This window comes from Pseudomonas sp. R25(2017) (genome assembly GCF_002112565.1).
Classification (GTDB): domain Bacteria; phylum Pseudomonadota; class Gammaproteobacteria; order Pseudomonadales; family Pseudomonadaceae; genus Aquipseudomonas; species Aquipseudomonas ekonensis.
In genome coordinates this window covers 53,762-168,519 of record NZ_NEHZ01000013.1, presented here as the reverse complement: position 1 = coordinate 168,519, position 114,758 = coordinate 53,762, and the positions used below count along the sequence as shown (strand labels likewise).

The 114,758-nt window shown below is 65.7% G+C and carries 99 protein-coding genes (2 of these 99 running past the window's edge); 49 read left to right on the top strand and 50 right to left on the bottom strand.

The window, feature by feature from the left end; genetic code table 11:
• A protein-coding gene (locus CAG31_RS18080) for an SCO family protein (RefSeq protein ID WP_085583603.1) crosses the window boundary here: on the top strand, nt 1-324 show its 3' portion. 282 nt of this gene lie to the left of the window's left edge; only the last 324 of its 606 coding nucleotides appear in the window; its start codon lies beyond the left edge, outside the window; the stop codon is at nt 322-324.
• Nucleotides 324-803 carry a copper chaperone PCu(A)C gene (locus tag CAG31_RS18075; RefSeq protein WP_085583601.1) on the top strand — a complete coding sequence of 160 codons (480 nt, stop codon included), beginning with the start codon at nt 324-326 and terminating at the stop codon, nt 801-803. The genes CAG31_RS18080 and CAG31_RS18075 overlap by 1 nt, the downstream gene beginning before the upstream one ends.
• A gap of 49 nt (nt 804-852) precedes the next feature.
• Here the strand turns inward: CAG31_RS18075 and CAG31_RS18070 are convergent, their stop codons facing one another.
• Both CAG31_RS18070 and CAG31_RS18065 read right to left on the bottom strand, forming a co-directional pair.
• Entirely contained in the window at nt 853-1,269 is a 417-nt protein-coding gene (locus CAG31_RS18070) for an organic hydroperoxide resistance protein (RefSeq protein WP_085583599.1), read from the bottom strand.
• Nucleotides 1,270-1,463: 194 nt separating this feature from the next.
• On the bottom strand, nt 1,464-2,492 hold the full coding sequence (locus CAG31_RS18065; protein ID WP_085583597.1) for a sterol desaturase family protein: 1,029 nt from the start codon (nt 2,490-2,492) through the stop codon (nt 1,464-1,466).
• 273 nt (nt 2,493-2,765) lie between these two features.
• Here CAG31_RS18065 and CAG31_RS18060 point away from each other — a divergent pair, with 273 nt between their 5' ends.
• On the top strand, nt 2,766-4,976 hold the full coding sequence (locus CAG31_RS18060) for an LTA synthase family protein (protein ID WP_085583595.1): 2,211 nt from the start codon (nt 2,766-2,768) through the stop codon (nt 4,974-4,976).
• 49 nt (nt 4,977-5,025) lie between these two features.
• Here CAG31_RS18060 and CAG31_RS18055 read toward each other — a convergent pair whose 3' ends face one another.
• Nucleotides 5,026-7,056 (bottom strand): TonB-dependent receptor, encoded by a 2,031-nt coding sequence (locus CAG31_RS18055; RefSeq protein ID WP_085583593.1) that lies wholly within the window; start codon nt 7,054-7,056, stop codon nt 5,026-5,028.
• 327 nt (nt 7,057-7,383) lie between these two features.
• Between CAG31_RS18055 and katG the strand changes: the two genes are divergently transcribed.
• Entirely contained in the window at nt 7,384-9,651 is a 2,268-nt protein-coding gene (katG, locus tag CAG31_RS18050) for a catalase/peroxidase HPI (RefSeq protein ID WP_085583591.1), read from the top strand.
• A 204-nt stretch (nt 9,652-9,855) separates the two neighbouring features.
• On the opposite strand, the gene pepN is transcribed toward katG, so the two are convergent.
• Genes pepN through CAG31_RS18020 form a run of 6 tightly spaced genes read right to left on the bottom strand, consistent with a single transcriptional unit; the run spans nt 9,856 to nt 16,372 of the window.
• Nucleotides 9,856-12,513 carry an aminopeptidase N gene (gene pepN, locus CAG31_RS18045; RefSeq protein ID WP_085583589.1) on the bottom strand — a complete coding sequence of 886 codons (2,658 nt, stop codon included), beginning with the start codon at nt 12,511-12,513 and terminating at the stop codon, nt 9,856-9,858.
• A 10-nt stretch (nt 12,514-12,523) separates the two neighbouring features.
• Nucleotides 12,524-13,354 (bottom strand): DUF2797 domain-containing protein, encoded by an 831-nt coding sequence (locus tag CAG31_RS18040; protein WP_085583586.1) that lies wholly within the window; start codon nt 13,352-13,354, stop codon nt 12,524-12,526.
• The gene (locus tag CAG31_RS18035; protein WP_085583584.1) at nt 13,351-13,611 is read right to left on the bottom strand and encodes a YeaC family protein; all 261 of its coding nucleotides are present in this window, start codon (nt 13,609-13,611) and stop codon (nt 13,351-13,353) included. Before CAG31_RS18035 ends, CAG31_RS18040 begins: the two co-directional genes overlap by 4 nt.
• A gap of 33 nt (nt 13,612-13,644) precedes the next feature.
• A complete protein-coding gene (locus CAG31_RS18030; protein ID WP_085583582.1) occupies nt 13,645-14,514 on the bottom strand; it encodes a rhomboid family intramembrane serine protease in 870 nt (289 codons plus the stop codon).
• Complete coding sequence (locus CAG31_RS18025; protein ID WP_371856112.1) at nt 14,511-15,485, bottom strand: metallophosphoesterase; 975 nt, start codon at nt 15,483-15,485, stop codon at nt 14,511-14,513. The genes CAG31_RS18030 and CAG31_RS18025 overlap by 4 nt, the downstream gene beginning before the upstream one ends.
• Nucleotides 15,482-16,372 carry an NAD(+) kinase gene (locus CAG31_RS18020; RefSeq protein ID WP_085583578.1) on the bottom strand — a complete coding sequence of 297 codons (891 nt, stop codon included), beginning with the start codon at nt 16,370-16,372 and terminating at the stop codon, nt 15,482-15,484. The genes CAG31_RS18025 and CAG31_RS18020 overlap by 4 nt, the downstream gene beginning before the upstream one ends.
• A gap of 113 nt (nt 16,373-16,485) precedes the next feature.
• On the opposite strand from CAG31_RS18020, the gene CAG31_RS18015 reads away from it, so the two are divergent.
• Nucleotides 16,486-17,436, top strand: coding sequence for a DUF1853 family protein (locus CAG31_RS18015; RefSeq protein ID WP_085583576.1), 951 nt, complete (start codon nt 16,486-16,488; stop codon nt 17,434-17,436).
• An 87-nt stretch (nt 17,437-17,523) separates the two neighbouring features.
• Here the strand turns inward: CAG31_RS18015 and CAG31_RS18010 are convergent, their stop codons facing one another.
• Together CAG31_RS18010 and CAG31_RS18005 are read right to left on the bottom strand one after the other, a co-directional pair.
• Entirely contained in the window at nt 17,524-18,807 is a 1,284-nt protein-coding gene (locus CAG31_RS18010; protein ID WP_085583574.1) for an arsenic transporter, read from the bottom strand.
• Between the two features lie 258 nt (nt 18,808-19,065).
• Nucleotides 19,066-19,623, bottom strand: coding sequence for an NADPH-dependent FMN reductase (locus CAG31_RS18005; RefSeq protein WP_085583572.1), 558 nt, complete (start codon nt 19,621-19,623; stop codon nt 19,066-19,068).
• A 183-nt stretch (nt 19,624-19,806) separates the two neighbouring features.
• On the opposite strand from CAG31_RS18005, the gene CAG31_RS18000 reads away from it, so the two are divergent.
• Together CAG31_RS18000 and CAG31_RS17995 are read left to right on the top strand one after the other, a co-directional pair.
• Nucleotides 19,807-20,043: a hypothetical protein gene (locus tag CAG31_RS18000; protein WP_085583570.1), complete on the top strand. Its 237-nt coding sequence runs from the start codon at nt 19,807-19,809 to the stop codon at nt 20,041-20,043.
• 85 nt (nt 20,044-20,128) lie between these two features.
• Nucleotides 20,129-21,022, top strand: a complete 894-nt coding sequence (locus CAG31_RS17995) for a LysR family transcriptional regulator (protein WP_085583568.1) — start codon at nt 20,129-20,131, stop codon at nt 21,020-21,022.
• Here the strand turns inward: CAG31_RS17995 and CAG31_RS17990 are convergent.
• From CAG31_RS17990 to CAG31_RS17970, 5 genes are all read right to left on the bottom strand, one after another.
• Nucleotides 20,988-21,602, bottom strand: a complete 615-nt coding sequence (locus CAG31_RS17990) for a GNAT family N-acetyltransferase (protein ID WP_085583566.1) — start codon at nt 21,600-21,602, stop codon at nt 20,988-20,990. The genes CAG31_RS17995 and CAG31_RS17990 overlap by 35 nt on opposite strands.
• A gap of 14 nt (nt 21,603-21,616) precedes the next feature.
• Nucleotides 21,617-23,872 (bottom strand): Orn/Lys/Arg decarboxylase N-terminal domain-containing protein, encoded by a 2,256-nt coding sequence (locus tag CAG31_RS17985; protein WP_085583564.1) that lies wholly within the window; start codon nt 23,870-23,872, stop codon nt 21,617-21,619.
• A gap of 142 nt (nt 23,873-24,014) precedes the next feature.
• The gene (dnaQ, locus tag CAG31_RS17980; RefSeq protein ID WP_085583562.1) at nt 24,015-24,758 is read right to left on the bottom strand and encodes a DNA polymerase III subunit epsilon; all 744 of its coding nucleotides are present in this window, start codon (nt 24,756-24,758) and stop codon (nt 24,015-24,017) included.
• 191 nt (nt 24,759-24,949) lie between these two features.
• On the bottom strand, nt 24,950-25,402 hold the full coding sequence (gene rnhA, locus CAG31_RS17975) for a ribonuclease HI (protein WP_085583560.1): 453 nt from the start codon (nt 25,400-25,402) through the stop codon (nt 24,950-24,952).
• 91 nt (nt 25,403-25,493) lie between these two features.
• The gene (locus CAG31_RS17970) at nt 25,494-26,252 is read right to left on the bottom strand and encodes a class I SAM-dependent methyltransferase (protein ID WP_085583558.1); all 759 of its coding nucleotides are present in this window, start codon (nt 26,250-26,252) and stop codon (nt 25,494-25,496) included.
• 65 nt (nt 26,253-26,317) lie between these two features.
• Here CAG31_RS17970 and gloB point away from each other — a divergent pair, with 65 nt between their 5' ends.
• The 8 genes from gloB (at nt 26,318) to fabI (ending at nt 37,117) form a co-directional block, all read left to right on the top strand.
• A complete protein-coding gene (gene gloB, locus CAG31_RS17965) occupies nt 26,318-27,085 on the top strand; it encodes a hydroxyacylglutathione hydrolase (protein ID WP_085583622.1) in 768 nt (255 codons plus the stop codon).
• Between the two features lie 99 nt (nt 27,086-27,184).
• Nucleotides 27,185-28,651, top strand: coding sequence for a transglycosylase SLT domain-containing protein (locus CAG31_RS17960; RefSeq protein WP_085583556.1), 1,467 nt, complete (start codon nt 27,185-27,187; stop codon nt 28,649-28,651).
• A gap of 270 nt (nt 28,652-28,921) precedes the next feature.
• On the top strand, nt 28,922-30,754 hold the full coding sequence (locus CAG31_RS17955; protein ID WP_085583554.1) for an extracellular solute-binding protein: 1,833 nt from the start codon (nt 28,922-28,924) through the stop codon (nt 30,752-30,754).
• Entirely contained in the window at nt 30,751-32,592 is a 1,842-nt protein-coding gene (locus CAG31_RS17950) for an extracellular solute-binding protein (RefSeq protein ID WP_085583552.1), read from the top strand. Before CAG31_RS17955 ends, CAG31_RS17950 begins: the two co-directional genes overlap by 4 nt.
• Before the next feature lie 4 nt (nt 32,593-32,596).
• Nucleotides 32,597-33,670 carry a microcin C ABC transporter permease YejB gene (locus CAG31_RS17945; RefSeq protein ID WP_085583550.1) on the top strand — a complete coding sequence of 358 codons (1,074 nt, stop codon included), beginning with the start codon at nt 32,597-32,599 and terminating at the stop codon, nt 33,668-33,670.
• A 1-nt stretch (nt 33,671) separates the two neighbouring features.
• A complete protein-coding gene (locus CAG31_RS17940; RefSeq protein ID WP_085583548.1) occupies nt 33,672-34,691 on the top strand; it encodes an ABC transporter permease in 1,020 nt (339 codons plus the stop codon).
• A 1-nt stretch (nt 34,692) separates the two neighbouring features.
• On the top strand, nt 34,693-36,303 hold the full coding sequence (locus CAG31_RS17935; RefSeq protein ID WP_085583546.1) for an ABC transporter ATP-binding protein: 1,611 nt from the start codon (nt 34,693-34,695) through the stop codon (nt 36,301-36,303).
• 19 nt (nt 36,304-36,322) lie between these two features.
• Nucleotides 36,323-37,117: an enoyl-ACP reductase FabI gene (gene fabI, locus CAG31_RS17930; protein WP_085583544.1), complete on the top strand. Its 795-nt coding sequence runs from the start codon at nt 36,323-36,325 to the stop codon at nt 37,115-37,117.
• Nucleotides 37,118-37,946: 829 nt separating this feature from the next.
• Here fabI and CAG31_RS17925 read toward each other — a convergent pair.
• The 6 genes from CAG31_RS17925 to CAG31_RS17900 all read right to left on the bottom strand — a co-directional run bounded on the left by CAG31_RS17925 (nt 37,947) and on the right by CAG31_RS17900 (nt 43,923).
• On the bottom strand, nt 37,947-38,912 hold the full coding sequence (locus tag CAG31_RS17925; RefSeq protein WP_085583542.1) for a diguanylate cyclase: 966 nt from the start codon (nt 38,910-38,912) through the stop codon (nt 37,947-37,949).
• Nucleotides 38,913-38,952: 40 nt separating this feature from the next.
• Nucleotides 38,953-39,531, bottom strand: a complete 579-nt coding sequence (locus CAG31_RS17920; protein ID WP_085583540.1) for a hypothetical protein — start codon at nt 39,529-39,531, stop codon at nt 38,953-38,955.
• Between the two features lies 1 nt (nt 39,532).
• The gene (locus tag CAG31_RS17915; protein ID WP_085583538.1) at nt 39,533-41,695 is read right to left on the bottom strand and encodes a xanthine dehydrogenase family protein molybdopterin-binding subunit; all 2,163 of its coding nucleotides are present in this window, start codon (nt 41,693-41,695) and stop codon (nt 39,533-39,535) included.
• A gap of 22 nt (nt 41,696-41,717) precedes the next feature.
• Nucleotides 41,718-42,173, bottom strand: a complete 456-nt coding sequence (locus CAG31_RS17910) for a (2Fe-2S)-binding protein (protein WP_085583535.1) — start codon at nt 42,171-42,173, stop codon at nt 41,718-41,720.
• Between the two features lie 137 nt (nt 42,174-42,310).
• Complete coding sequence (locus CAG31_RS17905; RefSeq protein WP_085583620.1) at nt 42,311-42,994, bottom strand: type 1 glutamine amidotransferase domain-containing protein; 684 nt, start codon at nt 42,992-42,994, stop codon at nt 42,311-42,313.
• A 5-nt stretch (nt 42,995-42,999) separates the two neighbouring features.
• The gene (locus tag CAG31_RS17900; protein WP_085583533.1) at nt 43,000-43,923 is read right to left on the bottom strand and encodes an acetoacetate decarboxylase family protein; all 924 of its coding nucleotides are present in this window, start codon (nt 43,921-43,923) and stop codon (nt 43,000-43,002) included.
• Between the two features lie 227 nt (nt 43,924-44,150).
• Between CAG31_RS17900 and CAG31_RS17895 the strand changes: the two genes are divergently transcribed.
• Nucleotides 44,151-44,981 carry an alpha/beta fold hydrolase gene (locus CAG31_RS17895; RefSeq protein ID WP_085583531.1) on the top strand — a complete coding sequence of 277 codons (831 nt, stop codon included), beginning with the start codon at nt 44,151-44,153 and terminating at the stop codon, nt 44,979-44,981.
• Between the two features lie 36 nt (nt 44,982-45,017).
• Here the strand turns inward: CAG31_RS17895 and CAG31_RS17890 are convergent, their stop codons facing one another.
• Nucleotides 45,018-45,410: a GFA family protein gene (locus tag CAG31_RS17890; RefSeq protein ID WP_085583529.1), complete on the bottom strand. Its 393-nt coding sequence runs from the start codon at nt 45,408-45,410 to the stop codon at nt 45,018-45,020.
• A gap of 106 nt (nt 45,411-45,516) precedes the next feature.
• On the opposite strand from CAG31_RS17890, the gene CAG31_RS17885 reads away from it, so the two are divergent.
• On the top strand, nt 45,517-46,665 hold the full coding sequence (locus CAG31_RS17885) for a GGDEF domain-containing protein (RefSeq protein ID WP_085583527.1): 1,149 nt from the start codon (nt 45,517-45,519) through the stop codon (nt 46,663-46,665).
• 52 nt (nt 46,666-46,717) lie between these two features.
• Nucleotides 46,718-47,389 carry a bifunctional 2-polyprenyl-6-hydroxyphenol methylase/3-demethylubiquinol 3-O-methyltransferase UbiG gene (locus CAG31_RS17880; protein WP_085583525.1) on the top strand — a complete coding sequence of 224 codons (672 nt, stop codon included), beginning with the start codon at nt 46,718-46,720 and terminating at the stop codon, nt 47,387-47,389.
• A 23-nt stretch (nt 47,390-47,412) separates the two neighbouring features.
• On the opposite strand, the gene CAG31_RS17875 is transcribed toward CAG31_RS17880, so the two are convergent.
• Together CAG31_RS17875 and CAG31_RS17870 are read right to left on the bottom strand one after the other, a co-directional pair.
• Nucleotides 47,413-48,567, bottom strand: coding sequence for an NnrS family protein (locus CAG31_RS17875; RefSeq protein ID WP_085583523.1), 1,155 nt, complete (start codon nt 48,565-48,567; stop codon nt 47,413-47,415).
• Nucleotides 48,560-48,817: a transmembrane sensor/regulator PpyR gene (locus CAG31_RS17870; RefSeq protein ID WP_085583521.1), complete on the bottom strand. Its 258-nt coding sequence runs from the start codon at nt 48,815-48,817 to the stop codon at nt 48,560-48,562. The genes CAG31_RS17875 and CAG31_RS17870 overlap by 8 nt, the downstream gene beginning before the upstream one ends.
• A 252-nt stretch (nt 48,818-49,069) precedes the next feature.
• Here CAG31_RS17870 and CAG31_RS17865 point away from each other — a divergent pair, with 252 nt between their 5' ends.
• The 3 genes from CAG31_RS17865 to CAG31_RS17855 all read left to right on the top strand — a co-directional run bounded on the left by CAG31_RS17865 (nt 49,070) and on the right by CAG31_RS17855 (nt 54,282).
• Entirely contained in the window at nt 49,070-49,573 is a 504-nt protein-coding gene (locus CAG31_RS17865; RefSeq protein ID WP_085583519.1) for a VOC family protein, read from the top strand.
• Between the two features lie 35 nt (nt 49,574-49,608).
• Nucleotides 49,609-50,442, top strand: coding sequence for an AraC family transcriptional regulator (locus CAG31_RS17860; RefSeq protein WP_085583517.1), 834 nt, complete (start codon nt 49,609-49,611; stop codon nt 50,440-50,442).
• A 189-nt stretch (nt 50,443-50,631) separates the two neighbouring features.
• Nucleotides 50,632-54,282, top strand: a complete 3,651-nt coding sequence (locus CAG31_RS17855) for a hypothetical protein (protein ID WP_139831362.1) — start codon at nt 50,632-50,634, stop codon at nt 54,280-54,282.
• Nucleotides 54,283-54,338: 56 nt separating this feature from the next.
• On the opposite strand, the gene CAG31_RS17850 is transcribed toward CAG31_RS17855, so the two are convergent.
• Nucleotides 54,339-54,926, bottom strand: coding sequence for a LysE family translocator (locus CAG31_RS17850; protein ID WP_085583513.1), 588 nt, complete (start codon nt 54,924-54,926; stop codon nt 54,339-54,341).
• Between the two features lie 170 nt (nt 54,927-55,096).
• Here CAG31_RS17850 and CAG31_RS17845 point away from each other — a divergent pair, with 170 nt between their 5' ends.
• Nucleotides 55,097-55,717, top strand: coding sequence for a LysE family translocator (locus CAG31_RS17845; protein WP_085583511.1), 621 nt, complete (start codon nt 55,097-55,099; stop codon nt 55,715-55,717).
• Between the two features lie 4 nt (nt 55,718-55,721).
• On the opposite strand, the gene CAG31_RS17840 is transcribed toward CAG31_RS17845, so the two are convergent.
• Nucleotides 55,722-56,621: an AraC family transcriptional regulator gene (locus tag CAG31_RS17840; protein ID WP_170930024.1), complete on the bottom strand. Its 900-nt coding sequence runs from the start codon at nt 56,619-56,621 to the stop codon at nt 55,722-55,724.
• A 194-nt stretch (nt 56,622-56,815) separates the two neighbouring features.
• On the opposite strand from CAG31_RS17840, the gene CAG31_RS17835 reads away from it, so the two are divergent.
• On the top strand, nt 56,816-57,499 hold the full coding sequence (locus CAG31_RS17835) for a type 1 glutamine amidotransferase domain-containing protein (protein ID WP_085583507.1): 684 nt from the start codon (nt 56,816-56,818) through the stop codon (nt 57,497-57,499).
• A gap of 34 nt (nt 57,500-57,533) precedes the next feature.
• On the opposite strand, the gene CAG31_RS17830 is transcribed toward CAG31_RS17835, so the two are convergent.
• On the bottom strand, nt 57,534-57,950 hold the full coding sequence (locus CAG31_RS17830) for a VOC family protein (RefSeq protein WP_085583505.1): 417 nt from the start codon (nt 57,948-57,950) through the stop codon (nt 57,534-57,536).
• A gap of 109 nt (nt 57,951-58,059) precedes the next feature.
• On the opposite strand from CAG31_RS17830, the gene CAG31_RS17825 reads away from it, so the two are divergent.
• The gene (locus CAG31_RS17825) at nt 58,060-59,142 is read left to right on the top strand and encodes a bifunctional transcriptional activator/DNA repair enzyme AdaA (RefSeq protein ID WP_085583503.1); all 1,083 of its coding nucleotides are present in this window, start codon (nt 58,060-58,062) and stop codon (nt 59,140-59,142) included.
• A 100-nt stretch (nt 59,143-59,242) separates the two neighbouring features.
• The gene (locus tag CAG31_RS17820; protein ID WP_085583501.1) at nt 59,243-59,860 is read left to right on the top strand and encodes a DNA-3-methyladenine glycosylase; all 618 of its coding nucleotides are present in this window, start codon (nt 59,243-59,245) and stop codon (nt 59,858-59,860) included.
• Nucleotides 59,861-60,164: 304 nt separating this feature from the next.
• Here CAG31_RS17820 and CAG31_RS17815 read toward each other — a convergent pair whose 3' ends face one another.
• The 3 genes from CAG31_RS17815 to CAG31_RS17805 all read right to left on the bottom strand — a co-directional run bounded on the left by CAG31_RS17815 (nt 60,165) and on the right by CAG31_RS17805 (nt 62,912).
• Nucleotides 60,165-61,451: an ATP-binding protein gene (locus CAG31_RS17815; RefSeq protein ID WP_085583499.1), complete on the bottom strand. Its 1,287-nt coding sequence runs from the start codon at nt 61,449-61,451 to the stop codon at nt 60,165-60,167.
• Entirely contained in the window at nt 61,452-62,159 is a 708-nt protein-coding gene (locus tag CAG31_RS17810) for a winged helix-turn-helix domain-containing protein (protein ID WP_085583498.1), read from the bottom strand.
• Between the two features lie 144 nt (nt 62,160-62,303).
• Nucleotides 62,304-62,912: a tRNA-(ms[2]io[6]A)-hydroxylase gene (locus CAG31_RS17805; protein WP_085583496.1), complete on the bottom strand. Its 609-nt coding sequence runs from the start codon at nt 62,910-62,912 to the stop codon at nt 62,304-62,306.
• Nucleotides 62,913-63,070: 158 nt separating this feature from the next.
• Between CAG31_RS17805 and CAG31_RS17800 the strand changes: the two genes are divergently transcribed.
• Nucleotides 63,071-63,934: a universal stress protein gene (locus CAG31_RS17800; RefSeq protein WP_085583494.1), complete on the top strand. Its 864-nt coding sequence runs from the start codon at nt 63,071-63,073 to the stop codon at nt 63,932-63,934.
• Between the two features lie 120 nt (nt 63,935-64,054).
• Here CAG31_RS17800 and CAG31_RS17795 read toward each other — a convergent pair whose 3' ends face one another.
• Nucleotides 64,055-64,525: a DUF1289 domain-containing protein gene (locus CAG31_RS17795; RefSeq protein WP_085583492.1), complete on the bottom strand. Its 471-nt coding sequence runs from the start codon at nt 64,523-64,525 to the stop codon at nt 64,055-64,057.
• A 467-nt stretch (nt 64,526-64,992) separates the two neighbouring features.
• On the opposite strand from CAG31_RS17795, the gene acnB reads away from it, so the two are divergent.
• Nucleotides 64,993-67,602, top strand: a complete 2,610-nt coding sequence (gene acnB / locus CAG31_RS17790; protein ID WP_085583490.1) for a bifunctional aconitate hydratase 2/2-methylisocitrate dehydratase — start codon at nt 64,993-64,995, stop codon at nt 67,600-67,602.
• A gap of 418 nt (nt 67,603-68,020) precedes the next feature.
• Here the strand turns inward: acnB and CAG31_RS17785 are convergent, their stop codons facing one another.
• Together CAG31_RS17785 and CAG31_RS17780 are read right to left on the bottom strand one after the other, a co-directional pair.
• Nucleotides 68,021-69,667 (bottom strand): SulP family inorganic anion transporter, encoded by a 1,647-nt coding sequence (locus CAG31_RS17785; protein WP_085583488.1) that lies wholly within the window; start codon nt 69,665-69,667, stop codon nt 68,021-68,023.
• Between the two features lie 93 nt (nt 69,668-69,760).
• The gene (locus tag CAG31_RS17780) at nt 69,761-71,041 is read right to left on the bottom strand and encodes an HAAAP family serine/threonine permease (protein WP_085583486.1); all 1,281 of its coding nucleotides are present in this window, start codon (nt 71,039-71,041) and stop codon (nt 69,761-69,763) included.
• 345 nt (nt 71,042-71,386) lie between these two features.
• Between CAG31_RS17780 and CAG31_RS17775 the strand changes: the two genes are divergently transcribed.
• Both CAG31_RS17775 and CAG31_RS17770 read left to right on the top strand, forming a co-directional pair.
• Nucleotides 71,387-71,770, top strand: coding sequence for a tautomerase family protein (locus tag CAG31_RS17775; protein ID WP_085583484.1), 384 nt, complete (start codon nt 71,387-71,389; stop codon nt 71,768-71,770).
• Between the two features lie 174 nt (nt 71,771-71,944).
• Nucleotides 71,945-72,913 carry a 2-hydroxyacid dehydrogenase gene (locus tag CAG31_RS17770; RefSeq protein WP_085583482.1) on the top strand — a complete coding sequence of 323 codons (969 nt, stop codon included), beginning with the start codon at nt 71,945-71,947 and terminating at the stop codon, nt 72,911-72,913.
• Here the strand turns inward: CAG31_RS17770 and tssA are convergent.
• From tssA to CAG31_RS17745, 5 genes are read right to left on the bottom strand one after another with little or no spacing between them, the layout of a single operon-like run.
• A complete protein-coding gene (gene tssA / locus CAG31_RS17765; protein ID WP_085583480.1) occupies nt 72,910-74,010 on the bottom strand; it encodes a type VI secretion system protein TssA in 1,101 nt (366 codons plus the stop codon). The genes CAG31_RS17770 and tssA overlap by 4 nt on opposite strands.
• Nucleotides 74,007-77,828 carry a type VI secretion protein IcmF/TssM N-terminal domain-containing protein gene (locus CAG31_RS17760; protein WP_085583479.1) on the bottom strand — a complete coding sequence of 1,274 codons (3,822 nt, stop codon included), beginning with the start codon at nt 77,826-77,828 and terminating at the stop codon, nt 74,007-74,009. The genes tssA and CAG31_RS17760 overlap by 4 nt, the downstream gene beginning before the upstream one ends.
• A complete protein-coding gene (locus CAG31_RS17755; RefSeq protein ID WP_085583477.1) occupies nt 77,825-78,589 on the bottom strand; it encodes a DotU/TssL family secretion system protein in 765 nt (254 codons plus the stop codon). Before CAG31_RS17755 ends, CAG31_RS17760 begins: the two co-directional genes overlap by 4 nt.
• An 18-nt stretch (nt 78,590-78,607) precedes the next feature.
• Nucleotides 78,608-79,939 (bottom strand): type VI secretion system baseplate subunit TssK, encoded by a 1,332-nt coding sequence (gene tssK, locus CAG31_RS17750; RefSeq protein WP_085583475.1) that lies wholly within the window; start codon nt 79,937-79,939, stop codon nt 78,608-78,610.
• Nucleotides 79,940-79,986: 47 nt separating this feature from the next.
• Entirely contained in the window at nt 79,987-80,433 is a 447-nt protein-coding gene (locus CAG31_RS17745) for a type VI secretion protein (RefSeq protein ID WP_085583618.1), read from the bottom strand.
• A 228-nt stretch (nt 80,434-80,661) separates the two neighbouring features.
• Between CAG31_RS17745 and tssB the strand changes: the two genes are divergently transcribed.
• The 11 genes from tssB (at nt 80,662) to CAG31_RS17690 (ending at nt 94,593) form a co-directional block, all read left to right on the top strand.
• Nucleotides 80,662-81,204: a type VI secretion system contractile sheath small subunit gene (tssB, locus tag CAG31_RS17740; RefSeq protein ID WP_085583473.1), complete on the top strand. Its 543-nt coding sequence runs from the start codon at nt 80,662-80,664 to the stop codon at nt 81,202-81,204.
• A 30-nt stretch (nt 81,205-81,234) separates the two neighbouring features.
• Nucleotides 81,235-82,716: a type VI secretion system contractile sheath large subunit gene (tssC, locus tag CAG31_RS17735; protein WP_085583471.1), complete on the top strand. Its 1,482-nt coding sequence runs from the start codon at nt 81,235-81,237 to the stop codon at nt 82,714-82,716.
• 76 nt (nt 82,717-82,792) lie between these two features.
• Nucleotides 82,793-83,290 (top strand): Hcp family type VI secretion system effector, encoded by a 498-nt coding sequence (locus CAG31_RS17730; protein ID WP_007958866.1) that lies wholly within the window; start codon nt 82,793-82,795, stop codon nt 83,288-83,290.
• A 15-nt stretch (nt 83,291-83,305) separates the two neighbouring features.
• Nucleotides 83,306-83,749, top strand: a complete 444-nt coding sequence (gene tssE, locus CAG31_RS17725; RefSeq protein ID WP_085583469.1) for a type VI secretion system baseplate subunit TssE — start codon at nt 83,306-83,308, stop codon at nt 83,747-83,749.
• Nucleotides 83,733-85,526, top strand: coding sequence for a type VI secretion system baseplate subunit TssF (gene tssF, locus CAG31_RS17720; protein WP_085583467.1), 1,794 nt, complete (start codon nt 83,733-83,735; stop codon nt 85,524-85,526). The genes tssE and tssF overlap by 17 nt, the downstream gene beginning before the upstream one ends.
• Nucleotides 85,490-86,515 carry a type VI secretion system baseplate subunit TssG gene (gene tssG, locus CAG31_RS17715; RefSeq protein WP_085583465.1) on the top strand — a complete coding sequence of 342 codons (1,026 nt, stop codon included), beginning with the start codon at nt 85,490-85,492 and terminating at the stop codon, nt 86,513-86,515. Before tssF ends, tssG begins: the two co-directional genes overlap by 37 nt.
• Before the next feature lies 1 nt (nt 86,516).
• Nucleotides 86,517-89,057, top strand: coding sequence for a type VI secretion system ATPase TssH (gene tssH, locus CAG31_RS17710; RefSeq protein ID WP_085583463.1), 2,541 nt, complete (start codon nt 86,517-86,519; stop codon nt 89,055-89,057).
• 54 nt (nt 89,058-89,111) lie between these two features.
• The gene (locus CAG31_RS17705; RefSeq protein WP_085583461.1) at nt 89,112-90,632 is read left to right on the top strand and encodes a hypothetical protein; all 1,521 of its coding nucleotides are present in this window, start codon (nt 89,112-89,114) and stop codon (nt 90,630-90,632) included.
• Between the two features lie 52 nt (nt 90,633-90,684).
• Nucleotides 90,685-91,965, top strand: coding sequence for an endonuclease/exonuclease/phosphatase family protein (locus tag CAG31_RS17700; RefSeq protein WP_085583459.1), 1,281 nt, complete (start codon nt 90,685-90,687; stop codon nt 91,963-91,965).
• A 63-nt stretch (nt 91,966-92,028) separates the two neighbouring features.
• A complete protein-coding gene (gene tssI, locus CAG31_RS17695) occupies nt 92,029-94,038 on the top strand; it encodes a type VI secretion system tip protein VgrG (RefSeq protein ID WP_085583457.1) in 2,010 nt (669 codons plus the stop codon).
• 12 nt (nt 94,039-94,050) lie between these two features.
• Nucleotides 94,051-94,593 carry a toxin-antitoxin system YwqK family antitoxin gene (locus tag CAG31_RS17690; RefSeq protein WP_085583455.1) on the top strand — a complete coding sequence of 181 codons (543 nt, stop codon included), beginning with the start codon at nt 94,051-94,053 and terminating at the stop codon, nt 94,591-94,593.
• 151 nt (nt 94,594-94,744) lie between these two features.
• Here CAG31_RS17690 and CAG31_RS17685 read toward each other — a convergent pair whose 3' ends face one another.
• The gene (locus CAG31_RS17685; RefSeq protein WP_085583453.1) at nt 94,745-95,140 is read right to left on the bottom strand and encodes a DUF4280 domain-containing protein; all 396 of its coding nucleotides are present in this window, start codon (nt 95,138-95,140) and stop codon (nt 94,745-94,747) included.
• A 190-nt stretch (nt 95,141-95,330) separates the two neighbouring features.
• On the opposite strand from CAG31_RS17685, the gene CAG31_RS17680 reads away from it, so the two are divergent.
• Together CAG31_RS17680 and CAG31_RS17675 are read left to right on the top strand one after the other, a co-directional pair.
• Nucleotides 95,331-96,398 (top strand): phosphotransferase family protein, encoded by a 1,068-nt coding sequence (locus CAG31_RS17680; RefSeq protein ID WP_085583451.1) that lies wholly within the window; start codon nt 95,331-95,333, stop codon nt 96,396-96,398.
• 36 nt (nt 96,399-96,434) lie between these two features.
• On the top strand, nt 96,435-97,202 hold the full coding sequence (locus CAG31_RS17675) for an SDR family oxidoreductase (protein ID WP_085583449.1): 768 nt from the start codon (nt 96,435-96,437) through the stop codon (nt 97,200-97,202).
• Nucleotides 97,203-97,497: 295 nt separating this feature from the next.
• On the opposite strand, the gene CAG31_RS28460 is transcribed toward CAG31_RS17675, so the two are convergent.
• From CAG31_RS28460 to CAG31_RS17665, 3 genes are all read right to left on the bottom strand, one after another.
• Nucleotides 97,498-97,668, bottom strand: coding sequence for a hypothetical protein (locus tag CAG31_RS28460; protein ID WP_170930025.1), 171 nt, complete (start codon nt 97,666-97,668; stop codon nt 97,498-97,500).
• A 204-nt stretch (nt 97,669-97,872) separates the two neighbouring features.
• Nucleotides 97,873-98,127 carry a DUF1652 domain-containing protein gene (locus CAG31_RS17670; RefSeq protein ID WP_085583447.1) on the bottom strand — a complete coding sequence of 85 codons (255 nt, stop codon included), beginning with the start codon at nt 98,125-98,127 and terminating at the stop codon, nt 97,873-97,875.
• Between the two features lie 167 nt (nt 98,128-98,294).
• Complete coding sequence (locus tag CAG31_RS17665; RefSeq protein ID WP_085583445.1) at nt 98,295-99,791, bottom strand: helix-turn-helix transcriptional regulator; 1,497 nt, start codon at nt 99,789-99,791, stop codon at nt 98,295-98,297.
• A 165-nt stretch (nt 99,792-99,956) separates the two neighbouring features.
• Between CAG31_RS17665 and CAG31_RS17660 the strand changes: the two genes are divergently transcribed.
• On the top strand, nt 99,957-100,166 hold the full coding sequence (locus tag CAG31_RS17660) for a hypothetical protein (protein WP_085583443.1): 210 nt from the start codon (nt 99,957-99,959) through the stop codon (nt 100,164-100,166).
• Nucleotides 100,167-100,257: 91 nt separating this feature from the next.
• On the opposite strand, the gene sigJ is transcribed toward CAG31_RS17660, so the two are convergent.
• The 4 genes from sigJ to CAG31_RS17640 form a co-directional block, all read right to left on the bottom strand.
• Nucleotides 100,258-101,151 carry an RNA polymerase sigma factor SigJ gene (gene sigJ / locus CAG31_RS17655; protein ID WP_085583441.1) on the bottom strand — a complete coding sequence of 298 codons (894 nt, stop codon included), beginning with the start codon at nt 101,149-101,151 and terminating at the stop codon, nt 100,258-100,260.
• Nucleotides 101,152-101,154: 3 nt separating this feature from the next.
• Complete coding sequence (locus CAG31_RS17650; RefSeq protein ID WP_085583439.1) at nt 101,155-101,589, bottom strand: carboxymuconolactone decarboxylase family protein; 435 nt, start codon at nt 101,587-101,589, stop codon at nt 101,155-101,157.
• 320 nt (nt 101,590-101,909) lie between these two features.
• On the bottom strand, nt 101,910-103,193 hold the full coding sequence (locus tag CAG31_RS17645; protein WP_085583437.1) for a Zn-dependent hydrolase: 1,284 nt from the start codon (nt 103,191-103,193) through the stop codon (nt 101,910-101,912).
• Between the two features lie 156 nt (nt 103,194-103,349).
• A complete protein-coding gene (locus tag CAG31_RS17640) occupies nt 103,350-104,834 on the bottom strand; it encodes an NCS1 family nucleobase:cation symporter-1 (RefSeq protein WP_085583435.1) in 1,485 nt (494 codons plus the stop codon).
• 623 nt (nt 104,835-105,457) lie between these two features.
• Between CAG31_RS17640 and hydA the strand changes: the two genes are divergently transcribed.
• The 3 genes from hydA (at nt 105,458) to preA (ending at nt 109,721) form a co-directional block, all read left to right on the top strand.
• Nucleotides 105,458-106,897 carry a dihydropyrimidinase gene (hydA, locus tag CAG31_RS17635; protein ID WP_085583433.1) on the top strand — a complete coding sequence of 480 codons (1,440 nt, stop codon included), beginning with the start codon at nt 105,458-105,460 and terminating at the stop codon, nt 106,895-106,897.
• 181 nt (nt 106,898-107,078) lie between these two features.
• Entirely contained in the window at nt 107,079-108,446 is a 1,368-nt protein-coding gene (locus CAG31_RS17630) for an NAD(P)-dependent oxidoreductase (RefSeq protein WP_085583431.1), read from the top strand.
• Nucleotides 108,447-109,721: an NAD-dependent dihydropyrimidine dehydrogenase subunit PreA gene (gene preA / locus CAG31_RS17625; protein WP_085583429.1), complete on the top strand. Its 1,275-nt coding sequence runs from the start codon at nt 108,447-108,449 to the stop codon at nt 109,719-109,721.
• 119 nt (nt 109,722-109,840) lie between these two features.
• Here the strand turns inward: preA and CAG31_RS17620 are convergent, their stop codons facing one another.
• Complete coding sequence (locus tag CAG31_RS17620; protein ID WP_085583427.1) at nt 109,841-110,461, bottom strand: TetR/AcrR family transcriptional regulator; 621 nt, start codon at nt 110,459-110,461, stop codon at nt 109,841-109,843.
• Nucleotides 110,462-110,608: 147 nt separating this feature from the next.
• On the opposite strand from CAG31_RS17620, the gene CAG31_RS17615 reads away from it, so the two are divergent.
• The 3 genes from CAG31_RS17615 to copD are packed head-to-tail and all read left to right on the top strand — an operon-like array spanning nt 110,609 to nt 112,304.
• Complete coding sequence (locus tag CAG31_RS17615) at nt 110,609-111,043, top strand: GNAT family N-acetyltransferase (protein WP_085583425.1); 435 nt, start codon at nt 110,609-110,611, stop codon at nt 111,041-111,043.
• A gap of 49 nt (nt 111,044-111,092) precedes the next feature.
• Nucleotides 111,093-111,452, top strand: a complete 360-nt coding sequence (gene copC / locus CAG31_RS17610; RefSeq protein ID WP_085583423.1) for a copper homeostasis periplasmic binding protein CopC — start codon at nt 111,093-111,095, stop codon at nt 111,450-111,452.
• 3 nt (nt 111,453-111,455) lie between these two features.
• Complete coding sequence (gene copD, locus CAG31_RS17605; protein ID WP_085583421.1) at nt 111,456-112,304, top strand: copper homeostasis membrane protein CopD; 849 nt, start codon at nt 111,456-111,458, stop codon at nt 112,302-112,304.
• Between the two features lie 162 nt (nt 112,305-112,466).
• Here the strand turns inward: copD and CAG31_RS17600 are convergent, their stop codons facing one another.
• Both CAG31_RS17600 and CAG31_RS17595 read right to left on the bottom strand, forming a co-directional pair.
• Entirely contained in the window at nt 112,467-113,606 is a 1,140-nt protein-coding gene (locus CAG31_RS17600; protein WP_085583419.1) for an HlyD family secretion protein, read from the bottom strand.
• On the bottom strand, nt 113,603-114,758 hold the 3' portion of the coding sequence (locus CAG31_RS17595; protein ID WP_085583417.1) for an MFS transporter. It continues 500 nt past the right edge of the window; only the last 1,156 of its 1,656 coding nucleotides appear in the window; the start codon falls outside the window, past its right edge; the stop codon is at nt 113,603-113,605. The genes CAG31_RS17600 and CAG31_RS17595 overlap by 4 nt, the downstream gene beginning before the upstream one ends.

Sequence of the window (114,758 nt, the reverse complement as noted above, 5' to 3'; positions counted from 1 at the left end):
ATGGGCAAGGACGGCGACCGCCTGCAGGTGATCTTCATCACCCTGGACCCTGAGCGCGACACGCCGCAGATCCTCGACACCTACGTCAAGGCCTTCGACCCGAGCTTCGTCGCGCTGTACGGCACCCTGGAAGAGACCAAGGCCACGGCCAAGGAATTCGACGTGTTCTTCGAGAAGGTGCCGGCCGGCGACACCTACACGATCTCCCACACCGCCACCAGCTACGTCTACGACTCCCGGGGCGAACTGCGCCTGGGCCTGTCCCAATCGCTTTCGGCACAAGAGTGCACGGAAGATTTGCTTACCGTTATGGAGGTCTGCTGATGCACCCCGTTCTGAACACCCTCAAACGTGCCGCTTGCGCCCTGTCCCTGCTGGGCCTGGCTTTCCAGGCGTCGGCGCAGACCAAGGTCGATGACGCCTGGGTGCGCGCGACCGTCGCCAGCCAGCCGGCGACCGGCGCGTTCATGACCGTCACCGCCGACAGCGACAGCAAACTGGTCAAGGTGGCGTCGCCGGTGGCCAAGGACGTGCAGATCCACGAAATGAGCATGAAGGACGACGTGATGAAGATGGGCCCGGTGGCCTCCGTCGACCTGCCGGCCGGCAAGGCCGTGACCTTCGACCCGAGCGGCTACCACGTGATGCTGATGGGCCTGACCGGCCAGGTGAAGGAAGGCGACAGCGTGCCGCTGACCCTGACCGTCGAGAACGCCAAGGGCGAGCAGGAAACGGTTGAAGTGAAGGCCGCCGTGCGTTCGCTGACCCACATGCAAGGCCACGATCACAGCAAGATGCATTGATCCCCGGCTGAACCGGCCTGCCCGCGCAACGCGGGCGGGCCGCCTGGGCTCAGACCAGTTTCACCTCGACCTGGATGTTGTTGCGCGTGGCCTTGGAATAAGGGCACACCTGATGCGCATCCTCCACCAGCTTCTGCGCGGCGGCGCGCTCCATCCCCGGCAGGCTCACGTTGAGCCGCGCCTGCAGCAGATACCCTCCGGCATTGGTGCCCAGGTCCACTTCGGCGTCCACGGCCACGTCCGCCGGAATGCTGATCTTCTGTTGCGCGCCCACCGCCTTCATCGCGCCGATGAAGCACGCCGACCAGCCGGCGGCGAACAGCTGTTCCGGGTTGGTGCCGCCGCCGTTGCTGCCGGGCGAGGACAGTTTCACGTCAAGGATGCCGTCGGAACTGCGCGAAGCGCCGTCACGTCCGCCGGTGGTGTGGGTCTTTGCGGTGTACAGCACTTTATCGATCTGGCTCATGGCGATCTCCTGATTCAGAGGCACAGCATGTCGTCTCGGCGCCCCGCCGATCACCGACAGGCGCACCACCCATTTCGCACAGCCTTCTCACTATAGACGGGCGTTCACGGAATGCCGGGTGTTCGCAGGATTCATGCACACCACCCAAAACTGTAGGCGCTTGCCTGCAAGCGATGAGGCCAGCACAGGCGACATCACCGGTGCCTGACCCACCACCCTCGCCCCCACACGGATTCTGGGAACAGCTTGCGCGCCGTCTCCACGAACGGCGTGATGACCAGCCCGTACAGCGTCAGGTAACGCTCGCGATCCTGCTCCCCCGTGCCGAAGCGCAAGGCCTCAGGCTTCGGTGTAGTCACGTATAGCGTGCCGAACAGCCAGTCCCACAGCGACAGGTTGATGGCGAAGTTCTTGTTGAAATGGCGCGGGGCGTCGCTGTGGTGGATCTGGTGCTGGGCCGGGCTGTTGAGCACATGCTCGAGCGCAGGCCCGAACGACAGCCAGACATGGCTGTGGCGCAGGTTGGCCCCCAGGCTGTTGACGATCAGCACCAGCCAGGTCACGCCGAACAGGGTGTAGCGGCTGACCTCCCCGCCGCAGGCATACCAGACCGCACCGGCGAAGGCGCCGAGGCCGGCAGTGATGACGAGCCGCTCGACCAGCGACTCGACGATGTGGATCCGGCTGGCCGTGGCCGGCACCAGCACCGGCGCCGAATGGTGGACCTTGTGGAATTCCCACAGCCAGCGGGAATGAAAGGCCCGGTGGATCCAGTAATGCAGGAAATCCCTGAACAGGAACACGCCCAGCCCGTAGGACACGGCGAGCAACGGATGATCGGGAAGTTGTTCCCGGGCGCCCCACAGTTGCGTGAAAAACCGCTGGTAGTCGCCGGAGCGCAGGATGTACGGATCGACCAGGCCGACGACCGGCAGCACCAGCGCGACCCGCAGGATGGCCTTGATGAAGTAGTAGCGGTAATCCAGCCACGCCGAGCGGTGGCCGTGGATCCGGCCACCACCGATGAACTGCCAGAACGAACCCGCCCCGGTCAGGCCACGCCGTTTGCGGTGACGGAACAGCCCGTAGGCCACGGCGTAGGAGGCCAGCAGAAACACCACGCCGAGGCGCCCGTTCAGATCGAACAGGCCAAGGAACTGCCCGGTGACCGGAGCGATCACGAAATGGTTGAGGCCTGTCGAGAGTTGCGCGAACACATCCACGAGGATCGGACTCCATCAGAGGTGGCGCATTGTAAATCGCAATGTTTCGCAAATGCAGCCGGCCGGATCAAAGGCATTAATACTTTTTAAATAGGTTGATACAAAAAAGCGTCCCCTGTCCCAACCGCCCGCGCCCGCGATTCGCCGGCCCGTGCCCGCCGGATGTGTCCGGGGCCGATCTTGGCCTGCGTTTAATCGCGCGATCCGAATGCCTGCCCTTGGTATCATCGCGCACACTTTTATGACGGTTTGATGGCTGGAAGGTCTTTTTTCGTGAACGCTCTCTTTCACCGGTTGCGGCATCCTCACGCCCGCCTCTTCTCCCTGATCACCCTGGCGCTGATCGTGCCCGTGTGCCTGCGTGCGGCGCTGGGATGGTCGTCCACGTTCGGTTACCTGTCGGACCTGGCCATCGGCAGCCTGCTGGTGGTGCTGCTGCACCGCCGGCCGTGGTGGCTGGCGCTGCCGCTGCTGCTGTTCTGGGGACTGCTGGCGGTGGCGACCGCGGAGCTTGTCAGCGCCGTCGGCCGCCTGCCGAACCCGGCGGACCTGCATTACCTGATCGACCCGCAGTTCGTGGAAAACTCCACCGGCGGCGGCTTCGCCCATCCCGGCGTGGCCGTTGCCCTGCTGCTGGCCCTGGCGCTGTGGCTGCTGACCCGTTGGGCCGGCCGCGCCACCGAAGCCAAGGCATTGCCCCGCGCCGCCTGGGCGGCGCCGCTGCTGCTGTTCGGCGCCCATTGGGCCGCGCAGCATGTCGCCCCCAGCGACGCCGACCCGTGGCGCCTGTACAACCTGCCCCATCAATTGCTCGCCGCCCAGGTCGCCGACGCGCAGATGCAGGCCGAAGAATGGCTGGCGGGCGACGTCGAACACACCGCCCCGCCCATGGCCGGGCTCACCGACCTGGACCTGAACGGCCACAAGCTGCTGAGCGCCCCGGGGCAGGCCCGCAACGTCCTGATCGTCGCCCTGGAAGGCATCCCCGGCGCCTACATCGGCGCCAACCGTGAGGCCATCGGCAGCCATTACCGGGAAAACCTCATGCCCAACCTCAGCCGCTGGGCCGAGCGCGGCATGAACACCCCGGACTACGTGCTGCACACCCACCAGACCATCCGCGGCCTGTACGCCATGCTCTGCGGCGATTACGACAAGCTCGACAACGGCACGCCCAAGGGCGTCGAGATGCTCACCCAGAACGAACGCAACCAGGCCTGTCTGCCGTCCCAACTGCGCCAGCACGGTTTCGCCACCCACTACCTGCAAGGCGCCGGCCTGCGGTTCATGGCCAAAGACAAGATCATGCCGCACATCGGTTTCGATGCGACCCACGGCCTTGAATGGTTCACCCGCGCCAACTACCTGGAATTCCCGTGGGGCAAGGACGACAAGGCGTTCTTCGAAGGCGCGCTGGACTACGTCGCCCAACTGAAGAAGCAGAAGCAGCCGTGGATGCTCACCCTGCTGACCGTCGGCACCCACCAGCCCTACTCCGCGCCGGACGAGTACCTGCAACGCTACGACACGCCGAAACAGGCCGCCGTCGGGTATCTGGACGATGCGCTGGAAGTGTTCCTGACCGGCCTCGAACGCCAGGGCGTGCTCAAGGACACGCTGGTGGTGATCACCTCCGACGAGTCCCACGGCATCGACGGCGTGCGCCTAGCCTCGTCCTGGGGCTTCAACCTGACCCTGGCCCCGGAGCACGCGCAATTGCCGCGGCTGAACGCCGGGGTCTACGGCCATGTCGACCTCAGCGCATCGATCCTCGACTACTTCGACCTGCCGGTGCCCACCGCCCTGAGCGGCCGTTCGCTGTTTCGCGACTACGACACGGGCCGCGAGATCATGTCCTTCACCAACGGCAAGCTGCGCTACCACAACGGCCAGGGCGTGCTGACCGAGTGCGACATGCCGCGCCGCTGCCGGGATTACGCCAGCGCCGGCTTCATCGCCGACAGCGCCACGTTCAAGGGCAACGCCAGCGGCCAGAGCGCACGGCAGATCGCCGCCCGCGCCACGGCGCTGGACCTGTCGCTGCTGCGTTCGCCGCTGAATCAGCGCTACCAGTTCGGCAGCTCCAACGTGATCCCGCTGCAGGCGCAGATCAAGGACGACTGGGCCGACAACCTGATCGGCGCGCAGTACCTGGAGATGCCCAAGGGTTCCCACACCCGCGTGCGCCTGACCGTGCGCTCGGTCGATCCGGCGCAGGCCGCCTTCATCCAGCTCAAGGCCAAGGAAATGGAGCAGGACGTGCAACTGGGCCTGCCGACGGAAATGGTCGCCACCGCCGATCAGCCGCTGGAGATGGACTTCAGCTTCGACAACCCGATGGCGCGCAAGGCGTTCTCCTTCCACCTGCTGGGTTACGGGGCGGGCGCGGTCGAGGTCAGCGACTTCAGCGTGATCACCGAACTGCCCGGCCAGGATGACCTGCTGGACGAAGTGCCGGCGGACGACACGGCGCAGTCGAGCTGAGGCCGGCGCCGACGTCCCGCCTAGCGTGGGACGTCGGCGGATCCGTGGATCAGAACGTGGTGCGCAACCCCACCTGGATGCTGCGCCCCTGCGCCGGCGCAATGTCGCGCAGGATCGAACTGGCGTAGCGTACGGTCTGGTCGGTCAGGTTCTCGGCATTGACGAAGGCCAGCCATTTGCTCCGGCCGACATCGAAGTTGTAACCCACATTGGCCCCCAGCGTGGTGTAGCCGTCGGTGCGGCTTTCGTTGTCCGGCACGCGGTGCTGCGAGCTGGCGTGCTCGACATCGAGCCGCGCCTGCCAACGGTCCAGGCTCCAGACCAGCCCGCTGTTCAGGCGCAGCGGCGCGATGCGCGGCAGGTCTTGGCCGGTGTCGAGGTTTTTCGCCCGGGTGTAGTCGCCGGACAACTCCAGGGCGAATTTGCCGTAGGCGTTTTCGCCGAGCTCCCAGCGATCCTGCGCCTCGATTCCGCTGAAGCGCGCACGCACGCCCGAATAGGCGTACTCCGGCATGCCGTCGGCGTCTTGTTCGCCTTCATCATTGAGCGTGCGACCGGTACTCAACAGGCCGATGTAGTTGGAGAAGTGGCTGTAGAACACACCGACGCTGCCCTTGTGGGTGCCGTTGTCGAAACGCAGCGCCAGGTCGCTGGACACCGCCTTCTCTTTCGACAGGCCGGCATCGCCGACCTCGTAGGTGCCGGTAGCCACGTGGGCGCCGTTGGCATACAGCTCGTAGAACGTCGGCGCCCGTTCGGTGTAGCCCAGGGTCGCGGCGACCGACCAGACAGGCGTCAGGGTGTACACCGCACCGGACGACAGGCTGCCGGCGGTGAAGTTGCTGGAGCGGCCGGCCTCGGCGAAACGCTCCTTGCCTTTGGCGTCGGGGTCGACGGTGGTGTGTTCCAGGCGTCCGCCCAGGGTCAGCAGCAACCGGTCCGTGGCTTGCAGTTCCTCCAGGAGGAACAGCGCGCCGGCGTTGGTGTCGGTCTGCGGCACGAACGTTTCTTCGCCCAGCGCAGAGAATTCATTGCGGCTGACCTGGGCGCCGATCACACCGTTGAGCGGCCCCAGCGGCTGGTGCCGGGCTTCGACCCGCGCTTCGTAGCCTTTGTTCTTGAAGGTGGTGCCGGTTTCGCCGCCTTCGATTTCCCGGTGTTCGTAATCGGTGTAGCCGGCGTCGAACTTCACCGAACTGAAGGGGCCGTCCAGGTTGCGGATTTCCGAGGCAAAGGCGTAGTGGTCCTGTTGCATGCGGATGCGCACGTCGTCTTCGGCGGGCGAGCCGTAGTTCGAATCGTAATGGCTGTAGGAAAGACCGGCATAACCGTCGTCCCAGGTGTAGGAACTCCCCACCGCGCCGCCGTCCTGGCGACCGTCGCTGTTGGCCAGACGGTGCTTTTTCGCATCACCGTCATCGTCGGCGCGTTCACGACCGGTCTTGGCGTAGCCGGGGATCTTCAGGTCGTTGAACTCCCGGGCGCTGGCGTCTACGTGCAACGCAAATTGCCCATTGCCCGCCTCCAGCTTGCCGGCGCTGCTGCGGGTGGTGTCGGCGCCGCCATAGCGCAACTCGCCGGCACCGTGAATGCCGTCGATGGCTTCGGTGGGAATGCGGTTGTCGAAGGTGTTGACCACCCCGCCGATGGCGCTGCCGCCGTACAGCAACGCCGCCGGGCCACGGACGATCTCGACGCGCTCGACGTTGACCGGATCCAGCGGCACCGCGTGGTCATAGGAGAGCGACGAGGCGTCCAACGCGCCGACGCCGTTGCGCAGGATGCGGATGCGGTCGCCGTCCTGGCCCCGGATGATCGGCCGGCTCGCGCCGGGGCCGAAATACGACGATGAAACGCCCGGTTGCCTGTTCAGGGTTTCGCCGAGGCTGCCCTTCTGCTGAAACGTCAGGTCATCGCCGGACAGCACCGTCGACGGCGCTGCGAGGGTCTGGCTGCCCAGCGGGTTGGCGGTGATGACCTGCGGTTGCAGTTCGAGGGGTTCGGCGGCGACCAGGGGCGATGCGAACAGCAGCGCAGCGGCCAGGGGCGTCAGGCGCCAAGGGAGAGGACGGGCAGACATTTCTGGATTCCATAGACAGAAGAGTGAACGTCGCCGGCAGTCATGGACGACACGCCGAGACAGGATGAAACAAAATTAATGTTATACAATAACATTTCTATTTGCCATCACTGTTCTGCCAGCCGAGATGCGGCAACCGCTCAACCACGCGGTTCTCGCGGGTGCATCCCACGTATCAACACGGCGCATCACCCCGTAAAGACCTGAAAGCTTTCCCCTATCGGCCTCCAATAGTCGGCCTATTAGCCGACTGCCGGAGTCGGGACTAGCCTTACTAGTCCGAAGTCGGCACGAGCCGGCCGCAGAAGACCTGATAAGGACCCGAACATGGCAAACGAATCGAAATGCCCGTTCAATCACGCCGCCGGCGGTGGCACGACGAACCGCGACTGGTGGCCCAATCAACTGAACCTGAAGATCCTCAGCCAGCATTCGCCCAAGTCCGATCCGCTGGGCAAGGACTTCGACTACGCCAAGGCCTTCAAGAGCCTGGACTTCCAGGCCCTCAAACGCGACCTGACGGCGCTGATGACCGACTCCCAGGACTGGTGGCCGGCCGACTTCGGCCACTACGGCCCGCTGTTCATCCGCATGGCCTGGCACAGCGCCGGCACCTACCGCACCGCCGACGGCCGCGGCGGCGCCGGCTCCGGCCAGCAGCGCTTCGCACCGCTCAACAGCTGGCCGGACAACGTCAGCCTCGACAAGGCCCGGCGCCTGCTGTGGCCGATCAAGCAAAAGTACGGCCGCAACATCTCCTGGGCCGATCTGATCGTGCTGACCGGCAACGTCGCGCTGGAGTCCATGGGCTTCAAGACCTTCGGCTTCTCTGGCGGCCGCCCGGACGTCTGGGAACCCGATGAAGACGTCTACTGGGGTTCGGAAACCACCTGGCTCGGCGGCGACAACCGCTACGGCAAAGGCCCGGACGTGCAGCCGCCGGGCGACGGCACCCTGGTGGCCGAACCGGCCATCCACGGCAGCGAGGAAAGCCGCACCAACCAGGGCGAGCGCAATCTGGAAAACCCGCTGGCCGCCGTGCAGATGGGCCTGATCTACGTCAACCCGGAAGGCCCTGAAGGCAATCCCGACCCGGTGGCATCGGCCAAGGACATCCGCGAAACCTTCGGCCGCATGGCCATGAACGACGAAGAGACCGTGGCCCTGATCGCCGGCGGCCACGCGTTCGGCAAGACCCACGGCGCCGGCCCCGCCGACCATGTCGGCCCGGAACCGGAAGCGGCAGGCCTTGAGCAGCAGGGCCTGGGCTGGAAAAGCACCTTCGGCACCGGCAAGGGCGGCGACGCCATCACCAGCGGCCTGGAAGTGACTTGGACCACCACGCCGACGAAATGGAGCAACAACTACCTGGAGAACCTGTTCGGCTACGAATGGGAACTGACCAAGAGCCCCGCCGGCGCCCATCAGTGGAAACCGAAGAACGGCGCCGGCGCCGGCACCATTCCCGATGCCCACGACCCCGGCAAACGCCGCGACCCGACCATGCTGACCTCCGACCTGGCCCTGCGCTTCGACCCGGCCTACGAGCAGATTTCGCGGCGCTTCCTGGCCAACCCCGATCAACTGGCCGACGCCTTCGCCCGGGCCTGGTACAAGCTGATCCACCGCGACATGGGCCCGCTGTCCCGTTACCTCGGTCCGGAAAATCCCAACGAGGAACTGCTCTGGCAGGATCCGATCCCGGCGGTCGATCACCCGCTGGTGGGCGACAGCGAAATCGCCGAGCTCAAGAGCAAAGTGCTCGCCTCAGGGCTCACGGTGTCGCAGTTGGTCTCCACCGCTTGGGCCGCCGCATCCACCTTCCGCGGCTCTGACAAGCGCGGCGGCGCCAACGGCGGGCGTCTGCGCCTGGCGCCTCAGGTGTTCTGGGCGGCGAACCAGCCCGAGCAACTGGCCAAGGTGCTGGCGACACTCGACGGCATCCGCAATCAGTTCAACGACAGCCATGGCGGCACGAAAATCTCCTTCGCCGACCTGATCGTGCTGGCCGGCAATGCCGGCGTCGAACAAGCGGCGAAAAATGCCGGGCATTCGGTCACCGTGCCCTTCTCGCCCGGCCGCACCGACGCCACGCAAGACCAGACGGACGTGGACTCCTTCGGTTTCCTTGAACCGCACACCGACGGCTTCCGCAACTACGCCAAGGCCACGTACCGGGTATCGGCCGAAGCGCTGCTGATCGACAAGGCGCAACTGCTCACCCTGTCGGCGCCGGAGATGACCGTGCTGCTCGGCGGCCTGCGGGTGCTGGACACCAACGCCGGCCAAACCAAGCATGGCGTGTTCACCGACCGTCCCGGCACCTTGACCAACGACTTCTTCCGCAACCTGCTGGACATGGGCGTCGAATGGGCGCCGACGTCGAAAGCCGCCGATGAGTTCGAAGGCAAGGACCGCAAGACCGGCAACGTGAAATGGACCGCGACCCGGGTGGATCTGGTGTTCGGCTCCAACGCGCAGCTGCGTGCGCTGGCCGAGGTGTACGCCAGTGCCGATGCGAAGGATCAGTTTGTGAAGGACTTCGTGGCAGCGTGGAGCAAGGTGATGGAGCTGGACCGGTTTGACCTGAAATAGCGTCAAGCCAAAACCGGTGGGAGCGGGCCTGCCCGCGATGACAGACACTGACGCATTGCCTGGTCAGACGTCATCGCTGGCAAGCCAGCTCCCACAGGGTTCTGTGGAGTGACCGGCACCTGGATCAACCCCACATCCACATCAGGCCGGGCTCCCACAGGGTTTTTGTGGGGTTGCCGGCTCTTGGCCAGCCCCACATCTACCTCAGGCCAGGCTCTTGCTCACCACTTCATACACATCGCTGGACAGCTGGCCGGACGCGAGGATCCGCTCCAGTTCGCCCTTCATCAGCGCCTGACGGGCGCTGTCGTATTTGCGCCAGCGGGTCAGCGGCGCCAGTTGCCGCGAAGCGATCTGCGGGTTGAGCGCGTTCAGTTCGATCACAAGGTCCGCCAGGAAGCGATAGCCCGAACCGTCCGCCGCGTGGAAGTTGATCAGGTTCTGCCCGGCGAACGCGCCGATCAGCGCACGTACCTTGTTCGGGTTCTTGATGCTGAACGCCGGGTGCTGCATCAGCGCCTTCACCCGGGCCAGACCGCCCGGCAAGGTGCTGCCGGCCTGCACGCTGAACCACTGGTCCATGACCAGCGGATTGTCCTTGAAGTGCTCGGCGAACGTGGCCAGGGCCTTGGCCTTCTGCTCCTCGAACGGCGAGTTGACCAGCACGGCCAGCGCCGTCAGGCGTTCGGTCATGTTGTCGCAGGTGTCGAACTGCTCAAGCGTGGCGGCGAGCACCTCAGGCTTGCCGCTGAGCATCAGGTACGACAGCGCGATGTTCTGCAGCGCACGGCGGGCGAAGTGCTCGGCTTCGGCCACGTACGGCGTCTTCTTCGACAGGTCGCGGTTGGCCTGGTAACGCAGCCACAGCGCTTCGAACAGGTTGTCCGCCAGTTGCCGGCGGGCGAACTCCCGGGCGGTGTGGATCGCGTCGACGTCGGCCGTCTCGCTGATCTCGGTCAGGTAGGCTTCGCTCGGCAGCGACAGCATCTCCGCGACCATGGCCTGGTCCAGCGACTCGTCGGCCAGCACGGTGCGCAGGGCCGACACCAGGCGCGGATCCAGCACCAGGGGCTCACCCTTCTGCTGTTGGGCGATCAGTTCCTGCAGCACCAGCACCGACAGTTGCTGACCGGCATCCCAACGGTTGAAGCCGTCGCTGTCATGCTGCATCAGGAACATCAGCTGGTCGCGGCTGTACGGGAAGCTGAGCTTCACCGGCGCGGAGAAGCCGCGCAGCAGCGAAGGCAGCGGCTGCTCGGCGACGTCGACGAAGGTGAATGTTTGCTCGGCCTCGGTCACCGAGATCACCCGGGAGGTGCCCTGCGCCGAGGCTTCGCCCGCCAGGCGCAGCGCGACGGCGTTGCCCTGGCTGTCCAGCAGGCCCAGCTCGACCGGGATCACGAACGGCAGTTTCTCGACCTTGTCCGGGGTCGCCGGGCAGCTCTGGCGGAACGTCAGGCTGTAGGTCTTCGCAGCGGCGTCGTAGGACTCGCTCACCGCCAGGCGCGGCGTGCCGGCCTGGCTGTACCAGCGCTTGAACTGGGTCAGGTCGACGCCGTTGGCGTCCTCCATGGCCTTGACGAAATCGTCGCAAGTCACGGCCTGGCCGTCGTGGCGCTGGAAGTACAGGTCGCTGCCCTTGCGGAAGCCCTCGGCACCCAGCAGCGTGTGGATCATGCCGACCACTTCCGAGCCCTTTTCGTACACGGTGAGGGTGTAGAAGTTGGAGATCTCGATGAAGCTGTCCGGGCGCACGGCGTGGGCCATGGGGCCGGCGTCTTCGGCGAACTGGTGGGTGCGCAGGTACGCCACGTCCTGGATGCGCTTGACCGTGGCCGAGTTCATGTCCGAGGAGAAACCGGCGTCGCGGAACACGGTGAAGCCTTCCTTGAGCGACAGCTGGAACCAGTCGCGGCAGGTCACGCGGTTGCCCGACCAGTTGTGGAAGTACTCGTGGGCGACGATGGCCTCGACCCGCTGGTGCGCGGCGTCGGTGGCGGTCTCGGCGCGGGCCAGCACGGCGCTGGAGTTGAAGATGTTGAGGCCCTTGTTCTCCATGGCGCCCATGTTGAAGTCGTTCACGGCGACGATCATGAAGATGTCCAGGTCGTACTCGCGGCCGTAGACCTCTTCGTCCCAGCGCATGGACTTCTTCAGGCTGTTCATGGCGTGCTGGCACTTGTCGATGTTTTCCGGCTCGACATAGATGCGCAGCGCCACGGTGCGCTGGCTCATGGTGGTGAAGCTGTCCTCGACGCACCACAGGTCACCGGCCACCAGCGCGAACAGGTAGGCCGGCTTCATGAACGGGTCTTCCCAGGTCGCCCAATGCCGGCCGTCTTCGCCGGGGCCCGAGGCGACCGGGTTGCCGTTGGACAGCAGCACCGGGTAGCTGTGCTGCTCGGCCACCACGGTGGTGGTGAACTTGCTCATCACGTCCGGGCGGTCGAGGTAATAGGTGATCTTGCGGAACCCTTCGGCCTCGCACTGGGTGCAGAACATGCGGCCGGACTTGTACAGGCCTTCCAGCGCGGTGTTGCTCTCCGGGTGGATGCGCACGCTGGTGTCGACCGTGAAGGTCTCGCTGGCCGGGTGCAGGGTCAGGTGGCTGTCGGTCAGTTGGTAGTCGGCGGCGCCCAGTTCCTGGTCGGCCAGGGTCACCGACAGCAGCTCCAGCTGCTGGCCGTCGAGCACCAGCGGCGGCAGGCCCGGGCCGCGGGCCGGGTTGCGGCGCATCACCAGTTGCGCGTGCACCAGGCTGTGATCCTCGAACAACTCGAAGGTCAGGTGCGTTTCGTCGATCAGGTACTCGGGCGCCTGATAGTCCTTCAGGTAGATCATCTTCGGTTGTTCGGTGCGCATGCTGGCGTCCTTATTGATGCACGGCGAGCTGGTAGGCCGTGTACTTGCGAATGTTGATCACGCCGGTGTCGAAGATCAGGTACTGGCCCTTGATCCCCAACAGGGTGCCTTCGGCAATCGGGTTCTTGTCCAGGTTGAAGCTGACGATTTTGGCCGGGTATTGCTCCACCGGATAGCGGATCTCCAGCGGTTGTACGTCGGTAACTTTCTGAATCGCTTGTAGGCCGAATCGCTGCTGCAGGCCCAGCAGGCCTTCGGCGCAGCTGTCGAACAGCCGGTCGCGCACCTGCACCAGGTCCACCGCCTCGGCATCGCCCTTGAGCAAGGCGCGCCAGTTGGTCTTGTCCGCCACCTGGGTGCGCAGCAGATCCTCGACGAACCCCGACTGCTGGCGGGTGGCGACACGCAGGATCGGCAGCGCCTGGCTGGCGCCCTGGTCGAGCCAGCGGGTCGGCAGCTGGGTGGCGCGGGTGATGCCGACCTTGATCCCGGAGGAGTTGGCCAGGTACACGACGTGGTCGGTCATGCAGAATTTTTCGCCCCACTCGGGCTCCCGGCAGGTGCCTGCATCGTAGTGGCACCGCTCCGGGCTCATGATGCACACGTCGCACTGGGCCAGCTTGGTCATGCACGGGTAGCAGTAGCCCTGACTGAAGCTGGTCTTGGTCTTGCGTCCGCAATGGGTGCAGTGGATCGCCCCCAGGTACTCCAGACGCAGCGTGCTGCCGATCAACGGGTTGACCGGCACCTCGACGCCGTCCAGACGAAACGCGTACTGCACGTCGGCCCCGTCCAGGCGCGCCGACATCTTGCTGATGGAACCGCGGCCGATCTCGATCAATGGATGGCGTCCGACTTGAACAGGATGTTCGGCACTTCGATCGACTTCGACGAGCACTCTTGCGGGCCCATGTAACCGGTGCGCTCTTCCTCGGGCAGGTTCTGGATCTCCCAGGCGATCATCGCCTGCAGCGACAGTTCGCGCTGCTCGGCAGTGAGCTTGTTGCCGTCCGACCACTTGCCGATCTCCACCGCCAGCTTCAGGCTGCGGTAGATGTCCGGGGTGATGTTTTTGATCATTTCGTTGAAAGAGGACATCAGGGTCTCCGGTCTCTTTTTCCAGTAAACGGTTCAGGCGGCCAGTTTACGGCGGTTGTACAAACCGCCCAACAGGCCGGTGAAGCATCCGATGAACAGCCCGCCGACGTGGGCGGCGTTGGCGATCTGGCCGAAGCCGATGGCCGAGACCAGCCCGGACAGGCACACCAGCAGCCACACCAGCATCATCACCAGCACGCCGCGCGGCAGGCGGTAGGCCGGGTTCGGCGCCAGCAGCTGGAAGATCCAGCAGTGCCCGAGCAGGCCGTAGAGCACGCCGGACAGGCCGCCGAACAGGGTCGGGCCGCTGAACAGGTATTGGGCGAAGTTCGACACCAGGCTGAACAGCAGCGTCAGGCCGATCAGGTTGACGCCGCCCTGGCGCGACTCGATGCGCCGCCCCAGCTCCCAGTACCACATGCCGTTCATGGCCAGGTGCAGGATGCCGAAGTGGATCAGCATCGGCGTGACCAGCCGCCACCACTGCCCCGCCGCGAGGCTGTCCGCCAGCGGCGTGAACTGGATGTACTCGCCGACCACGCGGAATTCGAGGAAGGTCAGCCAGCGCATCGTGTCGAGGTTGTCGCCCAGCAGGGTCAGCGCAGCGACGATCAACGTCAGCAGCAGGACGGACGCCGTGGCCTTGGCGTACTTCAACTGTTCGACGAAGCCCGGACGGCTGAGGGGCTGCCCCGCCGGGATGTCCAGTTGCAGGTCGGGGTCGCCGGCCGGGAAGCGCTCGTACAGCGAGCGCACGTCGTCGCTGATCTCCGCCGGCACCCACAGCACCTGCTCGCCCGCCTCTTCGCTGACGCGGTGGGGCACCTGCATGCGCTGCAGCAGTTTGACGAAGCCGCTCAGGTCCGCCGCCAGGGGCAGACGCAATACCGCCACCGCGCTCATCGCAGCACCTCCGGCCGCTCGACGTCGACCCAAACGAACTTGTGCGGATCGAGGCGGGTTTCCTGATCCAGGCGATAGGCCACCAGCTTGCCGTAGAGCACCGCGCTGTAGTCCAGGCAGGCGAGGTTCGGCCGGATCGGCGCCGGCTTGCCGCTGCGCCAGTAGTGGCCGACGAACAGCAAAGGCTCATCGATGCCGTAGCGCAGCAGGCTGTTTTTCTCGCTCGAGGTCAAAGGCTTCTGCGCCACCGGCTCCGGCAACGCGTCGGGCTGGAACACAATGTCGCCGTAGGTCTGCGGATCGTCCTCCCAGAACTTGGTGCGGAAGAACGCACGCACCAGGCCGTCGCCGCTGGTCATCGTCAGGCCGTCCGGCAGGCGCATGTCGGTGCCGCGCAGCAGGCGGTCGAACACGGTGCAGGCGAAGCTGCCCGGCACGGCCGAGGCCTGGAGGAAGTGTTCGTCAATGCGCGCATCGGGGAAAAGGCCGCGCAACGGTTCGATCATGCCGGCGTCCCAGCAGGCGTGCACCACGCGGAAACGCCCGGCGTCCGCCACCAGCGGCAGTTCGTAGAACCATTGCAGGAAGTCGTGCCAGTCGTGCGGGTGCTGCTCGAATTGGGTCAGGGTCTCGTGCAGCAGGCGCGCGTGGCGCGGCGTGTGCTCGCGCACGAACTGCTTGCCGCTGCCGGGCAGCGCCGGCGTGCTCCAGCCCAGGGCGTTGAATTCGTGGTTGCCCATGATGCACAGCGCCTGACCGGCCTCGACCATGTCGTGGACGATGTGCAGCGCCTCGCGGATCCGCGGGCCGCGGTCGATGATGTCGCCGACGAACACCGCCATGCGCGACGGATGCCGCCAGACGCCGCCCTGCTTGTGGTAGCCGAGCCGGTCCAGCAGATGCTCCAGCGTCAGGGCGCAGCCGTGCACGTCACCGATCAGGTCGTAACTTCGCGCAGGATCGAGCATCACTCGCCTCCGCCACCCAGCCTGCTGCCCCAGCCGAGCTTGGTGCGGCAGACTTCGTAGTAGTTGTGGTCCAGCGGATGGATCAGGCGCAGCTTCTGCGCCTTCTTGCTGACGGTGATGGTGTCGCCCGGCGCGCAGGTGAAGTGGTTCTGCCCGTCGCAGGACACTTGCGGGTAGATCTGCATATCTTTGGACACGACGATTTTCAGCTCACTGTTGCCATCGACCACGATGGGCCGCCCGGACAAGGTATGGGGGTACATCGGCACAATCACAATGGCGTCGAGCTTGGGATGCATGATCGGGCCGCCGGCGGACAGCGCGTAGGCCGTGGAACCGGTGGGCGTGGAGACGATCAGGCCGTCGGCCTTCTGGCTGCAGACGAACTGGCCGTCGATGTACAGCTCGAACTCGATCATCCGCGTCGACTTGCCGGGGTGCAGCACCACGTCGTTCAGCGCATCGCCCTGGCCGATGGCTTCGGCGTGGCGGCGCACTTCGGCCTGGAGCAGGAAGCGGTTCTCCACCAGGTAGTGGCCGTCGAGCACTTCGGCGACCTTGACCTCCAGCTCGTCGGGGCGGATGTCGGTGAGGAAGCCGAGGCTGCCGCGGTTGATCCCCAGCACCGGTATGTTGTGCCGGGCCAGCGCCCGGGCGGCGCCGAGCAGGCTGCCGTCGCCGCCGACGACGATGACCATGTCGCAGACCTCGCCGAGCATCTTGCGCGAGGACGTCTGCAGGCCGTGGCCCGGCAGGACTTCGGCGATGGTGTCTTCGAGGATCACGTGCAGGTGGCGATCGAGCAGAAAGCGTTTCAGTCGGCGGACGGTATCCAGCACCTGGGAGCTGCCCAGGCGACCGATGATGCCGATATTGCGAAATTGCTCCATGGGACTCCTGCGGGGCGGATGCGGCGAAAAGCACGATTATGGGCGAAAGCGGCGCATAGACAAAATCCTTTCAGCCACAAGGGCGTACCCGCGTTTGGGGCTATGCTCGCAAGATGATCCTATTTCCCGATTTGCTCCAGTTGCCCCACCGCCTGCGCCACCCTGAGGTGCGCGATCTGGCGTGGGTGATCCTCGCCCCGCCGATGCTGGCCGCCACGCCGTGGCCGCAGCGCCATCCGCTGGCCGCCAGCGACTGGGTGAGCGATCCTGAACGGCTGGAGCACTGGCTGCGCCGGCTCGACCGCGACAGCTACGGCCTGCTGCACTGGCTGTCCCAGGCCCGCACCCGGCGGCTGGGCCTGTATTACGAACGGCTGTGGCAGTTTGCCGTGGAGCACGCGCCGGGCATCGAACTGATCGCCGCCAACCTGCCGATCCGCCGCGACGGCCACACCCTGGGCGAACTGGACATGCTGCTGCGCGACCGTGACGGCGTGCATCACCTGGAACTGGCGATCAAGCTCTACCTCGGCCCGCAGAACGGCGGCGGCCAGGATCCGGCGCAGTGGCTGGGGCCCGGCTGCCATGACCGGCTGGACCGCAAGCTGGCGCACCTGAGCGAGCATCAGTTGCCGATCTCCGCCCGGCCGGAAAGCCGCGAAGCGCTGGCGGCGCTGGATGTCGGGCCGTTCAGCGCGCAATTGTGGCTCGGCGGTTATCTGCTGTATCCGTGGCCCGGAGAATCCCAACCGCCCGACGGTGCCCATCCGCAGCACTTGCGCGGCAGTTGGCTGCACCAGAAAGACTGGCCGGCGTTCGTCGCACAGCGACCCGCCGGACGCTGGCAACCCCTGCCCCGCCACGCCTGGCTGGCGCCGGCCCACTATCCGGCGGACCAGACCTGGAGCAACGGCCATCTCCAAGCCTGGCTCGATGCGCTGGAACCGCTGGCCCCGGCGCAGCTGATGGTGCGCCTGACCGAAAACGCCCGCGGCGAATGGGAAGAGGCCGAGCGGCTGTTCCTGGTGTCCGACCTGTGGCCGAACGTGCCGGGCCAGGTTTGAGGTCGGCGGCGTACCCATCGCCAGCAGGCTGGCTCCCACAGACATCCCTATGTGGGAGCCAGCCTGCTGACGATGGGGCCGACGCGGTTACAGCGACAGCCGAACGGCCAGCGCCGCCAACGTCACCAGCAGCACCGGCACCGTCAGCACGATGCCGACCTTGAAGTAGTACCCCCAGCCGATGCGGATGTCCTTGCGCGCCAGCACATGCAGCCAGAGCAAGGTCGCCAGGCTGCCGATCGGGGTGATCTTCGGCCCCAGGTCGCTGCCGATCACGTTGGCGTAGACCATCGCCTCCTTCACCACGCCTGTGGCTTGGCTGGCGTCGATGGACAGCAGGCCGATCAGCACCGTCGGCAGGTTGTTCATGATCGACGACAGCAACGCCGTCAGCACCCCGGTGCCCAGCGCCGCGCCCCATACGCCGTGCCCGGCGAAGACGTCGAGCCAGCCCGCCAGGTAGCCGGTGAGCCCGGCGTTGCGCAGGCCGTAGACCACCAGGTACATGCCCAGGGAGAAGATCACGATCTGCCAGGGCGCCTCTTTCATCACCTTGCGCGTGGAGATCCGATGCCCGCGGGCGGCGATGGCCAGCAGCAGCGCGGCGCACGCGGCGGAAATGAAACTGATCGGAATGCCCAGCGGTTCGAGGGCGAAGCAGCCCGCCAGCAGGATCAGCAGCACCGCCCATCCGGCGTAGAACGTGGGTTTATCGTGGATCGCCGTTTCCGGGCGTTCCAGTTGCTCGGGGTCGTAGGCCTTGGGGATGTCGCGCCGGAAGAACCACAGCAGCATGCCCAGCGTCGCGGCCACGCTCACGACGTTGACCGGCACCATCACCGCCGCATAGCGGTTGAAGCCGATGTGAAAGAAGTCGGCGGAAACGATGTTGACCAGGTTCGACACCACCAGCGGCAGGCTCGCGGTGTCGGCGATGAAGCCCGCCCCCATCACGAACGCCAGGGTCGCGGCAGGGGAAAACCGCAGCGCCAGCAGCATCGAGATCACGATGGGCGTGAGGATCAGCGCCGCGCCGTCGTTGGCGAACAGCGCCGACACCAGCGCGCCGAGCAGCACCATGAACGCGAACAGCTTGCGCCCGCTGCCCCGCCCCCACCGCGCCACGTGCAACGCGGCCCAGGCGAAGAACCCGGCTTCGTCGAGCAACAGACTGATGATGATCAGCGCGACAAACGTGCCGGTGGCGTTCCAGATGATCTGCCACACCAGCGGTATGTCAGACAGGTGCACCACGCCGAACAGCAGCGCCAGCACCGCACCGAACGTCGCGCTCCAGCCGACGCCGAGGCCTTTGGGCTGCCAGATCACCAGTGTGATGGTCAGCAGGAATATTAATGACGCAGCCAGCATCCGCGAAAGCCTTCATGAAATGGAAACGCGGACAATGCCCGAATGTGGGACAGGAAAAAAGCCTGCGGGAGCGGTCGGTCATTCACATCGGTTGTGAATGACAAGACGCCATCGCCAGCAGGCTGGCTCCCACAGGTATCTCCGTTGGACGCAGCGTTTGCATTCATCACAGAACATTGTGGGAGCCAGCCTGCTGGCGATGGCGTCAGCCGGGGCGCCGCAAGACATCAAGGCTACCCCGTCAGTCCGGCCGCCAAATCACTTCTTGTGCTGCTCCACCCACTGCCCGTAGGCATCGATGAACCCCTGCAGGAACGGCCGCACCGACTCATTCAGCTTGCCCGCCTCGTCGAACGCCGAGCCGGCGCCGCCCAGGTAGGCTTCAGGCTGTTGCATGCACGGCACATTGAGAAACACGAAAGACTGGCGCAGATGCTGGTTGGCGCCGAAACCGCCGATGGCGCCCGGCGAAACACTGATCACCGCCCCCGGCTTGCCGCTCCAGACGCTTTTGCCGTAAGGCCGGGAACCGACGTCGATGGCGTTCTTCAGCGGCGCCGGCACCGAACGGTTGTATTCCGGGGTGACAAACAGCACTGCGTCGGATGAAGCCACTTGCTGACGGAAAGTCCTGTAGGCTGCCGGCGGCGAATCACCGTCGATGTCTTCGTTGTAAAGCGGCAGATCGCCGATTTCGACAATGTTCAGTTTGAGGTTCGCCGGCGCCAGCTCCGCGAGGGCCAGGGCGACCTTGCGGTTGAGCGACGCTTTGCGGAGGCTGCCGACCACTACTGCGACGTTGTAGACATTGCTCATGGGAAGACTCTCGACTGTCCGTGGGAGGAGCCTGTAGTTATAGATGATCCGTCGGCGTTTTCACCAGACGGCCGGGAAATCCCGGTGCACGCATTATTTTTTTCCTGTAGGAAAACTTACCGCGCCCGATGACGGTCTACCCAGCCGTCAATCCAGCGTTTTATCTCCAGAGGTTCTAAACAGATGGCAGCAGTACTCGTCGGTCAGTTCCATGCAAGAGATGCGGAAGGCCGCGTTTATTCCGTGCATGAGTACCAGGAATCCAACCCGTCGGCAGACGGACTCACCGGCACGGAGCCCGTCACCACCTACAAGCTGGCGATCGGCGATCGCATCAACAAGATCGACGAAAACGAATTCCTGCTGGTGCAGTCCGGCATCACCCTGATCCGCGAACCCGACTCCGTCATCGCTTCATAACCGGCCGTTATGAGCAGAAGTCTTCCGTGCCGAGTTGGGGTAGGATTCAGCCACTGACCCCAACCGCCGGACATGGACTTGCCGCATGCGTTTACGTCATATCGAAGTGATTCAGGCGCTGCTGCAGACCGGCCATGCAGGCACCGCGGCCGAGTGGCTGCAATTGTCGACGGCCGAGGTCGAAGCGCGGTTGCGCGAGGCCGAGAGCGAGTTGGGGTTCATGCTGTTCGCCAGCGTTCGCGGACGGCTCCAGGCCACCCCGGAAGCCAAGGCGCTGCAAGTCGAGATCGGCCACATCTACGAAGCGCTGGAGCCGGTGCAGCGTCTGGCCGACAGCCTGCGCCAGTACCTCGCCCCGCCCCTGCGGATCACCGGCACACCGCCGCTGGCCCAGCAACTGCTGCCGCAAAGCCTCGCCGCCCTGCGCCGACGCCTGCCGGACGCCCCCTGCACCCTGTTCAGCGAACCGACCCGCGACATCGTCCGCCGCCTGCTGCTGCGAGAATGCGACCTGGGCCTGAGCCTGCACGATCCCGAACACCCCGACATCCATTGCCAGGCGCTGGCCCAAGGCAAGCTTCAGTTGCTGGCGCCCCACGGCTGGCTGCAGCCGAAGCAGAAGTACGTTTCCCTGCCGGATCTGGCCGGCCAGGCGATGGTCGGCCTGGAGGGCCAGGATCCGCTGAGCCCCGCGCTGGAGCACAAGCTCCAGGCGCTGCGTCCGGCGCCGAGCATCCGCACCCGGGTGCAGACCCACCAGATGATGCGCAGCATGGTCGAGGCCGGCGAAGGCCTGGCCATCGTCGACCCGTTCACCGCCCTCGGCGCCCGTGCCGCCGGCCTCGATGCCTGCCCGCTGTCGCCGGCGGTGCCGGTCAGCCTTTACGCCCTGACCTACCGGCACGCCCCGTCGCCGGCGGCCATCCAGACGCTGCTCGCCCTCGTCACGGAACAAGCCGCGGCGATGTTGGCGGGCTGACCGGCCCTTCCAGCGGGTTATCGAACAATCGATACCAGAACAGCGCCACTTCGGCGGTGTTCGGGTCGATGCCGCGGTAGCGCAGGTGATCGATGCCGCCGATCACATAGCCGCAACGCTCGTACAGCCGGCAGGCGCCGAGGTTGTTGTTCTGGGTTTCGAGCATGATGCCCGGGAGTTTCTTCTTGCGGCTCCAGAACTGCGCCACATCCAGCAATGCCTTGGCCACGCCGTGGCGCCGCGCCGGGGCATGCACCGCCAATTCGTCGATATGGGCGAAGCCGTTCCAGTTGGTGCTGACCACCAGATGACCGACCGGCTCGTCGCCCAGGTAGGCCATGAAGATTTCGCTGTCGGCGGCGTCGCGGTAGCTGCTGAATTCTTCAGGGTCGATGCCGTAGCACTTGCGGTACGGCACGATCGGCGTCACGGCCCACGCCGCCACAGGCCGGCCGATCTCGGCGGCGCCGTAGGCGCTGACCTCGAAGCTGAAGTCGCTGCCCCAGATGTACGCGGCAAAGCCGTCGTCGGCGACCCGCACCGACAGGCCGGGATGTTTCGGGTTCATAAGCGCTTGCATAGGGTTGTACGTCCTCATTCCTTGACGCAATCGACGGTGTACGACCGTCCGTTGCCATGGTCGTCATGTTGCAGTCCATGCACATCAGCCACGAAACCGGGGAAGCTTGCATCGAACGTGCGGGCAAACTTCAGGTATTCGATGATCGAACGGGTGGCCTCGGTGAAGCGCTCGCCCGGCATGATCAACGGGATGCCCGGCGGGTAAGGCACCAGCATCACCGCCGCCACCCGCCCTTCCAGCTCATCGATGGGCACGGCCTCGACCTCGCCGCGCACCAGTTGGTCGTAGGCGTGGGCCGGCTTCATGGCGATCTCCGGCAGCACGGTGTACATGCGCTTGAGGTGCCTGGCCGTGGCGTTGGTGCGGTAGCAGCCATGCAATTGATCGCACAGGTCGCGCAGGCCCATGCCGCGGTAGCGCACCGCATCTTCCTGGGCGACGCACGGCAGGCAGGTGGCGAGGCTGACGTTGGCGTCATAGCTGCGCTTGAACTCCAGCAGCTCGGTCAGCAACGTGCTCCACTTGCCCTTGGTGATGCCCATGGAAAACAGCACCAAGAACGAATACAGGCCGGTCTTCTCCACCACCAGACCGCGCTCCCACAGGAACCGGCTGACCACCGCCGCCGGAATGCCCCTTTCGCTCAAGGCGCCGCCGGCGTTCAGGCCGGGCATCACCAACGTCACCTTGATCGGGTCGAGCAGCACGTAATCGTCGCCGACCTCGCCGAACCCGTGCCAGTCGGCCTCGGGCTGCAGCAGCCAGTCCTCGGTCTTCACCCGGTCGGTACCCTCGACGCCCGGCGGTTGCCAGATCGAGAACCACCAGTCATCGGCCGCGATGTGCTGGCGCAGGTTGGCCAGCGCCCGGCGGAAACTCAAGGCCTCGTCGAAGGTTTCCTGCAGCAGCGAACGCCCGGCCGGCCCTTCCATCATCGCCGACGCCACATCCAGCGACGCGATGATGCTGTACTGCGGCGACGTCGAGATGTGCATCATGAACGCTTCGTTGAAACGGTCGCGGTCCAACTGCCGCGCCCCGCCGTCCTGGACATGGATCATCGACGCCTGGCTGAACGCCGCGAGCAGTTTATGGGTGGAATGGGTGGTGAACACCAGCGGACTGTCGGCGCTGCGGGAGGTGGCCATGCCATAGCGGCCGGCGAAGAACTCGTGAAACGCGGCGTACGCATACCAGGCCTCGTCGAAATGCAGCACCTGCACGCTGTTGCCCAGGCTTTGCTTGATCAGCTCGGCGTTGTAGCACAAGCCGTCGTAGGTGGAGTTGGTGACCACCGCCAGCTTGACCTTCGGCTCGCGCCCCTGGGTCAGCGGGCTGGCGTCGATCTTGGCCTGGATCGACTCGCGGCTGAACTCGCTCAGGGGAATGGGGCCGATGATCCCCAGGTCATTGCGCTCCGGGCACAGGTACAGCGGAATCGCACCGGTCATGATGATCGCGTGCAGCACCGACTTGTGGCAGTTGCGATCCACCAGCACCAGGTCATCGCGCCCGACCATCGAATGCCAGACGATCTTGTTGGCGGTCGAGGTGCCGTTGATCACGAAAAAGGTGTGGTCGGCGCCGAAGTTGCGCGCCGCCCGCGCTTCGGCTTCGGCCAGGGGACCGGTGTGGTCGAGCAGCGAACCGAGCTCGGGCACCGACACCGACAGGTCCGAGCGCAGGGTGTTTTCGCCGAAGAACTGATGGAACGCCTGCCCCACCGGGCTCTTGTGGTACGCCACGCCACCGCCGTGGCCGGGGGTGTGCCAGGAATAGTTGGAGTCGGCGGTGTGCTGCACCAGCGCCTTGAAGAACGGCGGCAGCAGCCCGTCCAGGTACTTGCGCGCCGCCCGCGCCACTTGCCGAGCCAGGAACGGCACGGTGTCTTCGAACAGGTAGAGAATGCCGCGCAACTGGTTGAGCTCGGCCATGGCGTCGGCCGGGGCGTTTTCCAGGGTCACCTGCTCGCCCAAGGCGAAGATCGGCAGCTCCGGCGCCCGCACCCGGGCCAGCCCGATCAGTTCGGCCATGTTGTGCAGCAAATGCGAGTTGGTGCTGGCGTCTTCGGCGGCGATCAGCATGCACGCCAAGCCATGATGGGTGGACGCCACCAGCCTGCCTTCGGTGTAGTCCGTGGCTGAAACGACCTTGAATCCTTCCTGCTCCAGCTCCCGGGCGATGCCCCGGATACGCTCGCCGGCAACCGTGTCGGCCTTGATGTCGCGGTGGACGATCAACACCGGAAACTTCAAATCTTTGTACATGGGGCCCAGAGTCCTGAGGCGGCAGCGCGCAGCGTGCCAATGTCCTCAGGGTAGAGGGTCAACGCCGTTGTTGCGAGGGTGGCCAGTTGGCTTCATGTCCGGGGAAGCGGTGCTTGCGCCGATCCGGTGACGAGGGACCGGATCAGGCCTGGGATTCGATCAGTTGCGTCCACAGCGCCGGTCCGCCGGCGGACTTGGCGATGATTTCCAGGCGCGCTGCGTGCTGCGCCAGTTCGTCTTCGCTGGCACGGATGATCCGGCCCGGTTGGCGGTCGGCCGGCAGGCGCCGGATCTCGGACGCGCGCCCGCTGCTTTCGCCGGAGCCGTCGGAGGCGTTGCCGGCCAGGGACAGGCTGGTCTGGCCGCCGGTCATGGTCAGGTAGACGTCGGCGAGGATCTCCGAGTCGAGCAACGCGCCGTGCAGCTCACGGCCGGAGTTGTCCACGCCATAACGCTTGCACAGCGCATCGAGGCTGTTGCGCTGGCCGGGGTGGCGCTCCCGCGCCATCATCAGGGTGTCGAGGATCGAGCAGTGACGGGTGATGTCGGCCCGGTCCTGCTGACCCAGCAAGGCGAATTCGTTGTTGATGAAGCCGACGTCGAACGCCGCGTTGTGGATGATCAGCTGCGCGCCGTTGATGAACTCGAAGAACTCGTCGGCCACTTCGGCGAAGCGGGGCTTGCCGACCAGAAACTCGTTGGTGATGCCGTGAACGCCGATCGCGCCCTCGTCGCTTTCCCGGTCCGGTTGCAGGTACACGTGAAAGTGCCGGCCCGTCAGGCGCCGACCCATCAGTTCGACGCAGCCGATCTCGATGATCCGGTGGCCGTCGGTCACCGGCATGCCGGTGGTTTCGGTATCGAGTACAACGGATCTGGTGGCCATCAGTGTTCAGCTCTCAACGGGTGCAATCGGACAAAGGCGGCGATGGTATCACGCTCGCCGCGGGGTTTCAGGTGGACCGCGTCGTGCCCGTCGCCGGCAGGCCGGCTCCCACATTGGATCTGCACAATGCATCAGTACCCTGTGGGAGCCAGCCTGCTGGCGATCGGCCGCATCACGGTGCACGGCCGGAATCAATCCTGCTTGTAGCCACGCACTTCGTCGACGCCACGGTTGGCCAATTGGTCGGCCCGTTCGTTACCGTGATGGCCGATGTGGCCGCGCACCCATTTCCAGGTGACCTTGTGGCGGTTGACCTGCTCGTCCAGCTGCTTCCACAGGTCGGCGTTCTTCACCGGCTCCTTCGCGGCGGTTTTCCAGCCGCGCTTCTTCCAGTTGGCCATCCACTCGTTGATGCCTTTCATCACGTATTGCGAGTCGGTCACCAGCAGCACTTCGCACGGGCGCTTGAGGGCTTCCAGGCCGCGGATCGCGCCGAGCAGCTCCATGCGGTTATTGGTGGTGTTGGCTTCGCCGCCCCACAGTTCCTTCTCGACGCCCTTGCACACCAGCAAGGCGCCCCAGCCGCCGGGGCCGGGGTTGCCCTTGCAGGCGCCGTCAGTGAACAGTTCTACGTTATCGGTCATGCCAGTCATCCAGAAATTGCCGTGCCTCGCCGGACAGCGGCCGACGATGGCCGAGGCCGGGACAGGCCCGGCCGGAATATAAAGAAGGTGTCTACGGTTCGATGCGGCGGCGGTTGACCTTGGCCATCGGCAGCGGGATCAGCTTGCCCATCGGTTCGCGGCGCTCCTGGCGCACCGGGCGCAGGCCGACCACGATCTTGCGCGCCACCAGCAGGTAGAAGCCGCCGCCGGCCAGTTGCCAGGCGCCGGCGCGGCGTTCCCAGCCGGCCAGGCGTGCCTGCCACGCGGACGACGCAAGCGGCGGACGATAGCACCCGAAGCGGCGTTTCTCCAGCGCGAAACCCAGCAGATTGAGCCAGTCGGCGACCCGCGAGGGCGAGATGCAGCGGGCCTTGCGCAGGCCGTCATGGGCGAACACATGGCGCAATCCCCAGGCGCTCCAGGGATTGATGCCGATGATCAGCAGGTGCCCGCCGGGCCGCACGCTGCTGGCCGCCTCGCGCAGCAGGCCGTGGGGCGACAGGCAGAAATCCAGCCCGTGCTGCATGACCACCACGTCGGCGGCATGCTCGCTCAACGGCCAGGCCTGTTCTTCGCAGACGATCTCCACCCCCGGCAACGGCGCGCCCAGACGCACATTGCGCTGCACCTGCGGCGCCGACGGCGGCGTTTCGGCAGACGGCCCGTAATGCACCAGGTAGCCGCCGAAGAAACGGCCCAGCTCGTCTTCGAGCATGCGCCGTTCCTCATCCAGCAGAAATTGTCCGAGGGGCCCGGACAGCCACTCCCGGGCCGAACTGATCAGGGCCAGCCAGTCAGGATCGGCCTGAGCGAACGCTTTATCGGTCATGTCGTTCTCCAAAGCGCCACGAAGCTCTAAGATGCGCCAATGTTACCCGTTTGGCGAATCCGAAGATGATACAGATCAGTGCCCTCCCCGCGTTCACCGACAACTACATCTGGTTGTTGCAGGATCATTCAACCCACCGCTGCGCGGTGGTCGATCCGGGGGATGCCGCGCCGGTGCAGGACTGGCTCGACGCCCATCCGGGCTGGGTGCTGGGCGACATCCTGATCACCCATCACCACCATGACCACGTCGGCGGCGTCGAGGCGCTGAAGGCGGCCACGGGCGCCACCGTCCACGGCCCGGCCAGCGAGAAGATCCCCGGCCGCGACATCGCGCTCAAGGACGGCGACAAGGCCCGCGTGCTGGGCTGGGACTTCGACGTCTACGCCGTGCCCGGCCACACCCTGGGCCACATCGCCTACTACCGCCATGGCCTGCTGTTCTGCGGCGACACCCTGTTCGCCGCCGGCTGCGGCCGCCTGTTCGAAGGCACGCCGCAGCAGATGCACCATTCCCTGAGCCGCCTGGCCGCGCTGCCGGAAGACACGCTGGTCTACTGCACCCACGAATACACGTTGAGCAACCTGAAGTTCGCCGCCGCGGTCGAACCGGCCAACCCGGACATCGCCGCCCGTCTGGAAAAAGTCCGCCAGCAGCGGGAAAACGGCGTGATGACCCTGCCCTCGACCTTGGCCCTGGAAAAGCTCACGAACCCCTTTCTGCGGACGGGTGAAACATTAGTTAAACAAAAAGTGGACGAACGGAGCGGCCCTCAAAACCGGGCGCCGAGTGAGGTTTTTGCGGCACTGCGGGCCTGGAAAGACACGTTTTGAGGCATTCCCCAAACGGTACAAAAGTTCTGAACGGTTGACCGTTGGGGGTGCGCTTTCTAGAATCGCCCGACATTTTTGCCCGGAACTTACTTCCAGCCAATGTCGTCATCCATACGCAAGTCCGTCAACTCAGACGCACTGACCCGCCTGGCGCAAGCCATCGCGGTGGCTGTGTCCGCCACCCTGGCGGGCTGCTCCAGCCATGCGCCGCAGACTGACGCGACCCACGCGCCGAACATCGCTGCCCGGGCCAAACAGAAGCCGATCTGGCTGAACGAGAAGCCCAGCCCGCAGGTGCCCCAGGACATCTGGGCGCGGATGCGCGAAGGCTTCCAGCTGCAAGAGGGCCTGGGGGTCAACCCGCGCATCGAGCAGCAACGCCTTTGGTTCGCCAGCAACCCGTCGTTCCTCGAGAACGCCGGCGAACGCGGCAGCCTCTACATCCATTACATTGTCGAGCGCCTCGAAGAGCGCAACATGCCGCTGGAACTGGCCCTGCTGCCGGTGATCGAAAGCGCCTACAACCCGATGGCCTATTCCCGGGCCGACGCGGTGGGCCTCTGGCAGTTCATCCCGTCCACCGGGCGCTCCTTCAACCTGCGCCAGACCCGCTTCTACGACGGCCGCCGGGACATCACCGCCTCCACCACCGCGGCAATGGACTACCTGACCCGCCTGCACGACATGTTCAACGGCGACTGGCTGCTGGCCCTCGCGGCCTACAATGCCGGCGAAGGCACGGTGAGCCGCGCCATCGAGCGCAACGAGCGCCTCGGCCTGCCGACCGACTACTGGAACCTGCCGCTGCCGGCCGAGACCCAGGCCTACGTGCCGAAGCTGCTGGCCCTGTCCCAGGTGGTCCTGGCGCCGGAAGCCTACGGCGTGAACCTCAACCCGATCGCCAACGAACCGTATTTCCAGGTCGTCGAGATCAACCAGCGCATGGATCTGTCCAAGGTCGCGGCGGTGGCCAACATCGACGAAGACGAGCTGTTCCAGCTCAACCCGGCGTTCAAGCAGCGCACCACCATCGACGGCCCGCAGCACCTGCTGGTGCCGACGTCCAAGGCGCAGCTGCTGACCGCCAGCCTGCAGACCATGCGGCCTGAAGAGCTGATCAGCCCGCGCTCGCTCAAACCGGTGTTCGAAGGGGCCGACCCTGCCGAAGTCGCACAGCTCAAGCGCGCCTACCGGGTCAAGCGCGGCGACAACCTCGCCTCCATCGCCAAGGCCAACAAGGTCGAGGTCAAGGACCTGCAGCGCTGGAACAAGCTGTCCGGCAAGAACCTCAAGGTCGGCCAGACCCTGGTGATGCGCGACACCACCAAACGCACCCCGGCCCGCAATGCCGGCGGCCGCATCAACACCGTGGTCGCGGCCAACAGCAAGGGCGGCGCCAAGGCCGACGCCCAGAAGCAGACCCAGTACAAGGTCAAGCAAGGCGACACCCTGTACGTGGTGGCCAAGCGCTTCAACGTCGAGATGCAGCACCTCAAGCGCTGGAATCCGGGCGCGGGCAAGGCCCTCAAGCCTGGGCAGATGCTCACGGTCTACCAGCCGCACTGACAGCCTGACCGATAAGCCCTGCAGCGTTACGCTTGCAGGGCTTTTTTGTGGGAACAACTGTCTTGATCGTGTTCGGCGGCGGCTCAACTGACGCTATCGCCAGCAGGCTGGCTCCCACAGTGATTGACGTTCGCACGGCGGATTCATGTTCATTGCCCAACCCTGTGGGGCCCGCACAATTAACGGCGCATTAAGCGCTGTCTTTTTCCTGTCCGGACAAGCTGTTACTGTACGGGCCACATAGCCCAAGCCGCCTGGACCGGATCCGACTTGAAGCGTCCCTTCCTCCTGTTCCTGATCAGCCTGGCCTTGAGCTCTCCCGCAAGCGCGACCATCACCGAAAGCCACGGTTACGCGCAGTTCGGCACGCTCAAGTACCCGGCCAGCTTCACCCACTTCGACTGGGTCAACCCGCAGGCGCCCAAGGGCGGCACGTTGCGGGTGATGGCGTTCGGCACCTTCGATACGCTCAACCCCTACACCTTCAAGGGCACCAGCCCGGTCACCACGCCGAATTTCCTGCAGTACGGTATCAACGAGCTGAACGAACCGCTGATGGTCGGCACCGGCCAGTACGCGCCCTCCGGGGACGAGCCGGCCTCCAGCTACGGCCTGATCGCGCAATCGGTGGAATACAGCGAAGACCGCAGTTGGGTGGTGTTCAACCTGCGTCCGCAGGCGCGCTTCCATGACGGCACGCCGATCACCGCCTACGACGTCGCTTTTTCCTACCGCCTGCTGCTCAAGGAAGGCCATCCGCTGTACCGCACCAGCCTTCAGGAGGTGTCGCGGGTCGACATCCTCAGCCCGCAGCGCATCCGCTTCGTGCTCAAGCGTTCGGGCAATCCCTTGCTGATCCTGCGCCTGGGCGAACTGCCGGTGCTGCCCCAGCATTACTGGAAAGGCCGCGACTTCAAGGCCACCACCTTCGAACCGCCGCTGGGCAGCGGCCCTTACCGCATCACCTCGGTGACGCCCGGGCGCCAGTTGGTCTTCGAACGGATCAAGGACTATTGGGGCAAGGACCTGCCGGTCAACCGCGGCAAGTACAACGTCGACCGCATGGAGGTCGAGTTCTACCGCGACAGCGACGTGGCCTTCGAAGCGTTCAAGGCCGACGAGTTCGACATCTACATCGAGCACCAGGCCAAGAACTGGGCCAACGGCTACAACTTCCCGGCCCTGCGCCGCGGCGAGGTGATCAAGGCGCAGATCCCGCACCGGATCCCGACCCAGAGCCAGGGCCTGTTCATGAACACCCGGCGTCCGGTCTTCGCCCAGATCAAGGTGCGCGAAGCCCTGGGCCTGATGTTCGATTTCGAATGGACCAACCGCGCCCTGTTCAGCGATGCCTACCGGCGCAGCGTCAGTTACTACCCCAACAGCGAATTCAGCGCCGAAGGCCTGCCGGTGGGCCATGAATGGCTGATGCTCAAGCCGTACAAGGATCAGCTCCCGGCCCGCCTGTTCACCGAACCCTTCAGCCTGCCGCAGACCGACGGCCGCGGCATCCCCCGGGACACCCTGCGCAAGGCCCTGGGGCTGCTGGCCGAAGCGGGCTGGACGCTCAACGGCCAGCGCCTGCAGAACGCCGTCGGGCAACCCTTGCGCTTCGAGATCCTGCTGGTCAACCCGAACCTGGAGCGGATCCTCCAGCCCTATGTCGAGAACCTCAACAGCATCGGCATCGACGCCCGGCTGCGCACCGTGGACCGCGCCCAGTACAAGCAACGCCTGGATCAGTTCGATTTCGACATGATTCTGATGACGCTCAACCAGACCCTGAGCCCTGGGCTTGAGCAATGGCAGTACTTCCACTCAAGCCAGGCCGCCGTCAAGGGCAGCAAGAACTACGCCGGCATCGCCGACCCCGTGGTCGACCACCTGCTCGAGCAATTGCTCGCCGCCCGCACCCGGGACGAGCAGGTGGCCGCCGGCAAGGCACTGGACCGCGTGCTGCTGTGGCAGCACTACAGCATTCCCAACTGGTACCTCAATTATCACCGCCTGGCCTACCGCAACCGGTTCGCCTTCGTCACCACGCCCCCCTACACCCTGGGCCTGAGCGCGTGGTGGCTGAAGTCTTCGGAGAAAGATCGATGAAACCCTTCCGCGCCCTGCTCCTGCAGGCCAGCGGCCTGCTGTTCGCCGGGCTGGCCTGCGCCGCCCCGCAGCACGCCGTGACCCTGTACAACGAGCCGCCCAAATACCCGGCCGACTTCAAGCAGTTCGACTACGTGAACCCCGACGCGCCCAAGGGCGGGATCTTCCGCCAGGCCGGGTTCGGCGGCTTCGACAGCCTCAACCCGTTCATCAGCAAAGGCGTGCCGGCGGACAACATCGGGCAGATCTACGACACCCTCACCCGCCACAGCCTGGACGAGCCCTTCACCGAATACGGCCTGATCGCCGGCAAGATCGAAAAGGCCCCGGACAACAGCTGGGTGCGCTTCTACCTGCGCCCGGAGGCGCGCTTCCACGACGGCCATCCGGTGCGCGCCGAGGACGTGGTGTTCAGCTTCCAGACCCTCACCAAGGACGGCTCGCCCCTGTACCGCGGCTACTACAATGACGTCGACGACGTCATCGCCGAAGACCCGCTCAAGGTGCTGTTCAAGTTCAAGCACACCAACAACCGCGAACTGCCGCTGATCCTCGGCCAGTTGCCGGTGCTGCCGAAACACTGGTGGGCCAGCCGCGACTTCAACAAGGGCAACCTGGAGATCCCGCTGGGCAGCGGCCCGTACCGTGTGGCTGAAGTGAAGGCCGGACGCTCCGTGCGCTACGAGCGGGTCAAGGACTACTGGGGCAAGGACCTGCCGGTCAACCGAGGCTTCTACAACTTCGACGTGATGACCACCGACTACTACCGCGACAACACCGTGGCGCTGGAAGCCCTCAAGGCCGGGCAGTTCGACTATTGGCTGGAGATGACCGCCAAGAACTGGGCCAATGCCTACAACGTCCCCGCCGTCACCGAGGGGCGGCTGATCAAGGAGCAGATCCCCAACGGCAACCCCACCGGCATGCAGGGTTTCGTCTACAACCTGCGCCGTCCGGTGTTCCACGACGTGCGGGTGCGTCAGGCCCTGAGCCTGCTGCTGGACTTCGAGTGGACCAACAAGCAATTGTTCAACAGCGCCTATGCGCGCACCCGCAGCTATTTCGAGAACTCGGAAATGGCCGCCACCGGCCTGCCGGACGCCGACCAACTGGCGATCCTCGACCCGTTCCGCAGCCAGTTGCCGGCCCAGGTGTTCAGCGAGGCATTCGAAAACCCCAAGACCGACGGCAGCGGCATGATCCGCCCGCAGCAGCGCGAGGCCTACCAGCTGCTGCAAGAGGCCGGCTGGAAGATCGTCGACGACAAGATGGTCGACGCCGACGGCAAACCGGTGGTCATCGAGTTCCTGCTGGCCCAGACCGATTTCGAGCGGGTGCTGCTGCCGTTCAAGCGCAACCTGAGCGACCTGGGCATCGACCTGGTGATCCGTCGCGTGGACGTCTCGCAGTACGTCAACCGCGTGCGTTCGCGGGACTTCGACATGATCGTCGGCAGCTTCCCGCAGTCCAACTCGCCGGGCAACGAGCAGCGCGAGTTCTGGATGAGCGCCGCCGCCGACAAGCCCAGCAGCCGCAACTCGATGGGCCTGAAGGATCCGGTGGTCGACCGGCTGGTGGAGCAACTGATCAACGCCGATTCGCGCAAGAGCCTGGTGGCCCACGCCCGGGCCCTCGACCGCGTGCTGCAATGGGGCTACTACGTGATCCCCAACTGGCACATCAAGACCTGGCGCGTGGCGTACTGGAACCACATCGGCCATCCGAAAGTCTCCCCCAAGTACGACATCGGCATTGATACCTGGTGGATCAAGCCCGACGCCAAACCGGCGATAGAAGTCCAGACCCAACTGCAGGCCGCCCCAGCGGACACGGAGTAATCAGATGCTGGCGTACATTTTTCGGCGACTGCTGCTGATCATCCCGACCCTGTTCGGCATCCTGCTGATCAACTTCGTGATCATCCAGGCCGCCCCCGGCGGGCCGGTGGAGCAGATGATCGCCAAGCTCGAAGGCTTCGAAGGCGCCACCAGCCGCATCGCCGGCGGCGGCGCCGAGGTGTCGGTGGCCGGTTCGTCCTACCGCGGCGCCCAGGGCCTGGATCCGGCGCTGATCAAGGAAATCGAGCACATGTACGGGTTCGACAAGTCGGCCCCGGAACGCCTGTGGATCATGGTCAAGAACTACGCCCGGCTGGATTTCGGCGACAGCTTCTTCCGCGACGCCAAGGTGATCGACCTGATCAAGGAAAAGATGCCGGTGTCGATCTCTCTGGGCCTGTGGAGCACGCTGATCATGTACCTGGTGTCGATCCCGCTGGGGATCGCCAAGGCCACCCGGCACGGCAGCCACTTCGACGTCTGGACCAGCTCGGCGATCATCGTCGGCTACGCGATCCCGGCGTTCCTGTTCGCGATCCTGCTGATCGTGGTGTTCGCCGGCGGCAGTTACCTGGACTGGTTCCCGCTGCGGGGCCTGACTTCGAACAACTTCGACGAACTGAGCCTGGGCGGCAAGGTCCTCGACTACTTCTGGCACCTGGCGCTGCCGGTGACCGCCCTGGTGATCGGCAACTTCGCGACCATGACCCTGCTGACCAAGAACAGCTTCCTCGACGAGATCAACAAGCAGTACGTGGTCACCGCCAAGGCCAAGGGCCTGACCCGCCGCCGCGTGCTGTACGGCCATGTGTTCCGCAACGCGATGCTGCTGGTGATCGCCGGGTTCCCGTCGGCGTTCATCGGCATCTTCTTCACCGGTTCCCTGCTGGTGGAAGTGATCTTCTCCCTCGACGGCCTCGGCCTGATGAGTTTCGAGGCGGCGATCAACCGCGACTACCCGGTGGTGTTCGGCACCCTGTTCATCTTCACCCTGCTGGGGCTGGTGGTGAAACTGATCGGCGACCTCACCTACACCCTGGTCGATCCGCGCATCGACTTCGAAAGCCGGGAGCATTGAGATGAACCTGTCCCCTCTCAACCGCCGCCGCTTCGAACTGTTCAAGGCCAACAAGCGCGGCTGGTGGTCGCTGTGGCTGTTCCTGATCCTGTTCGGCTTGAGCCTTGGCGCCGAACTGATCGCCAACGACAAGCCGCTGGCGATCCACTACGACGACCAATGGTATTTCCCGGCGCTCAAGCGCTACCCGGAAACCGCGTTCGGCGGCGAATTCCCGCTGGAGGCCAACTACAAGAGCCCGTACATCCGCGAACTGCTCCAGAGCAAGGACGCCTGGGTGCTGTGGGCGCCGATTCCGTTCAGCTACCAGAGCATCAACTACGACCTGAAGGTCCCCGCCCCCGCCCCGCCCTCGGCGGTCAACCTGCTGGGCACCGACGATCAGGGCCGCGACGTGCTGGCGCGGGTGATCTATGGCTTTCGCATCTCGGTGCTGTTCGCCCTCACCCTGACGGTGCTCAGTTCGCTGATCGGCGTGATCGCCGGCGCACTGCAAGGCTTCTACGGCGGCTGGGTCGACCTGGCCGGCCAGCGCTTCCTGGAGATCTGGTCGGGGCTGCCGGTGCTGTACCTGCTGATCATCCTGGCCAGTTTCGTGCAGCCGAACTTCTGGTGGCTGCTGGGGATCATGCTGCTGTTCTCCTGGATGAGCCTGGTGGACGTGGTGCGCGCCGAATTCCTGCGCGGGCGCAACCTCGAATACGTGCGGGCGGCCCGGGCGCTGGGGATGCGCAACGGCGCGATCATGTTCCGCCACATCCTGCCCAACGCCATGGTCTCGACCATGACTTTCATGCCGTTCATCCTGACCGGCGCCATCGGCACCCTCACGGCCCTGGACTTCCTCGGCTTCGGTTTGCCGGCGGGCAGCCCGTCGCTGGGCGAGCTGGTGGCCCAGGGCAAATCCAACCTGCAGGCGCCGTGGCTGGGGATGAGCGCGTTCGCCGTGCTGGCCCTGATGCTGAGCCTTCTGGTGTTCATCGGCGAATCCGCCCGCGACGCCTTCGACCCGAGGAAGTGAAATGAATCAGGACAATCTGATCGAAGTGCGCGACCTCGCCGTCGAGTTCGGCCTGGGCGACCGCATCCAGCGGGTGGTGGAGGGCGTGAGCTTCGACATCAAGCGCGGCGAGACCCTGGCCCTGGTCGGCGAAAGCGGCTCCGGCAAGTCGGTGACGGCGCACTCGATCCTGCGCCTGCTGCCCTACCCGCTCGCCCGCCATCCCGCCGGCAGCATCAACTACGCCGGGCAGAACCTGCTGGACCTGAAGGAAAAGACCATCCGCCACATCCGCGGCAACCGCATCGCGATGATCTTCCAGGAGCCGATGACCTCGCTCAACCCGCTGCACTCCATCGAGAAGCAGATCAACGAGGTGCTGGGCATCCACAAGGGCCTGACCGGCAAGGTCGCCACCCGGCGCACCCTGGAGCTGCTGGAGATGGTCGGCATCCCCGAACCCGCCAAGCGGCTCAAGGCCCTGCCCCACGAACTCTCCGGCGGCCAGCGCCAGCGGGTGATGATCGCCATGGCCCTGGCCAACGAGCCGGAGCTGCTGATCGCCGATGAGCCGACCACCGCGCTGGACGTGACCGTGCAGCTGAAAATCCTCGATCTGCTCAAGGAACTGCAGGCCCGGCTGGGCATGGCGCTGCTGCTGATCAGCCACGATTTGAACCTGGTGCGAAGAATTGCGCACCGCGTATGTGTCATGCAGCGCGGTTGCATCGTCGAACAGGCATCGTGCGCCGAGTTGTTCCGTTCTCCGCAGCATCCGTACACTCGGGAGCTGCTGGCGGCGGAGCCCAGCGGAGGCCCGGCGGGCAACAAGGCCGGGGCGCCGCTGCTGGAGGTCGAGGATCTGAAGGTCTGGTTCCCGATCAAGAAAGGCCTGTTCAAGCGCACGGTGGACCACGTCAAGGCCGTGGACGGCATCCGCTTCAGCCTGCCTCAGGGGCAGACGTTGGGGATCGTGGGCGAAAGCGGTTCCGGCAAGTCGACGCTGGGTCTGGCGATCCTGCGGCTGATCGGCAGCCGCGGCGGCATCCGTTTCGAGGGCAAGCAGCTAGACTGCCTGACGCAGAACGAAGTCCGCCCGCTGCGCCGGGAGATGCAGGTGGTGTTCCAGGATCCGTTCGGCAGCCTGAGCCCGCGCATGTGCGTGAGCCAGATCGTCGGCGAAGGCCTGCGGATCCACGGGATCGGCACCGAAGCGGAGCAAGAGGCGGCGATCATCGCCGCGTTGAAGGAGGTAGGCCTGGATCCGGAGACCCGGCACCGCTACCCCCATGAATTTTCCGGTGGGCAACGGCAGCGTATCGCCATTGCCCGGGCCCTGGTGCTCAAGCCGGCGCTGATCCTGCTGGACGAGCCCACTTCGGCGCTCGACCGGACGGTGCAGCGGCAAGTGGTGGAGCTGTTGCGTTCACTGCAAGCCAAGTACAACCTGACGTATTTGTTCATCAGCCATGACCTGGCTGTCGTCAAAGCGCTGAGCCACCAGCTGATGGTGGTCAAGCATGGCCAAGTGGTCGAACAGGGGGACGCGCAAGACATCTTTGCCGCCCCCCGACATCCGTATACACAGCAGTTGCTGGAAGCCGCTTTTTTGGCGCCAGCCTCTGCGCAATAACCTGAAAGAGGAGCAACACATGGGTTTTCTCGCCGGTAAGCGCGTACTGATCGTCGGTGTCGCCAGCAAGCTGTCCATCGCATCCGGCATCGCTGCCGCCATGCATCGCGAGGGCGCTGAGCTTGCCTTCACTTATCAGAACGACAAATTGAAAGGTCGTGTCGAAGAGTTCGCCGCAGGCTGGGGTTCGAGCGCGGATCTGTGCTTCCCTTGTGACGTGGCCAGCGACGAAGAGATCGCCAAGGTCTTCGAGGAGCTGAGCAAGAAGTGGGACGGCCTGGACTGCATCGTGCACTCCGTCGGCTTCGCCCCGGGCGACCAACTGGACGGCGACTTCACCGAAGCCACCACCCGCGAAGGTTTCCGCATCGCCCACGACATCAGCGCCTACAGCTTCGTGGCCCTGGCCAAGGCCGGCCGCGAGATGATGAAAGGCCGCAACGGCAGCCTGCTGACCCTGTCCTACCTGGGCGCCGAGCGCACCATGCCGAACTACAACGTGATGGGCATGGCCAAGGCTTCGCTGGAAGCCGGCGTGCGTTACCTGGCCGGCTCCCTGGGCCCGGACGGCACCCGCGTCAACTGCGTATCGGCCGGCCCGATCCGCACCCTGGCCGCTTCCGGCATCAAGAACTTCCGCAAGATGCTGGCCGCCAACGAAGCGCAGACCCCGCTGCGCCGCAACGTCACCATCGAAGAAGTCGGCAACGCCGGCGCCTTCCTGTGCTCCGACCTGGCGTCGGGCATCAGCGGTGAAATCATGTACGTGGACGGCGGCTTCAACACCACCGCCATGGGCAACATCGAAGAGTGATCTTCGGTTAGCCGACGAAAAACCCGCCATCCGGCGGGTTTTTTGTGCCTGCGGATCCTGCATTCCCCGGGGTCACCGTGGGAATGCAGGATCCGCATGCGATGGCGGCGTGTCAGGCATGAAGGTTTCAACTGTCCCGGCCTCATCGCCAGCAGGCTGGCTCCCACAGTGGATCCCACCTGCCCGCAGGATCTCTGCACACCGCTGAACCCTATGGGAGCTTGCCTGCAAGCGATGAGGCCAGCACTGCCGACATCTCTGCTGCCTGACCCACCGCCATCGCGGGCAAGCCCGCTCCCACAGGAACCGCAGGTGTCTGCAGAATCGGCAAACATCACCGAAACCTGTGGGAGCTGGCTTGCCAGCGATGAGGCCAGCACTGCCGGCATCTCTGCTGCCTGACCCACCGCCATCGCGGGCAAGCCCGCTCCCACAGGAACCGCAGGTGTCTGCAAGATGGGTTGCACACCACCGAACCCTGTGGGAGCCAGCCTGCTGGCGATGGGGCCGGCACTGCTGACATCTCTGTTGCCTGACCCACCGCCATCGCGAGCAAGCCCGCTCCCACAGGAACCGCAGGTGTCTGCAGAATCGGCAAACATCACCGAAACCTGTGGGAGCTGGCTTGCCAGCGATGAGGCCAGCACTGCCGGCATCTCTGCTGCCTGACCCACCGCCATCGCGGGCAAGCCCGCTCCCACAGGAACCGCAGGTGTCTGCAAGATGGGTTGCACACCACCGAACCCTGTGGGAGCCAGCCTGCTGGCGATGGGGCCGGCACTGCTGACATCTCTGTTGCCTGACCCACCGCCATCGCGAGCCCCTGCGGTCAGCGGCGCTTCAGCGCCTGTTTGTGCGCATACATCGCCCCGTCGGCGTCGGCCAGCAGCCGATCCACCGTGTCGTGCCGCTGCGGGTCATATTCGATCTGGCCGACGCTGAAGCGGATGTCGTAGCCGCGTTGCAGGATGGCGTTGCGCTCGTCGAGGATGTCCTTGAGCCGGGCCATGATCGACGTGGTCTCGACATGGCTGGAGCCGGTCAGCAGCGCCACGAACTCGTCGCCGCCGAGCCGGCCCACCACGTCGCTCTCCCGGAAGGCGATGCGCAGCACGTCGGCGAAAGTCTTGAGGGCGCTGTCGCCCTCGGCGTGGCCGAACAGGTCGTTGATCTGCTTGAAGTCGTTGAGGTCGAAGAACAGCAGCGTCGCCGGTTTGCCGAGCCGGACGCAGGCGTCCAGGCCATGCTGCGCCAAGGCCTTGAAGCCCCGGCGGTTGGACAGCAGCGTCAGCTCGTCCAGGGTCGCCATCTGCACCGCCATCAGCTCCTGCTCGGCCATCCGGGCGAGATCGCGCAGCAGTTCGCGCTCTTCGTCGTCGAGCCGGCGGGGTTTGGTGTCGATCAGGCACAGCGTGCCCAGCTTGCTGCCGTCACCGACCGTCAGCGGGCAACCGGCATAGAAGCGGATGCCGGGATTGCCGGTGACCAGCGGGTTGTCGTGGAAGCGCTCGTCCTGCGCCGCATCGTCGACCTGCAGGATCTGATCGCCCAGGATCGCATGGCCGCAGAACGACACGTCACGCCCGGTCTCCGTGGCGTCGAGCCCCACGCACGACTTGAACCACTGGCGCTCGGCATCCACCAAGCTGACCAGCGCGATCGGCACGTTGAACACCCGCCGCGCCAGGCGGGTGAGGCGGTCAAAGCGTTCCTCAGGCAAGGTGTCGAGGACATTGAGCCCGTGCAGCGTCGCTACGCGGGCCTGCTCATTGACGGGTTTTCCGGGGGGCAACATCGCTCACTCCATTGAGGGGTCTGCCCCTGAGCGTAGACCATCAGCCGCCCGTCACCGGACACGGCCCGCCGGCACCGGCCCACAGCTTGAACTGTTCGACGAAAATATCGTGCGGCACCGGCACGGGTTGGCGCCCGGCGCCGGGGTTCCAGCCCCAGAGCACCAGCTTGTCTTCGCTGACATGCTTGATCAGCGCCGCGAAGTCGCGGTCGCCGTTGCTGGCGCGGTCCTTGATCATGGCGCACAGCCTGTCCGGCGGCAGGCCGATCCAGGCCATCTTGTGCGCGGCCGGCGGCAGGCTCCAGTGCGGCGCCCCCGGGGGCGCATGGGGGCCGTAGCTGGCCGGCGGATTGCTTTCGGCGTGGCAGGTGGCGCAGGGCAGCCCGGCGGCGCCCTTGCCGTCCAGCCCGCGCACCACGTTCATCGCATGGGGCGTGCCGGCGTCGAACTGCAACGGCGAATCGCCGGGAATGTGGCAGTTCTGGCAGCGCGGGCTCTGGAACACCTTCTGCACCGTGCCGAACGCCTTCAAGGCTTCCTGATCGTCGGCGAACAGATCCGAGGCGTAGCCGCCCAGACCGATCAGAATCACCGTGCCCAACAGCAGATGGCGTCTCATCTCACACCCCCGACAGTTGCAGCGGCAGTTCCCGCAGGCGTTGCCCGGTCAGGGCGTACAGCGCGTTGGCCACCGCCGGCGCGGTGGGCGGCACCCCTGCCTCGCCGATGCCGCCGGGCTTGTCGGTGCTGGGCACGATGTGCACCTCGACCGTCGGCATCTCGTTCAGGCGCAGTACCTGATAGTCGTGATAGTTGGACTGCACCACCCGCCCGTCCTTGACGGTCAGTTTGCTGTGCAGCGCCATGCCCAGGCCGAAGGTGATGCACGACTCCATCTGCGCGGCGATGCTCTGCGGGTTGACCGCAATCCCGCAGTCCACCGCGCACACCACCCGGTGCACGCGGATCGCCAGGTTGTCCTGGGACACCTCGGCCACCTGCGCCACGTAACTGCCGAACGACTCGTGCACCGCCACCCCGAGGGCGTGGCCGTCGGGCAGCGGCGCCTTCCAGCCTGCCTTCTCCACCGCCAGGTTGAGCACCCCGAGGTGGCGCGGATGGGCCTTGAGCAAGGTGCGCCGGTACTCCACCGGATCCTTGCCCGCCGCTGCGGCCAGCTCGTCGATCAGCGACTCCATGACGAACGCGGTGTGGGTGTGCCCCACCGAGCGCAGCCACAGCACGTTGATGCCGGTCTGCGGCGAATGCAGTTCGACCTGCCGGTGCGCCAGTTCCTTGAGGTAAGGGCTGTCGGCCACGCCTTCGACCGAGGTCGGGTCGATGCCGTTCTTGACCATGGTCGCTTCCAGCAAGGTGCCGGTCATGATCGACTGCCCGACCAGCACATGCTGCCAGGCCTGCGGCAGGCCGTCGGCGCCGAGCCCGACCCGGGCCTGGTGCAGGAACATCGAGCGGTAGTAGCCGCCGCGGATGTCGTCCTCCCGCGACCACACGGTCTTCACCGGCATGGCCGCCGCCTTCGCCACCTGCACCGCTTCGGCGACGAAGTCAGACGTCGGGTTGGCCCGCCGGCCGAAGCCGCCGCCGAGGAACTCGGTGTGGATCTCGACCTGCTCAGGCTTCAGCCCGGTGATCTTGCCGGCGATCATCTGATCCAAAGTCTGGAACTGGGTGCCGGTCCAGATCTCGCACTTGTCGGCGCTGATCTTCACCGTGCAGTTGAGCGGCTCCATCGGCGCGTGGGCCAGGTACGGCACGCTGTATTCGACCTCGATCTTCTTCGCGGCCTTGGCGAAGTTGCCCTTGGCGTCCCCGGCCTGGCTGGCGGAGGTGCCCGGGGTGGCCGCCAGTTTGCGGAAGCTGTCCAGCAGCTTCTCGCTGCTCAGGTCCGCGTGGGGGCCCGGATCCCAATCGACCTTCAGCGCATCTCGGCCCAACTTGGCCGCCCAGTAGTGCTCGGCGATCACCGCCACCCCGCTGGGCACCTGCACCACCTTGTGCACGCCGGGCACCGCCAGCGCCTCGGCGCCTTCGAAGGATTTGACGGTGGCGCCGAACACCGGCGCCCGGGCGACCATCGCGGTCATCAGCCCGCCGAACTGCACGTCCATGCCGAACTTGGCGCGGCCGGTGATTTTCTCCGGGGTGTCGAGGCGCTTGGTGGGTTTGCCGATGACTTTCCAGTCCTTGGCCTGCTTGAACACGATGGTTTTCGGATCCGGCGCCGGCAGTTGTCCGGCGGCGTCCGCCAGTTCGCCGTAGGTGGCGCGCTGGTCGCCGGCGATCACCACGCCGGACTCGGTGCGAATCGCCGAAGGCGCCACCCCGAAGCGCTTGGCCGCCGCCTCGACCAGCATCTGCCGCGCCGTGGCCCCGGCCAGGCGGTAGCGGTCGAACTCCATCCAGGTCGAGGTCGAACCGCCGGTGATCTGCATCCCGCCGAAGGCCGGCATGCCGTAGTCGGCCGCCGACGCCGGCGAATGCTCGACGCGGATCTTCGACCAGTCGGCGTCCAGCTCTTCGGCGATCAGCATGGTCAGGCCGGTCCAGATGCCCTGGCCCATTTCCGAATGGCCCAGCAGCACGGTGACGCTGTCGTCGGCGCCGATGCGCAGGAAAGCGTTGGGCGCAAACACCTTGCCTTCATTGTCCGCCGCCCTGGCGAAACGATGCCCGCCGGGCACATTGAACGCCACCACCAGCCCGCCGCCCAGCACGGCGCTGCCCTTGAGAAATCCCCGACGGGATACGGAACCGTTCATCGCTCGCCTCCTTTGGCCGGACTCATCCGATGTCGGCCGCGCGTTTGACCGCCGCGCGGATTCTCGGATAGGTGCCGCAGCGGCAGATGTTGCCGGAGAGCGCCTGGTCGATGTCGCTGTCGGTGGGCTTGGGGATCTTCGCCAGCAGCGCGGCGGCGGACATGATCTGCCCGGACTGGCAGTAGCCGCACTGCACCACGTCCAGCTCGGCCCAGGCCCGCTGCACCGGGTGCGAGCCGTCGCTGGACAGGCCTTCGATGGTGAGGATTTTCTGGCCATGGGCCACGGCGGTGGCCGGCGTGATGCACGAGCGCATCGGCGCGCCGTCGACGTGGACGGTGCAAGCGCCGCACTGGGCCATGCCGCAGCCGAATTTGGTGCCGGTCAGGTGCGCGACGTCGCGCAGGACCCAGAGCAACGGCATGTCCGCCGGGACATCGAGCTCCTGATCCTTGCCGTTGATGTTCAAGGTCAGCATCGGGGACTTCCTCAGACTCACGGTGTTCTGAAGGGGGCGTCGCTGCGGCGGTCGATGCCTGCGCGCGCCTCGGTTATCCCTTTGAGCTAAGCGCAATTTGCCCCGACGGCCAGCCGCCGCGACCGCCGGTCATCCGTTCACAGCATCGCCGCCACCTGCTGCGCCGTGGCTTTGGCCGACTGAGGATTCTGCCCGGTCACCAGCCGGCCGTCGGTGACGACCTTGGAAGTGAACGGCAGCAGCGCCTTTTCGTAGCGCGCGCCGCGTGCCTTCATCTGCTGTTCCGAGTTGTACGGCACCTTGCCCGCAACGCCGGCCAGCACTTCCTCGAACCATGAATAACCGGTGACCTTACGCCCGGCCACCAGCAGGCTGCCGTCCGACAGCCGCGTGTTGAGCAGCCCGCAATAGCCGTGACAGACCGACGAGACGATGCCGCCCCGCTCGTAGATCTCCCGGGTCAGCCGCTGCAGGCCGGCGTCCTCGGGAAAGTCCCACATCACCGCGTGCCCGCCGGTGAAATAGATCGCATCGAATTCGGCCGTGTCGACCTGGTCAGGGCTGGCGGTTTCGGCCAGCAGCGCCATGCTCGCCGGATCGTTGAGCCAGGCGCTGGCCGAACGGTCGAGCATCGGCCACTTCAGGGCGCGCGGCTCCAGGGGGCTGGCGCCGCCGAGCGGGCTGACCAGCCGCTGCTCGAAGCCCTTGGCGGCGAACACCTGCCAGGCGTGGGTCAGCTCACCCAGCCAAAGCCCGGTCGGCTCGGACGGGTCGGCATAGTGGGCGACGTTGGTGACGACATGGAGGATCCGGCGGGTCATTTCGATCACTCGCTCCGGTGGGTGGCGGTCTGGCCGAACGCGTTCAGCGGCACCGGCAGGTTCAGCACGATCTGCGCATCCTTGATCACGTCCAGGCGCAGGATCCGCGAAGCCCCCAGGCCGTCGAGCAACTGGCTCAGCGGGCCGCCGGTGCGCTCCAGCCGCACGTTTCGGGGGAACAGGCGTTGGGCAAAGGATAGTGTGTTGCTCTGCACCACGCTCTGGTGCCACAGGCCATCGACCTGATGGATCATGGTGGCGGTGCCCATGCGCGACTGGGGCTGCACGTGGCTCAGCGGCGGCAGCGGCACCTTGAGCTGCAGGTCCGGCAAGCCCTTGGGCCCGGCGATGCGGGCGCTGACCTCGGCGCCGATGTTCACTTCGATGTCGGCACGCCACTTGGGCAGCTGATAGCCGTGAACACCGCGCACACGGGCGATCTCGGTGTTCACCGGAAGCGCCAGCACATGGGCGGTGAAACTGCGCCGGCGCATGGCGTCCATCAGTTCCAGCGCGTGGGAGCCACGGGCCCCGGGACGGCGCACGACGACCGCCACCGACACTTCGTCATAGGGGTCGTTGTCGCACACCGAATAGGTGAAGAACGTCAGCGCCACCAGCCCGTAGCCGGGAAAGGCCCGCAGCGGTTCGAGCGGCGCCGGCAAGGTGGCGCGCAACCGGTCCAGGGGCGCCAGGAACAGCAGCTGGACGCTGCCGGTGCGGTAATAGAAGTTCGGCGCCCAGGTCGGTCCGACGCGGGAGGCCACCTGCTGCTTGGGAATGCGCCGGAAGAAGTCGATGTTGCCGGCCGCCTTGTCCCGGGCCACCTGATCGAGGTCGGGGTTCATCCGGAAGCGGTCGTAGTAGCCGCCCTCCAGCACCTCGACCGTGTGCGGCCCGAATTCGACCTCTGTAAAGCGCTTGCTCATGTTGGCTGACCTTTCTCGGTGAGTGGCCCGGCAGAGAGCCGGTGCGCCTCACTCTAAGATTCAACCGAACTTTAAGGTCAAGCCGATGGCGCCTGTCGTCCGTCATTCACGGGACTGATCGGCGAGGGGCCGCGACCGTTCGTAAATTCCTTGACCTTAAAGCCCGCTTCAATCCTAGAGTTGATAACGCTTGTCAACAAACCACCCTGTTTTGAGGAGTCGCGAACATGGGCTATGTCACCACGAAAGACGGCGTCGAGATCTTCTACAAGGACTGGGGCCCCAAGGATGCCCCGGTGATCCACTTCCACCACGGCTGGCCGCTGAGCGCCGACGACTGGGACGCGCAGATGCTGTTCTTCCTCGCCCAAGGCTTTCGGGTGGTGGCCCACGACCGCCGCGGCCACGGGCGGTCGAGCCAGGTCTGGGACGGCCATGACATGGACCACTACGCCGACGACGTGGCGGCGGTGGTCAACCATCTGGGCACGCAGAAGGCCGTGCACGTCGGCCACTCCACCGGCGGCGGAGAGGTCATCCACTACATCGCGCGGCACGGCGAGGATCGGGTGGCCAAGGCCGCGATCATCAGCGCGGTGCCGCCGCTGATGGTCAAGACCGCCGCCAACCCCGGCGGCCTGCCCAAATCGGTGTTCGACGACCTGCAGGCGCAGCTCGCGGCCAACCGTTCGCAGTTCTACCACGACGTGCCCGCCGGGCCGTTCTACGGCTACAACCGGCCCGGCGCCAAGCCGCTGGAGGCGGTGGTGCTGAACTGGTGGCGCCAGGGCATGATGGGCGGCGCCAAGGCCCATTACGACGGCATTGTGGCCTTCTCCCAGACCGACTTCACCGAAGACCTCAAGCGCGTGACGATCCCGGTGCTGGTGATGCACGGCGACGATGACCAGATCGTGCCCTACGAGAACTCGGGCGTGCTGTCGGCGAAATTGCTGAAGAACAGCACCCTGAAGATCTATCCGGGCTTCCCCCACGGGATGCCGACGACCCACGCCGAGACGATCAACGCCGACCTGCTGGCGTTCATCCGCAGTTGACGCAACGGCGGCCGGGGCCGGACGGCCCCGGTTCACCTACCCTTCCTCGCGCCCCGTCCCTTCGCGGTCGCGCGGGTAGTGCCTGGCCAGCGCGAACGCCGGCAGCCACGATTCGCGCCGCACCGTCCACAGCTCATAGGTCGGCTGCAGCTGGTCTGGCGCATCGAGCGAGCCCAGGTTCACTTCGATTTCGTCGCCCGAGCGGGAGAACACCGACGAGCCGCAGCGCGGGCAAAAGAATCGCCCGCCGTAGCTGCCGGACTGGCCGGTGACCGTCACTGCGCCCTCGGGAAAGATCGCCGACGCATGGAACAGCGCGCCATGGAGCTTGCGGCAATCGAGGCAGTGACAGATGCCCACCCGGTAAGGCCGGCCCGTCGCTTCGATACGGACTTCGCCGCACAGACAACCGCCCGTGAACCGATCCATGCTGCACCTCCGCAAAATGGAATATCCGGTGAGTGAAAATAGCAGGCGCCGGGGCGAACGCTTACAATCGTGCGCCTTTTCACCTCCCACGCAGGCCCGCCCGTCCATGGCGCTCGACCCCCTCACGATGCTGACCATTTCCACCGCCCTGGCTGCGGCGGCGGCCCTTTACCTGGCGGTCGAATGGCGCAGCATCCGCGAAGCCTCGCTGCTGTGCTGGAGCGCGGGCTTCGCCACCATCACCGTGGGCTCGACCCTCGCCCTGCTGCGCAGCGGCGGCTATCTGCTGATCGGCATCTGGTTCGCCAACGGCTTGCTGGTGGTCGCCCACTGGCTGTTCCTGCTGGGGGTGGCGCGGTTCACCCGCCAGCGCCTGTCGGGAGGCTGGTACTTGATCGTCCCGGCCTGGCTCGGCCTGCTGTGGCTGCCGGATGACGCCTTGTGGTCGAAGGTCATGCTGATGAGCAATTCGCTGCTGGTGGCCCTGGTCACCCTGCGGGCGAGTTTCCTGCTGCGCCCCCACGGCAAGTCGCTGAGCATCGGCGCCGTGCAACTGCGCTATGTGCTGCTGATCCACGGGCTGTTCTATGTGGCCAAGGCCCTGACGGCGGTGGTGCCGGGCACGCTGATCGACCTCGCGGCCCTGCGCGGCGAGATCATTCAGATCTCCCTGGTCGAGGGCGCGATGGCGATCATGCTGATCGCCCTGTCGATGACCGGCACCGAACGCCACCGCCGGGAAACCCAGATCGCGCGGCTGGCGGCGCAGGATCCGTTGACCGGCCTCTACAACCGCCGCGCCCTGGAAGTGCAGGCGCCGCGCCTGCTGGACGGCGTCTCCAGCGCCCGGCCCGGTGCGCTGCTGCTGATCGACATCGACCATTTCAAACTGGTCAACGACCTGTACGGCCACGTCGCCGGCGACCGTCTGCTGGTAACGCTCAGCGAGCTGATCCGCGCGGCGCTGCCCGAAGGCGCGCTGGCGGCGCGGTTGGGCGGGGACGAGTTCGTCATCCTGACGGGCGACGCGTCCCACGAGCGGATCATGGCGCTCGGCGGCACCCTGCGCGAACGGTTCCACGCCGCCGCCACGCAGGACTTCGCCACCCCGCAGGCCGTGACCCTGAGCATCGGCGCCAAGATCTTCGAGCATCCGCCGGCCAGCCTGGCGGCGCTGATCGAGCAAGGCGACAGCGCGCTCTACGCCTCTAAACGCGGCGGCCGCAACAGCCTGCGGGTGGCCGATCACAGCTAGCCTTTGGCCGATGGCCTATGCTTGCCGGCAGTCCACGATAGAGGAGCCCGCGATGCCCACCCCCGAAGCCGCCCTCCTGCACAGCTGGCACCAGAACGCTGCGGCCTGGATCTGCGCGGTGCGCAGCGGCGCCATCGAGAGCCGCCGCACCGTCACCGACCAGGCGATCCTGCTGGCGATCCTCGGCAGGCAGCCCGAACGCGTGCTCGACCTGGGCTGCGGCGAAGGCTGGCTGCTGCGGGCCTTGAGCGAAAGAGGGATCGAGGCGGTGGGCGTGGACGGCGACGCCACGCTGGTGGAGGCCGCACGGGCGGCGGGCTCTGCGCCGGTGCATGTGGCCAGCTATGACGAACTGGCGGACGGCCGGGTGGACATCGGTCACGGCTACGACCTGATCTGCGCCAACTTCTCCCTGCTGCACCAGGACATCATCCCGCTGCTCGCCGCCCTGAACGCCCTGCTCGCCCCCGGCGGCGCGCTGGTGATCCAGACGCTGCACCCTTGGGCCGCAGCGGCCGGCGACTATCAGGACGGCTGGCGCGAAGAGTCGTTCGCCGGGTTCAAGGGGCACTGGCAACCGATGCCGTGGTACATGCGCACCCTGTCGAGCTGGACCTGCGCACTGGACATGGCCGGTTGGCGGCTGGCCGAACTGCGCGAACCCCAGCACCCGCAAAGTCCCGTGCCGCAGTCGCTGCTGCTGGTGGCCGAACGGCGGGACTGAGACGGCGCAGTGCCCCAGCGGCCCTAGACCCTCGGCCTGAACAGAATCCCGGTATAGCGCAGCAGGAACAAGCCGAAGGCGGCGCACCAGAGCAACACCGACAAGCCCAGGCCCAGGCTGGAGAACGGCACGACCCACACCCGGCAGGCCGCCGCGGCCAGCACCAGCGCAAACCCGGACACCATGCCTTTGGGCGGTTGCAACAGACGCCCGGTGTGCCCGAGGCAGACCCTGGCGATCATCGCCAGAATCAGCCCGCCCACCCCGCCGACCGCCAACGCATGGGTGGCCAGGCTCTGCTGCCCGATCAGCTCCAGGTGCCACAGCGCCATGGCCAGGGTCGCCAGCGCCATCCAGCCATAGGCCAGGTACAGCGACCACAGCAGCGGCACGCGCCACAGTCCGCGGTCATGCCAACGGATCAGGCGCCACACCTGCAAACCGCCGACAAGGACAAACGCCGCCGCCAGCCACAGGCTCGGCGAATCGTTGAGGCCGGCGGCGAAGGTCACGGCGATCAGCAGGCTGGCGGGCAGCAACAGCCGCGTCGGCCATGCACCGGCCGGCGGCGCGGGCGGCCGGTTCAAGCCGCGCTGGATGAAGAACGGCAGCACCCGCCCGCCGATCACGGTCATCAGCGCCGCGATCAGCCACAGCGCGGCCAGCACGCCCTGACGTTGCAGACCGGCGTCATCCAAGTGAAGGCCGGACAGGGTCAGCGCCTGACAGCCCGCCATCAACGCCAGCACCAGCACGATCGGGTAGTTGTCCCGCTTGCGCGCAGCGATCAGATCCCGTCCCAGCAGCCCCGCCAGCAAGGGCAGAAATGCCCCTTGCACCAGCAGCACCGCACCGGCGGGCAATGGCACCCACCACGCCAGACGCCCCGCCAGCCAGACCGACACCAGCGCGATCAGCGGCCATCCGCGCAGGGGCGCAATGCCCGTCCAGTTCGGCACCGCCGTCAGCAAAAAGCCGCCGACGATCGCCGCTGCGAACCCGAACGGCATCTCATGGCGGTGCCAGGCCAGCATGCCGCCCGCAGGTTGCAGGGCAAGCCAATGGCCGTGCAGCCACAGACCCCAGACCATCACCGCCAGCACGGCAAACCCGGCCCCGGCGAGAAACAGCGGCCGAAAGCCGACACTGAACAGCGGCGCATCGGACAGGTTACGCATGGCAAGCCTCCGCTGGCGCATGCACAAGCCCCAAGCGACGCTCCGAGACCAGCCGCATCACGTAGCCGATCTTGAGCAGGGTCGGCCCGATGACGGTCAAGGCATGCATCGTCACCAGCAACCCGAGCGGCAAGTGCCCTTGATGCAGATAGGCCCCGTAGAGGCCGACCGACAGCAAGGCCAGGCCGGCGACAAGCACGCGGCTCGACAGGCGCAGGACGTTCAGCGGACTTTCGAAGAAAGCGAGCATTTTTCGTATCCTCGTGCGGCTGGATGTGTGCCTGGAACGTTACAACTCCCGTGCCAGTTTCAAGGCCCCGTCAAATCAGGGCCTTGGCAGCGACTGAGTCGATATGACTCGAATCCGACATGGTCATTAGGACTACCAATAGAGTCATAACGACCAAACCATGACCTTGCGACCGATCTGCGGCATCCCGCACGTCCCCCGGACTGACTACGCTGTTAATCCAGCGTGTCTAACCTGCCGAGGACAACCGCCATGCAACGTTTCCAGAAACTCACGCCTTGCCTGTGGTTCGACGACCAGGCCGAAGCGGCGGCGAAGTTTTACTGCTCGATCTTCGATCACTCGAAAATCACCGCCGTCACCCACTACGGCAAGGCCGGCCAGGAATTCCACAAGCGCCCGGAAGGCTCGGTGATGACCGTCAGCTTCGAACTCGACGGCCAAAGCTTCACCGGCCTCAACGGCGGGCCGGTGTTCACGTTCAACGAGGCGGTGTCGTTCCAGGTCAATTGCCAGACCCAGGACGAGATCGACCACTTCTGGGGCAACCTGTCTTCCGGGGGACCTTCGCAGGCGCAGCAGTGCGGCTGGCTCAAGGACAAGTTCGGGGTGTCGTGGCAGATCGTGCCGGTGGCGTTCATGCACATGATGCAAGACCCCGACACGGCCAAGACCCAACGGGCGATGCAGGCCATGCTCGGGATGAGAAAGCTCGACATCGCTGAACTTGAGCGGGCATTCGCCGGCCAGAGCTAATACACTCCAGCCCTGGCCTGCCGGGATCCACGACGATGAGACACAGTGCCGCCAAGCACCCTGAGAAAGCGCCGCGCTTCTGGCGCGACGACGCCCTGCCCTTCATCGAGGCGCGGGCCATCGCCGATGGCCGGGACGTCTGCTACGCCCGGCACTCCCATGCGCACTTCTCCATCGGCGCCATCACCGCCGGGCGCAGCACCTATGTGCACGAGCAATCGCAGCACGAGGTCGCCGCCGGCACCGTGGTGCTGATGAACCCGGGCGACGTGCATGCCTGCAACCCGATCGACGACCAGCCCTGGTCGTACCTGATGCTGTACGTGGAAACCCCTTGGCTGACCGACCTGCAGCACCAGTTGGGGTTCAGCGCCGACCTTGAGTTCCGGCGCTTCTGCGCCACCCGTTCAAATGATCCCGGCCTGTTCCGCGATCTTCAGGCGCTGTACCGCATCCTCGTCGACGACCAGCAAGACGTGCTGCGCAAAGAGAGCGCGGCGGTGGAGTTCTTCAGCGACCTGCAAACCCGACTGAACCCTGCGGCGGCGCCCGTGCGCGAGCCGAACAGCAAGCTCGAACACGCGGCCGCCTTCATCCGGGCACATTGCACGCAACTGCTCAGCCTCGACGACATCTGCGCGGCGGCGCAATTGTCGCCCTCGTACCTGATCCGCGCCTTCAAGCAGCATTACGGCATGACGCCCCACGCCTATGTGGTCAATCAGCGCATTCAGTTCGCCCGGGAGCGCCTGCGCAGCGGGCAGTTGATCGCCGACGTCGCATTGGAGGCGGGATTTGCCGATCAGGCGCACTTTCAGCGGGTGTTCAAACAGCACTTGGCGGCGACGCCGGGGCAATATCGCGGATGATGGCCTTAGTTATCCGCAGCCGATAACTTCCGGTTAAACATTGCCGCGACCCTCAACTGCCCGCCCATATTCAGCCGCCGCAACCCCACACTTCACTTGAGACTTACAAGCCGAAACGATACTCACCCGTCAGGCAGTTCAAACTTACGTAGTCTGCGTCCACATCAAACACTCGGTACGGACGCCGACATGAAACACTGGTTCAATTTGCTGCACCCGCAAACATTATCTGTCGATCAGGCTGAAAGCCGGGCCATTGCCGCGACACTCAAGAGCGCAACTTCCCTGACGGCCCAGGCAGCAAGCCAGGCCATCGGCCCTACGCTTGAGTTCGAAACTCATCAGCAACCCGATGTTCGAGCATTAGGCACTTTCATCAATACGGGCAGCCGCTTCGACATCGCCCAACACTCGGCGAGGCAATTGCTCAGGCGAACAATTGCGCAGCAAACATTCAAGGCAGCCGACCATGACTTCTGGATAATGGTGAACCCGGCAGGTGAGGTTCATCGGGCCATTAACGTTCCAACCTCGCCGGCCCCCTCTCTGAAGTTGGAAGCGCTTGACCGTGCAACTTTCGCCAGCCAGAAGGGCAACATCGAACTCATCGCAAAGGCTGCTGCCCTCGCGGGCGGCGTCATTTCCTCGTCCAATGTCGTCCCGCTCGTCAATTGGCTGCAGTTTCACCAACTGAACGTGCCGAAGACTGTCGGTGACATACAGAACCTGATTGCACTGCTGACACTTGAACTGCCGACGCCCCCGCTGCACGGCAATTACTGGGGTGACGTCCAACAGGCCGGCGAGCCGACACTTTTCATCGATGAAGAGCAGCATTCAATCCTTCATCAGCACACCTACGGACTGACGAAAATGAGGAATACGTCTGCCCGGGAACCACTGATCAGTTACCTGAGCAAGGCGCTTTACGAAAAGAGAACCTCAACGTTTCTGCGCGAATACCCACGAGAAAGTTGGGCACTGCTGTTGGAGCTCCCGTTTATCAAGCAAATCGCCCAATCGTACATCGAGGCACTGGGACTTGACGCATCGTCAGCCGAAACCGACTTGCCGGTTGAACTGTACAGCCGGGTACTGGTATCCGCCATCATCGAGGACCTCGACCTTGGCACGCATGACAAGAACACCGATTTTCGCCGCACCCTGCTGTATGCCCGCTCCAATGCGCAAGCCAACGTCTACCAGGTACGGGAAGGAATAAAGGACTGGTTGAGCGGCGTCGACGAAGCCGCTCTCCCCTTGGCAATTGAACTGATACTCGCAGGACTGGCGCCGGAGTTTCTGGTTGATGCCCCCGTGTCCGTGACGATCGGCTCACTGGAGTGGGTCACGCTGCGCAGATCGGTCATGCTGACGGAAAGCATTGCTCCAGGCCTGTCCCGAAACCTGTCGTATGCACAGTTGATGGAACTGGGAGCGATTGCGCCCGCCAGCCCTCAGCAGCAGATTCTCCACGACTGGGTGACATTGCAGGGCATCAAGGACTGGGCAACGGTCAACGACCTGGAGGACGATGCGCACAGCGATGCGGAACAGGACCTCGTGAAGAATGCGCTGACGCAATACTCGGCACACGCCAGAACGCTCGAAGAAGCCCATGACGCAATGGGCGCTCGCCCCGTCAATCGCCGCCTGCTGGCAACAGACCAACTGTCGCTTTACAAGCAAGACCCCATGGAAATGCTGTCCGTATGGGCGCCACTGAACAGCTACTCCTCAGAGTCGCTTATCGATCTCTATCTGGCAGGCGTGTTGAAAGAGAAACGGTACGACAGAAGGCTGGGCACCAGCATTTACAAAGAGAATCCCGACCTCCTGACGCTGCCGCCCATCAACGACCTGTACGCCGCGCGGACGAAGGCACATACCGAACGCTACAAGGCCGCCATTGCGACGATGCTGCGCCTGGCGATGTCGCGCTTGCCGAACGATGACCGGATCGCGCTTGAGCGTGGAAAAATCGGCCTCTATTACGTGCGCAAGAATCTGTCCCGAACCCTCGACGGCGGAGCCGATCTGCGTGAAAACCAGATCGCGGGTTTCGGCGTTGTTGTTCTCTGCCGGCACGACAGCCAGATCCGTTGCGTTGAAGTGTTCCCCCACCAAGGCCTGTGCCGCGCCAATCCGGCACTGGCCCAAGCTTATGTCAAAGGCTACGTGCTGGACGAAAGCGGGGGCTGGTTCTCCAAAGGCCCGAACGGCAACAACGATGATTTCAAAGCATTGACCCACATGAGAGTCGCCGACTTCGACACGCGGGCTTACTTTGCGGGCGGCTCGCCAGACGGCCCACTGGTATACGACGTCACGAACATGGGAATGGAGCGCTTCGCCGAACTCGACTACAACGACGGCCCGCAGCCCTTCTCCTTCAGCCCCATGAGCAGTTTCCGTTCGGCACGGTTCGAACAGATCAGCCGACTGATAGCCGAACACCGCTCTCCGCTGACCTACGAACATTTCTACGCCATCGCCTACGACAAGACCGGTATCGAAGAACGGAACGAGGCCATCAGCAACACGTTCGACACCATCCTGAACACCGTCATCCCTTTCAAAGGCTGCATCGAAGACCTGGCGTCCGGCGACCCGGATCGGCGAAGCGGTGCCCTCTTCAGCTGCATCATGGACGTCACTGCCGTCGTCACCGTTTTTGCGGGCGGAGCCGGACTGTTCACCAAAGCCCTGGCCAGCAGTTCCAGACTGTTGAACCTGAGCAAGGTGGCCGCACGTTCGTTGCTGTCGCTGTTCAACCCACTGGACGGCGTGCCGCAGTTGATTCACGGCGGCGCCAAACTCGTCGGCCAGACCGCGCTGAAGCTCAACCACCTGGGCAAGGCCATGACCCGCACCGGCGCCGACCAGTTGCGCTTGTTCACCGGCGGCAGCGGCGCCTATGACCTGATCAAGGCCTTGGACAAGACCGGCTCCGCCGCCCAGATCCGCATGACCCTTGGGACCGTGGCGCATGGGCGTGCGCTGTTCAGGGACGAAACGCTGGAAACCGCCGGGCAGGTGCTCAAGCGGTTGGGCGACAAGGCCCTGCCGCCCGACGGTATTCCCCTGTCGGAGTTGGATCATTTGTTCGAAAAGGCTCTGATCGAAGCCTCGGCGAAATTGCAACCGGCCCAGGCACTGAAGGCCTTGATCGGCAAGCAACCCTTGCAGGAACTGCTGGGCGGCATCAAGTCGACCTACTTCAAGCACTACGAAACCGCGCGAAAAACCACGAACGTGGTCGAGTCGATGGAAGCGTTGGTCACCATCGACGTCAAAAACATCAATGCCCTGAACGAACACCATCGAACGTTGCTGACGTCGGAAGGCCTGAGCGACGCCAAGTATCACCAGGTGTACGAAGAAGGGCGATTCAACCCCACCGGCCTGACCGATGATGCGGACCGAGCGACAGCCTGGATCCTCAATGCCTCCAGCTCCAAAGGCAATGAGTTCGCAACGCTCAAGGCGCTGCTGCTCGAGTACAGCGGCAACGGCCTGGCGCTGAGCGATCCGGCGGTGGTGCGGGAACTGCACAAACGCCTCGTCCCCACCGTTCCGGCTCTGCGGACACCGAAACCCGAGACGGGCTACCCGTCTTCCATCAGCGGCAGCATCATGCTCGACCGGCATCTGCCAAGGCTGGATGCTGGCCATGAACACTTCGGCAAACAGCTGTACGGTGCGGTCACGGGCTTCCATGCCTTCACCGACGGCAACGGTCGCACCGCCCGGACCCTGTACGCGATCCACGAGTTGCGCGCCAATCGCTTCAGCCCGTTGGCGCCCGCCTCAGAGGGGGCATTGAGCGGCCTGGCCTAACGCCAGCTCAGCGAGGCCCTTGCCCTGTCGAACCGGGCAAGGGCCGCGCGCGAAACTTACGGAATCAGCAGATACACCGCACTCCCCGCCAGCAACACCGCCATCGTCCGGTTGAACAGGCGCATCCCGGCGGGATTCTCCAGATAGCCGCGCAGGAACGTCCCGGCATACGCCCAGCACCCCACCGACAGGTAGCAGATCACCAGGTACACCGCCGCGAACTGCCACACCAGCCGTGCCTCGCCATCGGCGACGAACGCGCCCATCCCGGCCACGCAGGCCAGCCAGGCCTTGGGGTTGAGCCACTGCATGACAGCGCCGTACAGCATCGACGGCGCACGCTGCGCCTCCCCCGCGCCCAGTTTTCCGTCATCGGTGAACAGTTTCCAGGCCATGAACAGCAGGAACGCCACCCCGGCCACCTGCACCCCCCGCGTCAGCGCCGGCCACAGCCTCAGCACTTCGTGCAGGCCCAGCCCCATCAGCACCAGCAACAGCACGAAGCCCAGGGTCGCCCCGGCCACATGCCGCTGACTGGCCAGAAAGCCGAACCGCGCCCCCGCCCCCAACGCCACAATGTTCACCGGCCCCGGCGTAATCGACGCCACCAGGGCGAACGCCGCCATCGACACCATCAGACTCATCGCACACCTGTTCCCTTTCCGTTGAACCGGTCGTCACCCTAACCGCCTGCACAACACCCGTATTGAACAAAACACCCCTGGCCTGTACCGCGACGGCCGCGCCTGACTGTATGGGTTCGAACGCACGCGCCCCGTGGTAAAAAGGCACACCCGCCACCGGAGCCACCGCCATGGACCTCGCCACCCTCACCTTGTTCCTGCCCGCCTGCTTCGCCCTGAACATGGCGCCCGGCCCGAACAACCTGCTGTCGGTCAGCAACGCCACCCGCTACGGCTACCGCCGCGCCTGCGTGGCCGGAATCGGCCGGCTGCTGGCGTTCGCCGGGATGATCGCCCTGGCGGCGGCGGGCCTGGCGGTGGTGCTGCAGACGTCCGAGCTGCTGTTCTACGGGATCAAGATCCTCGGCGCCGGCTACCTGCTGTACCTGGCCTGGCAGTTGTGGCGGGCCGAACCGACGGCGCACAGCAGCGCCGACGCGGCGCCCAACGGGATCCTGGCCCTGGCCCGCCAGGAATTCCTGGTGGCGGCGGGCAACCCCAAGGCGATCCTGATCTTCACCGCGTTCCTGCCGCAGTTCGTCGATCCGGCCCGGGCGATCACCCCGCAATTCATGGTGCTGGGCCTGCTGTTCCTGGCGCTGGAATGGATCGCCATCAGCGCCTACGCCTACATGGGCCTGCACATGCGGCGCTGGTTCGCCGAACCGCGCGGCAAAAGGATCTTCAACCGCTGCTGCGCGGGGCTGCTGTCGGCGGCGGCTTCGGTGCTGCTGATGGCCAAACGCGCCTGAGGGCTCACTCGGCAGCTTCGGACGGTTGCCGAGCGATGGCGGACGGCGGGCAGCCGAACAGCCGCTTGAACTCCCGGCTGAACTGCGTCGCGCTGGCGTAACCCACCTCGTAGGCCGCCTGGGCGCTGCCGAACCCTTGCTGCACGATCAACTGACGGGCCCGGTGCAGGCGCAGATTCTTGAGGTACTGCATGGGCGCGTGGCCCGTCACCTCGCGAAAGGCCTGGTGGTAGCCCGACTGGCTCATGCCGGCCTCTGCCGCCAGCGCCGCCACGGAGAACGGCGCGGCGGGGTCGCGGTACAGGCTGTCGATCGACCGCCGCACCCGCCCCAACCGGCCCTGCCGGGACACCAGCGAGCGCAGGCATTCGCCGGCCGGGCCGAGCAGCATCTGGTAGTGCAACTCGCGCAGCAGAGCAGCGCCGAGCACCCGGGTGTCCATCGGCGACGCCAGCGCCGCCAGCAAGCGATTCAAGGCATCCAGCAGGCCGGGCGTCATGTCGGTGATCATCATCCCCCGCTCGCCCGGATTCGCCGACGCCTGAGGCGGCGCGTCCATGGTCAGCAGCAATTCGCTGACCAGGCTGCTGTCGATCCGCACCGCCACCGCCAGCATCGCACCGTCGGGGCCCACCTGCGTGTCGCAGTCGAACGGCATGGGCACCGTCACCACCAGGCACTGGCCGGCGTGGTAGGTGTAGGTCTCTGCGCCCAGGTAACCGCGCTTCATCCCTTGGGCCAGCAGGACGAAGCTCGGCTCCTGCAGCACCGGTGCCTTGGGCTGCGAAGTGTCGGCGCGCATGTAGGTGATGCCGTCCAGCGGCGCGGCGGTGAAACCGTCGTTGGCCGCCAGGCTGCGCAACCGGTCGATCAATAGCTGGCGTACGTTCGCCCCGTCCGTCATGTGCCTTGCCACCCGTCGATATCCACGAAAGTCCCATGGTAGGCCAGCGAACGCGCGGCGGGCGAGCCCGGCGCCGTGTGCCTGGAGGATTGGGCAAGCCATTTGGGATTTTGTGTATTGGGCCGCCCGCCGACGGCTTCTAGACTTCACCGGCAGTGCGACGACCGTCGCTCATTCACAAGAGGAGTCTTGCGATGTCCAGGAAAATTCTGGTTGTGCTGACCAGCGTCGAGAAGTACCCCAACCTGAACCGCGCCACCGGCCTGTGGCTGGGCGAAGCGGTGCATTTCGTCAAGAAGGTCGAGGCGGCGGGCTACACCGTGGACTACACCAGCCCTCAGGGCGGCTACACCCCGATCGATCCCCACAGCCTGGCCATGGCCGAGCCGGTGGACTGGGCGTGGTATCACGACAAGGCCTTCATGAACCGGCTCGGCGCCACCCTGCCGGCCAGCCAGGTCAATGCCGCGGACTACGTGGCGATCTACTACGCCGGCGGCCACGGGGTGATCTGGGACTTCCCCGACAACCCCGACCTGCAGAAGCTCAGCGCGGCGATCTATGAGAACGGCGGCTACGTGTCGTCGGTCTGCCACGGTGCGGTGGGCCTTTTGAACATCACGCTGTCCGACGGCCAGGCGCTGGTCAAGGACAAGCAGGTGACCGGGTTCTCCAACGAGGAAGAGCGCCTGGCCGAACTGGACCAGTACGTGCCCTTCCTCACCGAAGACGAACTGGTCAAGCGCGGCGCCCGCTACGTCAAGGCCGACCAGCCGTGGGCCGCCTACGCGGTGGCCGACCGGCGCGTGATCACCGGCCAGAACCCGGCGTCGGGCGGCGCGGTGGCGGACCTGCTGCTCAAGGAACTGGCCCTCTGAACCGGCCGGGGCGACAGCGGAGGTCGCCCTCCCTTCACTCGGCCTGCGACGGCCCCTTGAGTTCGACCTGGTTGCCGTCCGGGTCAAAGCAGTACAGCGACAGGCCGTTGCCCTCGGCGCCGAAGCGCGTCGCGGCCTTCTCCACCGTGAGGCCGGCCGATTGCAGGTGCTCGGTGATCGCCTGCTCATCGAACGGCTCGATGCGCAGGCAGAAATGGTCGACGTTGCGCCGCTCGGCGCCGGCGGCGGCACCGCCCTTGCGGCCGATCTCGCCGTTGAGGTCGACCAGGTCGATCATCGAGGTGCCGGCGCGCAAGTGCACCAGGCCCAGCTTCTCGTTGCGCTTGACCAGCTCGGCGCCGAAGACCCGGTCGTAGAACTCGATGCTGCGCTGAAGGTCCGCCACCCGCAGCACGATGTGGTCGATGCGTTGAATCGTAAAAGGCGTCATGCATTCAATCCTTGGGCTGAAACGACCCGCCCACTCTAGTGCAACCGCGAAAAAATTCACTGTCGATTTTTCGGTGGAGCCATCGCAAAAGCGGATTTATCCTCGGCCCATGAACATACAGACCGCTGTCCTGCCGCCCCACGCCGAAATGGTTCGCGCCATGCTCGAACGCGACACCGCCTATGAAGGCGTGTTCTTCACGGCCGTGAAAACCACCGGGATCTTCTGCCGCCCCAGCTGCACGGCGCGCAAGCCGAAACCGGAGAACGTCGAGTTCTTCGCCCACGCCGACGATTGCCTGTCCGCCGGTTACCGCGCCTGCCTGCGCTGCAAACCGCTGGACGCCGCCGCCATCGCCCCGGACTGGGTGCAGCGGCTGCTCAAGGCCGTGGACGCCGACCCGGAGCTGCGCTGGAGCGATGCGCAACTGCTCGCCGAGGGCATTGAGCCGCTGAAGCTGCGGCGCTGGTTCAAGCAGCATTTCGGCATGACCTTCCACGCCTGGCTGCGCACCCGCCGGCTCGGCATGGCCCTGGGCGGCATCCGCCAAGGGACGTCCATCGACCATGCCGCGTTCGATTCCGGCTACGAATCCCTGAGCGGCTTTCGCGATGCGTTCCAGAAATCGTTCCACATCACGCCGGGGCTTGCGGCGGCCAGCGAGCCGCTGCTGTTCACCCGCCTGACCACACCGCTGGGGCCGATGATCGCCATGGCCGAGCGCCGTGGGCTGGTGCTGCTGGAGTTCCTCGACCGGCCGGCGCTGACCCGGGAGGTCGAAGACCTGCAGAACCGCTTCGGCTATGTGGTCGCACCGGGGCACAACGACCATCTGCGGCGGATCGAAGCGCAACTGGCACAGTATTTCGCCGGGCAGCTCCACGAGTTCACGGTGGCGCTGCACCTGCCCGGCAGCGAGTTCGCCCGTCAGGTGTGGGCCGAACTGCTGCAGATCCCCTACGGGCACACGAGCACCTACGGCGCCATCGCCGCCCGCCTGGGCAAGCCGGGCGCCAGCCGTGCGGTGGGCCTGGCCAACGGGCACAATCGGCTGTCGATCGTGGTGCCCTGCCATCGGGTGATCGGCGCGGACGGCTCGCTGACCGGCTATGGTGGAGGACAGCCGCGCAAGGCGTTCCTGCTCAGGCTGGAAAACGCCGCCGTGCAACTCACGCAGCCATTGGCCTTCTGACCGGGCCGCCACACCGCCAAGGATTTCCATGAGAACGCTCGACACCCGCCGCGAAAAGGCGTTAGCCCGTGGCGAAGCCAAAGGCCGACGGAAATAGACCATGCCTGACGCCTATCAACCCGCCACCGCCTTCCTGGCCGGCCTAGACGCAGACTGGAAGCGCCACATCGCCGCCGTCGGCCCCTGCCTGCATCAGCCCCACCCGGCCCGCGACCCTTGCGAGTCGCTGGTGCGGGCGATCGCCTATCAGCAACTGCACGCCAAGGCCGGGGATGCGATCGTCGGGCGATTGGTGGGGTTGTTTGCGGACCGGGCGTTTCCCCGCCCGGAGCAGATCCTCGCGACCGATTTCGACCGGCTGCGCAGTTGCGGGTTTTCGGCGGGCAAGATCGCGACGATCCAGGGCATCGCCCAGGCCACGCTCGACGGCGTGGTGCCGGACTACGCCACAGCGCTGGCGATGGACGACGAGGCGCTGATCGAACGCCTGGTCAGCCTGCGCGGGGTCGGGCGCTGGACGGTCGAAATGCTGCTGATCTACAGCCTGGAACGGCCCGACATTCTGCCGGCGGACGATTTCGGCGTGCGCGAAGGCTACCGGCGGCTCAAGGGCCTGGAGGCGCAGCCGACCCGCAAGCAGATGATCGAGATCGGCTCCGCCTGGAGCCCGCACCGCACCGTGGCGGCCTGGTACCTGTGGCGGGTGCCGACCCGCTAGACCGCGTCATCGTTCATCGCCGGCAAGCCGGCTCCCACAGGACTCAGCAGCGGCCGTAGATTCTGCGCCCCACCGCAAAAACCTGTAGGAGCTTGCCTGCAAGCGATGAGGCCGGCGCTGCCGACATCTGCAGTGGCTGACCCACCGCCATCGCCAGCAGGCTGGCTCCCACAGGTTCCGCATCCACCCGCAATTCCTGTGGGAGCTGGCTTGCCAGCGATGAGGCCAGCACTGCTGATATCTGTGTTGCCTGACCCACCGCCATCGCCAGCAGGCTGGCTCCCACAGGGAACGGCGGCGCCGGTCAGTCCTGGTGCGCCCAGGTCATGCGGAACGACGCCCCGCCCCACGCCGAATCCCCGACCTCGACCTGCCCGCCATGGGACTGCGACACCCGCCGCACCAGCGCCAGGCCGAGGCCGAAGCCGCCGGTGCGGCGGTCGCGGCTGGCGTCCAGGCGCGAGAACGGTTCGAAGATCTTTTCCCGGCCCGCCAGCGGCACGCCCGGTCCGTCGTCGTTGACCTGCACCTCGTACTGATCGCCGCTGCGCGACAGCGACACCTCCACCCGCCACTCGGCGTACCGGATGGCGTTGCGCAGCAGGTTGATCACTGCCCGCGCCATGAACCGCGGCTCGATCCGCACTTCGTCGACCCCGCACTCGCGGATCACCAGTTGCACCCCGGCCGCCTCGGCCTCCAGCGCCACGCTTCCGACCACACTCTCCAGCCAGTTGAAGGCCTGAATGTTCTCCCGGGTGATCACCGTCGCGCCGCGCTCAAGGCTGGCGTAGGTGAGCAGTTCGGACACCATCTCCTCCAGTTCGCCCAGGTCGGCGTACATGTCGGCGATCAGTTCTCGACGCTGCCCCGCCTCAGGCTGCTGCTTGAGCTGGTCGAGCTCGAACGACAGCCGCGCGATCGGCGTGCGCAGCTCGTGGGACACCGCATTGGTCAGTTCGCGCTGGTTGGCGATCAAGGTTTCGATCCGCGCGGCCATCAGGTTGAAGTGCCCGGCCAGGTCGCGGATGTTCGAACGCTTCGACAGCTGGATCCGCGCCGACAGGTCGTTGTCGCCGAAACGCACCGCCGCCAGGCGCAGCTTCTCCAGGTCGCGCCAGTGCGGGCGCACCCAGAAGAACAGGACGATGCCGATCATCACCGCCACCATCAGGTAGGCGCCGACGATGTAGAACGGCATCAGGCTCGGCTCGCCGGGCAAGCGGATGCTGAGCAACTGCGTGCCGCCGTCGATGGACGCGATGTAGCGCATGTATTTGTCGCGGATGACCAGCAGGCCCTGGGCCAGTTCGGCCTGTTCCTTGTCGGTCAGGCCCAGCTCGCCGGCCTCGACCAGCGTCAGCTCCAGGCCGTAGTGCGGACGGATGGATTGCAGCAGCGCCTCGCGGCCCGGGCCGTCCAGCCCGCGCAACTGTTCGCCCAGGGTCCAGGCCTGGCCGCGGACGGCTTCGCGGTTGTAGTCCTGCATCTGGTAGTCGAGCAGCGCATCGAAGGTGTGCTCCACCGTCTGCAGCGCCAGCACCAGCCCGATGGTCATCACCACGAACAGCCCGAGGAATAGCCGCAGCATCTACAACTCCCACGCGAACGGATTGAACAGATAACCCTTGCCCCACACGGTCTTGATGCACACCGGCTCGCGGGGGTTGTCGTTGAGCTTGCCGCGCAGCTTGCTGATGTAGACGTCGACGCTGCGGTTGAGGCCGTCGAACGCGATGCCGCGCATGCGGTTGAGGATCTCGTCGCGGGACAGGATCTTGCCGGCGGCGCTGGCCAGCAGCCACAGCAGCTCGAATTCCATGGTGGTGAGCTCGACCGCCTCGTCCCCCAGACGCACCTCGCGACGGCTGCGGTCGATGGCCAGGTGGCCGAACGTCAGCGCGTTGCACACGCCGGCGTCCGGCACCTGACGCCGCTGCAGCGCCCGCAGGCGGGCCAGCAGCACCGGCGGCTTGATCGGTTTGATCACGTAATCGTCGGCGCCGGACTCCAGGCCCAGGATATGGTCGAGGTCGTCTTCCTTGGCGGTGAGGATGACGATCGGCGTGTCCGACACGCTGCGGATCTCACGGCACACGTGCAGGCCGCTCTGCCCCGGCAGCATCAGGTCGAGCACCACCACCTTGGGCCTGAATTCGACGAACGCGGCCACCGCCAGATCGCCGCGGTGCACCGTGCGCACCTCGTAGCCGTGCTGTCGCAGAAAATGCGCGATCAGCGTGGCCAGGCGCTCATCGTCTTCCACCAGCAGGACTTTGCCAAAACCCAGGTTATCCATAACGACTGTCTGCCGACCTCTGTGAAGTGGGCGACATTATGGCGGCAATCGGTGTCCGGGCGGTTACCGTGGGCAGCAAAAACCGGCCGCAAGGGCCGGTTTCCTGTGATGTTTCATCGTCTTAAGAGTTTTTTACAAGTACCGTCACGCGGCGCTCGGCACGCCGCTGTGGAAGCGGAACTCCACGTCCGGCGATTCGATCAGGTCCTGCTCGACGGCCCGCACCTTCTCGATCACCTGGGCGATGTCCTTGGCGTCGCCGTACTGGTAGGCCAGTTTCAGGTAACCCTGAAAGTGCCGCGCCTCGCTCTTGAGCAGGCCGAAATAGAATTTGCCCAGCTCTTCGTCCAGGTGCGGCACCAGCGCCTCGAACCGCTCGCAGCTGCGCGCCTCGATGAAGGCGCCGACCACCAGGGTGTCGACCAGCTTCACCGGCTCGTGGCTGCGCACCACCTTGCGCAGGCCCGAGGCGTAGCGGCCGGCATGCAGTTGGCGCAGTTCGACCTTGCGCCGCTTCATGATGCGCATCACCTGTTCGTGGTGCACCAGCTCTTCCCGGGCCAGGCGCGACATCATGTTGATCAGATCGACGTGGGAATGGTACTTGGCGATCAGGCTCAACGCGGTGCTGGCGGCCTTGAACTCGCAGTTCTTGTGGTCGATCAGCAGCGTCTCCTGATCGGCCAGCGCGGCCTGGACCCAGGCGTCCGGGGTGCGGCAGCCAAGGAATTCGTGGATTTCGGGAAGGTTCATGGGGCTCACGGGCAATGGGTATCAAGCGAAGGGCGCGATTATACCGGCCTGTCCGCAGACCACCAGCGGCCGCCATTGATATGCATCAAGCCGCAGGCGCGGGCGCAGCAACTATAGTTGTGCAACGCCGTGCCTTTTCATTGCTGGAGACTCCGCTCATGCAAGCCATTCGCAGCATTCTGGTGGTCATCGAACCCGAACACTCGGAAAGCCTGGCGCTCAAGCGCGCCAAGCTGATCGCCGGCGTGACCCAGGCCCACCTCCACCTGCTGGTGTGCGACAAGAAGCACGACCACGCCGGCATGCTCAGCGTGCTCAAGGCCGCGCTGCTGGCGGACGGCTACAGCGTCACCACCGAACAGGCGTGGAACGAAAGCCTGCACGAAACCATCATCGACGTGCAGCAGGCCGAAGGCTGCGGGCTGGTGATCAAGCAGCACTTCCCCGACAGTTCGCTGAAAAAGGCCCTGCTGACCCCGGCGGACTGGAAACTGCTGCGTCACTGCCCGACCCCGGTGCTGCTGGTGAAGACCGCCGGTTCCTGGAAGGACAAGGTGATCCTGGCCGCCGTCGACGTGGGCAACGCCGACGGCGAACACCGCCACCTGCACACCACCATCATCGACCACGGCTACGACATCGCCAGCCTGGCCAAGGGGCACCTGCACGTGATCAGCGCCCATCCGTCGCCGATGCTGTCGGCGGCCGACCCGACCTTCCAGCTCAAGGAAACCATCGAGGCGCGCTACCGCGAGCAGTGCCGGGCGTTCCAGGCCGAGTTCGACATCGATGAAGCGCACCTGCACATCGAGGAAGGGCCGGCCGACGTGCTGATCCCGTTCATGGCCCACAAACTGCAGGCGGCGGTGACCGTGATCGGCACCGTGGCCCGCACCGGGCTGTCCGGCGCACTGATCGGCAACACCGCCGAAGTGGTGCTCGATGCGCTGGAAAGCGACGTGCTGGTGCTCAAGCCGCAGGAGGTCGAGGATCATCTGGTGGAGCTGGCGGTCAAGCACTGAGGCTTGCGGCGCCCGGGCCGGCCTCATCGCTGGCAAGCCAGCTCCCACAGGTATCCCGGGTGTTTGCAGGATGTAGGTACACCACAAAACCCTGTGGGAGCCAGCCTGCTGGCGATGCCTTCAGTCGCCCAAGGCATCCTTGAGGAACCCGGGGGCGATGTAGCGCTGGTAGTGCGCCTCCGACAGCAGGAAGAACTCCCGGTCGATGGCGTCGCGCAACTCCGGCAGGTTCCAGTCGCGAAATTCCGGCATCAGCACCATCCCGTAGGCCTCCAGGTTGACGATCACCCGCGCGCCCCGGGCAATCAGCTGGTAGGCCCAGCAATATTCCGACTGGTGCGGCACGAAGCGGATCTTGCGCTGCTCCAGCTGCTGGCGCAGCAGCGCCCGGTCGAACACCTCGACCTTGCTCGCCATCACTTGTGACAGCAACTGCTCAAGACGCAGCCACACCGCGGTCTTCTGCTCCTCGCCGTAGCCGTTCCAGTGGATCACCTCATGATGGAAACGCTTGCAGCCGCGGCACACCAGGTCACCGTAAACGGTGGAGCAAAGGCCGACGCAGGGGGTCTTGATGGTCTGATTGGGCATAAGGGGGCAAAACACGGCAACGCGGAACAGGCCGGTATGGTAGCCCTTTGTCCGCCGTTGATCACCCCTCCGTTCGCAGGGTCAAGCGGCCGGCGGGCCCTGGGACGGGCCGTCCGACCCGCCACCAAAGTCCAATGCCGGCCGACTTACCTTTAATTTTTTTTTGCCGTAGAATCAGCCAGCCTTTTTAGGCGCCAATGTCCGTCAAGAAGCTGTTTTCAAAGCGTCACGAGCACAGTCGTTCCTTCAGAGCGGTGTTGGCGAACGGTTTTTCCAGCGGGGAAAAGCCCGACGCCAACCCTCATCAGCTCCCGTTCTGCAGGCGTAAAACTTTGAAAGCAGCTTCTGTAAGGAATGGTCGGTAATTCTGGCTAAGCGGCTCACAACGCCACGCAGCGCATGAATACGTCCATTTCGGGATGAGCGTCCCGGACACCCATTTGGGACCACTGATGAGGGTAATAACTGTGCTTGAAGCCTACCGCAAACATATCGAAGAGCGTGCAGCACTGGGTATCGTTCCCCAGCCGCTCAACGCCGAACAAACTGCAGGCCTGGTCGAGCTGCTGAAGAATCCCCCGGCTGGCGAAGAAGCCTTCCTCGTTGACCTGATCACCAACCGCGTTCCGCCAGGAGTGGACGAAGCCGCCTACGTCAAGGCCGGTTTCCTGTCCGCCGTCGCCAAGGGCGAAGCCAAATCCCCGCTGATCGACAAGAAACGCGCCGTCGAGCTGCTGGGCACCATGCAGGGCGGCTACAACATCGCCACCATGGTTGAACTGCTGGACGACGCCGAACTGGCTGCCGTCGCCGCTGAACAGCTCAAGCACACCCTGCTGATGTTCGACGCCTTCCACGACGTGGCCGAAAAAGCCAAGGCGGGCAATGCCCACGCCAAGGCCGTGCTGGAATCCTGGGCCGCCGGCGAGTGGTTCACCAACAAGCCTGCCATCGCCGACAAATACAGCCTGACCGTCTTCAAGGTCCCGGGCGAAACCAACACCGACGACCTGTCCCCTGCCCCGGACGCCTGGTCGCGCCCTGACATCCCGCTGCACGCCCTGGCCATGCTGAAAATGGCCCGTGACGGCATCGTGCCTGAGCAGCAAGGCGCCATCGGCCCGCTCAAGCAGATCGAAGAAGTCAAGGCCAAGGGCTTCCCGGTCGCCTACGTCGGCGACGTGGTCGGCACCGGTTCCTCCCGTAAGTCCGCCACCAACTCGGTGCTGTGGTTCTTCGGCGACGACATCCCTTACGTGCCGAACAAGCGCGCCGGCGGCTTCTGCTTCGGCTCCAAGATCGCTCCGATCTTCTACAACACCATGGAAGACGCCGGCGCCCTGCCGATCGAGTTCGACGTGTCGAACCTGAACATGGGCGACGTGATCGACGTCTACCCGCACGCCGGCAAAGTGTGCAAGCACGGCACCGACGACGTCATCACCACCTTCGAACTGAAGACCCCGGTGCTGCTGGACGAAGTCCGCGCCGGCGGCCGTATCCCGCTGATCGTCGGCCGTGGCCTGACCGAGAAGGCGCGCGCCGAGCTGGGCCTGGGCCCGACCGACCTGTTCAAGCTGCCTGAAGCGCCTGTCGACACCGGCAAGGGCTACACCCTGGCGCAGAAGATGGTCGGCAAGGCCTGCGGCCTGCCGAAAGGCAAAGGCGTGCGTCCCGGCACCTACTGCGAACCGAAGATGACCACCGTCGGTTCCCAGGACACCACAGGTCCCATGACCCGTGACGAACTGAAGGACCTGGCGTGCCTGGGCTTCTCCGCCGACCTGGTGATGCAGTCCTTCTGCCACACCGCGGCGTATCCGAAGCCGATCGACGTGACCACCCACCACACCCTGCCTGACTTCATCATGACCCGTGGCGGCGTTTCGCTGCGTCCGGGCGACGGCATCATCCACTCGTGGCTGAACCGCATGCTGCTGCCGGACACCGTGGGCACCGGCGGTGACTCGCACACCCGCTTCCCGATGGGCATCTCGTTCCCGGCCGGTTCCGGTCTGGTCGCGTTCGCCGCCGCCACCGGCGTCATGCCGCTGGACATGCCTGAGTCGATCCTGGTTCGCTTCAAGGGCAAGCTGCAGCCTGGCATCACCCTGCGTGACCTGGTTCATGCCATCCCTTACTACGCGATCCAGAAAGGCCTGCTGACCGTCGAGAAGAAAGGCAAGAAGAACGCCTTCTCCGGCCGCATCCTGGAGATCGAAGGCCTGGACGAACTGACCGTCGAGCAAGCGTTCGAACTGTCCGACGCCTCCGCCGAGCGTTCCGCCGCCGGCTGCACCATCAAGCTGCCGGAAAAGGCCATCGCCGAGTACCTGCAGTCCAACATCACCCTGCTGCGCTGGATGATCGGCGAAGGCTACGGCGATGCCCGCACCATGGAACGCCGTGCCCAGGCGATGGAAGCCTGGCTGGCCAACCCTGAGCTGATGGAAGCCGACAAGGACGCGGAATACGCCGAAGTCATCGAGATCGACCTGGCCGACATCAAGGAGCCTGTGCTCTGCGCGCCGAACGACCCGGACGACGCCCGTCTGCTCTCCAGCGTTGCCGGCGAGAAGATCAACGAGGTGTTCATCGGTTCGTGCATGACCAACATCGGTCACTTCCGCGCCGCCGGCAAGCTGCTGGATCAGGTCAAGGGCCAGCTGCCGACCCGTCTGTGGCTGTCGCCGCCGACCAAGATGGACGCTCACCAACTGACCGAAGAAGGCTACTACGGCATCTACGGCAAGGCCGGCGCCCGCATGGAAATGCCAGGCTGCTCGCTGTGCATGGGTAACCAGGCACGCGTTGAGCCGAACAGCACCGTGGTGTCGACGTCGACCCGTAACTTCCCGAACCGTCTGGGCGACGGCGCGAACGTCTACCTGGCTTCGGCTGAGCTGGCGTCCGTGGCTTCGATCCTGGGTCGCCTGCCGACCGTCGAGGAGTACATGGAATACGCCGGCAAGATCGACAGCATGGCGGCCGACGTTTACCGCTACCTGTCCTTCGACCAGATCGCCGAGTTCCGTGAGGCTGCTGCGAACGCCAAAATTCCGGTCGTTCAAGCCTAACGCTGCAAGGCAATGAAGAACGCCGCCCGTCGCGAGACGGGCGGCGTTTTTTTATGCCTTCAATCCCCCGTACAGGAGCCAGCCTGCTGACGATGCACCGGCACAGCCGACATCGCCAGCGCCTGACCCATCGCCATCGCCGGCAAGCCGGCTCCCACAGGTTGCTCCGTGAGCGCCAAAGAAACTGTGGGAGCCAGCCTGCTGGCGATGGGGCCGGCACATCCAGCATCCTCTCAGCCAGACACACCGCCATCGCGAGCAGGCTCGCTCCCACAGGATCGAAGGCGTTCGCCGATTCCGTGTACGCCAGAGCAAACTGTGGGAGCCGGCTTGCCGGCGATGGCGTCGGCATATCCAGCATCTCTCAGGCAGGCACCCCGTCATCGCGAGCAGGCTCGCCCCCACAGGGAATCATCGCTCAGGGCGCCAGATCGCGCGCCTTCTGCACCGCGCCGTCCACGCTCAACCCGCTCAGGATCACGCCATTGGCCTGGGTCTGCGGCAACGCATCCAGCGCTGCCAGCGCCTCGTGCTTGAGCCGGGCCAGAATCAGCCGCTTGCCCGCCTGATGCACCCGCACGAAGAACTCCTGCATCGCCTCAAGGCTGGTGCCGTCCAGGTCAGGAGACTCCTCAAGGCTGAGGATCACCGTGTGCACCGGCACCTGCGAGTGGCGGACCAGCCGCAACGCACCGCCCAGGATCCGTTCGACATTGGCGAAGAACAGCGCCTCGCCAGGCCGCACGATCAGCACGCCCGGCTCGGTGGCCGCCGTCGGATGGCGCTGAAGGTCGACAAAGTCATGGCCGCCGTCGATCCGCCCGAGCACCTGGATGTCCGCCGCCGACAGCTGCTTGAGCATCAGCAGCACACTGATGGCCACCGACACCAGCAAGCCGTCCAGCACCCCCAGCACCAGCACGGACGTCACCGCGCAGACCACCAGCACCCGGTCGCGCCGCCAGATGAAATAGCGCCCCAGCGGCTGCAGGCTCAAGCCCCTGCCCAGCGCGTGCATGACGATGGCCGCCAGCACCGGCTCCGGCGTCAGCGCAATCCACGGCAGCACGGTCAGCACGATGATCAGCACCGTCAGCGCCGCGATGCCGCCTGCCCAGCGTGACGTGGCGCCGGCGGCTTCGTTGGCCGAGGTCGCCGAATAGCCGGCCCCCACCGGCATGCCATGGAACAGGCCGGACAGCAGGTTGCCGGCGCCCAAGGCCAGCAAGTCGCGGTTGGAGGTCACGCGGTCGCCGTGCTTGAGCGCATACGCACTGATCGAACCGTAGGATTCGGCGTACAGGATCATCACCATGGCGAACGCCACCTCCCCCAGGCGCAGCCAGTCGGCGAACGGCAGCGCCGGCAGGTTGGGCACCTCCAGGCCCAGATCGATGGCGCCGATCAGCTTCACGCCGTGATCCGACAGGTTCAGCCATTGCCCGGCCGCAATGCCGATCACCACCACCAGCAGACCGCCGGGCACCCGGGGATGGCGCGAAAGCACCCCGAGCAGCACCAGCGCCGCGGCGCCGACAGCGGCGGACGGCCAGTTCCATTGCGGCAACTGCTCCAGCAACTGCGGGGCGAAACGCACCAGGTTGGCGTCCGTCAGGTGCACGCCGACCACGCTCGCCACTTGCTTGAGAATGATGGTCAGCGCCAGTCCGAAGGCAAACCCGCGCAGCACCGGCTTGGCGATGAAGGACGTGACGCTGCCGAAACGGAACGCCCCGGCCAGCAGAAACAGCGCGCCGGTGACCAGCACCAGCCCCACCGCCAGGGTCGAACGCAATTGCGGGTCGCCGTTGGCCAGGGTCGCCGTGGCCGCCGCCAGCACCGCCGCCGACGACGAGGTCGCCGAGACGATGGCGAAACGGCTGGAGCCCAGCAGTCCGTAGCACAGCAGGCCGGCGAACAGCGCGATCACCCCAGCCTGGGGCGCCAACGCGGCGATGGTCGAATAGGCCACGGCTTCGGGCAGCAGCAGGCCGGCGATCGATAGCCCGGCCAACAGGTCTTGCCAGCGGTTGGCAGGTGCGACGGAAGGGGGAACGCTCGACAATCCTCTGTCTCCAGGCGAAAAAAAGCCGCTGCGCACATCGTGCGCAGCGGCCACTGTAGCTGTGTATCTGCCGGGGCGCGAGGCCCTGCGCGGTTATGCCGCCAGCGAATAGATCAACGCGGAAATCGCCACCAGGCCGACGGCCGTGACGAACACGTTGGACGCCTGACCGCGGTAGCGGGCCATCGCCGGCACCTTGCGGATGGCGTACATCGGCATCAGGAACAGGATCGCTGCGATCACCGGGCCGCCGATGGTTTCGATCATGCCCAGGATGCTCGGGTTGAGCGTGGCCACGATCCAGCACACCACCAGCATGAACGCCGCGACGATGCGGTCCAGGGCCTTGGCGCCCGGACGCTTGCCGCTCTTGACGATCAGGCCCTTGAGGCCTTCGCTGGCGCCGATGTAGTGGCCCAGGAACGACTTGGAGATGGCCACGAACGCGATCAGCGGCGCCGCGAACGCGATGGTCGGGTTGCTGAAGTGGTTGGCCAAGTACGACAGGATCGACAGGTTCTGCGCCTTGGCCTCGGCCAGTTGCTCCGGCGACAGGGTCAGCACGCAGCTGAACACGAAGAACAGCACCATCAGCACCATCAGGGCGTGGGCGCGGGACAGGATCTGCGAGCTGCGCTCATCGGCGTGGACGCCATAACGGCGCTTCTGGTCCACCGCGAACGCCGAAATGATCGGCGAGTGGTTGAACGAGAACACCATCACCGGAATCGCCAGCCACAGCGTGTGCAGGAACGCCGAAGGCGCCGGCACGTGCGAGGCGGTGGTGAGGATGCCGCCGGTCCAGTGCGGGATCAGGTACACCGCCAGGAACGCCAGGGCGACGATGAACGGGTACACCATCAGGCTCATGGCCTTGACGATCACCTGCTCGCCGCAGCGCACCACCGCCAGCAGGCCGAGGATCAGCGCGAACGACAGCACCGCGCGCGGCGGCGGCGTGATGTGCAATTGGTGCTCAAGGAAACTGGCGACCGTGTTGGTCAGGCCGACGCTGTAGATCAGCAGGATCGGGAAGATGGCGAAGAAGTACAGCAAGGTGATCAAGGCGCCGGCCTTGATGCCGAAGTGCTGCTCGACCACCTCGGTGATGTCGGCGCCTTCGCGGCCGGACAGCACGAAGCGAGTCAGGCCCCGGTGTGCGTAGAACGTCATCGGGAACGCCAGCAGCGCCAGGATCAGCAGCGGCCAGAAGCCGCCCAGCCCCGCGTTGATCGGCAGGAACAGGGTGCCGGCGCCGATGGCCGTCCCGAACAGTCCCAGCATCCAGGTGGTGTCTTGACGGTTCCAGCTCGACAGTTCAGCTGGTGCCGCCGATTCAAAGCGCTCGTTGACGCTATTGGCCTGATCATTCATCCGGTCGGATCTCCGCATTCCGGTCACTTGCCACTCGGTCAAAACGCGCCGGGAAAAACCGACAGAAACGTCGCAACCGAAACAGGGTCGCGATTCTCCGGGATAAATGAGCAGAAGCAAAGACTTAGCTGAGGAATGGTTGTACGGATCAGATTCCAGGTATGTCGTTTTCGGCAAAATAGCTGTCGCTTACAGACACCAAAAATGTCGTTTTCCGACAAGCCCAAGCGCTGCAAGCCTGGCGGAAGTGGCGCTCAGGGCAGCTCACCGACCGGTGTTTATCGGCTATACCCAATGGCGAGATTCCGACCGTGTTCCCCAGCCTTCCGCCCTTGGAGCCGCCCCATGCCCCTCGTCCGCGTCGACATCAGGAAAAACCCCGACCCCACCTTCGCCAAACGCATCGGCGAGGTCATCTACGCCGCCCTGCGCAGCACGTTCAACGTGCCGGAGCACGACAATTTCCAGATCCTGGCCGAACACGACGGGCCGCATTTCATCTATGACCCGCAGTACCTGGGCATTCCGCGCAGCGACGGCATGGTGTTCATCCAGCTGACGGTCAGCGAAGGCCGCAGCGTCGAGCAGAAGCAGCAGCTGTACCAGACGATCGCCCATCACCTGCACAACCAGTTGGCGGTGCGCCAGGAAGACGTGTTCATCAACCTGGTGGAGGTGAAAAAGGAGAACTGGTCGTTCGGCCACGGCATCGCCCAGTACGTGAGCTGAAACCGTGCCCGCCCACGGCGGCGCGACCGCCTGACCAAGCGCCCTCCGGGCCCCCGCACCAGCTCCTACACTGGCTGGTGCGAGCCCAGGGTCTGCGGTTGCCAAACCGCTGCGCGATCCGCACTCTGGCACGACTTTCGCGACCGACACGACGACGATCACAGGAGCCGAGCAATGCCCGCCACCGTTCTGGTACTGGTTGAAACCATCAATGACTACCTGCCGATCCTCGAACGACAGGGCTTTCACCTGATCCTCGCCCCCACCCCCGCCGAACGCGCCCAGGCCATCGCCACCCACGGCCCGCGGATCGATGCCGTGCTGACCCGCGGCCCGCTGGGCCTCTTCGCCGACGAGATCGCCGCGTTGCCGGCGCTGAAGATCATCTGCGTGATCGGCGCCGGCTACGAAAAGGTGGACCTGCAGGCCGCCAGCGACCGGGGCCTCACCGTGACCAACGGCGCCGGAGTCAACGCCTCCTCGGTGGCCGACCACGCGATGGCCATGCTGCTGGCGCTGGTGCGTGACATTCCGCGCTGCGACGCCGCCGTGCGCCGGGGCGAATGGCCCAAGATCATGCGCCCGTCCCTGTCCGGCAAACGGCTGGGCATCCTCGGCCTGGGCGCAGTGGGCATGGCCATCGCCAAACGCGCCGGCAGCGGCTTCGACATGGAGATCAGCTACCACAGCCGCCAGGTGCGCAACGACGTGCCCTACACCTTCTGCTCGACCCCGACGGAGCTGGCCCGGGCCTCGGACTTCCTGGTGGTCGCCACCCCCGGCGGCATCGGCACCCAGCACCTGGTGACCCGCCCGGTGCTCGACGCCCTGGGGCCCAAGGGTTTCATCGTCAACATCGCCCGCGCCAGCGTGATCGCCACCGCCGATCTGATCGCCGCGCTGGAGCAGCGGCGGATCGCCGGGGCCGCGCTGGATGTGTTCGACCACGAACCGCAAGTGCCGGATGCCCTGAAAGGCCTGAGCAACGTGATCCTGACCCCGCACGTCGCCGGGCTGTCACCGGAGGCCACCCAAGGCACCGTAGAGCTGGTGGGGAAAAACCTGGTGGCGTTCTTCTCCGGGCAACCGGTGCTGACGCCCCTCGACCTGCCCCCTCGCCTCAACGACCAGCGCGTGCACTAAAGCACGCCGAGCAACGTCCACATCCGCCGCGCCTCGGCGTCGGCGGAAATCAGTTCGCCCAACAGCTCGCTCAACGGCTTGTTGCCCCACTCCACCGCGCGCCGGATCAGGTACGGCACCGGGCTGTGGGGTTCGGTGCGGGCCAGGTATTCGGCGATCAGCAGCAGTTGCCGGTAGGCTTCCTCGCGGCTGGCCGGCTCGCGGGCCGCCTGGATCGACGGCGCGTCGTTCACCGCATCGGCAGCCGCCTCATCGGCGGACGGGATCTCGGCGGCCGGTTCCTGAACCGGTGGCGGCGCGGGTTGTTGCGGGTGCATGGCGATGAACTCCTTGACCAGCGTCAGCAGCGCTTGGAGGGTCTCCTGCAAGGGCTTGAGCCCCGGCCCCTGATCCCCCAGATAGGTGTCGCTCCAGGCGTCGAGCCTTTGCAGGTGCTGCAACCCCAGCAGCAGGTTGCCCTGCTGGCGCAGCCAGAACGCCATGGGCGTGGCGCGCACCTGATCGCTGAGGGTCTTCTGTTCGCTGCGGGCGGTTTCCGCCAGGGCCTTGGCGTTCTTGCTGTCGTTGACCTGCACCTGCTGCACCTGCAGACGGCGCCAGGCACTCAGGCTGTAGCCCTCGAAATCACGGTTGTGGGCGCCGAACAGCGGCACCCGGGTCAGCAGGATTTCGCTGTAGCGGCGCACCAGCCATTCCAGCGGCGTCACCCGCCAGGACTGGTCGCCGTCTTCGGCCTGTGGGTGCACCTGATCGGAATAGCGCTCGCACAGCCCCGCGACCAGCGCCAGGCTCCCGGGCAGACCGTCCAGCCCCTGCAAATGGAGCCACGCTTCGCCGAGCCAGGCGCTGAGCATCAAGTCCTTGCTGCGTTCCAGCAGCAGGTGGGTGGTGATCGCTTCCACCTTCGGCCAGTCCGCCCGCTTGAGCGTCGATTCCCATACACCGGTCGGCAGGCTGGCGTCGTCTTCGCGGCGCAGGTCGCGCAGTTGGTCGAACTCGCGTTCGTAGCGCAGGTCCACGCCGCACGGCGCGTCTTCGCTGATCGGCGCCAGCAGCTGTTCAATGAGGTCAGGCAACGCGGCGGATGGCAGGCTCACAGCCCCTCCTTCTGGGTGTCGATGGCGGCGGTGGTGCCGGTCATCTGAAACGGCGAACGCGGCGCCCGGGTCGGCGGCGGCGTGATGGACATCGGCAGTTTCGAGCCCTGGCTCATCAGCGACAGGCGCACGAACATCCGAGTGAAGCCGGTGGTGACGCTGTCGTTCTGCGCCGTGACCGGCAGGCGCAGGCTCAGCGGAAAGTCGGTGTAGTCCATGCTCGGCTGGCGCTGCACGGAGAAATGCGCGCGCATCAGGCGCAGCAGCGACCACGGCCCGCCGTACTCCCAGCCCGCCTCAAGGTCGCGCACCACCAGGTTGGGCTGCAGCGGATCGTTGACCGGCCGTTCGTTGCCGTTGCGCGCCCAGCGCAAGGTCAGGCGCACCGGCTGGCCCACCATCCAGCGCAGGTTCGGCTGCTCGGCGCCGGGGTAATTGATCTGTTGGCTGCCGGCCAGCAGGCCCCAGGCGATCACCTGATCGGCGCCCCTCTCTTCCTCGCGGTCGGTGCGCCAGCGCACATCCAGCTCCAGGCCGAGGATGCCGCTCTTGTCCCGCACGAACAGCGGCGTCAGCCAGGTGCCGGCCTGCTTCAGGCGGTTGAGGAAATCCTCTGCCGCCAAGCGCTCCGGCGCCTGGCTCGTGGCCAGGCCCGCCAGCGCCACCGGCAGGCGCTTGTCGATCAGCTCCAGCAGGTGCTGCACCCGGGCCGGGTCGGCATCCTGCGCCTGCACGCCGTTGGCGAACGGGAAGCGGTCGGCCAGGTATTGATTGAAGTAGTTGGCCAGTTCGTTCCACGCGGCGGCAGCCTGTTGCTGTTGCAGGAACTGGCAACGCTGCATGGCCGACTGCTGCAGCTCCATGGCCCGCATCGCCAGGGTGCCGCGCCCGCCGGCGACGTTGGCGGTCTGCAGCACCTGCACGCAAGAGCCGGTGTCCATCTCGATGAAGTCACGGCTGACCAGCTGTTCGATCTGCGCGGGCGAGCTGGCGGGGTTGGCGTCCTTGTACTTGAGCAGCTCGTCGTTGAGCGCGCTGAACTGGGTCACCCGCTCGTAGTCCAGCGCCGACAGGTTGGCCTGCTGGGTCTTGAGCCACTGCAACGCCGAGGTGCGCCGCTCGGTGATGCCGAGCATGGTATTGAACTGCTGCTTGAGGCTGAGCTTCAGGTCCTGCACGTCGCTGGCGCCGTAGAGTTGCAGGCCGAGGTTCTTCGAGCCGTCCCACTGGCTGATTTCTGCCCGTCCGCCGAACAGCGGCTGGGCGACGATCTCGTCCAGGCCGCTGACGATCTGCGCCATCGCCCGGCGGTTCAACGCGCTTTGCAGGCGCGCCGCCAGGTCCGTGCGGTGCACCTCGACGAACGCCTTCTGCAGTTCCATCGCCTGCTCCGCCCGCACGTTGAACACCGCGTAGGGTTGGGTCTGGTCATTGTGGTCTTTGAGGCTCAGCCACATCGCTTGGGCCGCTGCGCTTTCGGCTGCCTGCAGCAGTGCGCCACGGTAGGCCGACGGGATCCTGGGCAATTCTTCGGCGATGTAACTCTTGTAGCTGGCGAAATAGCTCAACGAAGTGTCGAGGTCGTCGCCGTCCACGGTCTGGCCGCGCAGGTCGATGTTGTCCTGGCTGGCGCGCAGGGCGACCGACACGAAGTCGCGCTTGAACAGCGACTGCACGGCATTGTCCAGCTTGACCACATGCTCTTGCAGCGTCAGTTGCCCGCTGCCCTGCTGTACCAGCAGATTGCCCCGGGAGCCGACCTGGGCGATCCACTGGTCGCGAAAGCTCTGCTGCAGCTTGGCCGCCTGGGCCTCCAGTTGCTGCTCCACCGCCGGCCCCAGCAACGCGCTCTTGTGCACCTTGTCGAGCATTTCGCGGTAGCCCGGCACCAGGTCCTGGCCCTTGCCGCGCCCCCAGGTCGAGTTGGTCAGGGCGATCGCCACCTGCAAGTCGTCGACCAGCGCGCGCAGATCCTCCAGCTCGCCGAGGCTGTTGCCGCTGCCGACCTCCAGTTGTTCCAGGTGCAGCTTGAGGTAGCCGGCCTTGCTGACGAAATTGTCGGCCAGGAAATACTGATCCAGCCAACGTTCCATCAGCCCGGTGAAATTGCCCACGATCAGCGGCCGGTCGACGCTCAGGTCCAGCGCCTGCAGATTGCCGTCCTCGTCGGCCAGCAGCACCCGGTTGAAGAACGCGGCGTGGGGCAGCGTGCCGGCGTTGAGGTTCAGCGACAGGGCGTTGTTGCTCAACTGCACCAGATCCTCCAGCGGCGCCCGGGGATTGTTCAGGGCCTGGCCGAACCACTGGTTCTGCTGCTCCAGGCGCACGGCGCGGTCCACCAGGTCGGTGGCCTTCTGGTAGTTCTGCCACTGCGCAGGATCCTCGCTTTCGACACTGGCCCGCCGGTCGGTGCTGCGGATGCCCTTGAGCTTGGTCAGCTCGGCGTTCAGCAGATCATGCAGCGGTTCGAGCAGGTGCCGCCGGGCCGACAGGCGCAGTTGCTGTTCAAGCGTGGCGTCGAGCGACGAGAACCACGACGTCGGGAACACCAGCGACGCGAAATCCCAGCGCGGCGAGCGCTCCATCACCCGCCACAGGCTCTGCACGTTGCGCCGGGTCGGCTCGACCCGGTGCGCATCGTCGGTGACCGCCACATAGCCTTTCTGGGCGACTTGCAGCAGCCGCGCCAGCTCATGGGCGTCCTTGACCGAGGCATGCCAGACCAGCAGCATCGCCACCGCCCAGCCCCCCGCGACCACCACCGCCACCCCGGCCGTCAGCCGTTGCCAGCGCTGGCGCAGGCGCAACAGGCGCGGCACGCCTTGGGCCACGCCACGCTCGCCGACGATGCGCTGGCGCCACAACTGGCGCACGAAGGCGCTTTGCTGCAAGCCGCTGTCATCGGCCGAGAACCCGTCCTGCGCATCCTCCGCCGGTTGGTTGGCGCTCAGGTAAAGCCCGCGAAAGCACGGTGCTTCACCCTGGGCGTTGCCCTGGAACACCGGCTCCAGCACGTTCTGCAAGCCGCGGCGCAGGCTTTCCAGACGCTCCGGCAAGGCGTACAGGTCGGCGCTCAGATGCCCGGACAACGTGCCGATCTCGATCACCGCTTCGGCCACCGCCCGGTGCAGGCGGTCCAGCGCCTGGTCGCTCCATTGCCCCTGCCAGCCCGCGTCCCTGGCATAGGGCGACGACCAGCCCAAGGTGCGTTCGCGGGCCTCGTCCGGCAACGCGCTGATCAGCTCCTGGAACCCCGGCAATTCCTCCAGCCCAGTGACCACCACGTACACCGGCAAGCTCAGGCCGAAGCGCTGCAGCAGGTCGATGAAGCGTCGCCGGGCCGCCAGGCCGAGGCCGGTCGCCTGCTCCAGGTTGCCCAGGCGCGCGGTGGGCACGGTCCAGATCACGCCGTCCAGCGGACGTTTGCTGCGCAGGCGCAGGATCAGCCCCAGCAGCCGCCACCAGCCGCCGCGTTGCAGGTGCATGCCGTCTTCGGGCAAGAACAGCGCCTGGGGCACCACCAGCACCGCGCCTTCAGGGTCGGACCACCAGCGGCCGAACCAGGCCGGTTTGTCGGTGGGTTGCAGGCGCCACTCGGTCACCAGTTGCGTGCCTTGGACTTCGTCGCCGAGCATCAGCAGCCACGGCAACTGATAGCGGTCGCGGCTGCCCTGCTCCTGCTCCATGTGCCGCACCGCACCGTAGAAGCTGCGGATCGCCGCGCCGCTCTGGGTGCGCAGCCACCACACCGCGACGGCCAGCAGCACCAGCAGCAGGACGATGCCGACCACCCACGCCACGATCGCCAGCGTGCTCATGAGCCTTGCTCCGGCGCGGGCGCAAGTTCTGTCATCTGCAGCACCGGTTCCAGTTCTTGGCCGATGTCGCGCCACAGCATGTGCCCCAGACCGGCGAGCAGCAGCACCATCGCCGCAATGCCCAAGGCCAGCCGGAAGCCGTCCGGCAGCGCAGTGCGCACCGGCAGGTTCAGCGGCGCCGCCTGCGAGGGCTGCACCAGCCGTTGGCTGACGTCGGCCCAGTCCGCGTCGTCCTGCCAGGCGAAGGTGAACAGCGCCAGGCGCCACTTCTCCCGTTGCGCCTGGCTCTGCTCGCCGCGCAGGCGACCATGGAAGCCGAGGATCAGGCATTGCAGGTAGACGTTGGCCAGGTCGCGGGCGGTGGGTTGCTGTTCTTCAAGCAGTGTCGCGATGGCCGCCGGCACCTGCTCGCCGGCCTGGCGGCTGGCGTACAGGCGCGACTCCAGGGGCTTGTCCTGCCAGGCGGCCTGCCCCGGCCAGGGCGTGAACAACAGGGTTTCGTCCACCAGCGCGACGAACGCGTACACCAGCGCCCGCACCTGCTCGGTGGCCGCGTCGCCGACCCGGGCAAACGCGGTGCGCCACAGGCGCTGCGAGGCCTGGGTCGAGAGCTCGACCACGGTGTCGACCAACGCCTGTTCGTCCTCGCCGTCCTTGGGCAACTGGCTCCAGTCCTGCGACCACTGCTGCCAGGCCTGGCGGAACGCGCTGCTCAGCGGCGCGTCTTGCAACCCCAGGCTTGCGGCATTCCCCTGCGACATGAGCGGCTCCTTGTGTGATCAGGCACTTTCACCGGTCTGCGGGACAAACAGCACCACCTGCCAGGGGCTGCTGGTCAGCTTGGCCGCCGGGGCGGCGATCATCAGCGGCAGTTGGGCGTCGAACCAGGTGCCTTCGGCGTTCACCACAAACAGGCGGGTGTCGTCGCCGACGCTGTAGGCCACCTGCTCGCTGCGGCTCATGGCCTGGTGCGTCAGGCCGCTCATGCGCTGGCGGCTGAGCAGCGCGATGTGCGGCGCCGACGCGATGATCGCGCCCCGCAGCCAGTCGCCGGCGGCCTGTTCGCTGGCGCCGTTGGGCATGCGCAGGCCGATGACCAGGCGCTGACTGGGCCGGTCCTCAGGCAACTGGATGGAAAAGCTGTGCTCGCCCCGTTCGAAGGCGATGCTGCGGTAACCGGCGCGGATCAGTTCGAGGGTGGTCTCCAGCCAGTCGAGCACCTGCCCGTAACCGCGCTGCAGCTCAAGGAAGTCCAAGGGTGCGAACGCCGGCACGCCGGCCAGCGGATCCAGCGCCGCCCATGCGCCGGCCAGGCCCAGCAACTGCACATACAGCGCCTGCGGATGGGCGATGCGCGTGTTGAGCAGGCCTTCGACTTCCGGCAGGCGCGCCCACAAGGCCGTCAACTGGCGGCGGATCTCCAGCGCATCGTCCTGGTTGCCGGCCTGCTGCGCCTGGCGCAGGCGACCGCCGAGGAACAGGCACTTCTCCCGCGCCCGCGCGCACAGCCCGGCCACCCGGCGGCCCAGCGGCGAGTCCGGCAGCAGCACAGGCGTCGGCGGCGTGTACGGCAACGGCAGGAAGCCACCGCCCTCCTTGCGGATCTTCAGCAGCGGCAGGCAGATCGAATCGGCCTTGTTCAGTTGCGTGCACAGGCGCGGATTGGGTCGCCACACGGTGATCGATTCGGGGAACTCGCCGCTGGTGAGGTCCGGCAGCGCCTCGCCCACCACCGATTGCAGACGCCCCTTGAGCGGCAACAGCTGACCGGCGCGCCACAACGGGCTGACGGCCAGGTACACGGTGACGGTGGCGTCGTCGGTCTCGTCCACCGCCGCGCTCACGTCCAGCTCCAGCGCCGGGCCGACGCCGGCCTGCACATCCACCGGCAGGCCGTCGGGCATCGTCCCTTGCAGCGCCAGGATGCGCACCACCCCGGCGCTCATCGCCGAGGGGTCGAACTCCAGGCGCGCCACGCCCCAGAACCACGGGTTGCAGGCCTGGGCCAAATGCGCGCCGAGCGCCTCGGCCCGCAACCCCTGCAACTGAAAATGCTGCGGCAGCAACTGCATGCCTTCATGCCAGCAAACCGCGTCAGGTAGCAGACTCATGTGATTCCCTTCGACTGCGCCGCAGGCCGGCGGCGGACGGTGCGCTTTCAGTTTTCCCTGCTGACCAGGCTCATCTCGCGGCTGTCGAACTTGAGCCAGGCGTCACTCCGGTCGTCCAGCCGCAAGCGGTGCGCTCCGGGTGTGTTATAGCTGGCGAAGACCAAAAGTCCAGCCGCCCGCTTGCCCCCCAACGGGAAGGGTTGGCGGTCGATGAATTGCCCCGGCACCAGCTCCAGTCCCCACACGCTCATCAACTGACGGTAGTCGCGCTGGTACTGCTCGCGCTCGGCGAACCACTGGCTGGCGCTGATGCCCGACAGTTGCTTGAGCAGATCCGGATCGTTGACCGCGATGAAATCCACGGCGATGGGGGTGTCGTCGTTGGCCTTGGGCGCGACGTCGAGGGTCAGGCTGTCGAGATCCACTTTCGGCCCGAAGAACGAACAACCGGCGAGCAGCGCAAAACCGAACGTTAGAAAAAGTCGTGCACGCAAAATGAATTTTCCTTTTCGCAGAACAGTCCAAAAAAGTTTTTCGCTTGCATTTTTATAGTCCTGTTCTAGCGTCTTGGGTAGTTCGGTTCCTACGGCCGAATGTGGAAGGTTTGTCAAAGGAACGACAGGTCATCTGCCTCCCTTTCTAACCTGTGGTCCAGCAAGGGAAAGCGATGAACGGGCCTCCCCGATGCATTGCGCCCGCCCATCGCATCGGAGTCCGCCGACATGGCAGAAAGCACCCAGCACAAGCTCGACCGGGTTCGCCCGCCCCGAGTGCAAATCACCTACGACGTCGAAATCGGCAACGCCATCGAGAAAAAGGAATTGCCGCTGGTGGTCGGGATCCTCGCCGACTTGTCCGGCAAGCCCCTGGAGCCGTTGCCGAAACTGACCGAACGGCGCTTCACCGAAATCGACCGCGACAACTTCAACGAAGTGCTCGCCTCCATCGCTCCCCGCGCCACGATCCAGGTCAACAACACGCTGACCGGCGACGAGAGCAAGCTCAACATCGAACTGAACTTCAAGCACATCGACGATTTCGACCCGGTCAAGGTGGTGGAGCAAGTCACCCCGCTGCGCCGCCTGTTCGAAGCCCGTCAGCGCCTGCGCGACCTGTTGACCAAGCTCGACGGCAACGACGACCTGGACAAGCTGCTGCGCGATGTCATCGCCAACACCGAAGGCTTGCAGGAGATCAAGTCGGCTCGCCCGGACACCGCTGTCCCGGCCGCTGACGCCGAAGCGCCGGCCGAACCGCAAGCCTGACCGTCCACTTGAATCCAGGGAGAATCCACCATGCCCGCCGCCGCCCAGAACGAAGCCAGTGAAGGCACGACCCAGACCTTGTCCCTGCTGGACAAGATCATCGCCGAGGGCCGCATGGCCCACGACGACAGCCAGCAGGACTACGCCCGCGACATGCTCGCGGAGTTCGCCACCCAGGTGCTTGACGAAGGCATGGCCATCGACAAGGACACCGTGGCCATGATCAACGACCGCATCAGCCAGATCGACGAGCTGATCAGCGCCCAGCTCAACGAAGTGCTGCACCACCCGGACCTGCAGAAGCTCGAAGCGTCCTGGCGCGGCCTGCACATGCTGGTGCAGAACACCGAGACCAGCACCCGGCTGAAGCTGCGCCTGCTCAACGTCACCCAGAAAGAGCTGCAGAACGATCTGGAGAAAGCCGTCGAGTTCGACCAGAGCGCCCTGTTCAAGAAAATCTACGAAGAGGAATACGGCACCTTCGGCGGCCACCCCTTCAGCCTGCTGGTGGGCGACTACACCTTCGGCCGGCATCCGCAGGACATCGGCCTGCTGGAGAAACTCTCCAACGTCGCCGCCGCTGCCCACGCCCCGTTCATCGCCGCCGCCAGCCCACGGCTGTTCGACATGAACAGCTTCACCGAACTGGCGGTGCCGCGTGACCTGTCGAAAGTCTTCGAGAGCCAGGAACTGATCAAGTGGCGCTCGTTCCGCGAAAGCGAAGACTCACGCTACGTGTCGCTGGTGCTGCCGCACTTCCTGCTGCGTCTGCCCTACGGGCCGGACACCTCGCCGGTGGAAGGCATCAACTACGTCGAGGACGTCAACGGCACCGACCACAGCAAGTACCTTTGGGGCAACGCCGCCTGGGCGCTGTCGCAGCGCATCACCGAAGCCTTCGCCAAGTACGGCTGGTGCGCGGCGATCCGCGGGGCCGAGGGCGGCGGCGCGGTCGAAGGCCTGCCGGCGCACACCTTCCGCACCAGCTCCGGCGACCTGTCGCTCAAGTGCCCGACCGAGGTGGCCATCACCGACCGCCGCGAAAAAGAGCTGAACGACCTCGGCTTCATCGCCCTGTGCCACAAGAAGAACAGCGACATCGCGGTGTTCTTCGGCGGCCAGACCACCAACAAGTCCAAGGTCTACAACACCAACGAGGCCAACGCCAACGCGCGGATCTCGGCGATGCTGCCGTACGTGCTCGCCGCGTCGCGGTTCGCCCATTACCTGAAGGTGATCATGCGCGACAAGGTCGGCAGCTTCATGACCCGCGACAACGTGCAGAGCTACCTCAACAACTGGATCGCCGACTACGTGCTGATCAACGACAACGCGCCCCAGGAGATCAAGGCGCAGTACCCGTTGCGCGAAGCGCGGGTGGACGTCACCGAAGTCGCCGGCAAGCCCGGCGCCTATCGGGCCACGGTGTTCCTGCGGCCGCACTTCCAGCTTGAGGAACTGACCGCGTCGATCCGCCTGGTCGCGACCTTGCCGCCGCCGGTGGCGGCCTGACCGGCCCTCGCCCGCCGGCACCGCCGGCGGGCCTCTCCCGTTTGCCTAGCGCGACAACCTTCAGGAGTTCCAAGCGATGGATGCAATCATTCTCGACCTCGGCGGCGACATCAAAGGCGACAGCCTGCTCGAGGGCTACGCGGACAAGATCGAAGTCATGTCCTACAGCCACAACGTGGCCATGCAAGTGACCAACGACGTCAGCAACTCGGAACGCACCAGCGGCAAGCCCCACGTCGGCGAGTTCACCCTGACCAAGTTCGTCGACACCTCCACCCCGTCCCTCAACGAATACTGCTGCGCCGGCAAGCCGATCCCGGAAGCCAAGATCACCATCGGCCGCAACGCCGCCGAAGGCAGCGGCCAGTTGCTGCCCTTCATCATCTACACCCTGACCAACGTGGTGATCTCCAACGTCAGCGTCAGCGGCGGCACGGGCGGCAAGCCGGTCGAGACCCTGTCCCTGAACTTCACCAAGATCAAGTGGGAGCTCACAGCGCAGAAGGACGACGGCACCAAGGAAGGCACCGCCGCTTCGACCTGGGACATGGCCGCGAACAAGCTGGTCAGTTAAGCGGACGCCCCGGCCATGGCAGACACCGGCATCCTGGCGCCGCTGTTCGAACGGCTCGCCTCCGGCGAGCACGACGGCGCGCCGGTGTTCGACCGCCAAGCGCTGCTCGACTCGGTGCACACCGAGCTGTCGCGCCTGTTCAACACCCGCCGGGGCCCCAAGACCCTGACCCGCCCGCCCAGCGTCATCGACTACGGCATCGCCGACTGGAGCGCCCTGCAACAGCAGCGCAGCGATGACCGCCGGCGCCTTTCGCGGGACATCCGCGAAGCCATCGACCGGTTCGAACCGCGCCTGCGCCTGGGCGAGGTTCAGGTCAATCCGCTGCCCGAACATCCCCAGCGGCTGAGCATCCGCCTGCTCGGCGAACTGCGCAGCGGCCAGCGGCACTGGCCGGTGGCGTTCGTCATCGAGCCCGGCGACGAAGGGCTGGAGGTGCGCCATGAGCGACTCGATTGACCCGCAACTGCTCGACTACTACCAACGGGAACTGACCTGGCTGCGCCATGCCGGCAGTCAGTTCGCCGAGCGTTATCCCAAGGTCGCGCGGCGCCTCGAACTGTCGCCGGGCGAATGCCCCGACCCGCATGTGGAACGGCTGCTGGAAGGTTTCGCCCTGCTCGCCGCCCGCCTGCAACGGCGGCTGGACGACGACTACGCCGAGTTCAGCGATGCCCTGCTGGAGCAGCTGTACCCGCTGGCCATGCGGCCGATGCCGTCCTGCGCCATCGTGCAGTTCGAACCCGACCCGAGCAAAGGCAAGCTCGACGGCGGCTACCCGCTGCCCCGGGACACGCCGCTGTTCGTCACCACCGACAAGGGCGACAGCATCCACTTTCGCACCAGCGCGGCAGTGCGCCTATGGCCGCTGAAGGTCAGCGAAGCGTTGCTGCTGGGCAGCGACGAAGCGCAGGCCCTGACCGGCGTCGCCAGCGCCCGCTCTGCCCTGCGCCTGAGCCTGCAATGCCTTGGCGAAAGCCAGTGGCGCGAGCTGGGCATCGAGACGCTGCGCATTCACCTGACCGCCTCGCCGGTGATCAACGCCTGCCTGTGCGACCTGCTCGGCGCCCATGCCGTGCAGGTGCTGGCCGGCCCGCCGGGCAGCGTGCCCGAGGCGCTCAAGGGGTTGCCGCAGGTGGTCGGTTTCGCCGATGACGAGGCCCTGCTGCCGGACGAGGACGGCGTGCATCCGGGCATGCGCCTGCTCGCCGAATACTTCGCGTTCCCGGACAAATTCCACTTCTTCGACCTGCCGCTGGCCGGCGCCGCCAGCGACAGCCAGACCCTGTACCTGTACATCGTGTTCGACCGGGCCCCGGCCAGTCGTCTGTCGTTGCAGGCCAGCGACATCGCCCTGGGCTGCGCGCCGGTGATCAACCTGTTCCCGCGCACGTCCGAGCCGCTGCGCCCGGACGGCACCCGCAGCGAATACCGCCTGATCGCCGACAGCCACCGGGAAAACAGCGTGGAGATCCACAGCATCCGCGCCATGCGCGCCAGCTCCGCCGCCGGCGTGCAGCGGGTGCCGGCCTACTACGGCAGCCAGCACAGCGGCGGCGACCAGCAGCGTTACTGGCATGCGCGGCGGGTCAGCGGCATGACGCCCAACCGGCTCGGCAGCGACCTGCTGGTGAGCGTGGTCGACACCCGTTTCGAACCGTCGACCGACCTGCCCGACTACAGCCTCACGGCGGAGCTGCTGTGCACCAACCGTCACCTGGCCCAGAGCCTGCCGGCCGGCACGCCGCTGGGTTTCGAGCGGCCGGGGCCGGTGGCCTGGGCGCGCCTGCGCAACCCGCCGAGCCCGCAGAGCCTCCCACGCCTGGACGGCGCGTCGCGCTGGCGCCTGGTGTCGCAGCTGACCCTCAATCACCTGTCGCTGGTCGAAGGCCCGCAGGCGCTCGATGCGCTCAAGGAAATTCTCCATCTGCACAACCTGCGCGACGAGGCCAGCGCGCTGCGCCAGATCGAAGGCCTGGCGCACCTGGCCTGCGAGCGGGTGATCGGCCATGTCGGCGCCGATGCCTGGCGCGGCTGGCGCAATGGCCTTGAGGTGCAACTGCAGCTCGACCCGCACCATTTCGTCGGCAGCAGCGCCGTGCTGTTTTCCGCCGTGCTGGCGCAGTTCTTCTCGCTCTACGCGACCGCCAACCGTTTCGTGCGCACGGTGCTGATGCAGGCCGACAGGGAGGTCAAGGCATGGCAACCCCAAGCCGGCATGCCCCTGTCGCTCTGAGCCTGGGCCAGCGCCTGCGCCGCGATCCGCAGGCGTTCGAATGGCTGCAGGCGCTGTTGCTGCTGGAGCGTGAGCAGCCCCAGGCCGAGTCCCTGGGCAGCGGCACCGCGCCCCAGGCCGAAGCCGTGAAGCTGCGCGGGCCGCTGACCCCGATCTTCCCCACCAGCCAGATCGAGCGCCTGCGCGAAGAGCCGGGCCAGCCGCTGACGTTGGAGACGCCGGTGTTCGGCCTCGGCGGCCCCGACGGCCCCCTGCCCTATGCCTATCAGGAGTGGCTGCAGCAACGGGCCCGGGCCAAGGACCACGCGCCCGCCGAGTTCCTCGACCTGTTCCAGCACCGCTTGCTGAGCCTGCTGTACAAGGTGATGCGCAAACACCGGATCGCCCTCGGTTTCACCACGCCCGGTGCCTCGCCGGTGCAGGCGCAGTTGCGGGCGTTGACCGGGCTGCTGCCCAAGTCCTTGCAGGAGCGTCAGGCCGTACCCGACTGCGCGGTGCTGGCCTGCACGGCCCTGTACGCCGACGGCCGCCGCTCCCTGGCCGGGTTCGCCGCCATTGTGCGGGAGCAGTTCGAAGTGCCCGTGGAGCTCAACGCCTATGAAGGCGCCTGGCGCGAGATCCCGCCCGCCAGCCGCAGCGTCATGAAGGCCGGCGGACGCAACCTGCAGCTCGGCCGCAGCGCCGTGGCCGGCACCCGCGTGTGGGACGAGCACGCCGGCATCCGCCTGACCCTCGGCCCGTTGCCTCAGGCTGCGGCCGCGCGCTTCCTGCCGGACGGCGAAGCGCACCCGGCGCTGGCCAGCCTCGCGGCGCTGTACTTCGGCCCGGACCTGGACGTCACCCTGGTGCTGCTGATTCGCGGCGCCGGCCCGCTGAAGCTCGGGCGCCAGGCCCCAGCCCTGCTGAGCTGGAACGGCGGCCTGCAACGTCAGGCCAGCCTGGCGGTGCAGCGGATCGAAACCCGTCTTCGCCAGTTGGAGATCACCTGAGATGGAACTGGCCAGCCTGATCGGGCGCCTCAACCCCGACAACCGCCGCGCCCTCGAACGGGCCGCCCAGCGCTGCCTGCAACGGGGCCACCACTTCGTCGAGATCGAACACCTGCTGCTGGAGCTGCTCGACATCGAGGGCGGCGACCTGGCGTTCCTGCTGCCGCGCTTCGGCCTGGAGCGCGATGCCCTGACGGCGGAAATCAACAAGGCGCTGGACCTGTTCAAGTCCGGCAGCACCCGCACGCCAGCCCTGTCGAACCACACCCTCGGCCTGCTGGAGGACGCCGTGGTGCAGGCCAGCGTGCTGGGGCTCGACAGCATCCGCTCAGGCCTCCTGCTGCTGGCGCTGATCGACCGCGACGAACGCCGCAGCCTGCTGCTCAACAGCGCCTCGTCCTTGCTGCGCATCCCCAAGGAAGCGCTGCGGGCGAACCTGCTGGAGTGGACAGAGAATTCCCGCGAGCACGTCGGCCCGCGCACCGTCCCGAACGCAGGCCCGGTTCCCCGGCAGGATTCGGTGCTGGACCTGTACACCCAGGACCTGACCGCCGACGCCCACGCCGGACGCATCGACCCGATCGTCGGCCGCGACGGCGAGATCCGCCAGTGCATCGACATCCTCCTGCGGCGCCGGCAGAACAACCCGATCCTGGTGGGCGCGCCGGGCGTGGGCAAGACCGCCGTGGTCGAAGGCCTGGCCCTGCGCATCGCCGCCGGCGATGTGCCGCCGTCCTTGCAGGAGGTCAGCCTGCGGGTGCTCGACCTCGGCCTGCTGCAGGCCGGGGCCGGGGTCAAGGGCGAGTTCGAACAACGGCTCAAAGGCGTGATCGACGCGGTGCGCAGCGCCGACAAGCCGATCATCCTGTTCATCGACGAAGCTCACACCCTGATCGGCGCCGGTGGCTCCGAAGGCGGCAGCGACGCCGCCAACCTGCTGAAGCCGGCGCTGGCCCGGGGCGAACTGCGCACCCTCGCCGCCACCACCTGGATGGAATACAAGAAATACTTCGAGAAGGATCCGGCCCTCGCCCGCCGCTTCCAATTGGTGCAAGTGGAGGAGCCGGACGAAACCACCGCCGTGGAGATGCTCCGGGGCGTGGCCGCCAAACTGGAGCAGCACCACGGCGTGCAGGTGCTCGACGCGGCGATCCATGAGGCGGTGAAACTGTCGCACCGCTACATTTCCGGCCGCCAGTTGCCCGACAAGGCCATCAGCGTGCTCGACACCGCGTGCGCCCGGGTCGCCCTCGGCCAGCACGACGTGCCGCCGCCGCTGGAAAGCCTGCGTCACCGTCAGCAAAGCCTCAAGGAAGAGCTCGAACGCCTGCGCCGCGAACAAGCCACGGGCCTGGACCACCGCGAACGCATCACCGGGCTTGAGAGCGAATCGACCGCCAACGTCCAGGCGATCCGCGAACTGGAGACCCGCTGGAGCGAAGAGCGCGTGGCCGTGCGCGAACTGCTCGACACCCGCCGCGAACTGCTCGACCTGAGCGAACGCGCCGACAGCGACAGGCCCGACGAAGCCACCGACAGCCGCATCGATCACCTGGCCGCCGAACTGCTGCGCCTGGAGGCCGGGCTCGACGCGATCCGCCAGGACGATCCGCTGGTGCCCGAACAGGTCGACGGCAAGACCGTCGCCGCCGTCATCGCCGGCTGGACCGGCATCCCCGTCGGCAAGATGCTCGCCGACGAGGCCCACGCCGTGCGCACCCTCGGCCAGCGCATGGGCCAGCGGGTGATGGGCCAGGGCACCGCGCTCGGCACCATCGCCCAGCGTCTGCAGGCCTACCGCGCCGGCCTGACCGATCCGCAGAAACCGGTGGGCGTGTTCCTGCTGGTGGGCCCCACCGGCGTCGGCAAGACCGAAACCGCCTACGCGCTGGCCGACGCCCTGTACGGCGGCGAGCGCAACCTGATCAGCATCAACCTCTCCGAATACCAGGAAGCCCACACCGTCAGCCAGCTCAAGGGCGCCCCGCCCGGCTACGTCGGCTACGGCAGCGGCGGCGTGCTCACCGAGGCCGTGCGGCGCAAGCCGTATTCGGTGGTGCTGCTGGATGAGATCGAGAAGGCCCATCCGGACGTGCTGGAGGCGTTCTACAACGTGTTCGACAAGGGCCTGATGGAAGACGGCACCGGGCTGGTGGTGGACTTCAAGAACACCGTGATGCTCGCCACCAGCAACGTCGGCGCAGAGCTGCTGCTCGACACGCCCGCCGCGCAGATCGGCTCCGAAGCCTTCAACGAAGCGCTGCACAAGGTGCTGCTGCAAGCCTTCCGCCCAGCGTTCCTGGCGCGCATGACGGTGGTCGCCTACCGGCCGCTGGACGAAGCGACGCTGGAAGGGATCGTGCTGGCCAAGCTTGAGAAACTGCGCGGACGCTACAAGGCCGCGACCGGCAAACCGTTCGAATTTGATGCCGGAATCGTCAAGGCGGTGCTCGCCAAATGCAGCGCGGCGGGTGCGCGGGATGTCGAGAATGTGTTGATGACGCAGGTGACGGGGAAGTTGGCGGAATGGGCGCTGGAATGAGCGCCGAATCACGTTTTGCAGTGGATCTGCTGACCAGGACAAGGAGAAAGCCGGATGCGTTACAAATGCGCAAGCTGTGAAACGGAGTTCAATCACCAGACGCTGACCTGCCCGGTTTGCCACTCCGACAGCATCTATCAAAGCCTGGTGGACCAGGACCCTGGCGATCTGAACAGCGTGGTGACCCGAGATGCGCACAAAGACTTTCACCGCCCCTCAACGAACCTGGGAAACTTTGATATTCACTACAGCGCGGCAAGGCACCTCATCTCCATCACGGTGAAGATTCATCCCACCTACGATGACCGCTACTACAAGGTCTTGAGCGAGGAGGAGCAGAACACCCACCTGTCCTTGACCGGCAAGCTGCTCAGAAAGGTTCAGTCGACCACTGACGCCGCGCCAAGCGCCCACAAGAAAGGCGTGCTCAGCGAGTTCACCGCAGCGGCCAAGAAAGCCATACCGCTGACCTGGAACAACCGGTTCGAAATCGTGCACAAGCGCTTCAGCGGCCCGCCGATCAAGATCGAATTCGCTCTCGAGGCGTCCGACCTGCAAAGCTCGCACTACGAAGTCGAGATCATCGATGCGAACGAACACATCTCCAACCAGGCGACGGTGCTGGAGACCGGCAGCACACCCGGCACGTCCTATCATCGGGCCATGTTCACCAGCGATGTGTCCGGCCCCAGCGGTTCAGGCTTCAAGCGCGAGCAGATCATCGGCAACCTGGTGGCCGGCTACAAGATTCCCTTTCCGAACTACAGCACAGCCTCGCCCGCCCTCCCGGTCGCCTCCTCCTCATCGGCCCATCACCCGAGCGACCACACCGGCATCGGCGCTGACCAGGACGAGCGCGCCGGCAAAAAGCTGCTGCGCGAGTTCGCCACCGAATTCAGAAGGGTCATCGCCGGCACCGACTACAAGAGGTTCAAGATCCTCGTTGAGATCAAAGCCCCCATCAACAGAACCGGGAGCCTGCTGGAATACCTGTTCAGCGAGCTTGCCCCCCAGGAAACGGAAATAGCCCGACGCAACATCCGTCACCTGTTCGGCCCGATGGGCTCAGCGGAGCGCTACATAAAAATAAGCATTGCCTCCGCCGATCCGACCTGCACGACCCCCGCCCAACATGTTCGGCAAATCATGCTGGACACCGATGCGCCGTCCCCCGCGAAGGCCTGCCCGGCACAGATAACCATCTGCCATGAGTTTGGCCACATGCTGGGGCTGCCGGACGAATACGTGTGCATCAGCCACTCGGCGGAAAACAATCTCCGGCACCTGGGCATGAATGTGTTTCGCAGCGATCACGCCTTCGAGAGCTGGAACGAGCTGCAACTGCCGAACCCCGGACAGCGCATGAGCGATGTGGTCAGGGACAATCAGAAAAGGTTCCTGCAGTTGTGCGACAGGGCCGACCTTCCTCCGCCCCTGTTCGGCCACTCCACCACCAGCCTGATGTCCGCCGGCTCGGTTCTGCATGAGCATCATGCGGTCACGATCCTTGAGGCTTTCTGTGCCTGCATGGGCGGCGCGACGCAAATCGATGACTGGAAGGTCCGCATGCTCTGAGCGGCGGACGACCGACTGTTTCTCTGTACACGCCTCACTACAGGTCTCTGTCATGCCCTACAAAATTCTCATGTGGAACACGCAGCACCTCAACAACCAGAGCAAAAAGGAATCGGAGGCCTACCAGGCAAAAGCCGCCTACCTGATCAAAGTGCTGCTCATCAGAAGGCCGGACCTGCTTGCGCTCTTCGAGACAGGCACCACGGGCACGCCGAACGTGAGCGTGGAGAAGCTTCTCAATGCCCAGGGGTATCAGTTGGTGCATGCCCTGGACAACGAAGGCGGGATCCGCATCGACACCACGTTGGGTTCGATGGTGTTCGTCAGGAATGAATTGGCGGGGGCTTTTCAGATGCTGCCCGGCTACGTGCTGGGCGCCTCTGAGCGGCGTGCGCCGATCATCATACGGCACCGGTACAACCACGACGCCTTGGCGTTCTACCACGCCAATTCGTCCTACAAGGCCGTCGAGTTGACGGCGGAAACCATCAACTTCATCGTCGAAAACTACCGCGAAAGTTTCCGTGAACTGATTTTCTTCGGGGGCGACCTCAACGCCATGCCCCACGAGAACCACAAGGTCATCCATCCCCGGGGCCACAAGCCCCTGCAACCCAACTGCCCCCCCACCGCGGGCACCCATATCCAGATCATCAACAAGACGCGCCAGCAGGCGCAGCGGGACTGGCGCCTCAATGTCGAGTATGTGTACGACTTCGACCAAGGCATCGATGTGCCCTTGCAAACCCTTGAACACTGGCACAAGCGGTTCAAGTGGGACGAGGCCATCACCGAGGATGAATACGTGGCGGCCGCCCGGGTGCTCGACTACGCGTACGTCACCGATACCTATCGCTGGAGCTGCGAATGCGACGGGTATGCCGAAGGCACGCCGAACGGCAGCGGCGGCTTCAAGGCCATCAGGCGCATCAGCCATGGCGAGGTGATTCGCAGCGACCATTTCCCCGTGTTCTATTTCGGCAAGAGACACGACGAAGAGGCCATGTTTCTGGTTCACATCGCCGAAGACCCTCATCTCAGCGCCTCGCTGAGGCATCGGCTCGGCGCGGCGGAGCAGCCCGTCACCCTGCGTTTCGGTTCGTTCAAATCGTCACCGGTGGTGATGGAAGCGCCGGTTGGCGCGACCTACTGGGCCTGGGCCAACGCAAAGACCCTGCGGGTTGCATCCAGCACCAACCTGGTGGCGAGCTTTCGGTACAAGAAACAGACGGGCGTCACCTGGCCGGCCATTCTCGAGTTTCCGTCGTTTTCCGGGCCCGGCGGCAGCGGTGCGGCAATCACGCTTTACGTCACCGGCATCGATTACCAGTAAGTCGGGGCCGCATGCCTCTCGACACCGCCACCCACGAACCGGACTTCCCCCAGCAGGCCCCCCATGCCCCGCGCCACCGACAGCAACACCAGCCTCTCCCTCACCGCCTCTTCGCTGTCGGCGCTGTTCCCTGAGTCGCTGTCCGGCGACGAAGCGCTCAACGCGCTGGGCTCGCAGACCCTCAACGGCCTCAACGACGGCGCCGCCCTCACCCTGAGCAGCGCCGTCGCCACCCATGTCACCACCACCCTGCACAACGATGCGCAGAGCCGGCCGTTCGACGGGCTGGTCGCCGAGATCCGCCAGTTGCCGGCCGACGCCACCGCCGAGCGCTACCAACTGCTGCTGCGCCCGTGGCTGTGGTGGCTGAACCTGGCCAGCAACAACCGGGTGTTCCAGAACCTCAGCACCTCGGACATCGTCACCACGATCTTCAATGCCCACGGGTTCAGCGACTTCAAGCTCTCGCTGACCGGCAGCTACACGCCCCGCGAGTATTGCGTGCAGTACGGCGAAACCGACTTCGCCTTCGTGTCGCGCCTGCTGGAGGAGGAAGGGATCTTCTGGTTCTTCACCCACGACGACGGCAAGCACACCCTGGTGCTGGGCGACAGCAACGATGCCTTCGTGCAGATCCCCAACGGGCCGAAGGTCAAGTACCTGGGCCAGCAGTTGGGCGAGCGTGAGCTGCACGGTATCCGCACCGGCCAAGTGTGCGTGCAGGCCGTGGCCGGGGTGTACCGGGCGACCGATTATGAATTCACCACACCCACCACCTCGCTCTACGGCCAGGCCGAGGCCGTGGCCGGGCCGCGTTCGGTGTACGAGCACCCCGGCGGCTACAACGCCAAGGCCCGGGGCGATGCGCTGACCAAATTGCGGGTCGACGGCCTGCGCAGCGAGGAGAAGCGCTTCGTCGGCGAGAGCGACTGCCGCTGGCTGGTGCCGGGACACTGGTTCACCCTCGACGGCCACGACGACGAAAGCCTGAACGTCGATTGGGTGGTGACGCGGGTCGTCCACGACGCCAGCCACCTCGACTACCGCAACCGCTTCGAAGCAATCCCCAAGGCCACACCGTTCCGTCCGCAGCGGCTCACGGCCAAACCGCGCATGCACCCGCAGACCGCCGTGGTGGTGGGCAAGTCCGGCGAGGAGATCTGGACCGACGAGTACGGGCGGATCAAGGTGCAGTTCCCCTGGGACCGCGACGGCAAGAACGACGAGACCAGCTCCTGCTGGGTGCGCGTGGTGCTGCCCTGGAGCGGCAAGGGGTTCGGCATGCAGTTCGTGCCGCGCATCGGCCAGGAGGTGATCGTGACCTTCATCGACGGCGATCCGGACCGGCCGCTGGTGACCGGCTGCGTGTACAACGGCGACAACGCCCTGCCTTACGCCCTGCCCGCCAACCAGACCCAGTCGGGCATCAAGACCCAGTCGTCCAAGGGCGGCGGCGGTTTCAACGAATTGCGCTTCGAGGACAAGAAAGACGCCGAGGAAGTGTTCCTGCAAGCGCAGAAGGATCTGAAGGTCAACGTGCTCAACGACACCACCGCCACCGTCGGCCACGACGAGACCCTCACGGTGCAGAACGCCCGCACCCGCACGGTCAAGGACGGCGACGAAACCGTGACCCTGGAAAAGGGCAAGCGCAGCGTGACCATCCAGACCGGCAGCGACTCGCTCGACGTGAAGGACAGCCGCACCGTGAAGGTCGGCGCCGACCAGAACCACAGCACCGGCGGCAACTACACCGACAAGGTCACCGGCGACTACAGCCTGACAGTGGACGGCAACCTGACCATCAAGGTCAGCGGCACCCTCACCCTGCAGAGCGGCGGCAGTTTCACGATCAAGAGCGGCGCCGACCTGGCGGTCCAGGCGAGTACGTCGATCAGCCAGAAGGCCGGCACGTCACTGGCCAACCAGGCCGGCACCTCGCTGGACAACAAGGCCGGGACTACGCTGACCAACGACGCCGGCATCAGCCTGACCAACAAGGGCGCCGCGTCGCAGACCGTGGACGGCGGCGGCATGCTGACCATCAAGGGCGGGCTGGTGCAGGTCAACTGACGGGGGAAAGGCATGGCGATCACACCGCTGGATGTGCAGCAGGACGACAAGCACCTCAAGGGCCGCCTGCAGGACGGGCAGCTCGACGGTGCGTTGCAGATCAAGGACGACGGCCGGGCCCAGGCGAACCTCAACTACAGCCAGGGCGAGCTGCAAGGCACGTCCCTGCTCTATCACCCCAACGGCAAGGTCTCGGCGCAGTTGCCGTTCGTGCGCGACAAGCTGCAAGGGGTCGCCAGTTTCTACGCCCCCGAAGGCTGGCTGCAGCGCAAGGCCACTTACCGGCGCGGCCTGCTGCACGGCGAGGCATCGAACTTCTTTCCCGACGGGCAGTTGGCCGAGGCCGAGTTCTACCGCGACGGTGTGCGGGAGGGGCGCTATCAGCGGTTCCATCCCAACGGCAAACCGGCGGTTCAGGCTCGCTACCTGAACGGGCAACTGGTGGAACCGGAACAGGCGTTCGCCGACGACGGCCGGCCGCTGGACGCCGACGGCAAGCCGATCTCGCGGGTGCGCTGGTGGTTCAGGCGCTGGACGGATCCGCAGCAGGCCTGAGGGCAACGGTCGGCAGGACAGGCCTCATCGCCAGCAGGCTGGCTCCCACAAGGGAATGGTGGCTGGCTCCCTCAAGGGACTGCTGGTCAATGGCGCTCCGCTGTGGGAGCCAGCCTGCTGGCGATGGGGCCGGCCCCTGCGGCGCAAGGCCTCAGGGGATGAGCATCTGCACCTGCCCCGGCATCGCGATCTTGATCACCCCCGCCCAGTTGCACATCAGCGTGCTGTTGGCGTCGATGGCCGGCATGCCGCCCAGCAGCAAGGTCGGCGCGCCGCCGGGGATCCACGGCGTGGCGGTGGCGGGAATGCACGGCATCGGCGTCAGCACCCCCAGCGCCGCCGCCGTGGCGGCGGCCACCATCGGATTGGCCATGCTCATGCACATGCCGAACGGCAGGATGTTGACCAGCGGAATGTGATCCATGATGTTCGCCGCCGGCATCCCGCCGGTCAGCGTGCGGTTGACCGGCAGCACGTTGAGCGCTGACGGCGCGGCGCCGAAACTGCATTGCAGCGTGGCGCCGGCACAGACTTGCGGACAGCCCATCTCAAAGCTCCTTGCCCAAAGCCGCAGACCCGCTAAACCTTAGCCTGCCGCGCCGCCGGGCGCACATTCCCGAGGGTGATTATCCGCCAACACGCTAACCTATAAGACCGGCGCGCCCTTGTGACCCGTCCGGCACGCCATTAGATTAGCCAATGATGTCTGGCCTCCAAAATAAGCAGAAGGGATAAGCATGGCGCTTACTGACCAGTCCACCCGTATCCGCTCCGGCGAAGAACTCGACGCCGGCCTGATCGACCCGTACCTCAAGGCGCACATTCCGGGCCTGACCGGCACTCCGCGGATCAGTCAGTTCCCCGGTGGCGCATCGAACCTGACTTACCTTCTGGAGTACCCGGAGCAGGAGTTCGTCCTGCGCCGTCCGCCGTTCGGCCACAAGGCCAAGTCCGCCCACGACATGGGCCGCGAATTCCGCATCCTCAACCAGCTGCGCGACGGTTTCCCGTACTGCCCCAAGGCCTATGTGCACTGCACCGACGAATCGGTGATGGGCGCCGAGTTCTACGTGATGGAACGGGTCAAGGGCATCATCCTGCGCTCCGACCTGCCGCCGGAACTGGGCCTGGATGCGCAGAAGACCGAAGCCCTGTGCAAGAGCTTCATCGACAAGTTCGTCGAGCTGCACCGGGTCGACTACAAGGCCTGCGGCCTGGCCGACCTGGGCAAGCCCGAAGGCTACGTCGCCCGCCAGATCAAAGGCTGGAGCGAGCGCTACGAAAAGGCCCTGACCCCGGACGCGCCGCACTGGGAAGCGGTCAAGGCCTGGCTCAACGACAAGATGCCGGCCGACCACCCGACCTCCAGCATCGTCCACAACGACTACCGCTTCGACAACGTGATCCTCGACCCGGACAACCCGATGCAGATCATCGGCGTGCTGGACTGGGAGCTGACCACCCTGGGCGACCCGCTGATGGACCTGGGCAACACCCTCGCCTACTGGATCCAGGCCGACGACCCGGCGCCGGTGCAACTGATGCGCCGCCAGCCGAGCCACGCGCCGGGCATGCTGACCCGCCGCGAGTTCGTCGACTACTACGCCGAGCGCGCCGGGATCGCCATCGACAACTTCGACTTCTACTACACCTACGGCCTGTTCCGCCTGGCCGGCATCGTGCAGCAGATCTACTACCGCTTCTACCACGGCCAGACCCAGGACAAACGCTTCGCGCAGTTCATCCACATGAACAAGCTGCTGGAGCAGATGAGCCTGCAGGTCATTTCGAAATCCAGCCTCTGAGCTCAACGCCCGAGCCCCATTGCCCAAGGAAACCCCATGTCCAAGACTCAGTTGTTCGACCTCGACGGCAAGATCGCTTTCGTCTCCGGCGCCAGCCGCGGCATCGGTGAAGCCATCGCCAAACTGCTGGCCCAGCAAGGCGCCCACGTGATCGTCTCGAGCCGCAAGCTCGAAGGCTGCCAGCACGTCGCCGACGCGATCATCGCCGCCGGCGGCAAGGCCACCGCCATCGCCTGCCACATCGGCGAGATGGAGCAGATCAGCCAGGTGTTCGCCGGGATCAAGGAACAGTTCGGACGCCTGGACATCCTGGTCAACAACGCCGCGACCAACCCGCAGTTCTGCAACGTGCTGGACACCGACCTCGGCGCCTTCCAGAAGACCGTGGACGTGAACATCCGCGGCTACTTCTTCATGTCCGTGGAGGCCGGCAAGCTGATGCGCGAGAACGGCGGCGGCAGCATCATCAACGTCGCCTCGATCAACGGCGTTTCGCCGGGCATCTTCCAGGGCATCTACTCGGTGACCAAGGCCGCCGTGATCAACATGACCAAGGTGTTCGCCAAGGAATGCGCGCAGTTCGGCATCCGCTGCAACGCGCTGCTGCCGGGCCTGACCGACACCAAGTTCGCCTCGGCGCTGGTCAAGAACGACGCCATCCTCAAGACCGCCCTGGCGCAGATCCCGCTCAAGCGCGTGGCCGACCCGAGCGAAATGGCCGGCGCCGTGCTGTACCTGGCCAGCGACGCGTCGAGCTACACCACCGGCGTTTCGCTGAATGTGGACGGCGGTTTCCTGTCCTGATCCCAGCCCAAAAAACTGTAGGAGCCAGCCTGCTGGCGATGAGGCCGGCACTGCCGACATCTCTAGTGCCTGATCCACCGCTATCGCTGGCAAGCCAGCTCCCACAGGTATCCCGGGTGTTCCCAAGAATCATGCTCACCACCAAAAACTGTGGGAGCTGCGGTGCGACGATTCGACTTGCCAGCGATTTGGCCGGCACTGCCGACCTCTCTGGTGGCTGACCCACCGCCATCGCCAGCAGGCTGGCTCCCACAGGGGATCTCAGGTGTTCGCAGGAGCCCTGCACACCGCAATGTCACTGGGTGACGCAGCGGGTCGTGGTGGTGTGTCGGGTCACTTGGCCGTCGGCGTACATGTCGCCGGACACGTCGGTGTTTTCCAGGGTCTGGCAGGTGCGCACCGGCTCTGGCGGCGGTAGGGCCGGTGGAGGTGGCGGAGGGCTGGCGCAGCCGCCGAGAAGGGCCATGGCGAAAATCCACGGCAAGGGTTCAAGCACGCGTTTCCCAAGTCTGTTCATAGGTTGGCCCGCGATGAATGGATGACTCAATTCCCGCCGCTGCGCGTTGATCCACCCGGCCACGGGAAACCCACCACTCATTCTTTATAGCTCAGCCACCCGCAAGCGCCAGTGAAACGGCGCCGCGCAGCCGGGCGGGCTGTCGATTCCGCGTCAGGCCAGCCCCGGATCCGACGCGTCGAGGGAATTGCACTGCAACTCGTAACGCAGCTCCTCGACCAGCGCCGCCACCGCCTCGGGCGTGCGCAAGGCATCGACGCTCAGACCGCTGATCACCAGATCCACCTGCCCCGAGACCGGGTGATAGAGCTTCACCGTCAGCGAGTGCTCGCCGTCCACCGTGCAGGCGCAGGCCAAGGGCGAGAAGCTGTGCTCAAGCCGGGCCCGCAGCTGGGCCAGCGTGATCATAGCAAGCGCCTTGTGGGGGAGCTTGCGGTGATGAAGGGAGAATGGTTCATGGGGCGGATCCTTCAGCGGTTCTCAGGGGCGCACACGACAGGCGCCCCGCCAGCTTAAGAATCGACCCGGCGGGCAAGAACCCGAATTTGCACCGCCTCCACTAGTGCATTTGCACCTTACCGCTGGCCCCGGTTGCCCCACCCGGCGGAAAACAGCCCCCGCTCCCGGGCCCAGACGATGGCCTCGCTGCGGCTGTGCACATCGAGCTTGGAATACACCGTCGCCACATGGTTGCGCACCGTGTTCGGCGCCAGCTTCAGCCGCGCGGCGATCTCCTTGTCGGCCAGGCCCTCGCAGATCAGCCCCAGCACATCGCGCTCCCGGGCCGTGAGGTCGGTGAACGCAACGCCCGGCAACTGCGGTGCGTTGATCTTCTTCACATTGGCCAGTTTCTCGATCAGCGTGCGGCTGAACCACGAGGCGTCCTTCATCACCTCCTCGATCGCCGCCACCAGTTCCAGCTCGGTGCGCTTGCGCTCGGTGATGTCCATCAGCACCAGCAGGTAGCAGGGCCGGTCGTGGATGTTGACGGTGTCGGCGGACACCGCGCACTCCAGCAGCTCAGCGTCCTTCTTGCGCACCTGCACTTCGACGCGGTCGACCCGGCCCGCCTTCTCCAGGGCCGTCATCAGCCGTGCCCGGCTCGCCGGGTCGGCGATGAAATCCAGTTGCGCAACGGTCTTGCCGATCACCTCGTCGTCGCCATAGGCCAAGGCATCGAGGAACGCCTGATTGACATCGATCACCCGCTGCTCGTCGGCGCTGCACACCAGGATCGGCACCGGCGTCAGGCGGAAAGCCTTGGCGAACCGCTCCTCGCTCTCGCGCAGCGCCAGCTCGGCCTTGTGCCGCAGCTCCATGTCGACGAAGGAAAAGAGCATGCAGTCCTCATCGTTGAGCTGCAGCGGCTGGCCGGCCACGATCACTTGCTTGCTGCCGCCGTCGGGTAGCCGAAGCTCGGCCTGCATCTGCGGGATGGTCGCCACCTCGCGCAGGCGCTGAATCGCCAGATCCTTGCGTTCGGCCTGTTCCAGGATGTCGAGTTCGTAGGTGGAGGCGCCGATCACTTGGTCGCGGCTGTAGCCGGTCATTTCCAGGAAGCCCGGATTGACCTTGATGTAGCGCAGGTCACTGAGCCGGCAGATCACCGCCGGCGCCGGGTTGGCATGGAAGGTCTTCTCGAAGCGCTGCTCGGCGTTGGCCCAATCGGTGACGTCGCTCATGATCAGCACCAGCGACTCGGGTTCGCCGTCACGGTCGGTCAGCACCAGGCTGCGCACACTGTGCACCCAAGTGCGCTCATCATCACCGGCGGCTCTGGCCTCCACCAGCACATCGCTGAACGACTCGCCCGCCGCCACCCGATTGAGCGGGTATTGCTCAAGGGTCAAAGGATGGTTGTTGCGGTAGCGCAGGCTGAACCGCCCGGCATAGTCTTCGGCATCCTTGCCCAACGCCTCGACGCGGTCGACGCCATGCATCGCCAGCGCCGCTTCGTTGGCCCAGCGGATGCGCCGGTCGGGCTCCATCAGGATCACGCCGTCGGACAGGCCCGCAATGATCTGCTGCAGCTGGCGGCGGTTGGTTTCGCTGATCAGGACATCTCGGCTCATCGGCCCTCCACAGGTTAGGGGGTGTGAGGGTTGTGACCACGCCCGTCCCGGAACGTGCGGGCGAGGTGCGCCCCGCTCCGCCCGTCCGGTCGTTAGCCCCGCAAGGAATTCTCGACTAACGTTAACGACTCAGCGACCCGCAAGCACCTGATCAAGGAGAGACAGATGACGAGCGACAACACCGCCGAACAGGTCTACCGCACCTGGTCCACCCCGATCCTGCTGGAGCTCAAGAAACGCGAGCACCAGATGGCGCCGGCCGAGCGCCTGGCGCTGCAGACCGTGATGATCGAACGACGGTTGCTGGACACCGGCAACCCCAACGGCAAGGACCGGCGCAAGCAGTCGGCGGGCCAGACCGATAAGGTCGAATGACGGCAGGCGCGAACCTGCCCGCGATGGCGAACCTGAGCCACCACAACAAGTGACTGACAGACCGCCATCGCGAGCTGCTCGCTCCCACAGGTCAAATGACGCTGAAACCTTCCCCGAGCCCCGCCAGTTTGTCGGGGTTGCGCATGATGTAGATCCGGTTCACCCGCCCGCCCCCGTCGAAGCCGAACGTCATGGCCGCCGTGACTTCGCCCTGCGCCTTGATCAGCACGCCCTTCGCTCCGTTGATCTCCACCGGCAGCCATTCCTGCGCCTGCCAGTAGGCATGCAGCGACTGCCCGACGAAGTCCAGCACATCCGATCTGCCGAACAGGGTCTGGCGGATCGCCGACGCTTTGCCGCCGCTGTCGGCGCACAGTTCGACGTCTTCGCTCAGCAGGGCGCTGAGCGACACGGTCGAACCGCCGGCGATGGCGGCCTCAAAGGCATCGAGCAGTTGCGACTGGCGTTCGGGCTCCGGCCGGTAGCGGCCCTGCCCGTCGCCGATCCGCACCTTGGCGCGGGACACCAGTTTGCGGCAGGCCGGTTCCTGGATGCCCAGGGTCGCGGCGACCTGCGGATAGTCGAAATCGAAGATGTCATGGAGCAGGTAGGCCGCACGCTCCTTCGGGCTCAACCGTTCGAGCATCAGCAGGAACGCCGTGGACAGCGACGAGGCCAACTCATGCATGTGCTCGGGCGACTCATGGTGGGTGGTGTGGATCGGCTCGGGCAGCCAGGTGCCGACGTAATCGACCCGCGAGCGCTGCGCCGAACGCAGCGCATCGATGCAATGGCGGGTGCAGGCGGTGGTCAGCCAGGCCGCCGGGGTGGCGATGGAGGCCCGGTCGGCCTCCATCCATTTGATGAACAGTTCCTGGACCGCATCCTCGGCCTCCGCGCGGGAGCCGAGGATGCGGTAGGCCAGGCCGAGCAGAAACGGCCGCCGCGCCTGAAAGGTGGCAACGCTGTCCTCAGCGAGATTCATCGGTCAGTGCCTCGACACCTGCAAACGGTTCCACAGGTTGATCATGCCGATCTCCCCCGTCAAGGCAGCGATCTGCCCGTCGTTGAAATGCTCGCGCAGGGCGCTGCGCAAAGGGGCGTAGTCAGTGTGCGGGTCGAGGACGGTCAATGCCTCGGTCCACGCCAGCGCCGCACGCTCGGCGGCGTTGAAATCGCTGACGTGGCGCCAGACGATCAGGCGGTCCAGGCGTTCGTTGCTTTCCTGGGCCTCCCGCGCTTCGCGGCTGTGCATCTTCACGCAGAAACCGCATTGGTTGATCTGCGAGGCGCGCAAGTGAACCAGGTGCACCAGCGAGGGCGCAAGGTCGTGCGCGCCGAGGCTGACATGCACCTGGGCCAGGCTGTCGAAGACCTGGGGCATGGCGTGTTGCAGGTTGACCGCTTGAGTGTTGGACGACATCGCGTTGCTCCGTGTTTGAGGGATTCAACGGGATGACGATTCAGCCTCGCGGCTTGTGACACGAGACTCGACATTTCGCTGAGAGCCCCAGCCGCAGCAGCTCCTTGCGCAGGATCGACGGTTGCAGAACGGCTTCCCCGGCGTATCAGTCAAGCGCAACCAGGCGGCTGAGCTTGTCCTGGCTGATCGGCGGATCCGCAAGAAAGCGGCTCTCGCCGTCGCGGATGCCGATGACGTTCAGTAACCAATCCTCGCCCTGCCCCGTCAGCCAGCCGCTGATCTCTGCGCGATGCCCGGCCCCGCTGCCTGCGGCGTCGGACTCAGGCCGCCTGCTGCCTCCCGGCCACCGCCGCCGAAGCCGCCAGCATCGCCCGCAGCAGCACGGCGCAGCCCGCCGCCAGGTCGTCCGGTGCGGCGTTCTCGATTTCGTTGTGGCTGATGCCGCCCTCGCACGGCACGAAGATCATGCCGGCCGGGCCCAGTTCGGCGAGGAAGATCGCGTCGTGGCCGGCGCCGCTGACGATGTCCATGTGCGACAGGCCCAGGCCCTTGGCCGCGCTGCGTACGGCGTCGACGCAGCCCTTTTCGAAGTACAGCGGCGGGAAGTCGGCGGTCGGGGTCAACTCATAGGTCAGGCCGTGTTCCTCGCACGTGGTGTCGATGACCTGCTTCACTTCGGCGATCATCGAGTCCAGACGCGCCGGTTCCAGGTGCCGGAAGTCCAGGGTCATGCGCACCTCGCCGGGGATCACGTTGCGCGAACCGGGATAGGCCTGCAGGCAGCCGACCGTGCCGCAGGCGTGGGGCTGGTGGCCGAGGGCGGCACGGTTGACCGCGCCGACGATCACCGAGGCGCCGACCAGGGCGTCCTTGCGCAGGTGCATCGGGGTCGGCCCGGCGTGGGCCTCGACGCCGCGCAGCTTGAGGTCGAACCACTTCTGCCCCAGTGCGCCGAGCACCACGCCGATGGTCTTGCGTTCGTCCTCAAGGATCGGCCCCTGCTCGATGTGCGCCTCGAAATAGGCGCCGACCTTGTGGCCGCTGACCTTGCGCGGCCCGGCATAGCCGATGGCGTTGAGCGCCTCGCCGACCGTGATGCCGTCGGCGTCGACCTTGGCCAGGGTTTCGGCCAGGGTGAATTTTTCCGCGAACACCCCGGAGCCCATCATGCACGGGGCGAAGCGCGAGCCTTCTTCGTTGGTCCACACCACCACTTCCAGCGGCGCTTCGGTCTCCACGCCGAGGTCGTTTAGGGTGCGCAGCACCTCGACGCCGGCCAGCACGCCGAAGCAGCCGTCGAACTTGCCGCCGGTGGGCTGGGTGTCGATGTGGCTGCCGGTCATCACCGGCGGCAGGTCCGGGTTGCGGCCCGGGCGCCGGGCGAAGATGTTGCCGACCTCGTCGATGCTGACGCTGCAGCCGGCGTCCCGGCACCATTGCACGAACAGGTCGCGGGCCTGGCGGTCGAGGTCGGTCAGGGCCAGGCGACAGACACCGCCCTTGACCGTGGCGCCGAGCTTGGCCAGTTCCATGAGCGACTGCCACAGACGGTCGCGGTTGATGTGCTGAAGGGTCGATTGCAGGACGTCGACGGCTGCGTTCATGGGGATCTCCTCAGGCAGTTCTTATGGATGTTTCTGCGGTGTCTGTCGGGCCGCCATCGCCAGCAGGCTGGCTCCCACAGGGAATGAAGTCGCACACCGATGCTGTGTCCGACCCAAACCCTGTGGGAGCGGGCTTGCCCGCGAAGGGGCCGGCCGCTACACCGCCGTTTTCACGGCCGCAGGCTGCGTGCGCAACACGCACAGCCCGTAATAGATCAACCCGCCCAACGCCGAGCCAGTGAACCAGCCATAGCTGTAGAACCAGTTGAAGGCATCGCTGCCCAGCGACAGCAGGGTCAGCGCCACCGGCACGCCGAAGGCGATGAACCCCGCCGCGTTCCAGGCCGGGTACACGTCGTCGCGGTACAGGCCGGCCAGATCCAGGCGCTGTTTCTTGATCAGGAAATAGTCCACCACCATGATCCCGGCGATGGGCCCCAGCAGGCTGGAGTAGCCCAGCAGCCAGTTCGAGTACACGGTCTCCAGGCTGACGTCGGACACGATCAGGCCGAGCTTCTTGAGCAGTTCATGGCCCATCAGCAGCAGCCCCACCAGACCGGTCAGCAGCACCGCCTTGGTACGGTCGATGATCCGCGGGGCGATGTTCTGGAAGTCGTTGGTGGGCGAAACGATGTTGGCGGCAGTGTTGGTCGACAGCGTGGCGATGATGATCAGCGCCATGGCCACCGCGACCCACGCGGGGCTCTGGATGTGGCCGATCAGGCTGACCGGGTCGGACACGGTCACCCCCACCAGCTTCACTGACGCGGCGGTCATCACCACGCCCAGCGCGGCGAACAGGAACATGGTCAGCGGCAGGCCGAAGATCTGCCCCAGGATCTGGTCCTTCTGGCTTTTGGCGTAGCGGCTGAAATCGGGGATGTTCAGCGACAGCGTGGCCCAGAAGCCGACCATCGCCGTCAGGCCTGCCGCGAAGTAACCGACCACGCTGGCGCCCTCGGGGCGTTTCGGCGGGATGGCCAGCAGTTCGGTCATCGACACGTTGGGCATCGCCCACACCAACAGCCCCAGCCCCACTGCCACCAGCAGCGGCGCGGACAGGGTCTCCAGCCACTTGATCGATTCGGCGCCGCGGATCACCACCCACAGGTTGAGCGCCCAGAACACCATGAAACCGATCACCTCCCCCGTACCGCCGAGGGACTTCCAGCCCTCGAAGACCGAGCCGAGAAACAGGTGGATCGCCAACCCGCCGAACATCGTCTGGATGCCGAACCAGCCGCACGCCACCAGCGCCCGGATCAGGCACGGCACGTTGGAGCCGAGTATCCCGAACGACGACCGCAGCAGCACCGGGAACGGAATGCCGTACTTGGTGCCGGCGAAGGCGTTGAGGGTCAGGGGAATGAGCACGATGACGTTGGCCAACAGGATCGCCAGCAGCGCCTCGCCGACCGTCAGCCCGAAATAGGCGGTCAGTACGCCGCCCAGGGTGTAGGTCGGCACGCAGATCGACATGCCGATCCACAGCGCGGTGATGTGCCACTTGTTCCAGGTGCGTTCACGCACCCGGGTGGGCGCCATGTCGTGGTTGTAACGGGGACTGTCGAGGACGTCGCTGCCGGCGTCGAGTTCGAACAAGCCGTCGCGCTCGGTCACTTGCGATCTGTTCTGTTGCATGGCCGCTCCACTGTTCTTCTGATTATTTTTTTGCTCATCAGGCGGCTGCGCACGAAGGTGCGGGCCGGACGATGGCCGGAGGAATCGACAACGTTCACGCACCGGCCAAGGCGTCAGCGACGGCATCAAATTGCGTGCCGGGTTCTGCGCAGGACGCTCGGGCGGTACCTTTGCAACGGGTCAAGCCACTGATATCCATCAGTTTAATTTTATGTTCGCAACGTCCCTGGAAAGTTGTCCGGGCACTCAGGCCGAATGCCGGGCAAGTTGTCCGAACTGTCAGGACTCAACTTGGTGCATCACATTTATTTTCGTTATGGCGCATCGCTTTCCGCCCGGTTTCAAGCGGCTGATTTCACATAGGAAATCTTGACCATATTTGCATCCTGTCAAGTGCGTCAAAATGGTGAAGGGCCTCACCATTTTTGGGATTTTTGCTATTTATTATTTTAAATCAATAAGTTATTAACCGAATAAGCTTATGAAAAATAATCTTGCCCAATCTCATATCTGCGACTAGCGTCTATTCCTGACAGACCTGACAAGATTCAACCGATTGCGCTTAGCAACGATAAAAACATCTAGAACCGGCACAAGCCGGTCATGCCTGCGAGGAATCCGGAATGTCTCTGTTGATCCGTGGCGCCACCGTTGTCACCCATGATGAAAGTTACCGCGCCGATGTGTATTGCGCCGACGGCGTGATCAAGGCCATCGGTGAACACCTCGATGTTCCGGCCGGCGCCGAAGTGCTCGACGGCAGCGGGCAATACCTGATGCCCGGCGGCATCGATCCGCACACCCACATGCAACTGCCCTTCATGGGCACCGTGGCCAGCGAGGACTTCTACAGCGGCACGGCGGCGGGGCTGGCCGGCGGCACCACGTCGATCATCGACTTCGTGATTCCCAATCCGCAGCAATCACTGCTCGAAGCCTTCCACCAGTGGCGTGGCTGGGCGCAAAAGTCCGCGTCCGACTACGGCTTCCACGTCGCGATCACCTGGTGGAGCGAGCAGGTGCGCGAAGAAATGGCCGAGTTGGTGCACCACCACGGGATCAACAGCTTCAAGCATTTCATGGCCTACAAGAACGCGATCATGGCCGCCGACGACACCCTGGTGGCGAGCTTCGAACGCTGCCTGGAACTCGGCGCCGTGCCCACCGTGCACGCGGAGAACGGTGAACTGGTCTATCACCTGCAACGCAAGCTGCTGGCCCAGGGCATCACCGGCCCCGAGGCGCATCCGCTGTCGCGCCCCTCCCAGGTCGAAGGCGAAGCCGCAAGCCGGGCCATCCGCATCGCCGAGACCCTCGGCACGCCGCTGTACCTGGTGCACGTCTCGACTAAGGAAGCGCTGGACGAGATCACCTACGCCCGCGGCAAGGGCCAGCCGGTCTACGGCGAAGTGCTGGCCGGGCACCTGCTGCTGGACGACAGCGTCTACCGTCACCCGGACTGGCAGACCGCCGCCGGCTACGTGATGAGCCCGCCGTTCCGCCCGCGCGGGCATCAGGAGGCGCTGTGGCACGGTCTGCAATCGGGCAACCTGCACACCACCGCCACCGACCACTGCTGCTTCTGCGCCGAGCAGAAAGCCGCCGGGCGCGACGATTTCAGCAAGATCCCCAACGGCACCGCCGGCATCGAAGACCGCATGGCGGTGCTGTGGGACGAAGGGGTGAACACCGGGCGCCTGTCGATGCAGGCCTTCGTCGCCCTCACCTCCACCCACACCGCCAAGATCTTCAACCTCTACCCGCGCAAGGGCGCGATCCGGGTCGGCGCCGATGCCGACCTGGTGCTGTGGGATCCCGAAGGCACCCGCACCATCTCCGCCAAGACCCACCATCAGCAGGTGGACTTCAACATCTTCGAAGGCAAGACCGTGCGCGGCGTGCCCAGCCACACCATCAGCCAGGGCCGGGTGGTCTGGGCCGACGGCGACCTGCGCGCCGAACGCGGGGCCGGGCGCTACATCGAGCGGCCGGCGTACCCGGCGGTGTTCGACCTGCTGAGCAAGCGGGCCGAGCAGCACAAGCCCACTGCCGTGAAACGCTGAAATCGGCCTTCGACCTATCGCTGGCAAGCCAGCTCCCACAGTGATTGCAGTCGCACACAACGATTGTGTTCACCCAAGAACCTGTGGGAGCTGGCTTGCCGGCGATGGGGCCCTTTCAAGCACCACAAAACCACTGCCCGACAGAGGCAGAAAACCTCAAATAACCGTGAGGCACACCACCGTGATCGAGTCCCTGAACCACCTCCCGCACCCGCACGAAAGCGCCACCGCCCTGGCCGGCCATTTCACCGACCTGGCGCCGCCGCTCAACGACCGCCAGGCGCACCTGGAAGCCTCGCGCTGCCTGTACTGCTACGACGCGCCGTGCGTCAACGCATGCCCGAGCGAAATCGACATTCCCTCGTTCATCCGCAACATCCACCAGGACAACGTGCCCGGCGCCGCGCAGAAGATCCTGTCGGCCAACATCCTCGGCGGCAGTTGCGCGCGGGTGTGCCCGACCGAAATCCTCTGCCAGCAAGCCTGCGTGCGCAACAACGCCCACGAGTGCGCGCCGGTGCTGATCGGCCTGCTGCAGCGCTATGCCGTGGACAATGCGCACTTCACCGAACACCCGTTCCGGCGGGCGGCCAGCACCGGCAAGCGCATCGCCGTGGTCGGCGCCGGCCCCGCCGGGCTGTCCTGCGCCCACCGCAGCGCCATGCACGGCCATGACGTGGTGATTTTCGAGGCACGGGAAAAGGCTGGCGGACTCAACGAATACGGGATCGCCAAGTACAAGCTGGTGGACGACTACGCGCAGAAGGAACTGGAGTTCCTGCTGCAGATCGGCGGCATCGAAATCCGCCACGGCCAAAGGCTCGGCGACCACCTCACCCTCAGCGAACTGCACCAGCAGTTCGACGCGGTGTTCCTCGGCCTGGGCCTCAACGCCAGCAAGCAGTTGGGCCTGCCCCACGAAGACGCCCCCGGCCTGCTCGCCGCCACCGACTACATCCGCGAACTGCGCCAGGCCGACGACCTCACCCAACTGCCCCTGGCCGAGCGCTGCATCGTGCTGGGTGCCGGCAACACCGCCATCGACATGGCCGTGCAGATGGCTCGCCTCGGCGCCCGCGACGTCAACCTGGTGTACCGCCGTGGCGCGGCGGACATGGGCGCCACCGGCCACGAACAGGACATCGCCAAGGCCAACCAGGTGCGGCTGCTGACCTGGGCCCAACCGGAGGAAGTGCTGCTGGACGGCCAAGGCCACGTGCGCGGCATGCGCTTCGCCCGCACCCATCTGGTGGAGGGCCACCTGCAGACCACCGGCGAAACCTTCGAGCTGGCCGCCGACGCGATCTTCAAGGCCATCGGCCAGGCGTTCGACGGCGCCGCCCTCGCCGACCCGCTGGCCCGCGAACTCAAGCGCCAAGGCGAGCGGATCCAGGTGGACGAGCACCTGCAGACCAGCATTCCCGGCGTCTACGCCGGCGGCGACTGCACCAGCCTCGACCAGGACCTGACCGTGCAGGCGGTGCAGCACGGCAAACGGGCCGCCGAGGCCATCAACGCCCAACTGACGCTCAACGTGGAGGCTGCGTAAATGGCCGATCTCTCGATTGTCTTCGCCGGCATCAAAGCCCCCAACCCGTTCTGGCTCGCCTCCGCGCCGCCGACCGACAAGGCCTACAACGTGGTGCGCGCCTTCGAGGCCGGCTGGGGCGGCGTGGTCTGGAAAACCCTGGGCGAGGACCCGGCGGCGGTCAACGTGTCCTCGCGCTACTCGGCCCACTACGGGGCCAACCGCGAGGTGCTGGGCATCAACAACATCGAGCTCATCACCGACCGCTCGCTGGAAATCAACCTGCGGGAAATCACCCAGGTGAAGAAGGACTGGCCGGACCGGGCGCTGATCGTTTCGCTGATGGTGCCGTGCGTGGAGGAATCGTGGAAACGTATCCTGCCGCTGGTGGAGGCCACCGGCGCCGACGGCATCGAGCTCAACTTCGGCTGCCCCCACGGCATGCCCGAGCGCGGCATGGGCGCGGCGGTCGGCCAGGTGCCGGAGTACGTCGAGCAGGTGACGCGCTGGTGCAAGACCTACTGTTCGCTGCCGGTGATCGTCAAGCTGACTCCCAACATCACCGACATCCGCGTCGCCGCCCGCGCCGCGCACCGGGGCGGCGCCGATGCGGTGTCGCTGATCAACACCATCAACTCCATCACCAGCGTCGACCTGGAGCACATGGTCGCCCTGCCCACCGTCGGCAGCAAAAGCACCCACGGCGGCTACTGCGGCTCGGCGGTCAAACCGATCGCGCTGAACATGGTGGCGGAAATCGCCCGCGACCCGCAGACCCATGGCTTACCGATCTGCGGCATCGGCGGCATCGGCAGTTGGCGCGACGCGGCGGAGTTCATCGCCCTGGGCAGCGGCGCGGTGCAGGTGTGCACGGCGGCGATGCTGCACGGGTTCCGCATCGTCGAGGAGATGAAGGACGGGCTGTCACGCTGGATGGACAGTCAGGGCTACGCCAGCCTTGCGGATTTCTCCGGGCGGGCGGTGGGCAACACCACCGACTGGAAGTACCTGGACATCAACTACCAGGTGATCGCGAAGATCGACCAAGAGGCGTGCATCGGCTGCGGGCGCTGCCACATCGCCTGCGAGGACACCTCGCACCAGGCCATCGCCAGCCTGCGCCAGGCGGACGGCACGCACACCTATGAAGTGATCGATGAGGAATGCGTGGGCTGCAACCTGTGCCAGATCACCTGCCCGGTGCAGGACTGCATCGAGATGGTGCCGGTGGAGTCCGGCAAGCCGTTCCTGGACTGGAACCATGATCCGCGCAATCCCTACCATGTCAGCCCTTGAGGGCGGCGGCGCCTGAACCGGCGCCATCGCCAGCAGGCTGGCTCCCACATTCTTCCTGTGGGAGCCAGCCTGCTGGCGATGAGGCCCGCCCCGGCACCTCAAGACTCAAGGCTCAGGGCTCAGGGCTCCAGCCCGATCCCCCGCAGGATCACCCCGGTCACCGTCTGCACCGCCCGCTCGAACTGCATGTCCGACAGCGGCTGGTGCTCGTTGAGAATGTTCACCTGATGATCGAAGTCGGCGTAGTGCTGGGTCGAGGCCCAGATCATGTACAGCAGGCTCGACGGTTCCACCGGGAGGATGCGCTTGTCCTCCACCCATTGGCGGATCTTGGCTTCCTTCATCTTCGCCCAGTCGTACAGGCTGGCGTCCAGCGCCTCGCCCAGGGTCGGCGCGCCGTGGATGATCTCGTTGGCCCACACCTTGGAGCCGTAGGGGCGGCTGCGCGAGTGGTTCATCTTGGCGCGGATGTAGCTGCTGAGCACCACGCGCGGGTCGTCGAACATCTCGAAGCACAGCGCGTCCTGCTTCCACACGTCCAGCAGATCCAGCAGCACCGCGCTGTACAGCTCGCCCTTGGTGCTGAAGTAGTAATGCAGGTTGGAGCGCGGCAGTTGCACTTCGGCGGCGATGTCGGCCATGGCCGTGCCGCCGAAGCCTTTTTCGGCGAACACCTTTTCCGCCGCCAACAGGATCTTCTCGACGTTACTGCGGCGGATTCCGATCTTGTGATTGCCCATGAGGGCTCCCTGTCGACAACGTTGTTGAAGACTAGCATCCGCTCTGGGCAGCGGGCGACAGCCAGGCACGATTCTTCACACACAGGCCGGCTCATCTGGTTTAGGATCGCCCCCCTTCTCCCCGTCATCCGCTGAAGGATCCTGCCCGTGAACATTCGCCAGCGCATCGCTGCGGACGATCCCGCCCTCGCCGCCCTGTGGGAACGCTCGGTGCGCGCCACCCACGCCTTCCTGCCCGAAGACGACATCCAGCGGCTGTTCCCGCTGGTGCGCGACACCTACCTGCCGGCCCTCGACGTGTGGGTGTTCGAGAACCCCGACCGCAGCCCGGCCGGCTTCATCGCGACCGATGCGGACACCGTGCAGATGCTGTTCATCGACCCGGCGCAGCGCGGCCAGGGCATCGGCCGCCGCCTGCTCGACCATGTCCGGCGCCCGCGGCTGAAGGTCGACGTCAACGAACAGAATCCCCAGGCCCACGGCTTCTACCGGCACTACGGTTTCGAAGACATCGGCCGCTCGGAGACCGACGGCGAAGGCCGACCGTTTCCGGTCATACACATGCGCCTGAAGGCCGACTGAGGCGCGCTCTATACTCAGCCCCGCGACTTCACTGAAAGGGAACTGCCCCATGCCGATGAAAACCCTGCTGACCGCCGGCGCCCTGCTGGCGTCGTTGACCGTTTCCCAGGCGTTCGCCCACGCCCACCTCAAATCCCAGGTGCCGGCCGCCGACAGCACCGTCGCCGCGCCGACGGAACTGCGCCTTAAGTTTTCCGAAGGCGTCGAGACCACGTTCACCAAGGTCACGATCACCCGCGACGGCGCGCCGGTGACGGTCAAGCCGCTGACCACCGAAGATGACAAGAAGACCTTGATCGTCACCCCCGAGGCGCCGCTGACCGCCGGCGAGTACAAGGTCGAATGGCACGCGGTGTCGGTCGACACGCACAACAGCGAAGGCGCCTATCAGTTCAAGGTCGGCCAATAGTCCATGGCCGAAGCGTTGGTGCTGTGCCGGTTCCTGCATTTCACCGTGGTGCTGACGCTGTTCGGGGCCTGGCTGTTCCGGCCGCTGCTGCTCAAGGCTGATGCGACAGACGCGGACCTTCGCTCCAGCCGCTGGTTGGCGGCCGTGGCCCTGGTCAGCGGCGTCGTCTGGGCGTTGCTGGTCACCGCAAGCATGGCCGGTTCGCTGGCGGCGGCGTTCGATCCGCAGACGTTGGCGCTGGTGTCGCAGCAGACGTTCTTCGGCCAGGTCTGGCGCTGGCACCTGTTGCTCAACGCCCTGCTGCTGATGCTGCTGTTCACGCCCTGGCGCACGCGCCGGCCGTTGCGCCTGGGCCTCGCCGCCCTGCTGCTGGCGACGCTGGCGCCGGTCGGCCACGGCGCCATGTTCGACGGCTGGCACGGGCAACTGCTGATCCTCAACCAGATCGTCCACCTGACCTGCGTCGGCGCCTGGCTCGGCGGGTTGCGGGTGCTGGTGAGGGTCCTGCGCCGGCCGCAAATCGCCATCGCGCCGGTGCTGCGTAGCTTCAGCGGCATCGGCTACGGGTTGGTGGCGGGGTTGCTGGTCACCGGCCTGATCAACGTGCGGGCGCTGACCGGCCAGTGGTGGCCGACGCCGCTGTTCACGGGCTTCGCCCTGATCCTGCTGATCAAGGCGCTGCTGGTGCTCGGCATGCTCGGGCTGGCGCTGTTCAACCGCCTGCGGATCAAGGACTGCGAACGGCGCGCCGCTGCCCTCAGGCGCAGCGTGACGCTGGAATGGCTGCTGGGGATCGGCGCAGTGGCGGCGGTGTCGCTGCTCGGCACCCTGCCGCCGATGATCGCCGCCTGAAGCCTCAGCGGGCGCTCACCTCTGTTGCGAATGCCACAAAACCTGTGGGAGCGAGCTTGCTCGCGATAGCGGTGGGCCTGCCGGCATTAATGCAACTGACAGACCGCAATCGCGAGCAGTCTCGCTCCTACAGGGGCAGTGGCCCGCAGGACTTGCCGGGAATCAGTGCGGCTGGGTGTCCCCCGCCGCCGTGTCGATGCTCACCACCACCGACATCCCCGGCCGCAACCGCTCGCTCTCCTGCTGGTCGGGGTCGATGGTGATGCGCACCGGCACCCGCTGGGCGATCTTCACGAAATTGCCGGTGGCGTTGTCGGCCTGCAACAGGGCGAATTCGGAACCGGTGCCCGGCGACACATGCTGCACCCGGCCGGTGAATCTGCGGTGGTTCAGCGCATCGACCGTGAAGGTCGCCGGCTGGCCGACCCGCACGTTGTCCATCTGGGTTTCCTTGAGGTTGGCGATCACCCACTTCTGGTTCGGCACCAGCGCCATCAGTTGCGCGCCGGAGTTGACGTAGGCGCCGAGGCGCACGCCGATCTGCCCCAACTGGCCGTCACGGGGGGCGATGATGCGGGTGTTGGACAAATCGATCCGCGCCAGTTGCACCGCCGCCTCGGCGCTGGCCACCGCCGCTTCCAGGGAGCCGCGGTTGACGATCACCGTCTGCAGGTCCTGCCGGGCGATCTCAAGGTTCGCCTTGGCCTGGGCCACCGACGCGGTGGTCTGGGCACTGGCGGCAAGGGTCACGTCCAGCTCGCGCCGGGACACCGAACCGTCGCTCACCAGCGCCTTGTTGCGCGCCAGGTCCGCCCCGCTCTTGCGCGCCTGGGCCTCGCTGTCGGCCAGCGCCGCCTGACGCAGCTTGATGGTCGCCTCGGCGCTGTTGCGCTGCTGCACCACGTTGGCCAGCGCGGCCTTCTGCACCGCCAGCTGCGCCAGCGACTGATCCAGCCGCTGCTTGTAGATGCGGTCGTCCAGGCGCACCAGCAGGTCGCCTTCCTTGACAAACTGGAAGTCCTGCACCGGCACTTCGTACACGTAGCCGCTGAGCTGCGGGCCGATGATCGTCACTTGCCCGCGCACCAAAGCGTTCTCGGTGGTTTCGACGGCGCTGCTGAACGGCGGCAGCTGCCAGGCGTACAGCACGATCAGCACGCCGACCAGGGCGATGGCGGCGAACCCCAGCGACGAGATGATCCGCACCCGCAGGGAACGCGGTTCGGTGTTGGGCGACGACGGCGGCGCCACACCCTCGGGCGTGGCGGCAATGGCGTTGGTGGTGACGGTCGGTTCGGTCATGAAGAAGAGGCACCGCTGGAGGGGACGGAAGGCTTGGGAGAAACCGTGCGGGTGGTGCTGACCAGCCACAGCGCGCGGACGGAAATCCAGATCAGGGTCAGCACCGCGATCACGGCGATCAGCATGAACACATCGTTGTAGGCCAGGATGTTGGCTTCGCGGGTGGCGGCGTTGGCCAGGCTGCGGATGCCTTGCAGGTTGCGCAGGCCCGGATCGGCGATCAGCGAGCCCACCGCCGAGCCGCCGCCCTGCACGCGGGCGGCCACCTGGGGATCGGCCAGCACCAGTTGGTCGACGATGTGGCTGGAGTGGAACTTCTCGCGCGCGATCTGGAACGTGCCCAGCAACGCCGCGCCGATCAGGCCGCCGAGGTTGTTGCAGATCCCGAACAGCACCGAGAAGCTCACCAGGTTGCGCGGATTGGTCAGCACGTTGCGGGTGCCGAGCACCATGGTCGGCCCGAGGAAGAAGGTGCTGCCGAACGCCAGCAGGAACTGGCTGAAGTAGAGGTTCTGCGGGCGCGTCAGGTTGTTCGAGTAGCTGTCCATCACCGACCCGGTGGCCATCAGCGCCAGGGAGATGATCAACGGCAGGAGCAAGTGCGCAGGATTGATGGTCAGCGCGCTGGTGAGCAGCCCGGCGATGCTGCCGATCAGCATCACCACGTACAGGCTGTGCAACTGCTGGCTGCCCATGTTCAGGTTCTGCATGAACCCCACGGCGCCGGTGGACTGCTCCGAAGTGACCATGCGGATCAGGATCACCGCCAGGGCCAGGCGGATCATCACCCCGCTGCCGAGCCAGCGGGTCATCAGCATCGGGTTGCTGCGGTTGTGCTCGATGGCCAGGCCCGCCAGGATCAGCACGATGGCCGCCGCCAGGGCGATGCCGATCCAGCGCGCCTCCAGCCACCAGTCGATCCGCCCCAGCGACAGCACCGCGCAGAGCAGCGCCACGCCGCTGGCGAGGATGGCGAAGGTGAGGAAGTCCAGCGGTTCGAAGGTGCGGAAGCGGTCGCCCGGCGGCAGTTTCAGCATCAGCACGCAGCCCAGCGACAGCAGCGCCATGCCCATTTCGAACAGGTACAGGCCGCGCCATTCGGCGATCTGCAAGAGGTCTTCGGAGAACAGCCGCGCCAACGGCAAGGCCAGC

Excerpts from the sequence above, each read along its gene's own strand:
- CAG31_RS18075 (WP_085583601.1), top strand. The coding sequence starts at position 324 with ATGCACCCCGTTCTGAACACCCTCAAACGTGCCGCTTGCGCCCTGTCC.
- CAG31_RS18070 (WP_085583599.1), bottom strand. The coding sequence starts at position 1,269 with ATGAGCCAGATCGATAAAGTGCTGTACACCGCAAAGACCCACACCACC.
- CAG31_RS18055 (WP_085583593.1), bottom strand. The coding sequence starts at position 7,056 with ATGTCTGCCCGTCCTCTCCCTTGGCGCCTGACGCCCCTGGCCGCTGCG.
- katG (WP_085583591.1), top strand. The coding sequence starts at position 7,384 with ATGGCAAACGAATCGAAATGCCCGTTCAATCACGCCGCCGGCGGTGGC.
- pepN (WP_085583589.1), bottom strand. The coding sequence starts at position 12,513 with ATGCGCACCGAACAACCGAAGATGATCTACCTGAAGGACTATCAGGCG.
- CAG31_RS18035 (WP_085583584.1), bottom strand. The coding sequence starts at position 13,611 with ATGTCCTCTTTCAACGAAATGATCAAAAACATCACCCCGGACATCTAC.
- CAG31_RS18030 (WP_085583582.1), bottom strand. The coding sequence starts at position 14,514 with ATGAGCGCGGTGGCGGTATTGCGTCTGCCCCTGGCGGCGGACCTGAGC.
- CAG31_RS18020 (WP_085583578.1), bottom strand. The coding sequence starts at position 16,372 with ATGGAGCAATTTCGCAATATCGGCATCATCGGTCGCCTGGGCAGCTCC.
- CAG31_RS18015 (WP_085583576.1), top strand. The coding sequence starts at position 16,486 with ATGATCCTATTTCCCGATTTGCTCCAGTTGCCCCACCGCCTGCGCCAC.
- CAG31_RS18010 (WP_085583574.1), bottom strand. The coding sequence starts at position 18,807 with ATGCTGGCTGCGTCATTAATATTCCTGCTGACCATCACACTGGTGATC.
- CAG31_RS18005 (WP_085583572.1), bottom strand. The coding sequence starts at position 19,623 with ATGAGCAATGTCTACAACGTCGCAGTAGTGGTCGGCAGCCTCCGCAAA.
- CAG31_RS18000 (WP_085583570.1), top strand. The coding sequence starts at position 19,807 with ATGGCAGCAGTACTCGTCGGTCAGTTCCATGCAAGAGATGCGGAAGGC.
- CAG31_RS17995 (WP_085583568.1), top strand. The coding sequence starts at position 20,129 with ATGCGTTTACGTCATATCGAAGTGATTCAGGCGCTGCTGCAGACCGGC.
- CAG31_RS17990 (WP_085583566.1), bottom strand. The coding sequence starts at position 21,602 with ATGCAAGCGCTTATGAACCCGAAACATCCCGGCCTGTCGGTGCGGGTC.
- CAG31_RS17985 (WP_085583564.1), bottom strand. The coding sequence starts at position 23,872 with ATGTACAAAGATTTGAAGTTTCCGGTGTTGATCGTCCACCGCGACATC.
- dnaQ (WP_085583562.1), bottom strand. The coding sequence starts at position 24,758 with ATGGCCACCAGATCCGTTGTACTCGATACCGAAACCACCGGCATGCCG.
- rnhA (WP_085583560.1), bottom strand. The coding sequence starts at position 25,402 with ATGACCGATAACGTAGAACTGTTCACTGACGGCGCCTGCAAGGGCAAC.
- CAG31_RS17970 (WP_085583558.1), bottom strand. The coding sequence starts at position 26,252 with ATGACCGATAAAGCGTTCGCTCAGGCCGATCCTGACTGGCTGGCCCTG.
- gloB (WP_085583622.1), top strand. The coding sequence starts at position 26,318 with ATGATACAGATCAGTGCCCTCCCCGCGTTCACCGACAACTACATCTGG.
- CAG31_RS17960 (WP_085583556.1), top strand. The coding sequence starts at position 27,185 with ATGTCGTCATCCATACGCAAGTCCGTCAACTCAGACGCACTGACCCGC.
- CAG31_RS17950 (WP_085583552.1), top strand. The coding sequence starts at position 30,751 with ATGAAACCCTTCCGCGCCCTGCTCCTGCAGGCCAGCGGCCTGCTGTTC.
- CAG31_RS17945 (WP_085583550.1), top strand. The coding sequence starts at position 32,597 with ATGCTGGCGTACATTTTTCGGCGACTGCTGCTGATCATCCCGACCCTG.
- CAG31_RS17940 (WP_085583548.1), top strand. The coding sequence starts at position 33,672 with ATGAACCTGTCCCCTCTCAACCGCCGCCGCTTCGAACTGTTCAAGGCC.
- CAG31_RS17935 (WP_085583546.1), top strand. The coding sequence starts at position 34,693 with ATGAATCAGGACAATCTGATCGAAGTGCGCGACCTCGCCGTCGAGTTC.
- fabI (WP_085583544.1), top strand. The coding sequence starts at position 36,323 with ATGGGTTTTCTCGCCGGTAAGCGCGTACTGATCGTCGGTGTCGCCAGC.
- CAG31_RS17925 (WP_085583542.1), bottom strand. The coding sequence starts at position 38,912 with ATGTTGCCCCCCGGAAAACCCGTCAATGAGCAGGCCCGCGTAGCGACG.
- CAG31_RS17920 (WP_085583540.1), bottom strand. The coding sequence starts at position 39,531 with ATGAGACGCCATCTGCTGTTGGGCACGGTGATTCTGATCGGTCTGGGC.
- CAG31_RS17915 (WP_085583538.1), bottom strand. The coding sequence starts at position 41,695 with ATGAACGGTTCCGTATCCCGTCGGGGATTTCTCAAGGGCAGCGCCGTG.
- CAG31_RS17910 (WP_085583535.1), bottom strand. The coding sequence starts at position 42,173 with ATGCTGACCTTGAACATCAACGGCAAGGATCAGGAGCTCGATGTCCCG.
- CAG31_RS17905 (WP_085583620.1), bottom strand. The coding sequence starts at position 42,994 with ATGACCCGCCGGATCCTCCATGTCGTCACCAACGTCGCCCACTATGCC.
- CAG31_RS17900 (WP_085583533.1), bottom strand. The coding sequence starts at position 43,923 with ATGAGCAAGCGCTTTACAGAGGTCGAATTCGGGCCGCACACGGTCGAG.
- CAG31_RS17895 (WP_085583531.1), top strand. The coding sequence starts at position 44,151 with ATGGGCTATGTCACCACGAAAGACGGCGTCGAGATCTTCTACAAGGAC.
- CAG31_RS17890 (WP_085583529.1), bottom strand. The coding sequence starts at position 45,410 with ATGGATCGGTTCACGGGCGGTTGTCTGTGCGGCGAAGTCCGTATCGAA.
- CAG31_RS17885 (WP_085583527.1), top strand. The coding sequence starts at position 45,517 with ATGGCGCTCGACCCCCTCACGATGCTGACCATTTCCACCGCCCTGGCT.
- CAG31_RS17880 (WP_085583525.1), top strand. The coding sequence starts at position 46,718 with ATGCCCACCCCCGAAGCCGCCCTCCTGCACAGCTGGCACCAGAACGCT.
- CAG31_RS17875 (WP_085583523.1), bottom strand. The coding sequence starts at position 48,567 with ATGCGTAACCTGTCCGATGCGCCGCTGTTCAGTGTCGGCTTTCGGCCG.
- CAG31_RS17870 (WP_085583521.1), bottom strand. The coding sequence starts at position 48,817 with ATGCTCGCTTTCTTCGAAAGTCCGCTGAACGTCCTGCGCCTGTCGAGC.
- CAG31_RS17865 (WP_085583519.1), top strand. The coding sequence starts at position 49,070 with ATGCAACGTTTCCAGAAACTCACGCCTTGCCTGTGGTTCGACGACCAG.
- CAG31_RS17860 (WP_085583517.1), top strand. The coding sequence starts at position 49,609 with ATGAGACACAGTGCCGCCAAGCACCCTGAGAAAGCGCCGCGCTTCTGG.
- CAG31_RS17855 (WP_139831362.1), top strand. The coding sequence starts at position 50,632 with ATGAAACACTGGTTCAATTTGCTGCACCCGCAAACATTATCTGTCGAT.
- CAG31_RS17850 (WP_085583513.1), bottom strand. The coding sequence starts at position 54,926 with ATGAGTCTGATGGTGTCGATGGCGGCGTTCGCCCTGGTGGCGTCGATT.
- CAG31_RS17845 (WP_085583511.1), top strand. The coding sequence starts at position 55,097 with ATGGACCTCGCCACCCTCACCTTGTTCCTGCCCGCCTGCTTCGCCCTG.
- CAG31_RS17840 (WP_170930024.1), bottom strand. The coding sequence starts at position 56,621 with ATGACGGACGGGGCGAACGTACGCCAGCTATTGATCGACCGGTTGCGC.
- CAG31_RS17835 (WP_085583507.1), top strand. The coding sequence starts at position 56,816 with ATGTCCAGGAAAATTCTGGTTGTGCTGACCAGCGTCGAGAAGTACCCC.
- CAG31_RS17830 (WP_085583505.1), bottom strand. The coding sequence starts at position 57,950 with ATGACGCCTTTTACGATTCAACGCATCGACCACATCGTGCTGCGGGTG.
- CAG31_RS17825 (WP_085583503.1), top strand. The coding sequence starts at position 58,060 with ATGAACATACAGACCGCTGTCCTGCCGCCCCACGCCGAAATGGTTCGC.
- CAG31_RS17820 (WP_085583501.1), top strand. The coding sequence starts at position 59,243 with ATGCCTGACGCCTATCAACCCGCCACCGCCTTCCTGGCCGGCCTAGAC.
- CAG31_RS17815 (WP_085583499.1), bottom strand. The coding sequence starts at position 61,451 with ATGCTGCGGCTATTCCTCGGGCTGTTCGTGGTGATGACCATCGGGCTG.
- CAG31_RS17810 (WP_085583498.1), bottom strand. The coding sequence starts at position 62,159 with ATGGATAACCTGGGTTTTGGCAAAGTCCTGCTGGTGGAAGACGATGAG.
- CAG31_RS17805 (WP_085583496.1), bottom strand. The coding sequence starts at position 62,912 with ATGAACCTTCCCGAAATCCACGAATTCCTTGGCTGCCGCACCCCGGAC.
- CAG31_RS17800 (WP_085583494.1), top strand. The coding sequence starts at position 63,071 with ATGCAAGCCATTCGCAGCATTCTGGTGGTCATCGAACCCGAACACTCG.
- CAG31_RS17795 (WP_085583492.1), bottom strand. The coding sequence starts at position 64,525 with ATGCCCAATCAGACCATCAAGACCCCCTGCGTCGGCCTTTGCTCCACC.
- CAG31_RS17780 (WP_085583486.1), bottom strand. The coding sequence starts at position 71,041 with ATGAATGATCAGGCCAATAGCGTCAACGAGCGCTTTGAATCGGCGGCA.
- CAG31_RS17775 (WP_085583484.1), top strand. The coding sequence starts at position 71,387 with ATGCCCCTCGTCCGCGTCGACATCAGGAAAAACCCCGACCCCACCTTC.
- CAG31_RS17770 (WP_085583482.1), top strand. The coding sequence starts at position 71,945 with ATGCCCGCCACCGTTCTGGTACTGGTTGAAACCATCAATGACTACCTG.
- CAG31_RS17760 (WP_085583479.1), bottom strand. The coding sequence starts at position 77,828 with ATGAGCACGCTGGCGATCGTGGCGTGGGTGGTCGGCATCGTCCTGCTG.
- CAG31_RS17755 (WP_085583477.1), bottom strand. The coding sequence starts at position 78,589 with ATGTCGCAGGGGAATGCCGCAAGCCTGGGGTTGCAAGACGCGCCGCTG.
- tssK (WP_085583475.1), bottom strand. The coding sequence starts at position 79,939 with ATGAGTCTGCTACCTGACGCGGTTTGCTGGCATGAAGGCATGCAGTTG.
- tssB (WP_085583473.1), top strand. The coding sequence starts at position 80,662 with ATGGCAGAAAGCACCCAGCACAAGCTCGACCGGGTTCGCCCGCCCCGA.
- tssC (WP_085583471.1), top strand. The coding sequence starts at position 81,235 with ATGCCCGCCGCCGCCCAGAACGAAGCCAGTGAAGGCACGACCCAGACC.
- CAG31_RS17730 (WP_007958866.1), top strand. The coding sequence starts at position 82,793 with ATGGATGCAATCATTCTCGACCTCGGCGGCGACATCAAAGGCGACAGC.
- tssE (WP_085583469.1), top strand. The coding sequence starts at position 83,306 with ATGGCAGACACCGGCATCCTGGCGCCGCTGTTCGAACGGCTCGCCTCC.
- tssF (WP_085583467.1), top strand. The coding sequence starts at position 83,733 with ATGAGCGACTCGATTGACCCGCAACTGCTCGACTACTACCAACGGGAA.
- tssG (WP_085583465.1), top strand. The coding sequence starts at position 85,490 with ATGGCAACCCCAAGCCGGCATGCCCCTGTCGCTCTGAGCCTGGGCCAG.
- tssH (WP_085583463.1), top strand. The coding sequence starts at position 86,517 with ATGGAACTGGCCAGCCTGATCGGGCGCCTCAACCCCGACAACCGCCGC.
- CAG31_RS17705 (WP_085583461.1), top strand. The coding sequence starts at position 89,112 with ATGCGTTACAAATGCGCAAGCTGTGAAACGGAGTTCAATCACCAGACG.
- CAG31_RS17700 (WP_085583459.1), top strand. The coding sequence starts at position 90,685 with ATGCCCTACAAAATTCTCATGTGGAACACGCAGCACCTCAACAACCAG.
- tssI (WP_085583457.1), top strand. The coding sequence starts at position 92,029 with ATGCCCCGCGCCACCGACAGCAACACCAGCCTCTCCCTCACCGCCTCT.
- CAG31_RS17690 (WP_085583455.1), top strand. The coding sequence starts at position 94,051 with ATGGCGATCACACCGCTGGATGTGCAGCAGGACGACAAGCACCTCAAG.
- CAG31_RS17685 (WP_085583453.1), bottom strand. The coding sequence starts at position 95,140 with ATGGGCTGTCCGCAAGTCTGTGCCGGCGCCACGCTGCAATGCAGTTTC.
- CAG31_RS17680 (WP_085583451.1), top strand. The coding sequence starts at position 95,331 with ATGGCGCTTACTGACCAGTCCACCCGTATCCGCTCCGGCGAAGAACTC.
- CAG31_RS17675 (WP_085583449.1), top strand. The coding sequence starts at position 96,435 with ATGTCCAAGACTCAGTTGTTCGACCTCGACGGCAAGATCGCTTTCGTC.
- CAG31_RS28460 (WP_170930025.1), bottom strand. The coding sequence starts at position 97,668 with ATGGCCCTTCTCGGCGGCTGCGCCAGCCCTCCGCCACCTCCACCGGCC.
- CAG31_RS17670 (WP_085583447.1), bottom strand. The coding sequence starts at position 98,127 with ATGATCACGCTGGCCCAGCTGCGGGCCCGGCTTGAGCACAGCTTCTCG.
- CAG31_RS17665 (WP_085583445.1), bottom strand. The coding sequence starts at position 99,791 with ATGAGCCGAGATGTCCTGATCAGCGAAACCAACCGCCGCCAGCTGCAG.
- CAG31_RS17660 (WP_085583443.1), top strand. The coding sequence starts at position 99,957 with ATGACGAGCGACAACACCGCCGAACAGGTCTACCGCACCTGGTCCACC.
- sigJ (WP_085583441.1), bottom strand. The coding sequence starts at position 101,151 with ATGAATCTCGCTGAGGACAGCGTTGCCACCTTTCAGGCGCGGCGGCCG.
- CAG31_RS17650 (WP_085583439.1), bottom strand. The coding sequence starts at position 101,589 with ATGTCGTCCAACACTCAAGCGGTCAACCTGCAACACGCCATGCCCCAG.
- CAG31_RS17645 (WP_085583437.1), bottom strand. The coding sequence starts at position 103,193 with ATGAACGCAGCCGTCGACGTCCTGCAATCGACCCTTCAGCACATCAAC.
- CAG31_RS17640 (WP_085583435.1), bottom strand. The coding sequence starts at position 104,834 with ATGCAACAGAACAGATCGCAAGTGACCGAGCGCGACGGCTTGTTCGAA.
- hydA (WP_085583433.1), top strand. The coding sequence starts at position 105,458 with ATGTCTCTGTTGATCCGTGGCGCCACCGTTGTCACCCATGATGAAAGT.
- preA (WP_085583429.1), top strand. The coding sequence starts at position 108,447 with ATGGCCGATCTCTCGATTGTCTTCGCCGGCATCAAAGCCCCCAACCCG.
- CAG31_RS17620 (WP_085583427.1), bottom strand. The coding sequence starts at position 110,461 with ATGGGCAATCACAAGATCGGAATCCGCCGCAGTAACGTCGAGAAGATC.
- copC (WP_085583423.1), top strand. The coding sequence starts at position 111,093 with ATGCCGATGAAAACCCTGCTGACCGCCGGCGCCCTGCTGGCGTCGTTG.
- copD (WP_085583421.1), top strand. The coding sequence starts at position 111,456 with ATGGCCGAAGCGTTGGTGCTGTGCCGGTTCCTGCATTTCACCGTGGTG.
- CAG31_RS17600 (WP_085583419.1), bottom strand. The coding sequence starts at position 113,606 with ATGACCGAACCGACCGTCACCACCAACGCCATTGCCGCCACGCCCGAG.